Origin of the sequence: Schinkia azotoformans, assembly GCF_035811335.1 — a bacterium.
GTDB classification, from domain to species: Bacteria; Bacillota; Bacilli; order Bacillales; family Bacillaceae_J; genus Schinkia; species Schinkia azotoformans.
In genome coordinates, this window is sequence record NZ_JARSMD010000005.1 from 1 (window position 1) to 115,343 (window position 115,343).

At 36.6% G+C, this 115,343-nt stretch carries 111 protein-coding genes, 2 pseudogenes and 1 other annotated feature (1 of these 114 running past the window's edge); of the genes and pseudogenes, 42 read left to right on the forward strand and 71 right to left on the reverse strand.

The window, feature by feature from the left end; all coding sequences use genetic code 11:
• Together P9E47_RS02235 and P9E47_RS02240 are read right to left on the reverse strand one after the other, a co-directional pair.
• Positions 1-553 (reverse strand): cation diffusion facilitator family transporter (locus tag P9E47_RS02235; RefSeq protein ID WP_326162508.1); only part of this gene is annotated, 553 nt, incomplete at its 3' end.
• Between the two features lie 190 nt (positions 554-743).
• Positions 744-1,487 carry a ZIP family metal transporter gene (locus tag P9E47_RS02240; protein WP_004432136.1) on the reverse strand — a complete coding sequence of 248 codons (744 nt, stop codon included), beginning with the start codon at positions 1,485-1,487 and terminating at the stop codon, positions 744-746.
• A gap of 189 nt (positions 1,488-1,676) precedes the next feature.
• Between P9E47_RS02240 and P9E47_RS02245 the strand changes: the two genes are divergently transcribed.
• Both P9E47_RS02245 and P9E47_RS02250 read left to right on the forward strand, forming a co-directional pair.
• Entirely contained in the window at positions 1,677-1,985 is a 309-nt protein-coding gene (locus P9E47_RS02245; protein ID WP_004432134.1) for an ArsR/SmtB family transcription factor, read from the forward strand.
• Between the two features lie 11 nt (positions 1,986-1,996).
• Positions 1,997-2,950 carry a cation diffusion facilitator family transporter gene (locus P9E47_RS02250; RefSeq protein ID WP_326162509.1) on the forward strand — a complete coding sequence of 318 codons (954 nt, stop codon included), beginning with the start codon at positions 1,997-1,999 and terminating at the stop codon, positions 2,948-2,950.
• Positions 2,951-3,047: 97 nt separating this feature from the next.
• Here the strand turns inward: P9E47_RS02250 and P9E47_RS02255 are convergent, their stop codons facing one another.
• Together P9E47_RS02255 and P9E47_RS02260 are read right to left on the reverse strand one after the other, a co-directional pair.
• Positions 3,048-3,752 carry a pirin family protein gene (locus P9E47_RS02255; protein ID WP_004432130.1) on the reverse strand — a complete coding sequence of 235 codons (705 nt, stop codon included), beginning with the start codon at positions 3,750-3,752 and terminating at the stop codon, positions 3,048-3,050.
• 77 nt (positions 3,753-3,829) lie between these two features.
• A complete protein-coding gene (locus P9E47_RS02260) occupies positions 3,830-4,285 on the reverse strand; it encodes a MarR family winged helix-turn-helix transcriptional regulator (RefSeq protein ID WP_004432127.1) in 456 nt (151 codons plus the stop codon).
• Between the two features lie 185 nt (positions 4,286-4,470).
• On the opposite strand from P9E47_RS02260, the gene P9E47_RS02265 reads away from it, so the two are divergent.
• Positions 4,471-4,698, forward strand: coding sequence for a hypothetical protein (locus tag P9E47_RS02265; RefSeq protein ID WP_004432126.1), 228 nt, complete (start codon positions 4,471-4,473; stop codon positions 4,696-4,698).
• Between the two features lie 131 nt (positions 4,699-4,829).
• Here P9E47_RS02265 and P9E47_RS02270 read toward each other — a convergent pair whose 3' ends face one another.
• The 3 genes from P9E47_RS02270 to P9E47_RS02280 form a co-directional block, all read right to left on the reverse strand.
• Entirely contained in the window at positions 4,830-5,729 is a 900-nt protein-coding gene (locus P9E47_RS02270) for a DUF2935 domain-containing protein (protein ID WP_326162510.1), read from the reverse strand.
• Positions 5,730-5,876: 147 nt separating this feature from the next.
• The gene (locus tag P9E47_RS02275) at positions 5,877-6,878 is read right to left on the reverse strand and encodes a PstS family phosphate ABC transporter substrate-binding protein (protein ID WP_326162511.1); all 1,002 of its coding nucleotides are present in this window, start codon (positions 6,876-6,878) and stop codon (positions 5,877-5,879) included.
• Positions 6,879-7,050: 172 nt separating this feature from the next.
• Positions 7,051-7,758 (reverse strand): response regulator transcription factor, encoded by a 708-nt coding sequence (locus tag P9E47_RS02280; protein WP_326162512.1) that lies wholly within the window; start codon positions 7,756-7,758, stop codon positions 7,051-7,053.
• A gap of 200 nt (positions 7,759-7,958) precedes the next feature.
• Between P9E47_RS02280 and P9E47_RS02285 the strand changes: the two genes are divergently transcribed.
• Both P9E47_RS02285 and P9E47_RS02290 read left to right on the forward strand, forming a co-directional pair.
• Complete coding sequence (locus P9E47_RS02285) at positions 7,959-8,327, forward strand: ArsR/SmtB family transcription factor (protein ID WP_326162514.1); 369 nt, start codon at positions 7,959-7,961, stop codon at positions 8,325-8,327.
• A pseudogene (locus P9E47_RS02290) lies at positions 8,328-10,397 on the forward strand (heavy metal translocating P-type ATPase); the annotation flags it as partial. It abuts the gene before it with no gap.
• A gap of 59 nt (positions 10,398-10,456) precedes the next feature.
• On the opposite strand, the gene P9E47_RS02295 reads toward P9E47_RS02290, so the two are convergent.
• The 5 genes and pseudogenes from P9E47_RS02295 to P9E47_RS02320 form a co-directional block, all read right to left on the reverse strand.
• On the reverse strand, positions 10,457-10,648 hold the full coding sequence (locus P9E47_RS02295; protein WP_004432112.1) for a hypothetical protein: 192 nt from the start codon (positions 10,646-10,648) through the stop codon (positions 10,457-10,459).
• A gap of 120 nt (positions 10,649-10,768) precedes the next feature.
• Complete coding sequence (locus P9E47_RS02300; protein WP_004432109.1) at positions 10,769-11,335, reverse strand: TetR/AcrR family transcriptional regulator; 567 nt, start codon at positions 11,333-11,335, stop codon at positions 10,769-10,771.
• A 66-nt stretch (positions 11,336-11,401) separates the two neighbouring features.
• Positions 11,402-14,478: pseudogene (locus P9E47_RS02310) on the reverse strand (efflux RND transporter permease subunit).
• Entirely contained in the window at positions 14,479-15,714 is a 1,236-nt protein-coding gene (locus tag P9E47_RS02315; protein WP_326162518.1) for an efflux RND transporter periplasmic adaptor subunit, read from the reverse strand.
• Between the two features lie 534 nt (positions 15,715-16,248).
• A complete protein-coding gene (locus P9E47_RS02320) occupies positions 16,249-16,527 on the reverse strand; it encodes a hypothetical protein (RefSeq protein WP_004432100.1) in 279 nt (92 codons plus the stop codon).
• Positions 16,528-16,853: 326 nt separating this feature from the next.
• On the opposite strand from P9E47_RS02320, the gene P9E47_RS02325 reads away from it, so the two are divergent.
• Entirely contained in the window at positions 16,854-17,543 is a 690-nt protein-coding gene (locus P9E47_RS02325; protein WP_004432097.1) for a Crp/Fnr family transcriptional regulator, read from the forward strand.
• Positions 17,544-17,731: 188 nt separating this feature from the next.
• Here P9E47_RS02325 and P9E47_RS02330 read toward each other — a convergent pair whose 3' ends face one another.
• Positions 17,732-18,190, reverse strand: a complete 459-nt coding sequence (locus P9E47_RS02330; protein ID WP_326162519.1) for a PNPOx family protein — start codon at positions 18,188-18,190, stop codon at positions 17,732-17,734.
• A gap of 263 nt (positions 18,191-18,453) precedes the next feature.
• Here P9E47_RS02330 and P9E47_RS02335 point away from each other — a divergent pair, with 263 nt between their 5' ends.
• Both P9E47_RS02335 and P9E47_RS02340 read left to right on the forward strand, forming a co-directional pair.
• Positions 18,454-19,137: a DsbA family protein gene (locus P9E47_RS02335; RefSeq protein WP_326162521.1), complete on the forward strand. Its 684-nt coding sequence runs from the start codon at positions 18,454-18,456 to the stop codon at positions 19,135-19,137.
• A gap of 2 nt (positions 19,138-19,139) precedes the next feature.
• Complete coding sequence (locus P9E47_RS02340) at positions 19,140-19,568, forward strand: disulfide oxidoreductase (RefSeq protein ID WP_326162522.1); 429 nt, start codon at positions 19,140-19,142, stop codon at positions 19,566-19,568.
• A gap of 96 nt (positions 19,569-19,664) precedes the next feature.
• On the opposite strand, the gene ptsP is transcribed toward P9E47_RS02340, so the two are convergent.
• From ptsP to P9E47_RS02380, 8 genes are all read right to left on the reverse strand, one after another.
• Positions 19,665-21,383 carry a phosphoenolpyruvate--protein phosphotransferase gene (ptsP, locus tag P9E47_RS02345; protein WP_326162523.1) on the reverse strand — a complete coding sequence of 573 codons (1,719 nt, stop codon included), beginning with the start codon at positions 21,381-21,383 and terminating at the stop codon, positions 19,665-19,667.
• A gap of 134 nt (positions 21,384-21,517) precedes the next feature.
• On the reverse strand, positions 21,518-22,237 hold the full coding sequence (locus P9E47_RS02350) for a LutC/YkgG family protein (RefSeq protein WP_326162524.1): 720 nt from the start codon (positions 22,235-22,237) through the stop codon (positions 21,518-21,520).
• On the reverse strand, positions 22,237-23,664 hold the full coding sequence (locus P9E47_RS02355) for a LutB/LldF family L-lactate oxidation iron-sulfur protein (protein WP_326162525.1): 1,428 nt from the start codon (positions 23,662-23,664) through the stop codon (positions 22,237-22,239). Before P9E47_RS02355 ends, P9E47_RS02350 begins: the two co-directional genes overlap by 1 nt.
• An 18-nt stretch (positions 23,665-23,682) precedes the next feature.
• Positions 23,683-24,399, reverse strand: a complete 717-nt coding sequence (locus tag P9E47_RS02360) for a (Fe-S)-binding protein (RefSeq protein ID WP_004432055.1) — start codon at positions 24,397-24,399, stop codon at positions 23,683-23,685.
• A 151-nt stretch (positions 24,400-24,550) separates the two neighbouring features.
• Complete coding sequence (locus P9E47_RS02365) at positions 24,551-25,273, reverse strand: FadR/GntR family transcriptional regulator (RefSeq protein ID WP_004432052.1); 723 nt, start codon at positions 25,271-25,273, stop codon at positions 24,551-24,553.
• 119 nt (positions 25,274-25,392) lie between these two features.
• Positions 25,393-26,520, reverse strand: coding sequence for a carboxynorspermidine decarboxylase (gene nspC, locus P9E47_RS02370; RefSeq protein ID WP_326162526.1), 1,128 nt, complete (start codon positions 26,518-26,520; stop codon positions 25,393-25,395).
• Between the two features lies 1 nt (position 26,521).
• Entirely contained in the window at positions 26,522-27,778 is a 1,257-nt protein-coding gene (locus P9E47_RS02375) for a saccharopine dehydrogenase family protein (RefSeq protein WP_004432018.1), read from the reverse strand.
• Between the two features lie 597 nt (positions 27,779-28,375).
• Positions 28,376-28,915, reverse strand: coding sequence for a phosphatidylglycerophosphatase A family protein (locus P9E47_RS02380; protein ID WP_004432016.1), 540 nt, complete (start codon positions 28,913-28,915; stop codon positions 28,376-28,378).
• Positions 28,916-29,157: 242 nt separating this feature from the next.
• On the opposite strand from P9E47_RS02380, the gene P9E47_RS02385 reads away from it, so the two are divergent.
• Positions 29,158-29,670, forward strand: coding sequence for a 2'-5' RNA ligase family protein (locus P9E47_RS02385; RefSeq protein ID WP_004432014.1), 513 nt, complete (start codon positions 29,158-29,160; stop codon positions 29,668-29,670).
• Between the two features lie 200 nt (positions 29,671-29,870).
• Here P9E47_RS02385 and csaA read toward each other — a convergent pair whose 3' ends face one another.
• The 6 genes from csaA to P9E47_RS02415 all read right to left on the reverse strand — a co-directional run bounded on the left by csaA (position 29,871) and on the right by P9E47_RS02415 (position 34,081).
• Positions 29,871-30,203, reverse strand: coding sequence for a chaperone CsaA (gene csaA, locus P9E47_RS02390; RefSeq protein ID WP_004432013.1), 333 nt, complete (start codon positions 30,201-30,203; stop codon positions 29,871-29,873).
• A 360-nt stretch (positions 30,204-30,563) separates the two neighbouring features.
• Positions 30,564-30,785: a hypothetical protein gene (locus tag P9E47_RS02395; protein ID WP_004432011.1), complete on the reverse strand. Its 222-nt coding sequence runs from the start codon at positions 30,783-30,785 to the stop codon at positions 30,564-30,566.
• Positions 30,786-30,821: 36 nt separating this feature from the next.
• Entirely contained in the window at positions 30,822-32,486 is a 1,665-nt protein-coding gene (locus P9E47_RS02400; protein ID WP_326162527.1) for a flagellar assembly protein A, read from the reverse strand.
• A 301-nt stretch (positions 32,487-32,787) separates the two neighbouring features.
• Positions 32,788-33,141 carry a DUF1360 domain-containing protein gene (locus P9E47_RS02405; protein ID WP_004432008.1) on the reverse strand — a complete coding sequence of 118 codons (354 nt, stop codon included), beginning with the start codon at positions 33,139-33,141 and terminating at the stop codon, positions 32,788-32,790.
• A 59-nt stretch (positions 33,142-33,200) separates the two neighbouring features.
• Entirely contained in the window at positions 33,201-33,884 is a 684-nt protein-coding gene (locus tag P9E47_RS02410) for a peptidoglycan recognition protein family protein (protein ID WP_326162528.1), read from the reverse strand.
• Positions 33,884-34,081, reverse strand: coding sequence for a hypothetical protein (locus P9E47_RS02415; protein ID WP_326162529.1), 198 nt, complete (start codon positions 34,079-34,081; stop codon positions 33,884-33,886). Before P9E47_RS02415 ends, P9E47_RS02410 begins: the two co-directional genes overlap by 1 nt.
• Positions 34,082-34,241: 160 nt before the next feature.
• On the opposite strand from P9E47_RS02415, the gene P9E47_RS02420 reads away from it, so the two are divergent.
• A complete protein-coding gene (locus tag P9E47_RS02420; protein ID WP_152551242.1) occupies positions 34,242-34,637 on the forward strand; it encodes a DUF4183 domain-containing protein in 396 nt (131 codons plus the stop codon).
• Positions 34,638-34,709: 72 nt separating this feature from the next.
• On the opposite strand, the gene P9E47_RS02425 is transcribed toward P9E47_RS02420, so the two are convergent.
• Positions 34,710-35,105 carry a DUF4183 domain-containing protein gene (locus P9E47_RS02425; protein ID WP_004431999.1) on the reverse strand — a complete coding sequence of 132 codons (396 nt, stop codon included), beginning with the start codon at positions 35,103-35,105 and terminating at the stop codon, positions 34,710-34,712.
• A 230-nt stretch (positions 35,106-35,335) separates the two neighbouring features.
• On the opposite strand from P9E47_RS02425, the gene P9E47_RS02430 reads away from it, so the two are divergent.
• The 9 genes from P9E47_RS02430 to P9E47_RS02470 all read left to right on the forward strand — a co-directional run bounded on the left by P9E47_RS02430 (position 35,336) and on the right by P9E47_RS02470 (position 45,147).
• Positions 35,336-35,578, forward strand: coding sequence for a hypothetical protein (locus P9E47_RS02430; protein ID WP_326162530.1), 243 nt, complete (start codon positions 35,336-35,338; stop codon positions 35,576-35,578).
• 101 nt (positions 35,579-35,679) lie between these two features.
• Positions 35,680-36,642 carry a CgeB family protein gene (locus P9E47_RS02435; protein ID WP_004431995.1) on the forward strand — a complete coding sequence of 321 codons (963 nt, stop codon included), beginning with the start codon at positions 35,680-35,682 and terminating at the stop codon, positions 36,640-36,642.
• Positions 36,643-36,661: 19 nt separating this feature from the next.
• Entirely contained in the window at positions 36,662-37,639 is a 978-nt protein-coding gene (pseB, locus tag P9E47_RS02440; protein ID WP_004431993.1) for a UDP-N-acetylglucosamine 4,6-dehydratase (inverting), read from the forward strand.
• Between the two features lie 25 nt (positions 37,640-37,664).
• On the forward strand, positions 37,665-38,840 hold the full coding sequence (gene pseC, locus P9E47_RS02445; RefSeq protein ID WP_326162531.1) for a UDP-4-amino-4,6-dideoxy-N-acetyl-beta-L-altrosamine transaminase: 1,176 nt from the start codon (positions 37,665-37,667) through the stop codon (positions 38,838-38,840).
• Between the two features lie 12 nt (positions 38,841-38,852).
• Positions 38,853-39,944 (forward strand): UDP-2,4-diacetamido-2,4,6-trideoxy-beta-L-altropyranose hydrolase, encoded by a 1,092-nt coding sequence (pseG, locus tag P9E47_RS02450; protein ID WP_326162532.1) that lies wholly within the window; start codon positions 38,853-38,855, stop codon positions 39,942-39,944.
• Positions 39,945-39,946: 2 nt separating this feature from the next.
• On the forward strand, positions 39,947-40,471 hold the full coding sequence (pseH, locus tag P9E47_RS02455; protein WP_326162533.1) for a UDP-4-amino-4,6-dideoxy-N-acetyl-beta-L-altrosamine N-acetyltransferase: 525 nt from the start codon (positions 39,947-39,949) through the stop codon (positions 40,469-40,471).
• On the forward strand, positions 40,468-41,523 hold the full coding sequence (gene pseI, locus P9E47_RS02460) for a pseudaminic acid synthase (protein WP_326162535.1): 1,056 nt from the start codon (positions 40,468-40,470) through the stop codon (positions 41,521-41,523). The genes pseH and pseI overlap by 4 nt, the downstream gene beginning before the upstream one ends.
• A 193-nt stretch (positions 41,524-41,716) precedes the next feature.
• Positions 41,717-44,359 (forward strand): aldo/keto reductase, encoded by a 2,643-nt coding sequence (locus tag P9E47_RS02465; protein ID WP_326162536.1) that lies wholly within the window; start codon positions 41,717-41,719, stop codon positions 44,357-44,359.
• Positions 44,360-44,361: 2 nt separating this feature from the next.
• Positions 44,362-45,147: an SDR family oxidoreductase gene (locus P9E47_RS02470; protein WP_326162538.1), complete on the forward strand. Its 786-nt coding sequence runs from the start codon at positions 44,362-44,364 to the stop codon at positions 45,145-45,147.
• An 89-nt stretch (positions 45,148-45,236) separates the two neighbouring features.
• Here the strand turns inward: P9E47_RS02470 and P9E47_RS02475 are convergent, their stop codons facing one another.
• Complete coding sequence (locus P9E47_RS02475) at positions 45,237-46,673, reverse strand: capsular polysaccharide export protein, LipB/KpsS family (RefSeq protein WP_326162540.1); 1,437 nt, start codon at positions 46,671-46,673, stop codon at positions 45,237-45,239.
• Positions 46,670-47,449 carry a glycosyltransferase family 2 protein gene (locus P9E47_RS02480; RefSeq protein ID WP_326162541.1) on the reverse strand — a complete coding sequence of 260 codons (780 nt, stop codon included), beginning with the start codon at positions 47,447-47,449 and terminating at the stop codon, positions 46,670-46,672. Before P9E47_RS02480 ends, P9E47_RS02475 begins: the two co-directional genes overlap by 4 nt.
• Positions 47,450-47,673: 224 nt before the next feature.
• Here P9E47_RS02480 and rfbA point away from each other — a divergent pair, with 224 nt between their 5' ends.
• From rfbA to P9E47_RS02510, 6 genes are all read left to right on the forward strand, one after another.
• Complete coding sequence (gene rfbA / locus P9E47_RS02485; protein ID WP_004431941.1) at positions 47,674-48,549, forward strand: glucose-1-phosphate thymidylyltransferase RfbA; 876 nt, start codon at positions 47,674-47,676, stop codon at positions 48,547-48,549.
• Entirely contained in the window at positions 48,546-49,109 is a 564-nt protein-coding gene (rfbC, locus tag P9E47_RS02490) for a dTDP-4-dehydrorhamnose 3,5-epimerase (RefSeq protein ID WP_035195756.1), read from the forward strand. The genes rfbA and rfbC overlap by 4 nt, the downstream gene beginning before the upstream one ends.
• Positions 49,109-50,077 carry a dTDP-glucose 4,6-dehydratase gene (gene rfbB / locus P9E47_RS02495; protein WP_326162543.1) on the forward strand — a complete coding sequence of 323 codons (969 nt, stop codon included), beginning with the start codon at positions 49,109-49,111 and terminating at the stop codon, positions 50,075-50,077. The genes rfbC and rfbB overlap by 1 nt, the downstream gene beginning before the upstream one ends.
• 40 nt (positions 50,078-50,117) lie before the next feature.
• Entirely contained in the window at positions 50,118-51,002 is an 885-nt protein-coding gene (rfbD, locus tag P9E47_RS02500) for a dTDP-4-dehydrorhamnose reductase (protein ID WP_326162589.1), read from the forward strand.
• A gap of 229 nt (positions 51,003-51,231) precedes the next feature.
• Entirely contained in the window at positions 51,232-51,909 is a 678-nt protein-coding gene (locus P9E47_RS02505; RefSeq protein WP_004431932.1) for a CotY/CotZ family spore coat protein, read from the forward strand.
• 186 nt (positions 51,910-52,095) lie between these two features.
• Positions 52,096-52,617 (forward strand): CotY/CotZ family spore coat protein, encoded by a 522-nt coding sequence (locus P9E47_RS02510; RefSeq protein WP_004431928.1) that lies wholly within the window; start codon positions 52,096-52,098, stop codon positions 52,615-52,617.
• A gap of 171 nt (positions 52,618-52,788) precedes the next feature.
• Here P9E47_RS02510 and P9E47_RS02515 read toward each other — a convergent pair whose 3' ends face one another.
• The 3 genes from P9E47_RS02515 to P9E47_RS02525 all read right to left on the reverse strand — a co-directional run bounded on the left by P9E47_RS02515 (position 52,789) and on the right by P9E47_RS02525 (position 55,847).
• Complete coding sequence (locus P9E47_RS02515) at positions 52,789-53,454, reverse strand: hypothetical protein (protein WP_004431925.1); 666 nt, start codon at positions 53,452-53,454, stop codon at positions 52,789-52,791.
• Positions 53,455-53,548: 94 nt separating this feature from the next.
• Positions 53,549-54,355, reverse strand: a complete 807-nt coding sequence (locus P9E47_RS02520) for a hypothetical protein (protein WP_004431922.1) — start codon at positions 54,353-54,355, stop codon at positions 53,549-53,551.
• 163 nt (positions 54,356-54,518) lie between these two features.
• Positions 54,519-55,847 (reverse strand): CotO family spore coat protein, encoded by a 1,329-nt coding sequence (locus tag P9E47_RS02525; protein ID WP_326162545.1) that lies wholly within the window; start codon positions 55,845-55,847, stop codon positions 54,519-54,521.
• 203 nt (positions 55,848-56,050) lie between these two features.
• On the opposite strand from P9E47_RS02525, the gene P9E47_RS02530 reads away from it, so the two are divergent.
• From P9E47_RS02530 to P9E47_RS02545, 3 genes are all read left to right on the forward strand, one after another.
• Positions 56,051-56,890, forward strand: a complete 840-nt coding sequence (locus P9E47_RS02530; protein WP_004431918.1) for a CotY/CotZ family spore coat protein — start codon at positions 56,051-56,053, stop codon at positions 56,888-56,890.
• A gap of 183 nt (positions 56,891-57,073) precedes the next feature.
• Entirely contained in the window at positions 57,074-57,424 is a 351-nt protein-coding gene (locus P9E47_RS02535) for an S-Ena type endospore appendage (RefSeq protein WP_004431916.1), read from the forward strand.
• A gap of 363 nt (positions 57,425-57,787) precedes the next feature.
• Positions 57,788-58,567: a CotY/CotZ family spore coat protein gene (locus P9E47_RS02545; protein WP_004431914.1), complete on the forward strand. Its 780-nt coding sequence runs from the start codon at positions 57,788-57,790 to the stop codon at positions 58,565-58,567.
• Positions 58,568-58,710: 143 nt separating this feature from the next.
• Here the strand turns inward: P9E47_RS02545 and fabI are convergent, their stop codons facing one another.
• From fabI to mgtE, 3 genes are all read right to left on the reverse strand, one after another.
• On the reverse strand, positions 58,711-59,484 hold the full coding sequence (fabI, locus tag P9E47_RS02550) for an enoyl-ACP reductase FabI (RefSeq protein ID WP_004431912.1): 774 nt from the start codon (positions 59,482-59,484) through the stop codon (positions 58,711-58,713).
• Between the two features lie 101 nt (positions 59,485-59,585).
• Positions 59,586-61,427, reverse strand: coding sequence for a monovalent cation:proton antiporter family protein (locus P9E47_RS02555; protein WP_326162590.1), 1,842 nt, complete (start codon positions 61,425-61,427; stop codon positions 59,586-59,588).
• Positions 61,428-61,445: 18 nt separating this feature from the next.
• Positions 61,446-62,810 (reverse strand): magnesium transporter, encoded by a 1,365-nt coding sequence (mgtE, locus tag P9E47_RS02560; protein ID WP_004431906.1) that lies wholly within the window; start codon positions 62,808-62,810, stop codon positions 61,446-61,448.
• 182 nt (positions 62,811-62,992) lie between these two features.
• On the opposite strand from mgtE, the gene P9E47_RS02565 reads away from it, so the two are divergent.
• Positions 62,993-64,177 carry an FtsW/RodA/SpoVE family cell cycle protein gene (locus tag P9E47_RS02565; protein ID WP_004431903.1) on the forward strand — a complete coding sequence of 395 codons (1,185 nt, stop codon included), beginning with the start codon at positions 62,993-62,995 and terminating at the stop codon, positions 64,175-64,177.
• A 96-nt stretch (positions 64,178-64,273) separates the two neighbouring features.
• The gene (prpE, locus tag P9E47_RS02570; protein WP_004431901.1) at positions 64,274-65,017 is read left to right on the forward strand and encodes a bis(5'-nucleosyl)-tetraphosphatase PrpE; all 744 of its coding nucleotides are present in this window, start codon (positions 64,274-64,276) and stop codon (positions 65,015-65,017) included.
• 20 nt (positions 65,018-65,037) lie between these two features.
• Here the strand turns inward: prpE and P9E47_RS02575 are convergent, their stop codons facing one another.
• The 3 genes from P9E47_RS02575 to P9E47_RS02585 are packed head-to-tail and all read right to left on the reverse strand — an operon-like array spanning position 65,038 to position 67,246.
• Positions 65,038-65,937 carry an RluA family pseudouridine synthase gene (locus tag P9E47_RS02575; RefSeq protein ID WP_326162546.1) on the reverse strand — a complete coding sequence of 300 codons (900 nt, stop codon included), beginning with the start codon at positions 65,935-65,937 and terminating at the stop codon, positions 65,038-65,040.
• A 17-nt stretch (positions 65,938-65,954) separates the two neighbouring features.
• A complete protein-coding gene (locus P9E47_RS02580; protein WP_326162547.1) occupies positions 65,955-66,431 on the reverse strand; it encodes a GNAT family N-acetyltransferase in 477 nt (158 codons plus the stop codon).
• 8 nt (positions 66,432-66,439) lie between these two features.
• Positions 66,440-67,246 (reverse strand): NAD kinase, encoded by an 807-nt coding sequence (locus tag P9E47_RS02585; RefSeq protein WP_004431891.1) that lies wholly within the window; start codon positions 67,244-67,246, stop codon positions 66,440-66,442.
• A gap of 151 nt (positions 67,247-67,397) precedes the next feature.
• On the opposite strand from P9E47_RS02585, the gene P9E47_RS02590 reads away from it, so the two are divergent.
• Entirely contained in the window at positions 67,398-67,988 is a 591-nt protein-coding gene (locus tag P9E47_RS02590) for a CYTH domain-containing protein (protein ID WP_004431889.1), read from the forward strand.
• Between the two features lie 2 nt (positions 67,989-67,990).
• A complete protein-coding gene (locus P9E47_RS02595) occupies positions 67,991-68,641 on the forward strand; it encodes a lytic transglycosylase domain-containing protein (RefSeq protein WP_004431888.1) in 651 nt (216 codons plus the stop codon).
• Between the two features lie 27 nt (positions 68,642-68,668).
• Here the strand turns inward: P9E47_RS02595 and pssA are convergent, their stop codons facing one another.
• The gene (pssA, locus tag P9E47_RS02600; RefSeq protein ID WP_004431886.1) at positions 68,669-69,367 is read right to left on the reverse strand and encodes a CDP-diacylglycerol--serine O-phosphatidyltransferase; all 699 of its coding nucleotides are present in this window, start codon (positions 69,365-69,367) and stop codon (positions 68,669-68,671) included.
• A gap of 196 nt (positions 69,368-69,563) precedes the next feature.
• On the opposite strand from pssA, the gene P9E47_RS02605 reads away from it, so the two are divergent.
• Positions 69,564-70,451 carry a ClpXP adapter SpxH family protein gene (locus tag P9E47_RS02605; protein WP_004431884.1) on the forward strand — a complete coding sequence of 296 codons (888 nt, stop codon included), beginning with the start codon at positions 69,564-69,566 and terminating at the stop codon, positions 70,449-70,451.
• A 524-nt stretch (positions 70,452-70,975) separates the two neighbouring features.
• Here the strand turns inward: P9E47_RS02605 and pepF are convergent.
• The 5 genes from pepF to mecA all read right to left on the reverse strand — a co-directional run bounded on the left by pepF (position 70,976) and on the right by mecA (position 77,996).
• Positions 70,976-72,796, reverse strand: a complete 1,821-nt coding sequence (gene pepF, locus P9E47_RS02610; RefSeq protein ID WP_326162548.1) for an oligoendopeptidase F — start codon at positions 72,794-72,796, stop codon at positions 70,976-70,978.
• Between the two features lie 113 nt (positions 72,797-72,909).
• A complete protein-coding gene (gene hcp, locus P9E47_RS02615) occupies positions 72,910-74,211 on the reverse strand; it encodes a hydroxylamine reductase (RefSeq protein WP_326162592.1) in 1,302 nt (433 codons plus the stop codon).
• Positions 74,212-74,382: 171 nt separating this feature from the next.
• A complete protein-coding gene (locus P9E47_RS02620) occupies positions 74,383-75,576 on the reverse strand; it encodes a competence protein CoiA (RefSeq protein WP_326162550.1) in 1,194 nt (397 codons plus the stop codon).
• A 92-nt stretch (positions 75,577-75,668) separates the two neighbouring features.
• On the reverse strand, positions 75,669-77,183 hold the full coding sequence (cls, locus tag P9E47_RS02625) for a cardiolipin synthase (RefSeq protein ID WP_326162551.1): 1,515 nt from the start codon (positions 77,181-77,183) through the stop codon (positions 75,669-75,671).
• A gap of 120 nt (positions 77,184-77,303) precedes the next feature.
• Positions 77,304-77,996 (reverse strand): adaptor protein MecA, encoded by a 693-nt coding sequence (mecA, locus tag P9E47_RS02630; RefSeq protein WP_004431871.1) that lies wholly within the window; start codon positions 77,994-77,996, stop codon positions 77,304-77,306.
• Between the two features lie 262 nt (positions 77,997-78,258).
• On the opposite strand from mecA, the gene P9E47_RS02635 reads away from it, so the two are divergent.
• Entirely contained in the window at positions 78,259-78,918 is a 660-nt protein-coding gene (locus P9E47_RS02635) for a TerC family protein (RefSeq protein WP_004431869.1), read from the forward strand.
• A gap of 91 nt (positions 78,919-79,009) precedes the next feature.
• Here P9E47_RS02635 and spxA read toward each other — a convergent pair whose 3' ends face one another.
• Entirely contained in the window at positions 79,010-79,405 is a 396-nt protein-coding gene (spxA, locus tag P9E47_RS02640; RefSeq protein WP_004431868.1) for a transcriptional regulator SpxA, read from the reverse strand.
• Between the two features lie 338 nt (positions 79,406-79,743).
• Between spxA and P9E47_RS02645 the strand changes: the two genes are divergently transcribed.
• Positions 79,744-79,935, forward strand: a complete 192-nt coding sequence (locus tag P9E47_RS02645) for a hypothetical protein (protein WP_035195740.1) — start codon at positions 79,744-79,746, stop codon at positions 79,933-79,935.
• A gap of 61 nt (positions 79,936-79,996) precedes the next feature.
• On the opposite strand, the gene P9E47_RS02650 is transcribed toward P9E47_RS02645, so the two are convergent.
• The 6 genes from P9E47_RS02650 to P9E47_RS02675 form a co-directional block, all read right to left on the reverse strand.
• On the reverse strand, positions 79,997-81,277 hold the full coding sequence (locus tag P9E47_RS02650; protein WP_326162552.1) for a putative glycoside hydrolase: 1,281 nt from the start codon (positions 81,275-81,277) through the stop codon (positions 79,997-79,999).
• A 121-nt stretch (positions 81,278-81,398) separates the two neighbouring features.
• Entirely contained in the window at positions 81,399-82,382 is a 984-nt protein-coding gene (locus P9E47_RS02655; RefSeq protein ID WP_326162593.1) for an ABC transporter ATP-binding protein, read from the reverse strand.
• Positions 82,382-83,398: an ABC transporter ATP-binding protein gene (locus P9E47_RS02660; RefSeq protein WP_326162553.1), complete on the reverse strand. Its 1,017-nt coding sequence runs from the start codon at positions 83,396-83,398 to the stop codon at positions 82,382-82,384. Before P9E47_RS02660 ends, P9E47_RS02655 begins: the two co-directional genes overlap by 1 nt.
• Before the next feature lie 11 nt (positions 83,399-83,409).
• Positions 83,410-84,426 carry an oligopeptide ABC transporter permease gene (opp3C, locus tag P9E47_RS02665; protein WP_407697163.1) on the reverse strand — a complete coding sequence of 339 codons (1,017 nt, stop codon included), beginning with the start codon at positions 84,424-84,426 and terminating at the stop codon, positions 83,410-83,412.
• The gene (gene opp3b / locus P9E47_RS02670; RefSeq protein WP_004431848.1) at positions 84,426-85,355 is read right to left on the reverse strand and encodes an oligopeptide ABC transporter permease; all 930 of its coding nucleotides are present in this window, start codon (positions 85,353-85,355) and stop codon (positions 84,426-84,428) included. The genes opp3C and opp3b overlap by 1 nt, the downstream gene beginning before the upstream one ends.
• 24 nt (positions 85,356-85,379) lie before the next feature.
• Positions 85,380-87,008, reverse strand: a complete 1,629-nt coding sequence (locus P9E47_RS02675; RefSeq protein WP_004431845.1) for a peptide ABC transporter substrate-binding protein — start codon at positions 87,006-87,008, stop codon at positions 85,380-85,382.
• A 142-nt stretch (positions 87,009-87,150) separates the two neighbouring features.
• Positions 87,151-87,323 (forward strand) — a binding site (T-box leader).
• Positions 87,324-87,461: 138 nt separating this feature from the next.
• Between P9E47_RS02675 and trpS the strand changes: the two genes are divergently transcribed.
• On the forward strand, positions 87,462-88,454 hold the full coding sequence (trpS, locus tag P9E47_RS02680) for a tryptophan--tRNA ligase (protein WP_004431843.1): 993 nt from the start codon (positions 87,462-87,464) through the stop codon (positions 88,452-88,454).
• Between the two features lie 194 nt (positions 88,455-88,648).
• Here trpS and P9E47_RS02685 read toward each other — a convergent pair whose 3' ends face one another.
• Together P9E47_RS02685 and P9E47_RS02690 are read right to left on the reverse strand one after the other, a co-directional pair.
• Entirely contained in the window at positions 88,649-89,392 is a 744-nt protein-coding gene (locus P9E47_RS02685) for a YjbA family protein (RefSeq protein ID WP_004431841.1), read from the reverse strand.
• An 83-nt stretch (positions 89,393-89,475) separates the two neighbouring features.
• Entirely contained in the window at positions 89,476-89,697 is a 222-nt protein-coding gene (locus P9E47_RS02690; RefSeq protein ID WP_004431838.1) for a hypothetical protein, read from the reverse strand.
• Positions 89,698-89,921: 224 nt separating this feature from the next.
• On the opposite strand from P9E47_RS02690, the gene P9E47_RS02695 reads away from it, so the two are divergent.
• Positions 89,922-90,977 carry an LCP family protein gene (locus tag P9E47_RS02695; RefSeq protein WP_004431831.1) on the forward strand — a complete coding sequence of 352 codons (1,056 nt, stop codon included), beginning with the start codon at positions 89,922-89,924 and terminating at the stop codon, positions 90,975-90,977.
• A gap of 129 nt (positions 90,978-91,106) precedes the next feature.
• Here P9E47_RS02695 and fabF read toward each other — a convergent pair whose 3' ends face one another.
• The 6 genes from fabF to P9E47_RS02725 form a co-directional block, all read right to left on the reverse strand.
• Positions 91,107-92,345: a beta-ketoacyl-ACP synthase II gene (gene fabF, locus P9E47_RS02700; protein ID WP_004431830.1), complete on the reverse strand. Its 1,239-nt coding sequence runs from the start codon at positions 92,343-92,345 to the stop codon at positions 91,107-91,109.
• A 74-nt stretch (positions 92,346-92,419) separates the two neighbouring features.
• Complete coding sequence (locus P9E47_RS02705; RefSeq protein WP_004431828.1) at positions 92,420-93,352, reverse strand: beta-ketoacyl-ACP synthase III; 933 nt, start codon at positions 93,350-93,352, stop codon at positions 92,420-92,422.
• 156 nt (positions 93,353-93,508) lie between these two features.
• The gene (locus tag P9E47_RS02710; protein ID WP_004431826.1) at positions 93,509-93,694 is read right to left on the reverse strand and encodes a ComZ family protein; all 186 of its coding nucleotides are present in this window, start codon (positions 93,692-93,694) and stop codon (positions 93,509-93,511) included.
• A gap of 21 nt (positions 93,695-93,715) precedes the next feature.
• Positions 93,716-94,669 carry a BMP family ABC transporter substrate-binding protein gene (locus P9E47_RS02715; RefSeq protein WP_004431824.1) on the reverse strand — a complete coding sequence of 318 codons (954 nt, stop codon included), beginning with the start codon at positions 94,667-94,669 and terminating at the stop codon, positions 93,716-93,718.
• Between the two features lie 85 nt (positions 94,670-94,754).
• Positions 94,755-95,618: an NAD-dependent epimerase/dehydratase family protein gene (locus P9E47_RS02720; RefSeq protein ID WP_326162555.1), complete on the reverse strand. Its 864-nt coding sequence runs from the start codon at positions 95,616-95,618 to the stop codon at positions 94,755-94,757.
• 93 nt (positions 95,619-95,711) lie between these two features.
• Positions 95,712-96,452, reverse strand: a complete 741-nt coding sequence (locus tag P9E47_RS02725; protein ID WP_004431821.1) for an alpha/beta hydrolase — start codon at positions 96,450-96,452, stop codon at positions 95,712-95,714.
• 144 nt (positions 96,453-96,596) lie between these two features.
• Between P9E47_RS02725 and P9E47_RS02730 the strand changes: the two genes are divergently transcribed.
• A complete protein-coding gene (locus P9E47_RS02730) occupies positions 96,597-96,782 on the forward strand; it encodes a YjzD family protein (protein ID WP_004431817.1) in 186 nt (61 codons plus the stop codon).
• Between the two features lie 39 nt (positions 96,783-96,821).
• Here the strand turns inward: P9E47_RS02730 and clpB are convergent, their stop codons facing one another.
• From clpB to argC, 9 genes are all read right to left on the reverse strand, one after another.
• Positions 96,822-99,431, reverse strand: a complete 2,610-nt coding sequence (gene clpB, locus P9E47_RS02735; RefSeq protein WP_326162556.1) for an ATP-dependent chaperone ClpB — start codon at positions 99,429-99,431, stop codon at positions 96,822-96,824.
• 139 nt (positions 99,432-99,570) lie between these two features.
• On the reverse strand, positions 99,571-99,753 hold the full coding sequence (locus tag P9E47_RS02740) for a YjzC family protein (protein ID WP_004431810.1): 183 nt from the start codon (positions 99,751-99,753) through the stop codon (positions 99,571-99,573).
• 130 nt (positions 99,754-99,883) lie between these two features.
• Complete coding sequence (gene argF / locus P9E47_RS02745; RefSeq protein WP_004431808.1) at positions 99,884-100,840, reverse strand: ornithine carbamoyltransferase; 957 nt, start codon at positions 100,838-100,840, stop codon at positions 99,884-99,886.
• Positions 100,841-103,981: a carbamoyl phosphate synthase large subunit gene (locus P9E47_RS02750; RefSeq protein ID WP_326162558.1), complete on the reverse strand. Its 3,141-nt coding sequence runs from the start codon at positions 103,979-103,981 to the stop codon at positions 100,841-100,843.
• A complete protein-coding gene (locus P9E47_RS02755) occupies positions 103,974-105,059 on the reverse strand; it encodes a carbamoyl phosphate synthase small subunit (protein WP_326162559.1) in 1,086 nt (361 codons plus the stop codon). Before P9E47_RS02755 ends, P9E47_RS02750 begins: the two co-directional genes overlap by 8 nt.
• A 77-nt stretch (positions 105,060-105,136) precedes the next feature.
• On the reverse strand, positions 105,137-106,294 hold the full coding sequence (locus P9E47_RS02760) for an acetylornithine transaminase (RefSeq protein WP_004431801.1): 1,158 nt from the start codon (positions 106,292-106,294) through the stop codon (positions 105,137-105,139).
• A 17-nt stretch (positions 106,295-106,311) separates the two neighbouring features.
• Positions 106,312-107,091 carry an acetylglutamate kinase gene (argB, locus tag P9E47_RS02765; protein ID WP_004431799.1) on the reverse strand — a complete coding sequence of 260 codons (780 nt, stop codon included), beginning with the start codon at positions 107,089-107,091 and terminating at the stop codon, positions 106,312-106,314.
• Between the two features lie 43 nt (positions 107,092-107,134).
• On the reverse strand, positions 107,135-108,385 hold the full coding sequence (gene argJ, locus P9E47_RS02770; protein WP_326162560.1) for a bifunctional ornithine acetyltransferase/N-acetylglutamate synthase: 1,251 nt from the start codon (positions 108,383-108,385) through the stop codon (positions 107,135-107,137).
• 179 nt (positions 108,386-108,564) lie between these two features.
• The gene (gene argC / locus P9E47_RS02775) at positions 108,565-109,602 is read right to left on the reverse strand and encodes an N-acetyl-gamma-glutamyl-phosphate reductase (protein ID WP_004431793.1); all 1,038 of its coding nucleotides are present in this window, start codon (positions 109,600-109,602) and stop codon (positions 108,565-108,567) included.
• A gap of 370 nt (positions 109,603-109,972) precedes the next feature.
• Here argC and P9E47_RS02780 point away from each other — a divergent pair, with 370 nt between their 5' ends.
• Positions 109,973-110,671 carry a Crp/Fnr family transcriptional regulator gene (locus P9E47_RS02780; RefSeq protein ID WP_004431792.1) on the forward strand — a complete coding sequence of 233 codons (699 nt, stop codon included), beginning with the start codon at positions 109,973-109,975 and terminating at the stop codon, positions 110,669-110,671.
• Positions 110,672-110,823: 152 nt separating this feature from the next.
• On the opposite strand, the gene moaA is transcribed toward P9E47_RS02780, so the two are convergent.
• Entirely contained in the window at positions 110,824-111,822 is a 999-nt protein-coding gene (moaA, locus tag P9E47_RS02785; RefSeq protein WP_004431786.1) for a GTP 3',8-cyclase MoaA, read from the reverse strand.
• 232 nt (positions 111,823-112,054) lie between these two features.
• Between moaA and P9E47_RS02790 the strand changes: the two genes are divergently transcribed.
• Positions 112,055-112,768: a Crp/Fnr family transcriptional regulator gene (locus P9E47_RS02790; protein ID WP_004431783.1), complete on the forward strand. Its 714-nt coding sequence runs from the start codon at positions 112,055-112,057 to the stop codon at positions 112,766-112,768.
• A 136-nt stretch (positions 112,769-112,904) separates the two neighbouring features.
• On the opposite strand, the gene P9E47_RS02795 is transcribed toward P9E47_RS02790, so the two are convergent.
• Positions 112,905-114,038: a TIGR04053 family radical SAM/SPASM domain-containing protein gene (locus P9E47_RS02795; protein ID WP_004431780.1), complete on the reverse strand. Its 1,134-nt coding sequence runs from the start codon at positions 114,036-114,038 to the stop codon at positions 112,905-112,907.
• Between the two features lie 208 nt (positions 114,039-114,246).
• On the opposite strand from P9E47_RS02795, the gene P9E47_RS02800 reads away from it, so the two are divergent.
• Both P9E47_RS02800 and P9E47_RS02805 read left to right on the forward strand, forming a co-directional pair.
• Positions 114,247-114,948: a Crp/Fnr family transcriptional regulator gene (locus tag P9E47_RS02800; RefSeq protein WP_326162562.1), complete on the forward strand. Its 702-nt coding sequence runs from the start codon at positions 114,247-114,249 to the stop codon at positions 114,946-114,948.
• 185 nt (positions 114,949-115,133) lie between these two features.
• Positions 115,134-115,343 carry the 5' end (the start) of a hypothetical protein gene (locus tag P9E47_RS02805; protein ID WP_326162563.1) on the forward strand. Its footprint extends 1,041 nt past the window's final position, so only the first 210 of its 1,251 coding nucleotides appear in the window; it begins with the start codon at positions 115,134-115,136; its stop codon lies off the right edge, out of view.

Consider the following 115,343-nt stretch of genomic DNA (forward strand, 5'->3'; position numbering starts at 1 on the left):
AAACAGGGTGATTAATAACACAATAAAAGCCAAATTGTGACCCTGAAATACCAATAAATGCACCAATACTAACAAGAGAGTCAGAAAGATTGTCCTTGGCAGCAGCTTTGATGGATTGACTATTAATTTTTTTAGCTAGGTTTATATTATAATAATAAACCAAGAACATGATGATCGAACAGATTAATGCAACCCACCCGGTAAACATATCCGGAATAGCATTACCTTCATCAGTTAGACTTTTAACACCTTCAATTATTACTTGGATCCCTACCGAAATCATGATAAAAGCCGCAATTAGCGACGCAATTGTTTCAGCACGAAAATGACCATAATGATGATTTTTATCTGGAGGTTTCCTAGCTATTTTTAACCCGACTAAAACTGCTATTGAGGCAACTACATCTGTTGAATTATTTAATCCATCAGCAAGTAATGCTTCTGAATTACCCAAAAACCCAATCAACAATTTAGATACAGATAAAAATATATATGTGATAATACTAAGCCAAGCACCTTTTTCTCCAGCCTTGAGGTTTTCGTAAGACTCCACTAATATGCCCCCATACAAATAAAATAATTTTCCTTATTGAGTATGGCATATCAAAATCGAGTGTGTCTACAGCAACAGTTTTTCCTTATTGCAACAATTCATCTTGGATACCTACAAAAACTGTGCAAGAAATATCTAATACAGTATAGGTGATGATTGGCTTTACCAAAAATAGGAACGCTTAGAATGTTTAAAGTAGCTCTAAGCTCAAAATATATAGTCTTATGAAGATCAGTCCTACACAAACTAAAATAATATATTCTCTAGCTGTTACCGTAGTCTTTGATTTCCAAAGTATTTCATGTACAGTCACATACCCTAATGTCCCGATTGCACTACCCATTAATATTGTATTAAACTGGTGGGATAGATTGGAAATACTTATTCCTCCTAAGATACTTACACCAAGAATCAGTGCTAAAAGAGCTGTAATCAATGAAAAAGATAATGAATTTGAACCAGCAAGTATACTAGATACCATTAATGTTATTCCCTCTGGAATATGATGTAAAAAAAGTGCCCATAAGAGAGGTGATCCTGTAATTGACTGGTCGACTATATTGGTGCCTATAGCAAATCCAGTTGGAACATTATGAATAGCGACAGCAATTATTAAAAATATAATGCCATGAACATAATTTGAAGCTTTCCCGTTATGATTGTTTTTACTATGAAATATGTTCTCGATTGCCATCATTCCAATTATCCCTAAAAATCCACCTATTATCAGTCCTAGCTGATCATATTGCTGTATGCTTTCTGGTATGACTTCAAAAATTAACAAACCGACTAATAATCCACCACAAAAAATATAAAGCCTATGAATTTTTCCAGGTAAGTACTGCTTAAAAAAAGTTGTTGTGATTCCACCAATGTACATTCCTAAAAATGCTAAAAAGGATATAAACAGCGAAATGTATAAATTAAATATCATGAACCCTTGCCCCTTTCGTCATTCTGGCTGTTCATTCATGTATACGTTAATTTTTGAAAAGACATGCATAAGATAGCTTGAATATCCATAAATATAGCCTATTTACAAATTTTGTTATTTGATGTATCTTATATTTAACATATGAATAAATACTCATATGTTTATGTTTGCATAGGAGGATTCTAAATCATGAATAAAGACGAACACCTATTTTTAGATGAAGACCTAATTGAAGTGGTTTCAAGAAATTTTAAAGCCTTGGGGGATCCCACCAGAATTAAACTGTTGTATTTATTATCTCAAGAAGAGTGTTCTGTAGGTCATATTGCTGAAGTACTTAATATGTCTCAATCAGCCATATCCCATCAATTGTCATTTCTAAAAAATCTTAGATTAGTTAAATCACGACGAGACGGAAAATCAATTTATTACACATGTGATGACGAACATGTTATTGAGATATTAAAAATCATGATTAATCATACAACCCATAATTAGGAGGAATAAAAATGAGTCACCATCATCACCACGGACATGAGCACGGTCATGGTCACAGTCATGACCATCATGGACACCACCATCATGGCCCAACTAGGGAAGGAAATAAGAAAGGTTTAGCCATTGCATTAACCATCACTACTGGCATTATGCTTTTAGAGTTTTTCGGTGGGTTAATCACAAACAGTTTAGCCCTGCTCTCGGATTCAGGTCATATGTTAAGCGATGCCAGTTCATTAGCACTTAGCTTAATTGCTATGTGGTTTGCAGCAAGACCAGCATCACCAAATAAGACCTTTGGTTTTTACAGATTCGAAATTTTGGCTGCTCTTTTTAATGGGGTTTCACTCTTTTTAATAGCTGGTTTTATCGTTTATGAGGCTTACGGGCGATTCTTTGACCCACCAACTGTGGCAAGTGGCTCAATGATGCTGATTGCATTAATAGGTCTTTTAGCAAACCTATTAAGTGCTTGGGTATTAATGAGAAAGGGAGACGTGAAAGACAATGTGAATTTACGAAGTGCATATTTACACGTGTTAGGTGATGCATTAGGTTCAGTTGGAGCGATGCTAGCAGGAATAGTAATGTATTTCTTTGGCTGGTATGTAGCAGACCCTATTATTAGTGTTATTGTTGCACTCCTGATACTGAAAAGTGCTTGGGGAATTATCAAGCATACCGTGCATATTCTAATGGAGGGGACTCCTATAACCATTGACCAACAAGAGGTTTATAAGGCATTAGAGGAAATTCCGGGGGTTATTAACATTCACGACCTGCATATATGGACGATTACATCAGGTTTAGACTCTTTAAGCTGTCATATCCTAATTGAAGATAATCAAGATAGTCAGGTTATTCTACAAGAAGCCATCACTAAAATTGAAAACATATTTAAAATTAAACATACAACGATACAGGTTGAAAAATCAGATTTACAACATGCAGAAACAGAGGTATAGTCAATTACAAGCAAAACCAAAGCTCTTATTCGCATCTTGGTTGTGAATAAGAGCTTTATCATTCCAATGCCTATTATTTCTTTCAATTCACATTCATTTATTGATCAGATTTTTTCATTTCTATAATTAAAATATGAGATGTATTTTCCGATTGAATAGTGATATCCTCTTCAACAATTTCCATGCCATCTCTATCGTTTAACTCAATACCATTAATAGTAGATATACCTTCAATTTGTACTAAATATGCCTGTCTTCCTTCTTTCACTGGGAAGCCGATTTCTTTTCCCTGCTCTAATTCTAAAGAATAGATATTAGCATCTTGATGAATTTGAATGGGCGCATCACCGCCTACCCCAGAAACCATGTGCAGCCATTTGTTTTTTCTGTCATCCCAATTGAATCTGTAATCACCATAGTTAGGTGTATAACCATATTGATCAGGTAATATCCAAATTTGTAATAACCTTAATGTATCTACCCCTAAGTTGTGCTCACTGTGGAGCACACCAGTACCTGCACTCATATACTGGACATGACCGCGAGTGATTGTATTTTTATTTCCCATGCTATCACCATGAGTTAATTCCCCATTTACTGCATAGGATATGATCTCCATATCACGATGCGGATGAGTTCCGAAGCCCGTTTGTGGATTGATTAAATCGTCATTAATTACTCGTAAAACACCGAACTGAATATTGTCAGGATTATAGTATTCTGCAAAAGAAAAATGAAACTTACTTCTTAACCATCCAAGATTACTTGAGCCCATTTGATTGCTATCAATTTTTTTTAACATATTATTCTCTCCATTCTATTTTAAAAAAATTAATACAAATTCATATATTATTAATTTCAGATATATTACTAAAAAAATTATAACCCTTGCGCTTGATACCCCAATTTTTTTAACAGTTGGATCAAAACTTCTTTCTCATTAGAATCCAACCCGCTACATATTTCATGAATGGCTGTCCTGTGATTAGGAAAAACTTCATCCATAAATTTAGTTCCTTCTTCAGTTATCGTTGCATATGTGACTCGGCGATCTTTCGGACAAGGTCTTCTAGTTAAGAATTTTTTCTTCTCCAACTTGTCAACCACATAAGTAATACTACTGCTTGCTATAAGAACTTTTTCACCAATTTTTTGTATTGGTTGTTCCCCTTTACTATAAATCAACTCTAAAACGGCGAACTCTGTTGCGTTTAGCCCCATAGACTTGATGTCTTCTTCAACACGTTTATTTATCGATTGCAATGCGCGTGATAACACTATAAATAACTTAAGAGACAAATCCTCTTCTACTAGTTTTTTGTCCGTAGTCCCCATGATTAGTCTTCCCTTCCTTTTATCTCGAATTCGAGATAATTGTATAATATTAAAATTTCTATGTCAACAAAGCTTTAGAGGATTGAAAACATTAGGTATAAAGCTCAATTTCACAAATTAAATAACGAATTTGCTTGACCTTCATAATCATATAAAAATAATCCTTTATAAAGAGGTGTATATACATGGAGAATTTTAAATATTTCGAAGGCCCTAAAAACATTACAACGGGACCACATCCATCATCACCAGGGGCATGTCAAGCGCATTTTAATCACCAAACCTATAGCCATTTTCATAAACAGACACACCAACCTACGTATCCAAATCCTCATTACACTAACGGATATATGTATCCAGAAATTCCAACGGGAAGACCGCCGTTTGGTTATTATCCCTATCAATATTATTAAAATGTATTAACAAACTACAGCAAATACCCTTCCACCTTTTCCTTTAAATTATTTTATAACCGAAGGGTGTCTGATCTCACCTAAAAAACGTCTGTACCTTATTGGCAGACGTTTTTTAGTATTTCTAATAGTTACTGTTCTGCCTGTTTTTTTGCATTTAATCGATTTTCCAACATATGAATCATATATAGGAAATGTTCAGCTTCACGAACCACATGGTCAGCTAATAAAGGGCTTATTACATTTCGGATTTGGCATGATTTGATCAATTCCAACCCTGCCTTCTTAAAGGCAAGTATTTCTTGAGCTGCATTTTCACTATCATTATTTAATTTGCCGATGATCGGATATGTTGGTTGTTTACGATACAACATCGACTCAACATCTCTAGCTTGATTTAATAGTGTTTCGAAATCGTCACCAAATTTACGTGCTGTAATGACCAAATTTCGTTCAGACTGGTCTAACAAAGAGGCAATAAAACGGGAATGTTCCATCATGATTCGTATCCAAAATACGTTTTCAGTTATAATTGCATCTTGGATGGGGTCTAAAATGCCCTTATTGAACTTATTTAAAGTTCGCATAAAATATTCTGCTTCCCTTGCAATGTGATCCACGAGCAAAGGAAAGTTGAAACCGCTAATCTTACAATTAATGATTAGAATCAAAAGATTTCTTTTAAAATTACGAAATCCTTGTACGAGATCTATACTTTCTTCGTTTAACTTTCTAACTAATTCCACATTGTTCGGCGTTTGGTAAGCCTTCTTTTCTTGCTGTTCAAAATAATGATAAAATCTATCGGTTTGTTGAATAAGATGTGTATCCTTTCGATTAAAGCCTTCCCCTAAAAATAGGGAGTGTTCTTTCATAATTCTTAACCAAAACTTGTTTTCTGTTAGAGATCGCTCTACAAATAGTTGCTCTGTAAGTGATTCAGGTTTTGCAGCAAACGATTCTGGAGAAATTAACATCTGATTGAATTGGTCCATATTCACATGACCCGGAAGTTGAGGATGATTCTGCATCGAATTCCTCCTTTGATTTTACTTATTACAAATAATATTTTTAAAAAATGGGATTATGTATTGGACAAGATTTGATATTTTAGGGGGAAAATGAAATTTTAAAAAGCGTTCCTATTTTTTTAGGAACGCTAGCCTCAAAGATTTTTCTTATTTAATTGCATTTAATTGGTCTAGATAACCTTTTAATGTTTCTTCTGTCATTGGTGCAAATCCAGTTTCACCTGCGAATTTACCCGCATTTTCAACTACGAATTTTGCATAGTCTAATACTTGTGGTTTTTCTTTTGCATAATCAACATTTAAATAAGTGAATACCGGACGAGTGAATCCTGCATAATCAAGATCTTCCCCAATTGTCTTGAGACTTGGTGAAACAGGGCCTTTTCCAAAGTCTACGCTAACCGCTTGTAATTTATCAGTATTGTTTGCATAGTAACCATAGCCGAAAAATGCGATCGCATTTTTATCTTTAGATACTAAATCAACTAATGTTGAATATTCTTGTTGGAGATTTACAGTTTTCACCAACGGCTGTTCGTCTAGGATTTTTTCAAAGAAAAATTCGTATGTTCCATGGTTTTCGTTAGGTCCAAAGAACTTTACTTCTTCAGCTGGCCAGTCTGGACGAATATCAGACCATAATACTTTATCATCAGCTTTGATTTTTCCAGAAATAAACATGTTCACAATTTCGTCTTTCGTCATTTCAGTTGCCCATGTATTTTCTTTATTAATAACCATTGTTAAACCATCATAAGCAAGTTTGATTTCTAATACGTTTTCGCCCATTTTCATGCCTTTTTCCGCAAGCTGTGCTACTTCCTCATCTTTAATAGGTCTTGAAGCATCAGAAAAATCAAGTTCACCTGGGATGAATTTTTTGAAGCCTGCGGATGAACCAGCACGACCTACTTGGACACTTACGCTTTCTTGTGCAGTTGTCATATATTCTTCAGCAATACGTGCCATTAATGGATATACAGTTCCAGAACCATCTACGATAACGTCACCTTCTAATTCTGTAGCTTGATCAGCTGGTTGTTCGCCTTCAGTTGGAGTTTCAGTTGATTGTTGCCCCCCACATGCTGCGGTAAAAATGACTAGAGCTAACATTAAAAGCATAAAAAGAAGATTTTTCATTTTTTTCATTTCCCCAAATTCCTCCTGCGTTGTTTGTTATCTTTTACAATTATTAGTCTAATAGTTTTGTATTAAGCGCATATAAACTAATCGTTAATATTTTGTAAATTCGACTTTTTAGACTTATAAATATAAAAAAACCAAGAGGCCCCCACTCTCTCGGTTTTGTTCATTTAAACAATCACTTAGGTTCTTCCAGCTTATATCCTACACCCCGAATTGTTTTAATATATACTGGTTTTTTTGAATTTCTTTCAATCTTTTCTCTAAGATGACTAATATGAACATCTACTATTCTAGTATCATTTGCATACTCGTAATTCCAAACATCATTTAATAATTGGTCCCTAGTTATGACAAGTCCTTTGTGCAGCGATAAATAGACTAGTAGTTCGAATTCTTTCGGGGTAAGGTCAAGTCTCTCTTCACTAATATAAGCTTCAAAGCGTTCAGGAAAAATCTTCAAATCTCCAACTTGTATTTTTTCTTCCTTTGACTGTTTATTTTCGATAGTATCTATCACTGGTTTTCTTCTTAAAATCGCCTTTACTCGGGCAACCACTTCTCTTGGACTAAATGGCTTCGTCATATAATCATCTGCACCAAGTTCAAGGCCTAAAATTTTGTCAAATTCATCACCTTTTGCCGTTAACATTAGGATCGGTATCATGATTTTATCTTCACGCAATTTTTTACATACTTCGATTCCATCGAGTTTGGGCAGCATTAAATCAAGGATCATGATATCCGGATTTTCTTCCATAACCATTTTTATACCTGCCTCACCATCCATGGCAGAGCTTACGTCAAACCCAGATTGTTGCAAATTATATTGTAGTAATGTGATAATTGCTGGTTCATCATCTACAACTAATACCTTTTTGACCATGATATCCTCCAATAAGTATGTTTTAGCTCCTTATATAAAAATCTACCTTTGTATTGTTAATTTAGTTTTTTTAAAATATTAAGTTTTTGTAAATATATTAAAATAGGACCTTGTTATTCAAATTCACATTTGAATATTTCGATGTTTTAGTTTATTGTATATTCAAACGAACACTTGAATAACAAGGAAGTGGAACAGTTATGGGGGCAAAGGATACTTGTGATATTTATTGTTTTGATGAAGAAAAAGTTAATCGAATTCAAAACGATATGCAAAATGAAGATTTATCAAATATTGCTTTAGTTTTTAAAGCACTTGCGGATGAAAATAGGGCAAAGATCACCTATGCCTTATGCCAAGATGAGGAGTTGTGTGTATGTGACATTGCCAATATCATCGGTGCTACTGTTGCAACAACCTCCCATCATTTACGGACCCTTAAAAGCCGCGGGATTGTAAAATTTCGAAAAGAAGGTAAATTAGCTTTCTACTCTCTTGACGATGAACATGTAAAGCAGTTAATTGGAATTGCATTAGCTCATACAAAAGAGGAGAAAGCCCATGTCTGAGCAAGCTGTGCAAAAACATTCGAGGAGAATGTGAAACACCTGGATGGTGTTATCGATGCACAGGTAAACTTCGGCGCCGCAAAGATTACAGTTTATGGGAATACGACGATTGAAGAACTTGAAAAAGCAGGGGCTTTTGAAAACTTAAAATTGCGAGGGGAAAAAGAACAAAGAATCAAACAAGAACCATTTTGGAAACAAAAAGAAAATATAAAAGTGTACATCTCCTCATTATTACTGCTTTTCGCTTGGTTTTTAGGGCATCAATACGGTGAAGATCATATTGCCCCAATGATTGTCTTTGCAGCCTCCATTCTAATTGGTGGGTACACATTATTTAGGAAAGGTCTTAAAAATTTAAGCAAGTTTCAGTTTGATATGAGCACACTTATGACAATTGCTATCATTGGAGCTGCTTTAATTGGTGAATGGAGCGAAGGGGCAACTGTCGTTATACTCTTCGCTATTAGTGAGGCTCTAGAGAGATTTTCTATGGATAAAGCGCGAGAGTCTATTGAGTCATTGATGGACATTGCACCTAAGGAAGCATTAATCCGGCGTGGTACCCTAGAATTTCCAATCAATGTGTATGACATTCAGATTGGCGACACCATGATTGTAAAGCCCGGACAAAAGCTGGCAATGGACGGCATTGTTGTTAAAGGGACTTCAACATTAAATCAAGCCGCGATTACGGGTGAATCTGTTCCTGTAACTAAGACCATTGATGATGAAGTATTTGCTGGTACCTTAAATGAAGAAGGCTTATTAGAGATAAAAGTAACAAAATTGGTGGAAGACACAACATTGTCCAAAATCATTCATTTAGTGGAAGAGGCCCAAGCAGAACGCGCACCATCTCAAGCCTTTATAGATAAATTTGCAAAATATTACACACCGGCGATTGTTGTTTTAGCCTTTTTGATTGCTAGTATTCCACCTTTTTTAGGCGGAGATTGGAGTACTTGGATTTACCAAGGGTTATCTGTACTAGTTGTTAGCTGTCCTTGTGCACTTGTTATTTCAACACCCGTTTCTGTAGTAACGGCCATTGGAAATGCTGCAAGAAATGGAGTTTTAATTAAAGGCGGCATCCATTTAGAAAAAACAGGATCGTTAAAAGTCATTGCTTTTGATAAAACCGGAACTCTTACAAAAGGCATTCCAGTAGTGACAGATATTGTGACTTTTGACGGGAATGAAAATGAAGTATTAGCCATTACAGCAGCGATCGAAAAAGGATCTCAACACCCTCTTGCTTCGGCAATCATGAAAAAGGCCGAAGCCAACGGATTAAATTTCAATGATATAGCTGTTGAAGAATTACAGTCACTTACAGGAAAAGGAATAAAAGCAAGAGTTAAGAACGAAATGTATTATGTCGGAAGCCCAAACTTGTTTAAGGAAATCCTTCCAGATGGCATCGATAATACAATTACAGAAAAAATTTCAACGCTTCAAACACAAGGGAAAACCGTCATGATCATAGGTACAGAAAATAAAATTCTTTGCTTAATTGCCGTAGCAGACCAAATAAGAGAAACATCAAAAGAAGTAATATATAAACTACACCAGCTTGGAATCAAAAAAACAGTTATGCTCACCGGTGATAATAAAAGAACAGCAAATGTGATTGGAAAAGAAGTTGGGGTTTCGGAGATTAAGGCTGATTTACTTCCAGAAGATAAATTAACATTTATCAAAGAACTTCGTGAAAATTACCAAAGTGTTGCGATGGTTGGTGATGGAATTAATGACGCTCCAGCTCTTGCTGCCTCAACAGTAGGGGTTGCAATGGGAGGGGCCGGAACGGATACTGCACTTGAAACCGCAGATATTGCTTTAATGTCTGATGATCTAAGCAAATTGCCATTTACAATGAATTTAAGTCGGAAGGCACTTGGAACGATAAAACAAAACATTGCTTTTTCCTTAGTCGTGAAAGCACTAGCTTTACTTTTAGTCGTACCTGGTTGGCTAACGCTTTGGATCGCCATATTTGCAGATATGGGAGCCACATTGATTGTAACTCTAAATAGTTTAAGATTATTGAAGGTTAAAGACCAATAGTTTTTTAAATTAAAAGAATTGAACTCCGACGCTAACGAGTTCAATCCTTTTAATTTACTTTAAGTTTTAGCTATATAAAAGCCAAGAATAACAAGGGAGACCGAAACGACTACGACATAAATTGATGTTAATCGCATCACATTGGACTTGCTCTTTTTCCCATAGTTTTCGTCATTTTCTTTAGACACGGATATGGTTACCAATGTGCCAATTATTAAAACTACAACGGCTATCGCCAGAAGATAAAACATTAAGTGGAAGATTCTCCTTTCCAAATGAAATCAACGCTACATCTTTAATTCATTTATACCATCCGCTGTATAAAGATGCAAAAAATAAGCATCGCCCTAAAGTGGTGCTTACTAATTTAATCAAGTTAGAAAATGGAAAAGAGTATTAACGTACCGGTCTACAATCTCTCTTTTTGATTGTTCAGGTAATTTATAAAAAGGAACCTTCTCTGGCAAAATGACGTGACTTAACATCATGCCGGCAATAAGTCTTGCACATCGTTCTCCATCAATAGTTGTATTTTTAAGTGAAAAATGAGCCTCTATTGCTTGCTTTAAACTATTCAAAAGAATTTCTGGCATGTTAATGCTTTGATCTAAGTTTTTCATAACACTTTCAGCGATTAAAACCCTTACCACTTGATCATTTCGCGACATTGTCTCTAGACGGTCGAATAATATTTTCCGAAAAAACTCCGCTGTTTCTTCTTCCTTTGCAAATTGCATAATTTTAGAATCAAATTGCCGTGCGATGATCGGTTTGAAAACAGATAAGAACAAATTTTGTTTGGTTGAAAATTTCCGAAACAAAGTCATTTCTGCAACCTCTGCTTCTTTGGCGATTTCTTGTGTAGTTGCCTGAAGATAACCTTTTCTTAAAAACACCCGAAGTGCAGCAGCGATAATTTGGTCTGTTTTATCTCTCATTTCATATCTCCTTGGTACAGTTATTACTAACTATCATTCCCTTAATGTATCAATTAAAACCTACTACTATTCTTCCTGAATCCATTTCTTTATCTTTTTATTATTTTTCTCCATTGAATAATAAAGGATAGGAATTACAAAAAGTGTCAACAATGTCCCGACCGTTAGTCCCCCTAACACAACTGTCGCCATCGGGGCATTTGTTTCCGTTCCTTCTCCTAAACCGAATGCTATCGGGGCCATCCCTAGTATTGCTGTTCCGGTTGTCATAAGGATTGGGGTTAAACGTATTGGCGCAGCCTTCATCACTGTTTGATAGGCATCTAAACCTTGTTCCCGCAACTGCTTCATAAATTCAATCATAACAATTCCATTGCTGACAATAATCCCTGAAAGCATAATAATACCGAGAATGGCGGGCATACTTAAACTTCGATTAAAAACAAGTAAACTTCCTGTAATCCCCAATATAGTGAGTGGAATTGTGAACATAATGATAAAAGGATGCTTCACATTTTCAAATTCAGCCACCATTACCATATAAATAAGCAAGACTGCTAATAGAAGGGCGACCCCTAAATCAGAAAATGACTCTTTCATATCATCCATTTCGCCGCCAAATTCAACTGTATATCCTTTTGGGAGCTTATAATCTTTTAATCTGTCTTGAATCTTTTCACTAACCGTGCCTAAATCTGAATGAAAGATGCCGGCAGTTACATATGACATACGGATTTGGTTTTCACGAAAAATATCCGATGGCATAGTACCTTGACTTACTTCGATAAAATTTTGAAGCGGAATCATTCCATACTTGGTAGGGATCAAGACATTCTTAACATCGCCAATTTGATTTAAAGAACTTCCCTTATAGGATAAGCGAATGTCGATATCATCGGTATCTGTCCGCATGATCCCAATAACCTCCCCTCCATTGCCATACGTAAGGTTTTGCTGACTTGCATTACATCTAGACCATAGCTTTTCAATTTTTCTTTATTAAAATGAAGAATATATTCTGTTTTTCTTCCATTAAAACTATTGTCCGCCTCTCGTATTCCCGGTACTTCTTGAATCATTTGCGTTATATCATGTGATATACGATCTAAAACGTCCAAGTTTTCTCCCTTAACTATAATAAATACCGGGTCAGATGAAAATAAAGATGCCATGATAAATCCTTTTTCTTGAATTTTAATTTGAACACCAGGATATTTAAGTTTATTTCTAAGCGATTCCATCACCGCTGCTGTACTTTCATTTCTTGCTGCTTTATCAACTAACTTTACATGGATAAAGGCTTTATCCGATTGTTCTTGGTTCGGATTATCTTTTGTAAATCCTATACCAATATAGGTAGACTCCTTGCTTTTAATTTCATCTACCTTTTGCAAAATATCCTTCACCATTTTCTCAGTATCTTCTAATCTTTTATTTGGTGCCATATTAACATGTACCGTGAATTCCCCTGAATCCATCTTCGGCATAAACTCTTTCCCAATCATTGGTACGAAGGCAATTCCGGCTACAAGTGAAAGTAAGGCGGTAAAAAGAACTATTTTTCGATATTTCAATACATGTACCAAAAGGTTTTTATACCTGTCTTCGATTCCCTGCCTTAGTCTATCTAAAAACAAAGACCATTTTGATTTTTTCTTGAGCCATGGTATCGACTGCGAAAGTGACAAAAGTAAGGCAGTCAGAGTTGGTGTGACGGTAAACGATACAATTAGGGAAGACAATAAACTATATATAACTGTTAAAGCCAATGGACGAAAAATTTGGCCGGCCATCCCTCCGACAAATAGCATCGGTAAAAATACAATCATTTTTGTCATTGTTGACGCAAAAACAGCAGATGCCACTTCTTTTGTTCCTTCAATAGCGGCCGGGAAGACTGTCTTTTTTTCATCCTTATAGTGACGGTAAATATTTTGGAGAACAACAACCGCATCATCCACGACTAAACCAATGCTTAATGTTAATGCCCCCAGTGTAATTAGGTTAATCGTTAACCCGCTAAAATACATCAACAGAAATGACGCAATAATCGAAATCGGAATTGCTAACGCAATCACCAATGTGGCTGCTAATTCACCTAAGAAAAAATAAATGATAAGCGTTGCTAATCCTGCCCCAATGAATCCTTCTTTTGTTAAGTTTTTCACTGAATGATTAATAAACTGTGAGGAATCATTCGTGACAATTAATTTCCCTTTGCCCAACTCACCCTTAAGTTCATCAACTTTTTTCATGATCTTGGCTGCCATATCAATGGTATTGGCACCGTTTTGTTTATAGACATTAATGGTAACCGCATTACTGTTATTATAATAAGAGATTTTATCAATTTCTGATGTTTTAATCGACACATCGCCTAAGTCCTTTAGACGTAGTGGAATATCCAGCTGATTAGGAATAGGCGTATTTTCAAGTTCATAGATATTCGTTATTTCCGATTTACTTTTGATCGGTATAGATTTGTTTCCTTCATCCATTGCCCCCATTGCAAGCGTGATATTATCCTTCTGTAGAACCTGCTGAATTTGGCCAATGGTAATTCCGAATTGGGTTAACTTGCTTTCATCCAGTGAAATTTGAACCTCGTTTACTTGACCGCCCAAAATTTTAACAGACGCTACCCCTTCCACTTTTTGTAGTTCATCCTTTACCTGTTCTTCGGCAATCGTCGTTAATTCCTTCATCCCCTCTTCACCAACTAAGGCCAGCTCAACAATCGGTGTATCGGATGGATTTACTTTTTCTACAATTGGATCTTCTACTGTAGAAGGGAGATCTGTTTTGATCATTGATAATTTTGAGCGAATTTCATTTTCGGCTGTATTTAAATCCGTACCCCAATCAAATTGGATCATTACGCGGGAAACATTTTGCGAGCTTGTTGAATTTATTGAATCAAGATCCTCTAAATCAGCCATTTCTTCCTCAATAACCTTTGTCACTTGCTCCTCCATTTCTTCCGGAGAGGCCCCTGCATTTATAGTTGTAATAGTCACAACTGGAAGATCAAGATCAGGAAACAAATCTACAGGAATCCTTAATAAAACGAACAATCCCATAAGAACAATCATTAAGACAACCATAAATACTGTCAGTGGACGTTTTAATAGTACCTTAAACATTTAGTTCCCACTCTCTTTCTGGATCGTTTGAACTTTATCTCCATCCCGGACAAATTCAACTCCATCCACGATAATAACCTCTCCTTTTTGCAGTCCACTTACGATCTCAATATTGGTTTCCGTCCGAATCCCTGTGTAAACAACTCTTTTTTCAGCCATATCATTTTCAATCACGTAGACAATATACTCCCCTCTATCATTCAATACGGCATCTGCCGGAACTGTAATAGTCGCTTTTTTGTCAGCTACCGGGACATTAACCTCAGCTGTCATTCCTGGTTTAAGCAGTCCATTTTCATTGTCGATAATAACTTTCACCTTGAATAAATTCGTTTTCAAATCCGCGTGTGGCGGTATTTCAATAATCGTACCGTTAAAATTTTTGTTTAAGGTTGCGTTTTTTACGACTACCTGATCTCCTTGATTCAAATTTAAAAAGTAGGATTCAGGAATATTGATGAGAGCATATACTTGATCAATATTATGAACAAAGGCCAAAGGCATACCTGAACCAACGAATTCTCCTTTCTCAGCCTGGATATCTGCTATAAAGCCGGAGATTGGACTTTTTATGGATAGGTCTTTCACCTTTGATTGTAATGCGGTATAAGCAGCATTAGCCTGCTGATACTGTGCTTCTCCAACTTGAACGGTTTCCTTTGTCGGGCCTGCTTTCATTTGCTCCAATTGGTACTTCAAAGATGCATATTGAGATTTTACAATTTCTAATTCAGTTTCAGCTTGCTCCAGCTGCTGTTTACTAATGGCCCCATTTTCAAATAATACTGCTAACCGATCTGTATTTAAGTTTGCTGCATCATATTTAGCTTTTGCTGCCTGTAGATTTTCTTCCACACTGTTAATTTCCTGTTCACTTACTCCCGCTTTCATTTTTTCTAAATTAGCTTTTGAAACTGCCACTGCAGCTTTTTTATTTAAAATTTCTGATTCAAGGTCTTTATTCTCAATTAAAAATAAAAGATCCCCTTTATGAACTTCTTCTCCATTCTTATCTGGAGCCAATTTAATGTTTCCGGGTATAGACGATGAAATTGTTACTGTTTCTTTACTAACGATCTCCCCAAAGAATCTCTCGGTATTTGATAACGGTTGCTCCTCAACCGTATGTGCGGTTACATATAATTCTGCAAATTCTTGGGTTGCTTCCTCCGCTTGACAACCACTTAAAATACTAATGAATAACAAAGCAAAAACAACTAAAATACGTTTATTCATCAGATTCATCACCAACCTTCTTTTTTGTGCTTGATTTAAATTTAATTCAGTTAGTTAGTACAAACTAACATTAATAGCAAAAAAAAAAAACCTATTTCATAAACTTATACTAATGTTAGTTATCACTAACATTAGTATATAGAAAGAGTGGCAATTTGAAAACACTTTTTACAAAACTTAAGCAAGTAGGTAGATGGTTGCCAAGCTAGTGATTTTCTTTTACGTATTATTACGATAATTCAAAGTAATAATGGAATTCCTTCCGCATTGATAGGCGTAATAAATCCAATATGTTTTCATGTATCAATCAGCCCTTCTAAGGTTACTGGGATACTAGGGCGTGGTTTAGTTTTCGTTTACGGGATTTAAACATATCCTCGGCTTAATTATTCTTGCATCGAAATTGATTGCATTAATTGTAATTACTTCTTTAGAAGATTTCGCTGAAATATAAAAGTATATGTTAAACCATTTGCAAAGTATATATACTATCGCCGTTTCGTCTTGTCCTATCCCTCATACTATATATTAGTTTTAAGGAAAGGGGGGAAGCGTATGTGTAACGACCACGATCATTGTTGTAATAATGAGCATAAGAATTGTCATCCTACTTGCCACAAACACCATCATCGCTGCAAAAGAATGCATCATAAATGCCACCATAATTGCCACGAATGCCATCATCGCTGCAAAAAAAAGCATCATAAATGCCACCATAATTGCCATGAATGCCAACATTGTTGTAAACAGGAACAGGATATGTGCCAGCATAATTGCTGTAAATGCAATCATTGTTGTAGAAACAATTTCCATAGCTGTTGGTAGTTCCTGTCACACCAATAAATACCAACACTTATTTGACAACTTCTATGCAATAAAAATCGTTGTTGTTAATGGCGCTGAAGCTCACTTATTAGTGAGCTTCTTTTTATTTCACTCAAAATCACTGTGGCAACGATGGGATAAGGAATTTTAAAAATTGTTGAGGGGAAAACAGCGCCTGCTTTTTTATTTATTATAATTGTGAAATTAGTGTGAAACTTCCTAGTATACCGTGTTTTATATCACGCTTTTTAATATACTAAAATCATAGGTACATAGTAATCATTGCAAGCAACAATACAGAGAGGGTTGAAAATATGTACAACCAGTTTTTAAAGGGAATCCCTTTTCTTAAAGATTTGCCTGACCACGTAATTGGCGATTTAAGTGCAAAGGTAAAAATAGCTACATATAAAAAAGGTGAATTTATTTATCATGAAACTGATCTAGCCAAAGCTGTATTTTTTGTAAAAAGTGGATTGGTCAAAATTAAAACAATTAACCATGAAGGAAAGGAATTTGTAATCTCTATTAAACGGGCAGGCAATGTTTTTGCAGAGACCTCTCTATTCGTTGACAAGCCCGCAACGTATTCCGGAACTGCAAAAGCCACTGAAAAGACGGAAGTTTTATTCATTCTGTCCTCGGATTTAGAGGAAATTATCTCTATGAATCCTAGTTTAGCTGTTGAAATTATACGTATGATGGGTAAACAATTACGTTTCTCTACTTCTATTTTACGTGATGTTGCTTTACTAGATATCTATAGCAAAACGGTTAAAACGATCGAACGGTTGGCTCATGAATTCGGAACGAAAACGAATGACGAAGTTAAAATTGAAGTTCCCCTAACTATACAAGATTTAGCTAATATTATTGGTTCTACTCGTGAAAGTGTAAGCAGAGTGGTTTCCAAATTAAAAAAGCAGGACCTAGTCACGGTTGATGAAAAGACGATTATCATCAATAACTGGGATGATTTTAGAGAAATGTTTGTAAACTCTTAATATATTCTTAACGTCAGGCTCTTAGGGCCTGCTTTTTTTATTATATATAGGAATATGATAAAGTAAGCATAGTATAATAATGAAGATGGAAACCAATTTACATTTAATGCCATTGTCTGTCTTGATAGTATTGTTGAATTAAATCAAAGGATACAGGCTTTTTGATTTTTTGTGACTCTTGTAATCAATTAAGACGCAACATGATCCTTATTTAAACCATCTAATGCCTCATAAATCTCTGCATCCAGTTTTTCAGCTAATTCTTTTTTGTAAGTCTTTTCATACTCTGGCTCTACTGTAATTTTTCCGCCGTAAAACATAACATCTTCAACAGATTCAACATCTACTGAGAAAGTTTGAATTTTAATCGTTTTGTCAAATGACTCTGTTTGATAGACTTTTCCTTTGATAGCATAGCTGCTTCCTGCTCCGATTACTCCCAAAATGACATTTGGATTTTTTTCAATGTTCTCAATAACAGAGGCTTTAGCCCCTACTGCAAAATGAACTTGTTCACCAGTTGGATTAGCTAGCACCCATGAAATAGAACTTAAATGTGGGGCATCATTTTCCGCATCAACTGTAATTAAAGATACAAGTTTTCCTCCGTTTAACGATTGAATTAATTCCTCAGTTAGTTTTTCCATGTATATCTATCCTTTCTTTGTGCGTTTCTAATTAAAATTTACTTTAAATAAATAATAAATAAACTTTAAGATAATTACAAATATTTTATACTTTTTAATTTATAAACTTTCATTAGTGAAGATGGACCGTTCCCCTATCATTTATCACAAAACTCAACTTCACACTTTCTTCAAAAAAAAAATAACAACGTTATCACTATTGAAAAGAATATTTCTGATATACTATATTAAGACGTTTAAAAAACTATTTGAGAGGTATATAAATGAACAAAACTAAGAACTCACCATTTAAATTGATTGTGATTCTGACACTTGTAATCGTCGCTACAATGGTTGCATTAGTTTTTGCAAATGGTAGTACAAATTCAACTTCCACTACAGAACAAACATTTGATAAGGCCCCATCAATTGAGGGGCAACCTATTTTAGGTGATCCCAATGCTCCTATAACTGTTGTTGAGTTCGGTGATTATATGTGTCCAGCATGCAAAGCTTGGGGACAAGATTATTTTCCTGCATTGATGGATGAATATATTAATACTGGAAAAGTAAAATTTGTCTATGTAAATGTCATGTTTCATGGAGAAGAATCTATACTAGGATCTCTGGCAGCTGAATCTATTTATAAGCAAAATCCTGAAGCATACTGGCAGTTTCATAAAGAATTGTTTAATTCACAACCAACCGATGAGCACGAAGCTAGTTGGATTAATAATGACCTGCTTTTGACTATAGCTAATTCTATTCCAACGATAGATACGGATAAATTACAAAATGATCTTGTCCAACAATCAGCCATGAAAGAAATTGAAATAGACAAAAAATTAGTGGAAGATTACAAAGTTGAGTTTACTCCGAGTATTATGGTTAACGAAACGATGCTTGAAGATCCATTTGATTACGAAAGAATTAAGACCTTGATTGAACAAGAACTTGATGGTAAATAAAGATGAGCAATAAATTACCTATTCACAAAAATCAAATACTTCTTTACACGGCATGGCTCGTTTCGATTGTAGCTACCTTGGGAAGTCTATACTTTAGTGAAATACGTGGTTTTATACCATGTGAACTTTGCTGGTATCAACGGATTTTAATGTATCCTTTAGTGTTAATCTTAGGAATCGGGACATTCCAAAGTGATATTTCAGTGAAGAAATTTGTTCTTCCGATGTCACTATTCGGTGGGGCTATTTCATTCATGCATTACTTGGAACAAAAGGTTCCGGGATTCGCCGGTATTAAACCATGTGTTAAAGGCGTTCCTTGTAGTACAGAATACATTAACTGGCTAGGATTTATTACGATTCCATTCCTCGCTTTAACCGCTTTTACGTTAATATCAATACTTTTGATTTTAATGAAAACAAAAAAATAATATTTTAACAATACGAATAATAGAACGCTCAAGCCTTTAAAAGGATGAGCGTTTTTGCTTATCGTTTTACCTAAAAACCTTTTTAGAATGGAGTCATTATTTTCCACTGGTAGCTTCGTTAACTAATTCCACAACTTCCTTTGCAGTACCCATCTGTACTGCCTTTTCTACTAATTTTCCCATATCTTTTTTAGAAAGACGGAGTATTTGCGAGCGTGCCTTTAGAATTGAAGACGAACTCATCGAGAATTCATCTAGACTAAGTCCAAGTAATAATGGAATTGCTGTTTCATCTCCAGCCATTTCACCACACATTCCAACCCATTTCCCTTCGTGATGAGCTGCATTTATCACCATTTTTACTAATCGCAAAATAGCAGGGGAATATGGTTGATATAAGTAAGAAACCCGTTCGTTCATACGGTCGGCAGCCATTGTATACTGAATTAAATCATTGGATCCAATACTGAAAAAGTCAACTTCTTTCGCGAATTGATCTGCCATTAATGCAGCTGAAGGAATTTCGATCATGATCCCCAGTTCAATATGATCTCTAACCGCAACTCCGTCATCAATCAACTTTTGTTTTTCTTCCTGTAAAATCTTTGTTACTTCGCGGAATTCGTCCAATGTCGCAATCATTGGGAACATGATTTTTAGGTTACCGTAGGTACTGGCTCGAAGTAAGGCCCGCAACTGAGTGCGAAATATGTCTTTCCTTTCAAGACAAAGCCGAATGGCACGAAAACCAAGAAATGGATTCAATTCCATTGGCATTTCTAAGTAGGGCAACTCCTTATCACCACCAATGTCAATTGTTCGGACCACCACTGGTTTCCCATTCATTGCTTCTAAGACAGCTTTATAAGATTCAAATTGTTCTTCTTCAGATGGGAGTTGACTCCTCCCCATGTATAGAAATTCCGTTCTAAATAGACCAATCCCTTCGGCACCATTATTAATTACACTTTCTAAATCGTTTGGTGTTTCAATATTGGAGGTCAATTTGACCTGGTGACCATCAGCTGAAATTGTAGATTCCTGAATAAATTTCGTCAATTCTAATCGTCGATTTTCCAAACGGATTTGTTCATTTTCATAATAGGTAAGCGTTTCTGGTGTAGGATTAATATGGACCTCCCCTTTTATCCCATCAACTATGATTAGGTCCCCATTTTCAATTTCTTCAGTTGCTGTTTTTGTGCCAACTACTGCAGGGATTTCCATGGAACGAGCCATGATTGCGGAGTGGGAGGTTCGTCCCCCCATATTAGTGGTAAAGCCTTTAATGAATGTGTGGTTTAGTTGTGCCGTATCCGAAGGTGTTAAATCCTCTGCGACGATAATCACTTCTTCAGAAACCAAACTAAGGTTAACTGCTTGGGTGCCTAATAAATGTATGAGAACCCGTTTTACCACATCATGAATATCTGCTGCTCGTTCCTTCATATAATCATTATCCATTTGCTTAAACATTGAAATATGCATATCCACCGTTTCCTGCAAGGCCTGCTCTACATTCACTTTTTCAGTTTTAATTTTTTCTTCTATTGGTAATATGAGTTCGGGGTCAGTTAGAATCAGCAAATGCGCTTCAAATATTGCTGCCTTAATCCCATCCTGATCTGTTTTTGATTTTTTATGAATGGCCACGACTTCTTCTTTAGCGATGGACAATGCTGCACGGAAACGTTCAACCTCCATTGCTGTATCTGTTATTGTTTTTTTATCAAATGAAAGGTCTGGTTCAACTAACTTGCAGGCTTTCGCAATTGCTATACCTTGCGAGGCAGCAATCCCCTTTAACACACTCATAATCGTTCTCCCTTATAGGCGCTTTCAAATTACTTCCCTTATTTTTCGAAAAAAATAATTAAATATTCAATGGAGGGCTCAAACAACTAAAAATGACTATCCAGTGGACAGTCATTCTTAAAAAGAAGTATTAATTATAAATCGTTAATTACGATATAAGATGCTTTAAATGGACCGTGAACACCAACAACTAATTTTAGTTCGATATCTGCTGAATTACTAGGACCACTAATAAAATTAACACAAGACGGCACATAACCTGTCTTTTCATATACTTCTCTTATTTTTTGGGCACCTTGTGTCATTCGTGCGACAATTGAACTTTTCGGAATAAGTGCAATATAAGTTGAAGGTAGGAAGCCCACCGTCCGGCCTCTTTCTTTATCACTAAATAATACAACCGTTCCCGATTCAGCAAGAGTAACTTCACTTATTGTAATCCCAACATTGGCATTCTCTGCTACTTTTACATTCTCGTCGCCTTTTGTGTAATCCCATTCATGAACATCGATATTTTGATTCGGCCATTCTTCTTTAATAAGAGGATCGAGTCCCCATTCGGTGAAACGGTCATCCTTCCATTTCACAATAGGGCCGCCACCGTATTCGTTTACGACTTTGGTAAGTACTTTGGATAAATCTTTTATATCCGTTATATATAGACTTGTGTGGATCTTTTTACATTGCTCTTTTAATATATCAAGGAGTTCATCCTGTGTAGCATCATGAAATACTTTATCCTGTGGCCGATATTTCCAAGTTGGGCTTTCAATTTGCGAAGATACCCTAGAACGCCCAAGTTGGCCGGCGATTTTATTTAAAAATTTATCACGATTTTGGATTGTCCCAACCATTACTTTTTCCCTCCTTTTTCACGGTTCTTAAACCAGTCCCTAAATCTTACTTTATTTGGTGCTGGGAACTCACGAATTTCCGTCCATGCCTTTAATGGACCGGCGCCTTTTGAGATTTTATCTCCGACGGTAAAAGGACTCATTGCCGTAGGGGCAACTTTAGAGCCAAGTTTATATAATGTAGGTGACGCAGCACCCAGACCAAATGCTTTCATAGCGAGTTTTTCTGAAATCGGTGCTTTCCCTTCTTTTTCAACGATAATTTCCCGATGCTTGTGGATAAGCTGATGCAACGGAATTTTTACCGGACAAACCTCAGTACAGGCCCCGCAAAGTGTTGATGCATATGGAAGTTCTTTGTATTTATCGTAGCCACCAAGGAGCGGTGATAGCACTGTCCCAACCGGCCCGGAATAAATAGAGCCGTAGGAATGTCCGCCAATATGACGATAAACAGGACAAACATTTGCACAAGCAGCACAACGGATACATTGCAGTACAGACTGGAACTCTCCACCAAGAATGTCGGATCGACCATTATCAATAATCACTAAATGAAATTCTTCCGGGCCGTCTACAGCCCCTTCTTCTCTTGGACCTGTAAGTACTGTGACATAGCTTGGAAGCTTCTGTCCGACCGCACTTCTGGTCAGCATCGAAACTAAGACTTCCATTTCTTCGAAGGTTGGAACAAGCCGCTCCATTCCCATGACCGTAATTTGCGTTTTCGGCAAAGACGTTACTAGATCTGCATTTCCTTCATTCGTTACCAAACAGACGGAGCCTGTTTCAGCTACCGCAAAATTGCAACCCGTAATCCCAATATCAGCCGTTAAATATTCCTGACGCAACATTTCTCGAGCATGCCATGCCAATTCTTCATGGTTGGCCGACTTTGTATAGCCGAGCTTTTTTGTAAAAACATCACGAACCTGTTCTTTATTTTTATGAAGGGCAGGGGCAACAAAGTGGGAAGGTGGATCGTGATCGTCTACCTGCAAAATGTATTCCCCAAGATCAGTCTCAATGACCTGACATCCCTCAGTCTCCAAAGACTGATTTAAACTAATTTCTTCGGTTACCATTGATTTCGATTTTACAATTTTCTTAGCGTTTTTCTTCTTAACCACTTCTTGGATATATTCAGTAGCCTCTTCCTTTGTTTGTGCAAAAAAGACATGACCACCCCGTTTTGCAACATTTTCACTTAATTGCTCCAAGTAATAATCTAAATATTGGAGCACATGCTGTCTGATTTCTTCGCCATGGTTGCGCCATTCTTCCCAATTTCCAAGTTCTTGGACAGCCAGCTGTCTTCTTGCTTCAATGCTGTCCTGGGCACTTGCTACAGCCCCCCGCATAAAATCATTATGAATTCCTTTATCAACCCGTTCATTAAACGGTTGATTCCCTATTTCAATCGGCATCGTTACTCCTCCTTTTCGTTAACGGCTGTTTAAAATTTCTGCAATATGCATAACCTTAATTGGTTTTCCTTTTCGCTCAATCCGTCCACCGATATTCATTAGGCAGCCTGCATCGGCACCAATCAAATATTCAGCACCCGTTTCCTCTACATGTTGTACTTTTTCATCAACCATCTGCTCTGATATTTGTGCCATTTTAACGGAGAAAGTACCACCAAAACCACAGCATTTTTCTTTACCTGGCAGTTCGGTAAACTTTAGGCCCTTGACATTTTTTAATAAAATCATTGGAGGTTCTTTAACCCCTAATAGACGTGTCATATGACAAGATGTGTGATATGTAGCCGTTCCTTCAAATCGTGCCCCTACATCCTCCACTTTTAACACTTCGACGATAAATTGGGTTAGCTCATATGTTTTATCTGCCAGTTGTTTCGCCTTTGGTTCCCAGACGGGATCCCCAGCAAATATATGAGGGTATTCCTTGAACATATACGCACAAGAACCTGAAGGGGACACCACATACTCAGCATCCTTAAATGTTTCAATCATCAGCTTCATCGCTTCTTTTGATTCTTTAACATATCCGCTATTATAGGATGGCTGCCCACAGCAAACCTGTGATTCTGGAAAGTCGATCTCACAGCCAAGCCTTTCTAGCAATTCAACGGTTGCTTTTCCTACATTGCTTTGAAACATATCGACTAAACATGTAGCGAACAATGATACCTTCATTTTTTCCAACTCCCTACTTCTCTTCTTATAGGATAATCAGGTCATCTGATGACTTAATTATAAAAAATCTTATTGCTAAAATTATGATACAACAAATGTTTAGACTTTTTAAGATGTTTCCGAAAAAAACTGATCGCGATTGGGAAAATCGTTAAAGAAGATTTTCATTATGATTAAAATATTGCTTTAACATATCCTCCACATTTTCAAGGTGTCGAAGCATCGTCTGTCTAGCTTCTTCCTCTTTTTCCTCCTTAATTGCTTTAAAAATATCCATATGCTCTTTGTAAAGACGGTCAAGATTACTATAGTTTGAGAAAATCCATACTTTGCGAATTTCCTTCATACTTTCACCCATGAGTCCTGAAACTTGATTCATCAATTGGATTAATAAAGGATTATTTGATGCCTCTGTTACTGCTAAATGAAACTGTAAATCAGCCGTTTCGCCAAGCTCCTTATTCGCATTTTTCATGTTGTTTAGCGCAGCTTCCATTGAGTCGAGCTGTTCAGTTGTTCTTTTTTTAGCAGCAGCCGCCGCGGAACCAACTTCAATAATTTTTCTGACTTCCAGCAAATTGAAAATATCCTGTTTATTCATGAGAATGGCCATCGATAATGGAAAGGTAATATTGTTAGTATCAAATTGTTTTACATAGGTGCCCTCTCCTTGTTTCATTTCAACAAGTCCCATTGCCCTTAAAGAGGTTAAGGCTTCGCGTATAGCAGACCGGCCTACCTGGAAGTTTTCAGCCAACTGCTGAACAGATTCAAGTTTGTCCCCCGGTTTTAATTTACCGGAGCGGATCATTTCATGAATAGCTTCGGCGACTTCCTCATAAATTTTCTTTGGTTTAATTTTTTTGTAATTCAAGTTTTGATTCACCCCCCTAGAAAGTTTATCGTTATTATTATTTTTATCATACTGGTTATGAGTATACTTGTCATCAAAAAAAGCCATCAAACTGGCGATATCCAGATGATGGCTTTTTATTATGCTAATCGCATTTTAAAATCTTGATAGTTAAATTGATGTACAACTCGGCAGTCTCCGTTTTTATCTTGAACGGCAATGGTTGGTAATGGCATTCCGTTAAATGTTGTGTTTTTAACCATTGTATAAATTGCCATGTCGCCAAAAACAAGGCGCTCTCCACCTTCTAATGGCTGATCGAAGGAATAGTCTCCAATGGTATCACCTGAAAGACATGTTTGTCCACCAAGGCGATAGGTGTATGGCTTTTCACCTGGTTCACCTGAGCCAATCAACGGCGGGCGATACGGCATTTCCAATACATCAGGCATATGACAAGATGCTGATGTATCTAAAATTGCAATATCCATACCATTTTTCAAAGTATCTAGAACGGTAGTGATTAAGAATCCGGCATTTAATGCTACGGCTTCACCTGGCTCAAGGTAAACGTGCAAGCCGTATTTATCCTGCATTCGCTTAATACACTCTTCTAATAATAGAATATCATAGTCTTCTCTTGTAATGTGGTGTCCACCACCAAAGTTAATCCATTCCATCTTCGAAAGATATGGTCCAAACTTTTCTTCCACAGCATCAAGCGTTTTAGCAAGATCATCGGAATTTTGCTGGCATAGTGTATGGAAATGCAGACCTGATATACCTTCCAATTGATCTGGACGGAAATGCTCGATCGTTACACCAAAGCGTGAACCCACTGCACATGGGTTATAAATATCATGCCCCACCTGAGTAGAGCATTCTGGGTTGATGCGAAGACCGATTTTTTTTCCAGCCTTCAAAACTTTATCGCGAAACTTTTCAACCTGTGAAAAGGAATTGAAAATAATATGATCGCAATAAGAGATAATTTCATCAATTTCATCTTCACGGTAGGCTGGGGCAAAGACATGATTTTCTTTCCCCATTTCTTCATACCCAAGCTTAGCCTCATATAGGCCGCTTGCTGCTGTACCGCTTAAATATCTTCCAATTAGTGGATACATCGTATACATTGAAAATGCCTTTTGTGCCAAAATAATCTTAGCCCCTGTACGCTCCATGACCCCGTTCAAGATTTTAAGATTCTTTTCGAGCAAGTTCTCATCTACTACATAGCATGGTGTCGGTAATTCTTCAAAACGCATCTTATCCTACTAACTCCACTTCTTTAGATTTCTTAGAATCCCCTGATTCTTCTGGAAGTGCATCCACAAGAACTGGGTTAAAGTCTTCCTTCCAAGGGAGTCCCCAAACATTTAATGCTTCCATGAATGGATCTGGGTCAAATTCTTCAATATTGTATACGCCTGGCTTATTCCACTTACCAGTCAAAATCATCATGGCACCAATCATCGCAGGAACACCAGTAGTATAAGAAATAGCCTGTGAACCTACCTCTTTGTAGCATTCTTGATGATCACAAACATTATATACGTAATAAGTTTTATCTACTCCATCTTTTTTACCTTTAAAGATACAGCCAATATTTGTTTTTCCAACTGTTCTTGGACCAAGTGAAGCTGGGTCAGGTAATACTGCTTTCAAGAACTGAAGCGGAATAATTTGCTTTCCTTCATATTCAATCGGCTCAATGGAAGTCATGCCTACATTTTCAAGACATTTTAGATGTGTTAAATAGCTTTGGCCAAATGTCATGAAGAAACGGATTCGCTTGAGTCCAGGCATGTTTTGTGCAAGTGATTCAAGCTCTTCGTGATATAACAAATACATATCTTTTTCGCCAACTTCATCGAAGTTGTATACGCGCTTGATTTCCATTGGTTTTGTTTCAATCCATTCGCCGTTTTCCCAGTATCTTCCGTTCGCAGAAACTTCACGGATGTTGATTTCAGGGTTGAAATTTGTAGCAAATGGATAGCCATGATCACCGCCGTTGCAGTCTAGGATATCAATGTATTCAATTTCATCAAAATAATGCTTAAGAGCATAAGCGGAAAATACACCTGTTACACCTGGGTCGAAGCCGCTGCCTAATAGTGCAGTAATACCAGCTTTTTCAAAACGCTCGCGGTATTCCCATTGCCACTTATATTCAAACTTCGCAGTATCTTCTGGCTCATAGTTTGCAGTATCCATATAGTGTGTTTTTGTGGCAAGACAAGCATCCATAATAGTTAAATCTTGATATGGCAATGCTAAATTCATAACGATATCTGGTTTTACTTCATTAATTAATGCGATTAGCTCATCAACATTATTTGCATCAACTTGGGCAGTTGTAATTTTTGTTTTTCCACCATCTAATTTCGCTTTTAATTCATCACATTTAGATTTAGTACGGCTCGCGATACAAATTTCTTCAAATACCTCGCTGTTTTGAACACATTTGTGAATTGATACAGCAGCAACTCCGCCACAACCAATAATAAGTGCTTTTCCCATTTTTCCGCTCTCCCTTATAATAGATTTTTATTTTCAACAACTAAAAAATACCAAACAAAAAAAGCAAGTGTATAACCGCATTTTTCGCGCGCACACTTGCTTTTGATATCATCATAAATATGAAGATTAGCTTAAACTTAAAACAAAAAAGCACAACAGTTTAAGCCAGCCATAAAATTCTAGCAATCTTATGGAAAAGCTCTTCAATATTCAAAATATATCATTTAGGCTCAGAGTCTATATAGCAAATAATCGCCTTTACCACTCTTATTGACCGTTTCACAAGTTGTGTGCACTATGCACTGGTTGTAAAGTAACCAACTTATAAAATTTGAGCTTTTAACTCAATCAATAAGGTAACCTAAGTTACCAATCGGCATTTGACCCGGCTGTCCGTATGGCCTTAACTTTTCTTTAAAAAAGTGGTCAAAATTATCTGCTTGGAAAGACTCATAATTTTGAATATCCGCTTTCCATTACTAATAACTCCATTATAGTATCAACAATCAAAAAAAATATCAATAAAAAAATCAAAAAAAATAATTAAAATTCTTGGAAACTTGTCGAAAAAACACAAAATCTCCAAAAAGGTTATATTTACAGGTCTATATCAACAAAAGCCATTTCCTCTTCGACTTCTTCGATATCCCTCATTTGATGGGCAATTCTTGATGCTGCACATGCGCATATGCTGGCCACTAGATCATCTAGGAATGTGTGGACGCCTCCTCCACCTTTTGTGTCCAACTTTTTGATAATACCTATCTTATTTTTATCTAAATAGCCATACGTCGTAACAGCGATACTTCCATATGTGAGTACTGCTCCTAAACCTATGGTTTCGTCAATTCCGAATAGACCTTCATCGCTCTCTACAATCGATTGCAAGGGTTCGGATAACTGCCCTCTCTCAGCAAGACGGTCCAATTCAATACCAACAAGAATCGCATGTTGAATTTCACGCTTTCTTAAAACCCGCTCAACTGAAAAAACACAATCCTCTAGCGTTAAACCACCGTTAAATGGCCTTTGCATTTCATATACTATTTCTGCAATATCTAAAACGGTCACACCACGTTCTTCGAGTAGATTTTTTGTCGCTTCTTGCACATCTCGGCTATGTACCCTTTTTGTCATTGTTACTTTATCCCCTCTCCGATTTTTAAATACATTATAACATGTCTTTTTTTGTACTATAGGAATGTTTATAATATTATTGATTATAGTATAAGAAAAAGGGCCTTTAGGTCATACCTTTGGGTACATCGTAATTTGCCATTATGGGCAAATCACGTGTTTTTCTTATCGTTTGTGTTAAATTTCTTGAACTTTTGTTATAATATTACAGTATAAAATTTTGTTTTAGGAGGAACTACCTTATGAAATATGGTATTGTTATTTTCCCATCCAAAAAGCTTCAAGACTATGCAAATTCTTTTCGAAAACGGTACGATCCTCACATCTCTTTCATTCCTCCCCATGTAACTCTTGTGAATCCATTTGATTCGACGGAAGAAGAAATAAAGAGAATCATCCAAAATCTTAATAATATTGCTTTAAATTCATCACCTTTCACCCTTGAGGTCTACAAAGCCAAAACCTTTCATCCGGTAGCCAACAAAATTTTCCTAGCTATTAAAAAGGATGAAGAGTTATTAAACCTTCACGGTAAACTTAATGCTCATGTATTTTCCAATAAAGAAAAAACAGAAAGCTTCGTTCCCCACATCACAATTGGACAAAAACTTTCAAACCCTGAACATTCTGATATAGTGGGACAGCTTACAATGATGGACGTTGCCCATTCCGAGGTCGTGGACCGTTTCCATTTGTTGTATCAATTAAATAACGACCAATGGACAACGTATGAGACATTCCATCTTGGAAAGTGACCACTAGACTGTCTTTTTTGCAAGTAAAAAATATAAGTTATGCGCATATTTGTCTAGTTCCAGCGCCCAGCGACTAGTAAACTTCGCCCACCTCCCTACGATAAGTCACCATCGACTCACTACGTTCGTCGTGGTTCTTTTATCTCAGTCGATGTGCTCCAGTTTATACGTCGCTAAACGGGCCGCTTATGCTTTTCTTATTAGCCGATTTTAGTACCATTTGGGGTCTCTACATCCGGTTTCAGAAGAATAACATCCCCTTTTTCCGGTATGCCGCCAAGCACTAACACTTCAGAACTAAAGCTGGCAATCCGTCTTGGTGGAAAGTTAACAACGCCCACTACTTGACGACCTACCAAGGTTTCAGGTTCGTATCGTTTCGTAATTTGCGCACTTGTTTGTTTAATTCCAATTTCTTCGCCAAAATCGATTTCCATTTTGATTGCAGGAATCTTGGCCTCCGGGAAGGGCTCCGCTTTTAATACTGTACCAATTCGTAAATCCAACTTCAAAAAATCATCAAACGTTGCCATCTTTTTTACCTCTTTCACTTTTTGAATATAATTGTACCGCAACATAAAATCAAATGCACCTTATGTATTTGTGCCCAGATTTTTTAAGCCCACAGGATGTGGGTCACAAAGACGTTGCCACAGGAAGTGGCGTTCTTAGTCTTTGATCTTAACTCGAAAAACTACCTTTGAAAATCACAAGGCTCGCCGGAGGCTTAACTTTATTCAGTAGGGATTTAACCTATATTAAATTGAATACAGGATTAAATTCCTTCCACCAATTATGGAAATAGGGGACTCATACTGAATAAAGTTAAATGCAAAAAAATCCCCCGCCAAATATAGAGTAAGCAAGGGATTTTTCATATTAATAACTCTTTTTTAGACTGTTTCATTAAAGTGCTTTCCTTTTCCTGTAATCTCGGATTTTTTTCTAGCCTTGGCCTCTTCGTATTTATCCTCATAATCTGTTTTTCCTTTAAGTTTGGCCCGCATTGTAACTTTTTCCACAGGTTTTACTACAAATGGTGGTCCATCCTTTCGAATAATCCGATTTGTGTATTGTGTAGATTGCTCATTGTTTATTGGTAATATATAGCCCACAACCGCCACCTCCTGAAGATTTCTTTTAAAAATAGACTATCGAATCGAAATGCTTCCTTGTTCATCAATTCTGGCTACAATGTTTGTCATATCCTTTGTAAACTTATATACTCTTTTTCCGATCTGGATGGTTGTTTCAGAGAACACATTTTTTATCGTAATAATTTGGTCATGAGGAACACAGATTAATGTCGGAGTGCCACCTTTGCTGCCTGCTTCCTCAAGCCTTGCACCGAGTCCCGCAAAAAGTCTGCCCCCACGAACAAAACCCTTCACTTCGATCAAACCCTTGGCAAAGATTGTACAATTATAACAACCCTGTTTATTAATAAATACATCACCAGAGGAATAAATAGTACTGTTTATCGCTGATGGCATTTGAACAAATACACCGATTTCAGTTTCGAAATTCGATGGTTCTAGAAGTTGATTCATAGTTTCAACTTGTTGTTCAAACTCACCTGATATTTCAATTCTTTCACTATTTCCAACTAGGATTTCACTTGCTATTACATTACTATAATGTGTGATTGATTGCCCCGCTTTTATTTTTGCCTCACTAGTCGTACCCCTAATTTCAACTGATCCATTAGCGACCACTTCCATATGATTTTCTACATTACCACTTATGACAATATCTCCGTTGAATCTAAGATTACCAGATTCAAGACCAACATCCCCCCGATGTTCAAGCTTAGGGAGGACAGTTATAATGGCAGTGTTTCCTCGCTTTTGCACAGATGGTCTCCCCATTGAAGTAGCCAAAATTTGATGATCGCTGATCTTTACTCCCCTTCCCGCTTTCACAACTAGCGGTTGTACCGGCTTCGGCACTATTACTTCACCTGTAACGCCCTTTCCTGCTAAACCCTCGATTGGATCATGAATAATCGCAATGGTTGTACTAGCCTCAATTGATGGAATATCCAGCCCTTCCCGGAAGTCAATCGAGCCGTCCTTTCGTTCTTTAAAGCTTTTACCTTCCTTGACATCAACCAGATACTCTAACCAGCCATTCTTTCCTTCAACAGGGCTTTCCCCTTTAGCGATAATAAATTCACCATTGGTCTCTGCTTTGCAGGCTGCATCAATTTGTTCTTCCTGAATTCCCGTCGTAATTCCAAGGCTCATTAACCTTTTATGAATTTCTTCAGCTGTTAAAGTTAAATTCGGAATTACAGTTTTTATTGCTTCTAGTTTTATCTCACGTGCTGGCTTTTGATCCCGCAGCTTATAAAAAGTTTTTGTACCTGGTTCAACTTTTAAAGTAGCCGTTAACCTATCCTTAGTCATTTCAATCTTCCATTTTGTCTCGATTTCCTCGTTCTTAAAATTAACTTTTACTTGATCACTCTCTGAAATCGTACACTTGTCTTTCATTAGCTCATTATTTTTATATAACAGAATCGTAGGCGGGACATGGACCATTAATTTTTCCTTCTCACCGGTAGAATCAATGCAATGGATAACTCCGGATTCAACCCACACTTTTCCTTTTTGAAGTGGCAGACCCTTTGGCTTAGGCGCAGCTTTTCTTTCTATTCGAACTTCCGCTTCCTTTGATCCTATTTTTAAAAACCCTTTTCTTCCTTCATTTAAGACTTCAATGTTTACTTCTTCTTTTGTAAGGCCTAAATAGGCTAATCCATTGGCAATTGCTTCCTCAACTGTTTTCCCTGTAAAAACATTAAGTGTACTCACCACGATCACCTCCCTGTTAAATATAAAACTCAGAATCTTCTTATTAATATTATAACATTAAAAAGGACCCTTTTTCGGAGTCCTTTCATAAACTAGGCATTATTTCTTTTCTTTCTCGAACCACAGCCGCAACCGCCCGTCTTTCTTTGTGATGTTGACTTATTTCTTGTAGTAGCCGTTGATCTAGATGTTGATCTTTTTGTAGTATTAGAGGTATAATTTTTCTTCATTATAATATAACCTCCTTGTTTAAGAGTTGGTAATATTATAAATTATTCAGCGAAATGGTGGTTTGTCACGGCTAGTTTATAATTTTCAAAAGAATCGCTTCTAAAAATGAGGCACAGCTTGCGATTGAGAGAATTAGTATTATAGGAGAAAAGTAATCAGGTACAGTTAAATAGCCAGTATACATTATTGCTGCACACCATACACCAGTACACCAATAACAGCTTAACAGTTCCCCCATAAACCTCCTCATACCAGTTCCTTTAATCTCAATATAGGTTTCAATTGTTCCGTCCTCTAATGTCTCCTCATACTCATGAATAAACGGTTTTCTTAAAAATTGAGTGATCTTATCAAATACAAATAATCGTGTTAAACGAAAAGTCGCGAAGCATAACAAAATAAACTCTAAAATACTATCGATCATAGCAAGCTCCTTAGGCAAATTTCTTAATATGATATTCATCTGCCTGTTGGAAAGTGCTTTTACGATTTAGCTTTATCATAGATTCTTTTTAAAACAAGGGCCTCTGCCCAAAGCGGCAACCCTTTATTAATATTGTCTTTCCAATCCTCAGCTGAGATAAGGCCTTCCTCATAAAGCCAATCGATGGCTATCCTTTTCCATTGGTCAGCATTATCATAGGAATTCGGGTTAAGCTCCATTATCTTCCGATTTTTGACTTCATTTAAAAACCAGTCCCTAGTGATACCGGTTCCCGGACATGTTTTGGCGGAATGTTCACGATGAAAAACAATATCATTTGTCGACAAATTAAATTTCGATAGTAAAACTCTGACTGCTGCGATAATCGCATCTAACTGCTTCCCTTCAAGTGTTTCTTCACCTTGATCAAAATTTCCAATCATTTCGAACATAATTCCGCCACGATTATACCCAGTAATTCCAGCCGGATCCTTCTCCAAAGATCGTCCGTCCCATAAAAGCCCATCTGGTGCTACAGTAAAATGCTGACCAATGTCCTGCCATCCCCTTGTTTCTGTATGGTACCTCCACATACTAGCGATTGTAGATTCACCTTTGTAATCTGATTTCCTCGGTTCCCATGTATGATGAATTTGGATATGGTTGATTTTCCGCTTTAAATCCAAGGTATGAATAAAGGATTGAAATTGAGTAATCATGTAAGGCTTAAAATTTCTTGCCATTATTTTTGACCTCCCTCCTCCCGCTGAATAAGGTTAAATAAACGTTGGTATACCGCTGCTTGAGCCCATAATGGCAACGGATCTTCAATTTTTTTCTTCCAAGCCTCATCTGATAATAACCCTTCCTCAAATAACCAATCGACCGCTTGCTTTTTCCATTCTACTGTACCACTTGGATAACCCATTTTTTCAGCCATTTTATCGCCTCTTTTCTAATTTGCTTAAAGTCCCTTTCATAGTATAGATATATGATTTAGAGTAAAAAGTGATATTTTACTTTATGTATTCGTAATAAAGTCGGAAATGTAGCGAATCATTTTTTTCCACATATATTAATCAAAAAGGAAAGTTGTAAATATGAGGAGCAATGATTATTCTAAACATTCATTTTGTACCAATAAGTGTTCATGCTGCCGATGTCACGGACAAATTTGTCCTCCTATTTGGTTGATCGATTTTCTTGAGGAAATTCAAAAAAGTAAAAATTCCCCCTTAAAAGTGGAAACCTTTCAATACTATACAATTTCTGATGGAGAAAAAAAGGTTTATACAGATGACGATGAACTTCTATATTACGGAAAAGTAGGCATTAAAGATCCTAATGACATTTCTTTTACGAATTTGTTTATTAATGGTATACTGCAACCACCTGCCATTTTTTCCTTTCAAAAAGGAATACTTACTTTAAATTCCATTGATCCGCCGCTAGAAGGTACACCCATTATTGTGCAATTTATAAAAATCGTTAATTAAAAATAAGTACGTAAAAAAGCCAATTTTTCATCCGGTTCGGATGAAAAATTGACTTTTTCCCTTCTAAAATTTCTAAGTTGTAATTGTTGTGGTTGAAGATGATTGTGGATCATAATTTACTACCTCTAACACAATCGGTGTTTGTGCCTCAATCGGATCTGAGCCTGCTGGTACAGTAATCTCAAGTTGCCCTGTGCCAGCTCCCCCGGCTGTATATGCAAGTGTGTCACTCATCTGTAGTACTCCATTGATCTCCACTTTGAAATAACTATTATCTGCTGCAAGAGCAGGTAATGTAGTGACAGCTGCTCCTGTATCATCTTCAAAACTACCAACCGCTATTGTTAATGTGCTCCCCGCTGCTATTTGTGCAGTTGTTTCGTAAAAAAACTTTGAAACAGTTGGTCTGGCAGTGGTAGTTGTTGTGGTTGCAGCAGAAGCAAAAAGCTTTACAATTCTAAGAGCCATGTTCTCACCTCTTTTTATGAATTTAATACAGTATATGCTTACTTAATTTCAAGTAATAGTTATAGAGCCTTAATATTATAAAATGATACAGTTATCACTATTGTTTTTTTGAAAGTCCTAGGTTACTTTTAACAATTTTTCAATTAATACAATAAATGTTATCAATTAACCTATACAGATCATGCTTCCTTTTAATAAGATGTAACATCATTATTGAAAGGAGACTTGCTATGGGCAAAAAAAAGAAACATTGCCATGATTCAATTTGTCAATATCTATCTCACTATATGTCTAGTGAAGTGACATTGACTCTTGAATCTGGTCAGATTGTATCTGGAGAATTGGTTAAAATTAAAGAAAATGGATTAATAGTATTACAAGAAACAAATATCATTAGCCCATTTATCGAAGATTTAACAACAATTGTTAGATGTAGAGATGTTGTTATTGCTACTATACAAACTGCACCCTAATACAAGCGGAAGGTGGAACTTTTTTGTTTTTTTCACCTTCCATCAGCGACCCTTCATGAACCAGAACTAAAACTATTTCTATTGAATAGGATGTTTGTAACATGAAATTTTTATTGATTTCTTCAGGTTATTTAGGAATATATCCGTATTTAGAACAATCCATTTCTGATGCACTTTTAGCCCATAATGTTTCTATAAAAATGATAACTCCAAATTATAATCTAGATACCCTCGAACAAATCGAAAGCTTTCAACCAGACTTTGTACTTGCTTTTGCAGGCTACAATCTTCAACAGAAGTTACTTCAATTTTTAAAACAAAAAAAATTTACTTTAGGCATTTGGTTTACAGAGGATCCTTTTTATATTGATGAGTCCATTCGTTTAGCAGAAGAGTTTCAATATATTTTTACTATTGACTTAGGAGCTTACGAATACTATAGAAAAAAATACAACTCGAAGAAAATACTTCACCTTCCATTAGGGACCGACCAGTCCATATATCATCCCACTACATCACAAAAGGATTATCTTTTCGATTTATGTCTAATTGGTTATCCATATCCTGAAAGAATTCAACTTGCCAATTACATTTTAGAGCAAACACCATATAAGTTTGTTCTTGGTGGGCCCTTATGGCGAAGGTTTATTAATAGTCAAAATCATCAGAGATTATTTGTAATTAATAAATGGATTGAGCCTAAGAAGGTTAACCAACTATACTGTTCATCAAAAATCATTTTAAATTCCCATAGGTCTCCTTATTTTTACAAAAATAAAAATACCCTTGGTATAGAAAGTAAAAGCATCAACGTTCGCACTTTTGATGTTGCTGCAAGCGGTGGATTTCAACTACTTTCAGCAAAACCAGATACAGTATTACACTTTGATTTGGGAAAAGAAATCATTTGTTATTCAACAGATGAAGAATGCCTAAAACTCATTCAACAATTTTTAAATAATGATCAAGAAAGGACTAACATTAGTAAAAAAGCAATGGAAAAAGCCCTGAATTGTCATACCTTTTTTCATAGAGTCGAAAACATTATAAATTCATTAAGTTAAAAGAAAGGAAGTGGAAATATTGCCTTATTTTAATGGTAAAACCATTCTCGTCACTGGCGGTACTGGCTCATTTGGAAAAAAATTTGTTCGCAAGATTTTAGAAACCGAGATTAAAAAGGTCATTGTCTTTAGCCGCGATGAATTAAAACAATTTGAAATGTCGCAGGAGTTTACCGATAAAAGAATCCGTTTTTTTATTGGAGATGTTCGTGACAAAGATCGATTATTACGTGCATTTGAAGGTGTTGATATTGTTGTACATGCGGCAGCATTAAAACAAGTTGGAGTTTGTGAGTATAATCCAATTGAAGCCATCAAAACGAATGTATTGGGTGCTCAAAATATTATTGAAGCAGCGATTGAACGTGAAGTAGAAAAAGTTATCGCATTAAGTACCGATAAAGCTGCATACCCAGTGAATCTATATGGAGCAACAAAATTAGTTTCAGATAAATTATTTGTTTCGGCAAATGCATACAGCGGAATGAAGAAAACAAGGTTTGCTGTGGTACGGTACGGAAATGTGATGGGCAGCCGTGGTAGTGTTGTACCATTTTTCAATAAAGTGAAAGAAACCGGAAAAATTCCGATTACTGATGAAAAAATGACCCGCTTCTGGATTACCCTAAATCAGGGTGTACAGTTTGTTATGGATAATCTAGTAAGAATGAAGGGCGGGGAAATATTTATACCGAAGATTCCAAGTATAAAAGTAATTGATTTAGCCACGGCCATTGCCCCCGATTGTAAAATAGAGATTGTCGGTATTCGTCCTGGAGAAAAATTGCATGAAACGATGATTACTGAAGATGATGCCCGTCATTCATTAGATTGTGGAGGCTATTATATCATTCTGCCAGAAATTAAGTGGTGGAATTCAATAGATGGAAACGAAGGGACTAAATTACCTAATGGTTTTAGCTATGTAAGTAATACTAATAGTCAGTGGCTCACTGTTGATGAGATACGGCTCTTAATAAAAGAAAATAATCTTTAAATAAATTAGGGAAAGGAGGCATATAGTGAATCAAGAACCAATTAGGGATTCATTTCTTTCTTATGGCAAACAATGGATTGACGAGGAGGACATTAAAGCTGTTACCGCCGTTTTAGAAGGTGACTATCTTACAACAGGTCCCTATATTTCAAATTTTGAAGAAGCTATTGCCCATTATGTCGGCACAAAATATGCGGTTAGTTTTGCCAATGGTACGGCTGCCCTGCATGCAGCCTGTTTTGCAGCCGGAATTTCCGAAGGAGATGAAGTCATTACCAGCCCACTGACTTTTGCAGCGAGTGCAAACTGCGTTCTGTATCAAGGAGGCACTCCTATATTTGCCGATGTTGATGAAAAGACCTACAATATTGCCCCGGAAGAAATCGAAAAAAAGATTACAACTAAAACAAAGGCCATTATTCCCGTCCATTTCACAGGTCAGCCCGCAGATCTAGATGAAATCACAGCCATTGCCAAAAAACATAATCTAATAGTAATTGAAGATGCAGCGCATGCACTTGGTGCTTCCTATCAAGGAAAGAGGATTGGCTCTATTAGCGACATGACCATGTTCAGCTTTCACCCAGTCAAACATATTACAACTGGTGAAGGTGGAATGATAACCACTAGCAATAAAGATTACTACGAGAAGCTTCTTCAATTCCGTTCTCACGGAATTACACGAGATCCTAGTAAATTAACAGAAAATCATGGTCCATGGTATTATGAAATGCAGTTTCTAGGGCTTAATTATCGTCTGACTGATATTCAAGCAGCCCTTGGACTTAGTCAATTTAAAAAAATTAACAGATTTTTAAATCTCAGAAAAAAATATAGCTCCATGTATGACGAAGCATTTAAAGACATCTCTTCCATAACCGCCCCTTATCAAGACAAGAATGGCTGCTCTAGTTGGCATTTGTATGTAATTCGTCTTGACCTGGAAACATTGTCTAAGACAAGAAATGAGATTTTCAATGCATTTCATCAAGAAAATATTGGGGTTAATGTGCACTATATTCCTGTACACTTATTTCCTTATTACCAAAAACTTGGTTATAAGCGAGGAATTTGTCCAAAAGCTGAAAAACTGTATCAAGAGATCATTACTCTCCCTCTCTTCCCTGCAATGACTGAAAAAGACGTCGAGGATGTTATTAACGCCACAAAAAAAATTATCAATCTTAGTAAAAAAACATAAGGAAGATTTCTTATGAATATATTTATTCGTGTTGACGCCTCGAACGAAATAGGATCAGGACATTTGATGAGATGCCTAACTCTTGCAAAAAAGCTGCGCTTACAGGGTGCCAATGTCACCTTTATTTGCAGGGAACATATTGGGCATCTATGCAATTTAATCGATGAAAAGAAGTTCACTGTATTAAAACTTCCTACCCCCAACAAGGATTGGGAACTACCTCTTTTGACCCCGCACTCAAACTGGCTGGGTGTTCCATGGTTTATTGATGCTGAGGAGACAAGATCTTTACTGCATGGTCACTTTGTTGATTTACTAATTATCGATCATTATGCGATTAACGATAAATGGGAACGTACACTAAAAGGTATGGTTAAAAACATCATGGTTATCGACGATCTGGCCGATCGGAAGCATCAGTGTGATCTGTTACTGGATCCTACAGTACTTAATGACTCAAATAGATACCAAGCTCTCGTTCCACCACATTGCAAATTATTCCTTGGGCCCAGCTATGTATTATTGAGGCAGGAATTTTACGAAGAAAAATATCAGATGAAGTTGCGAACAGGTTTAGTTAAAAGGATATTGATTTTTTTTGGAGGATTTGACCATACGAATGAAACAGAAAAAGCACTTTCTTCATTCTTAGAATTGGCACGGAATGATATCGAGGCAGACGTGGTTGTTGGACAACAAAATATTCATAAACACAAGTTAAAAGAAATCTGTGAACAATATTCTAATCTGCATTTTCATTGCCAAGTCAATAACATGGCAACGCTAATGCGGCATGCAGATCTTTCCATTGGTGCTGGAGGAACCACCACGTGGGAGCGGTGTTATCTTGGTCTGCCAACTATAGTTTGGAGTATTGCAGAAAATCAAAAGTTTATTTGTGAGTTACTCGGGAAAATGAAGGTCATAAAATATTTAGGAGAGATTCATACAGTGAGTCAGGCATCATTAACAAAACCACTGAAGAAATTTATTGAAAACGAACAAGAACGAATTGAGATGTCACAACTCTCCACAGCATTAATGAAAGATAATTTTGTGAATCTACAGACAATGATTGAGGATATCATGAAACTGGGTGGTTAAACATGGGTTATGATTTACGAGCACCGTCAGAAAAAGACAGGAACTTGCTTCATAACTGGAGAAATGCTGAGTTTATTAGAATCAATATGTTTGATGATCAACCAATTACTTTTGAAGCTCATTGCAATTGGTTTGAAACAATACTTAAAGAACAATTGGCTTATTATCGCATCGTTCAATATCAAAGCAAGCCCTTGGGGCTCGTTTCTTTTAAAAAGGATCCACAACAAAAAAACATTTTATTCTGGGGATTTTATATTGGTGAAACACAAGCACCCAAAGGAGCAGGAACATGGATGGGAAGGCTCGCTTTAGATTATGCATTCCAAATTCTAGAGGCAGAAAAAATCATTGGCGAGGTTCTTTCTTTTAATAAAAAGAGTATGAAGTTTCACGAAAAACTAGGCTTTAAACAGAATCATCAGTATCGAAATACTTTATTTCGAGAAGGGCATCCAATTCCAATCGTAAGATATGAATTAGATAAAGAAGATTGGCTGTATCATAGAAAGGACGGATTAAATTGAAGGAAATTAATCTTGGTGGAAGAATGATTGGACCCAACCACCCCCCTTTTATTATTGCGGAAATGTCAGGCAATCATAATCAGTCCTTAGAGCGGGCATTACAAATTGCTGAAGTAGCAGCAATGACGGGTGTTCATGCTTTAAAAATACAAACCTTTACTGCAGATTCTATGACAATCAATCTAGATACCCCAGATTTCCAAATTAATGACGAGAAAAGTTTATGGAATGGAAATAATTTATATGCACTATACCAACAAGCCCATACTCCGTGGGAGTGGCATAAACCAATATTTGACAGAGCGTTAAAACTTGGGATGATCCCATTTAGTACACCATTTGATGAAACCGCTGTTGATTTTTTAGAAGATTTAAACGTACCAGCTTATAAAATTGCCTCTTTTGAAAACAATGATATTCCTCTAATTAAAAAAGTAGCTTCAACAGGGAAACCGATGATCATTTCAACGGGGATGGCCACCATTTCGGAAATTGAAGAAACAATTCAAACTGCCAGAGATAATGGATGTAAAGATATTATTCTCTTGAAGTGTACGAGTACTTACCCTGCCTCTCCCGAAAACACCAATATTTTAACGATTCCTAACATGAGAGAATTATTTCAATGTCAAGTTGGCTTGTCCGACCATACAATGGGGATTGGAGTTTCCGTCGGCAGTGTTGCATTAGGTGCAACTTTAATTGAAAAACATTTTACAATTTCTCGTGCTGATAAAGGGATTGATTCTGCTTTTTCAATGGAGCCAAATGAAATGCAGTCTCTAGTTATTGAAACCGAACGGGTATGGAAAGCACTCGGGGAAGTAAACTACGGCCCCACGAATGAAGAAAAAAATTCACTTAAATTTCGAAGATCTATTTATATTGTTAAGGACATGAAAGCTGGGGATATTTTAACTAAAGATAATGTAAGAGTAATCAGACCAGGTTTCGGTTTAGCACCAAAATATTACGATAAATTATTAGGGAAAAAAATTGGAAAAGACATCAAAGCTGGAACACCTGCGGATTGGTCATTATTTTCCGATTAAAATAACATAACCACTCTTGGGTGGTTATGTTTATTTCTACCTGCAACATCATGAATGTGACATGAGTAAATAAAGTAAAGAAGTTATATATTTGTAATTATTTACATAACAATATGAGTAAGCACCAGCAATGATAAAGTTACAAGTCTAATTAATGAAATAGACTCTTTTGCAATTCATAGGAGGTATTAATGTGGTCTATAATATCATTGAAGTTGCGAACACACACGGTGGAAGTATTGACTATATTCATTCATTATTAGATGAATATTCCCAATATAAAGATGGTTTTGGGATTAAATTCCAACCGTTTAGATATGATGAAATTGCAACAAAAGATTATGAGTGGTATGACGTTTATAAGTCAATCTTTATTAAAGAAGAAGACTGGAATGGAATTATTGACATTGCAATTCAAACGAAGGAAATTTGGTTAGATATTTTTGATGAATACGGTGTTAAGATACTAAATAATAATATCTCAAAGATCTCCGGTATAAAATTACAAGCCTCGGTTTTGTTTAACTATTCCGTATTGAACGCATTATCCCAAACAAGTCTAAACGATAAAAAAGTTATCATAAATGTAGCTGCTTATGATATTAAACAGATCAAAGAAAGAGTAATGGAAATCGAGAAATTGATGAACCCGAGAGAAATTCTTATAGAAATTGGATTTCAAAGTTATCCAACTGAACTTGGCGATAGTGGATTATCGAAAATTACCAAAATTAAAGCTAACTTTAACAACCGTATCGTTTTCGCAGATCATGTTGATGGACAGAGTGAGGAATCCGTCATTTTACCAGTTATCGCTAGTCTAATCGGTGCTGATGTTGTTGAGAAACATGTCATGCACAGTAGCTTAGAAACAAAATATGATATGTTTTCTAGTATCACTGTAGATCGATACAATAGATATATTACACTTCAAAAGATGTATTTGGAATTGTTAAAGATGCCTTTTATTACAAATAAAGAAAAAGAATATCTTAGAAAAACGATACAAATACCTATTTTAAAAGAAGATGTAAAAAAGGGGAAATTAGTAGCAAAAAGTTTATTGTCTTATAAACGTTGTGGTAAGAGTGGGTTAAATACTAAAGAACTAGAAAATGTTATCCAAAATTATAATGTATTAGCTACAGATAAGGTAAGTGGTGACGCACTAAAACTTGAAGATTTTAAAAAGGCAAATATAGCAACAATTGTTGCTTGTAGATTAAAATCAACTAGACTTCGTAGAAAAGCATTATTACCAATTGGAGATTATGCTTCAATAGAACTTTGTTTAAAAAATGTATTGAAATTCGAAAATGTCAACCATACGATACTAGCAACCTCAACTGAGGTGGAGGATAACGAACTAGAAAATTATATTTACAGGAACGATGTGATTTTTCATAGAGGGGACCCAGACGATGTTATTGATCGGTATTTAGGCATTGCTAGAAAACTTAAAATAGATATAATAATCCGTGTTACTGGTGATTGTCCATACGTATCTAATGATATTTTACAGTATTTACTTCAATCACACTTCGAAAAAGGAGCCGATTATACAACAGGAAAAGATGCAGCTGTTGGCACAAACATTGAAATAATAAATGTAGAAGCTTTAGAAAAAGTAAAGAAATATTTCCCAAAGGCGCAGTATTCTGAATATATGACATGGTATTTCCAAAATAATCCTGAACATTTCGAACTTAATATTGTCAATTTACCGGAAAAATGGTGCAGAAATTATAGACTTACTTTAGATTATGAAGAGGACTTAATTCTATTTAACGAGATTGAAAAATATTTTAAAGAACAAAATATTGAATATTCAATCGATCATCTATTCCGATATTTAGATAAAAATCCCCAAATAGCAAAAATCAACAGCCATTTAACTCTTAAATTCCAATCAGATAAAGAATTAATAAAAACATTAAATGAACGAACAAGAATTTCCAATATGGAACTTGGACTTGGCACAGTTCAATTTGGAATGGACTATGGTATTACAAATCAAAGTGGGAAAACAAACTTTTCTGAAGTCAAAAGGATTTTGAATTTTGCAAAACAGAAAGATATAAAATTATTAGATACCGCAGCCGCCTATGGCGATAGCGAAAAAAAATTAGGCGATGTTATCGGTAGTGATAATCATTTTAAAATTGTCACTAAAATAACGAATATCTTTAATCAAAGGAATATCGAACAACATATAGTGAACCAAGTTAATCAATCCTTACACAATTTACAAAGGGATCATCTCGAAGTACTAATGATACATCATGCAGAAGATTTATTAAATGTAGATGGACCAATCTGCTACGAAGTATTAAAAGATTTGAAAATGAAAAATGTCATAAGTAAAATCGGCTGTTCAATATATGAGCCAAACGATATTGAAAAGTTACTTTCAAAATATCAACTTGATGTAATTCAAGTGCCAATTAATATTTTTGATCAACGATTAATATCTGGAAATTACCTAAAACTTTTAAAAGAACAAAAAATTGAAATTCATGCGCGATCATTATTTTTGCAAGGGTTAATTTTAATGGAGCCTAAAAATATTCCCTCAAGCTTAAAGAATATCATTCCTTATGTAAACAATTTAAGACTTGAAGCAGAGAAACATCAGCTTACCCCCCTACAATTAGCTTTGCAATTTGTTAAATCCATTAATGAAATTGATTATGGGATAGTAGGTGTAAACAATTTACAACAATTAATTGAAATTGAACAATCATTCAAACATACCACTAATAGTGATGTAGATTATCGAAGATTTGCCATAAATGATGTGAGGCTAATTGACCCGAGAAAATGGAACGGGGTGTGATGATGAGAAATTTATTTAGTCTTGAAAATAAAACGATTTTAATCACTGGCGGTTCCGGCCATCTTGGCTCTGCGATGTCAGAAGGGTTAGCCAAGCATGGTGCTACTGTTATTATAGCTAGCAAAAGTAAAGAAAAAAATTGTGCTTTTGCTGCCCAGCTAACAGAAAAATATCAAACAACATGCTTTGGTGAATATATAGATATCTCTAATCTTGAGTCGGTGAATACATGTATTTCATCTACAATAAAAGCGTTCGGAAAAATTGACGTTCTAGTTAATAATGGGTACTATGGCTCAAGCGGAAAAATAGAAGAAATGAGTGAGGAGATTTGGAAAAAGGGGATTGATGGTTCCATAAATACTGTTTTTAATTGTGTCCATGCCATTCTTCCCCATATGATGAAACAACAAAGCGGGAACATCATTAATATTGCATCAATGTACGGTACTGTATCTCCAGACCCATCTATTTACGGTGATTCGGGATTTAATAACCCTGCCAATTATGGCGCTGGAAAAGCAGCTGTCATCCAATTCACAAAATACCTTGCATGTCATTATGGCAATAAGGGTATTCGAGCAAATACAATATCTCCTGGTCCGTTTCCAAGCAAAACGGTACAAAAAAATGATGAATTTATTATGAATCTCTCAAAAAAAATTCCACTAGGTAGAATCGGAAGCCCCAGCGATTTAGAAGGTCCGATTGTATTCCTCGCTTCTGATGCATCCTCGTATATGACCGGACAAAATATTGTAGTCGATGGGGGATGGACTGCGTGGTAAAAAAGATTGGGATATGTCCCAAGTGAATAGTTTGCACTTGGGACGTGAATAAAGTTGCGTCGGAGCTTTTATTCTTTAAGGTCACTAAGCTATTTTTCTGGTGTGTTAGCTACGCTACTATCTTCATTTTGGCAGCATTCAAAAAGTAACTTTTGTCCAGAATTTCCATCTAAATAAAGGGTACCCAAAAACCGATCTCTAGTCATTTCAAAATCTTGCTTTTGCTCAGGAACCGTATAATACTTATCAATGATCGCGTATAATTGATTTGGATCAATCTGAATATGCTTTCCAAATTGATCATAATACTCATATGTTCGATTACTAAATATAAAGTTAAAAATAAATACTGGTTTTTTTAGTAAAATGCTTTCTAAAATTGCAGTTGATAATGTGCCAATTACTCCATCAACTTGATCAATTAGTTCGTACAAATTACCTCCACGTATAGTCCAAACTTTAATTGATTCATATTTTTTTTCAAGATCGAAATAAAGTTGACACTTTTGTTTTCCAATTTCCCATGGATGGGGCTTTATAATCAGTTGATAACGAGAATCCTTTATTAGATTTTCTATAAGTTTAGTAAATCGTTCGGGATCCATATTGGGCCCGGTAATAACTAATAAAGTAATTTTATTCGTGTCAAGTTTGAATTTATCGAACAACGAGTGATTCTTTTCGGTGGTTCTAGTAAAAATTTGATCATATTTAGGATGACCGATTTCACTAATCCTGTCTGGTGTCAGCCCCCTTTTTAAATACCAATTTTTTTCATACTCACCGTAAACCGCAACTTTCTTTGTAAATACTGGTAAAAAGGCTTCTTCCCCCATTAAAATGCCGTGCTGAAGGCAAATACTTTTAATTCCATACCTTCTACCAACAATCGCAAGGGTACGACTTACAATGTCTTCTGTCGTCCCCACTATAATGACGGATATTTTATGGGCTTGAAAGAGATTATGTCCAGCATTGATTGTTCTCACAATCAATGGGATGCGATTCAAAAAAGTTTCCTGAAAGAACTCATTACTAAAGGCCGGATGATTATCTAATTTTCTAAATATGCTTTTTGCAATTTTTATTAATCGATTAGAAATGTCTTCTGTATTCTCTTCGTATTTTTTCATCGTTTCATTTGGAATTCCATTTACTTTTTCAGCATTGGAACGAGAGAGAATGATTGTTTTTTCTGGGTCAAACAATGTTCGATAACATGTTGCAGGAATTCGTGTATAATCAGAATTGATCAATAGTTTCCCATTTTTTAATTTGGTGGTTAATGTCAAATTGCCTTTATTAAGCCACTTATCAAAATATGGCTGAATCATTTCATACTTCATTTCAGGGTATTTATCTGATAAAGGAAATGTGTCTTCTTCCATTTTTGTTTGTAAAGATTGATCTATATGTTGATAAAAGTTCGTCATAAGGCAAAGTGGTATATCTTTGAATGTAAGGTTCTTAAACGTTTCAAGGAACTCACGATAAATGGACCAATAATTTTTTAGATAAATATTCATTTCCTCTCCAACCTTTTCATTGCTCTCAGAGAGTCTCTAAGTTCCTTACACATTCTTTGTGACGGCAGTTTTTTGGCAAATTCATTAGGCTGTGCATTTTGAATTTGAGCGTGGATGGATTTTGGGGTAATGGTGTTAAAATCTAGTATTTCATTAATGGGATAAAATGGCCAAAAATGATTAATCTTCCAGAAAAATCTTGCGTCACCGATTTTGTAGAATTGAGGATTTTCATCCCAAATGGAATTAAAAGTTTTTTGAATCACCGGTAATATTGTTTTTCGATGCATAATCGAACAATGATCAATTACACATGGAGCCAACCATTGAATAGCTTTTGCAGGTCTAACGATAGAATTTGTAATTTCTCCCTTCTCATTTATATAATCTGTTTGAGATGCTGAATAGACGACCTGGACATTTGGATTGTTATCCAAGTAATTTACCATTTTCTCTATCTTTTCCTTATGGAAAACATTATCATCTGTAGCATAGGCAATATATTCTCCCTCTATTTTTTCTAGCGCTTCGTTAATCAATACTGCATATCTAGTTTTCGCCACTCTTTCATCTATTGTTTGAGTCTCGCTTTTAAAAAATGTAACTCTATGATCATTCAAAAATGGTTTAATATTATTCAGTGTTTCTTCATTAGAATTATCGTCCATAATAAATAATTCAAGATCCTCATACGTTTGGTCTAATATTGATTTAATTGACTCCCCAACGTATTCATGTTTATTATAACTGGTTAAAATAATCGATACCTTTGGCATTACTCCACCCTTCCCTTTATAAATACAACACTCCCCATTTTTCATTATCCTTATAACTTATGAAATTTGTTGTTTAATGGTACATTCCTATTGCCTAATAATATAAGATTAATAATCTTCTAGTTAAAGGCCTTTTTTAATTAAAGTTGTGCCGGGTGGTACGAATAGGACATACAATACCAGAGGTGTCATATAATATTGTATGTAAAATAAGGAGGCCGGAAATGAAAGGAATTATTTTAGCGGGTGGCAGTGGAACAAGATTACATCCTTTAACCTGTTCCATATCTAAACATTTGCTGCCTGTTTATGATAAACCTATGATTTATTACCCACTCTCAACACTCATGCTTGCCGGAATTAAGGAAATCCTAATTATATCTACCCCCCAGGATACCTCCCGTTATAAGGACCTACTTGGCAATGGTTCAGATTTAGGCATTTCTATAAGCTATGAAATACAGCCAGCCCCAAAAGGGATTGCTCAAGCTTTCATTATTGGGGAGCAATTCATAGGTAATGATAATGTAGCGTTAATCTTAGGCGACAATATTTTTTATGGATATGAATTTCAAAATTTGTTAAACGAAGCTGTAAACCAGAAAAAAGGTGCAACAGTATTTGGATATTTTGTTAATGACCCAAAACGGTTTGGCATTATTGATTTTTTAAAAGATGGAACTGTAACATCTATTGAAGAAAAACCTGAGCATCCTAAATCCAATTATGCCATAACAGGTCTTTATTTTTATGACAACCGAGTCATTGATATCGCCAAAAGTATCAATCCTTCTGCAAGGGGTGAGCTTGAAATAACAGATGTTAATAAAGCTTATTTAGAACGGGGTGAACTGTCGGTAAAATTATTAAGCAACAGTAATGCTTGGATTGATACTGGAACACACCAATCACTATTTAAGGCTTCACAATTTATAAAAGTGATAGAAGAAACCCAGAATATTAAGATTGCTTGTATTGAAGAAATAGCCTTTCAAAAAGGGTATATCACAAGAGAAAAATTATATAATTTATCAATATCTTTTATGAAAAGTGATTACGGAAAATACCTAATGGATTCGGCAAGGAGAAGTGATCAATGAATAAAATAGAAACAAAGTTTCAGGAAGTCTTCATCCTAGAGCCAAAAGTATATATTGATCATCGGGGTAAATTTATGGAAAGCTACAATAAAAACTCCCTTGAACAATTGGGAATCCAAGTTGATTTTGTCCAAGATAACCAGTCTGTATCAAACCCAGCTGGAGTTTTACGTGGACTTCATTACCAGCTAAACCCCAAGGCACAGACAAAGCTTGTCCGTGTTTCTTCAGGCATAATCTTTGATGTAATCGTAGATATCCGCACTAATTCTCCAACTTTTGGACAATGGCTTGGCGTAATTTTAAGCGAATATAATAATAGACAAATTTTTGTTCCAAAGGGCTTTGCACATGGTTTTTGTACACTTGCTCCCAATACAACAGTGTGTTATAAAGTCGACCAGTATTATCATCCCGTATATGATCGTGGAATTTTATGGGATGATCCTGATATTGGTATTGATTGGCCGATCACAACACCTATTTTATCTGATAAAGATAGCAAACATCCATTATTAAAATACGCAGATTTAAATTTTTCTATAAAGGAGCCGGATTAATGAGATTACTAGTTACAGGAGGAGCCGGTTTTATAGGAAGCAACTTTATTCATTACTTTTTGAAAAAACATCCTAATTCTTATATTGTGAATTTTGATAAATTAACATATGCTGGTAATTTAGATAATCTAGCAAATCTTCAATATTCAAAATATTATACCTTTGTTAGAGGAGATATTACCAACAAAGAATTAGTAAATTATATCGTTATGACACAAAAAATTGACACTATCGTAAACTTTGCAGCTGAATCTCATGTTGATAGGAGTATTACAAACTCTGAAGAGTTTGTTAAAACTAATATTATCGGAACACAAATTCTTTTAGATATAGCAAAATATTACAGTTTGCGCTTCATTCAAATTTCAACAGATGAAGTTTATGGATCTCTTGGAGAAAACGGTTATTTTACAGAAGACACTCCTTTATCTCCGAACAGTCCCTATTCAGCTAGTAAAGCAAGTGCTGATTTATTGGTAAGATCTTATCACAAAACGTATGGATTAAATGTGAATATCACTAGATGTTCAAATAATTATGGTCCCTTTCAATTCCCCGAAAAACTTATCCCACTCATGATAATAAATACGATTCAAGGAAAAAAATTACCTATTTATGGAAACGGAAAAAATATACGCGATTGGCTGCATGTCGAAGACCATTGTTCCGCTATTGATTTAGTAATTCATAAAGGAATAGCAGGTGAAATATATAATATAGGTGGACACAATGAACAGACAAATATAGAAATTGTTGAAACCATCGTTAACATTCTAGGTGGATCCCACAGCTTGATAACCTATGTCCCAGATCGGTTAGGTCATGATTATCGCTATGCGATTGACTCTAGTAAAATACAAAATGAGTTAGGTTGGAATCCAGTCTTTTCCATCAAAGAAGGCCTAGAAGAAACCATTCTCTGGTACAAAAAAAATCAAGGATGGTGGGAAAAATTAATTACCGGTTAATTATTATATTCAAATAACACTTTCGAGGTGAGTAGATATTATTAAAGTTTTAGTTACAGGAGCTAAAGGGCAGCTTGGTACAGACCTTGTTTTACTGTTAGAATCACTAGGTTACAAAACCTTTGGATTAGGTAAGTCTGAATTAGATATAACAAATGAACTTGAAGTAAAACGTAAAATCACCGATATTAACCCGGATATTGTCATTCATTGTGCTGCTTATACCAATGTCGATAAAGCTGAGGCGGATCGAGATAGTGCTTTTCTAATTAATGGGATTGGAACACGTAATGTTGTTCTGGCATCTGAATCTATTCATTCTAAACTCATCTATATAAGTACCGACTATGTCTTCGATGGTTCATCTTCTACACCTTATCATGAATTTTCTCCAGTATCCCCTCTTAATGTCTATGGACAATCTAAATTAGCTGGTGAAAGCTATGTTCGCGATTTCCATTCAAAATTCTTTATTGTCCGTACTTCTTGGGTTTTTGGGGCGGAGGGAGATAATTTCGTAAAAAAAATGCTAAAACTGTACCATACAACAGAACAACTAACAGTCATTAATGACCAGGTTGGGTGTCCCACTTATACCGTTGACCTGGCAATGAGTATTGTTGAGCTCATGATTTCTGATAAATACGGAATATACCATATATCGAATACAGGTAGTTGTTCCTGGTTTGAATTTGCAAAGGAAATTTTTCGACAATCCAACATTCAAGCTAATTTAAAGCCTTGTACAACAGAGGAACTCTCCCGACCAGCAAAACGACCAAGGTATTCCGTAATGGACCATGTGGGGCTGAGGATAAATAGTTTTAGTATTCTCCCGCATTGGCAAGATGCTTTAAATCGTTTCCTTATACAAATTGGCAGGAAACAATCCCCAGATTTCTCCAATAACACAAACGAAGGATAGTTGTGAATTTATCCAACTATCCTTTATTTACTTCATATTAATATGCACACCCTTATTATATGAATAGGCATCTTACACAGACACCCCACATTTTTTGAGATATTAATCATTTTAGTGAAAAACCACATTTAAATAATCAGGTAGACAACTCCCCATACAGCCTTTCCAATCCTACATACCATATTAAGAGACAAAAAATCGTCTATTCTATAAAAGGAGGAATTTATAAATGGGTTCAAAGAAATATAAACACCGTAAAAAATTTGAAGAAAATTGGATGGAAGAATTGAGCCATGACCACCATCATCACTATCATATGGATGAAAACAGACATCATTGCCACCAGCATCATTTGGATGAGAACAAAAATCATTGCCACGATGAACATGATAAAGACGGTAAAGACGATAAAAATTGTATCTGTAACATTGTTAGAAGAATCCTCAAGGCCCAAGAAGAGGTTGACGAGTGCCAATGTGAGGTAAGCTGTGAGAGGTCCATAAGACAGATGCTCGCACCAAATGATTGTCCACCTGCCAACACAGTTCCTTTTACTTTAACCTGTGGGTGCGACCTGTTCTTTGGAAAAACAGTGATTTACGACAAGCATGGTCTCTTCTGCTTAATTTCAAGTCCATTTTTCAAGGTTAAAAAGGTCGACCATAATTGTTGTGCAGTATTGGAATTATTGTGGCCTACCTGCAATGGAGAGCCTCATAATGGCCCGCTAAAATGCCCGGATCATAACTCCTTCCTATGCTGTAACTTTAGTGGATTTATTGGAACAGGAGCATGCATTACAGTCGATCTTTCATGCTTTTGCGGCATCTCCTGCCTTAAGCCTCATATGGTAGATGAGGCAACAGCAAACCAAATTCACCAAATTATAAAGTGTCATAAGAACTAAAAAATTTTTCTGAAAAAGGTGAGCGTGTAACACTCACCTTTTTTCTTATGTTTACAAAAGGTTAGGGAATTATCTAATTTTTATTCCCATAAAAATAGACGATTGCCCACACATTACATCCACCCATACATATTCTGTAGAGACGATAGTCATTAAATATATAATTATAAAAGGAGAGATAGAGGTATGAGTTGTGGAAAAGGGAATCATCATCATGGGACCACAAGTAATTGTGTATGTGATGTTATAAGAGCCATCGCTGAAGCTCAAAATGAAGTAGTTGAAAATGTTTGTGATGTTAGTTGTGAAAGATCAATTGAAAGCTTACTTGATCCGGCAGCAGCCAATGATTTAAATACAGTACCATTCATTCTTTATGGCGAAGACTTAAATCCTTTCAAGGCATTTGGTATCGACTTCCAACGTAACAAAAACAATATGAATGCACCTAAGTTTGAATGCATTGAAAGCTTTGTCTTCCGCGTAAAAACTGTTGATGAAGATTGCTGTGCAGTAATCGAGCTATTAGCCTTCGGTGCTGACGGCAACCAAGGTGGAGGTGGCAATAAAAATAAGGATGGAGACACTCCTTGCGACCAAATCGACGGACAAAAGCTTGAAGATCTAGTAGCAACAGGAATTTGTATCACAGTTGATTTAAGCTGCTTCTGTGCTATCACTTGCTTACCTGCCGTTTCATTAATGTAATAAGAAAAGCGGAAGCGACCGTTTAGCGAAGTTTACGAGTCCGCTGGGAGCTGAAGCTAGACAATCAGAAAGACACGACTTTCCGCCTAAAAGGATGGAGGTCGATGTCTTTTTTTGTTTTTAGCTGTAAAAAGGGAGACTACTGAATTGAGTAGTCTCCTTTTCCTTTTATTAAGGAATATGGATCGTTTTAACATGCCGTAAGTTTACAAATGATGGAATTTGCCTGGCAGTAATCAATTTTACGATACTATTTTCGATCGTTTGTAATTGTCCAATTTTACTATGGTCATGGCCAAGGTCAAAAATGACCATTTGATTCATGAACCTTTTCAATTGTTCCTCAAAAGTCCTTGCAAGTGGTATGTTGAAAGGATTAACCGACAAATTTTCCTTTGAAAGGGCATACGGTGGCTGCTGATCTTTATATGGTATTAACCACTTCAAATGCTGTAGTGATATATATACAGTCCTATAAACCGGTGAGTAAAATACTACATAATTATTCATTACACTCACAACATATCCATGTATTGTATGATTATTTGCGATTGTAATCTCCGAAAACAATCCCCTGGCATTATTTAATATTTTTCTAAATGATATTGTTTCATTTGAATCATCATCCCATTTTCCTTCAAATGGACTAATGTCAGATGAGTCATCATCTTTTTTATTTACTTTATGGATATGAATAATTGGAATATACAAAAAATCCTTTCCATTATACAAAACTAATATATCAGTTCCGAATGCAATCAATATTCCTTTATGAAGAATATTTCCGGATACTTCAACATAAATTTGTTCATTTATGAAGTCTTTCAATAATTCCAAACTCCACCCACCCTCTCCTAATTTTCATGGATATTAAATAAGTGCACTGACTTTTCCTCATCAATGCACTCATTTTGGTTGTTTGATTGATTGCCTAATTCTTTCTTTTTCTATCCTGTTGCTTCTTTTTAGCTGACACAATTGAATGATTGTTATTTTGATTACTGTTATCGTTACTGTTTTCTTGATTCATTTTTTCCCGAATACTCTTCACATGGTTTCTATTTACCCGTAATACTTGATCTTGGAATACTAAAGTGATTAGATTATCCTTCACATCAACTAAAATTCCTTCCACACCTTCAGGTCCGCGATTGATCATTATATAGCTATATTTTAAATACTTAAATAGTCGGTTCAAGCTATTAACGTCAATGAAGCTCACTACTTGATTCTCTTTCATTTTGCCGTTATCTTTTTCTTTATTTTCCTTATTCACTCTATCATTTTCGCTTTCCTTTTCCTTGTCATCTTCTTTTGCTTTTATGCTGAAACTTTTTACGTGGTCAAGGTTAAAATAAGATACTCCTTCTTTTTCAACATAAAGGGCTAAATAATCTCCATTTACCCCTAATAATCTCCCTTTTCTAGATTCAGGACCACGATTAATTTTGACCTCTTCACCGATTAGATTACTTAGTATGTCTTCAAATTTACTTTCATTTGTATCATGAGGAGTTAATTCATTAGCGATTTGAATATTTGCCTTATCGTCGGCAACAACATTTTTTATATGATTTGATCTCTGGTAAATATATCCATCCTTCTCATTATAAAGTACAATATGATCTGAATTAACTGCTAATAACAATCCATGCCATGCTTCAGGCCCGCTTTTATATGCTCTAACTCCCTTACCAACCATTGTTGTTAAAAAAGAATTACTCATTTTATCTTCCATTTTGCGTGAATCCTCCTTATGTCATTTGTACTAAAGGTACAATTGTACTTATATATATGTGTCCCGGGTATAATTGGCATGTTGCAAAAACCTATTTTTTATAAATTTAGTAGTACAAAAAAAGAAGACTACATTGATGTAGCCTGCTTGAACTATCAGTCAATTAGAAGCTTTTTCGGTTGATACCTAGGATATCTTCAATTTTCAAATCAACCCGAAATGGTTTTTTTCTTTGGACAATTTGGACAACTCCATTTGTATATCCAGCAATAATCCCTTGAAATGTTGACTCTTTAGTTCTAATTTCACATTTAACTTTTGGGACGGCAATTGGTAGTTTAACTAAATAATCAACCTTCTCTTCCACTGACATTTCTTTAAATGTTTTTTTACGAGGCTTTTTCACTTCTGGTTCTTGTTGTACCGGTGCTTCTTCCTGTTGGTTTTGAGGTACCTGTTGAACATCCTCCCCGACATTTTGTTCTTTTGGAGTGCGATTTTTAATATCATTTATTGTTATCGGTGATGGTAATGGATTCTTCTTCGGTGCAGCAACTGCTTTTCGTCCTTTTTCAATACTTGATCTGATTCCAAATGTCGTGATCATCCGTCTTTTCTCTTTGGCAGCTTCAATTTTCTCCGCAAATTCTTTATCTTCAACTTCTAGGATTTCTCCGCTAAAAACATTTTCCTCTGGTACTGATGCCACAGCCGATACCTCTGGAACTTCGATGACTTCTTGAACTTCAAGTACTGCCGGTTTTGGCTGCTCAACAACTTGATTCTTCAACTGTTGAATGTGGACAGGTTTTCCCTCGACTATACCCTCTAAACCCGGAAGTTTTCCTTTTATCAGTTCTTGAAGCAAATCTTTTTTTGATTCATCCTTTTTAGAATCGGTCTTACTTATCACCGGCTCTTTCTTAGTTTCAATAATGTTTTTAACCGGTTCTTGTTTAGTTTCGGCTATGCTTTGGACTGGCTCCTGTTTTAGTTCAGACATGCTTTTGATCGATTTCCGTTTTATTTTAGCTATGTTTTTGATCAATTTCTGTTTCGGTTCTACATTATTGGTGATCGATTCACTTTCAGGATGAAATTTATTTACCTCTACTTCCTGTTTCGCGGTTGTAACTTGATTTTTGGGCTCTAATTTCTCTTCAATTATTTCTTCAATAGGTTCCGTCTCTACTTTTAAGTGAGTTTCGATTGGTTGTTTATTTTCTTCTGTTCGACTTTTTCTTGGTGCTGTTTTTTCCTCGATTGGATTTTTTTTTAAAGGTGTAGCGGTGATATCCTCAGCAATTGCATCAACTGGCACTTGTTTTTCCACGGCTTTATCTTGTACAAGCGACAATTGGTCTGTTTCATATATAGGTGTTGAAGTTCTCCTAACATAGGTTTGCTGCATTTTCGGTTTTGTCGGTGGATAAACTGGTTGGCTAATGTATAGAAGAGGATTATTAATAGTATCAACAATTTTTCTTTCCATCTCGATCCCCCCTCTTTCTTTAATCTCGTACCTATCTTATGCTTCTAAAATTAGTAATGTGCCCACTTTTTTAAAAAATAACTATGTTTCCAATAGGTTAAAAACCAATTTTATTACGTATGTCATAAATAGAGGTTGTTTACCTATACAGATTTCTATATAAACCATAGACTACTAAATAAAACTATAAGGGAGTTGAATTAATGAGCTGTAGTCATGGTGAACAATGTATTTGCGATTTAGTAAAGCGAATTGCTCAAGCTCAGGACAAAACTATACTTGAACAGCAAATTCGAGATTCCGAAAATCCATTTCAAACAAAATTGATTTGTCCTACTCGAGTGAATACAATCCCTTTCATGCTAGTATGTAAAGGAACTTGTGATTTCTTTATTGGTAAAGGCGTGTTTAAAGACCCTAAAAGCTTGTTTTTTGAATGCTTCAAGACCCCGTTTTTTCGAGTTAATAAATTTACCGATCATCATGGGTGCTGTGTACACTTGGAATTATTACAAGGACTAACAAAGGATTGTACTCTTCCGCATTCTTCAAGAGATGATGATATCACAGACTTTCTATGTAATCGTAAAATTAGTGAATTTATTAGGACAGGAATATGTATAACTGTGGATTTAAGTTGTTTTTGCGGAATAGAATGTCTTCCACCTGTTCTTGCAGAAAGTAAACTTCCTATTCCTGTTTCTCCTTGTGAAAAGAAAGAGAATAAATGCGAGGATCGTGAAAAAATCTTCACAGAAGAACTTTGTGGTAACTTTAGGGCAGGAACGGTAACAGTCTGGCAAGCTGCTAGTCCTAACGATATTCTTGAAGGAACTTTCCATATTTTTAATGACAATACTAGTCAAGCAGATGTTACAGCAACGATAACGGCTAATAATAATGTAAATTTCCCTCCTGTTCCTCCTGGCTTTACGGTAACAAGAGAAGCTATTGAACCTGTATCCTTTACAATCACCGCACCTCCTAATACAAGCGGAAGATACTGCATTACATTAGTAAGAAGTATTTCCATTAGATCCTAATTTGCACAAAATGCACCTAACATCGGAATTAGCCTACTAATCACCCGAACTGTGGGTGATTTTTTTATTTTTTTTTAAAAAATACTTTCAATTCCGCATTTACAATATACAACCCTTCTCCAACTTGCATTTAATGTAAGTGTAGCATTACTACAAAATCAAAACTTTAAGGAGGAATACATCATGTCTTGTGGTGGAAAACAAAACGGCGGTACTCATTTACCCGCTAACCAATTTTGCTGTCCGCAGCACCAAATTTTTGTAGAGGATTTTTGCGGTTCTTTGGTTGGTTCTATTCCAGTAACAACTCCTATTTGGACTGCCCCTACAGTAAATGACTATTTTCAAGGGACTTTCACTGTCACTAACAATTCAGATGCAGCTTTAGCAATTGGTGCAAATGGCACAGCAACTACCACAGTACCCCCTAGATCTACAGTTTCAATATCTGTAAATCAACCAACATCTTTTAATGTTATATTAGGCCCTAACCAGCAAGCTGATTACTGTATAAGATTGTACAAACGCGTTTAACGTATCTTATTCGTTCCCAGTCAGGGTATGGACTTGACTGGGATATTTCTAGCATAGGTTGAAAAAAATGTCCATTGGCTGGCGGGCAGTGGTCGTTTGCACACAAAACACTGATGGTTTTTACCATAATTATGCACCTTATCGCAATTCGGAAACTTGTCTGTTTGAAATAATGTGGAAGTCCCTGTTTTCATAAATTTATTAAAAATACTTAAGCAAACTTGATTTCAGATTACATATAGGCATAGGCCAACAACAACTGAATTTTGTCTTCTCTTAATATAAATAGGTTGTTTACCTATACAGCTTTCTATAATCAACCATAGACTACTATATAAATAACTAAAAAAGGGGGTTGAATGAATGGGCTGTAGTCATAGTAAACAATGCATTTGTAATTTAGTAAGGCAAATTGAAGAAGCGCAATTTGAAAAAACATCTCATCATGATAATTGTGATGAAAAACCCACTAATAATTTAAACACAATCCCTTTCATGCTAATTTCTAATGGAACATGTGATTTTTTTATAGGAAAGGGCATTTTCAGCCACAACGAGGGTAAGTTTTTAGAGTCCTTTAAAACTCCATTTTTTCGTGTTGATAAATTTATTGATGATCAGGATTGCTGTGTACAACTCGAATTATTACAAGCGCAAACAGAGGAAGGGACTACCTCCCCAGCTATAAAAGATGATGATATTTGCAGTTTTCTTTCTTCTCATTCCATCGGTAAATTTATTAGAACGGGAATATGTATTACTGTTGATTTAAGTTGTTATTGTGGAATCGAATGTCTTACCCCTGTATTTGCAAAATACGAAAACCCCGTTCCAAGTCGTTCGTGTAAAGAAACCATTAAGGAAGAACTTTGTGGACTTTTTGGAACCGGGAATGTCACCGTATGGAAAGCTGCACTACCTGGTGCTTATCTCGAAGCAACTTTTGAAATATTTAATGATGGCAGCAGTTTAGGAAACGTTGATGCGGTTATTAAAGCCCAACAGGATGTAATATTCCCTACTCTTTCTCCAGATACTACTGTATCAAGAGAAGCGATTATGCCTTCATCATTTACCATTTTAGCCCCGCCTGGCACAAGCGGGAGGTACTGTATTACACTTTTAAGATGTGTCCCATTTTAGGAGAAAAACTAATAGAAAAGAATAAATCACCCTTCCTCAGGTGATTTATTCTTTTCCCTACTAAATGAATCTTTTTAAAAAAAGTGCCTTACATCATCCGTCAACCGAACAATATAAAGCACATTCCTCGTGTTTATATAAATTTAATAACCAATAATATGGTAGCCTGAATCACAATGAATATTTTCACCAGTTATACCTCTTGAAAGGTCACTGAATAAAAATAAGGCTGTATCTCCGACTTCTTCTTGAGTTGTTGTACGACGTAATGGAGATTTTTCTTCAATTTGATTTAAAATAAGATTAAAGTCACTTACGCCTTTGGCTGAAAGAGTTCGGATTGGACCAGCAGAAATGGAATTAACTCTGATTCCATACTTACCTAAGTCACTCGCTAAATATTTCACACTTGCATCTAATGAAGCCTTGGCAACACCCATCACATTGTAATTGGTCATTACTCTTTCTCCACCTAAGTATGTTAAGGTTACGATACTGCCGCCCTCTGTCATTAAATCCTTCGCTGCCTTGGCAACGGCTGTTAATGAATAAGAGCTAATATTATGTGCTAAGAGGAAGCCGTCACGAGTAGTATTCATATAGTCCCCTTTTAGCTCTTCTGTTTTAGCGAATGCTATGCAATGCGCCAGACCATGAATCGTCCCTACTTGTTCCTTTATTTCGGTAAAAGCTGCTTCAATATTTTCATCACTTGTAACATCACATGGCAATACGATTGAATCTTGGCGTTCCAAAGTTTCAGCTAATTCACGTACACTTTTTTCTAAGCGTTCTCCTGCATAAGTAAAAACTAATCTTGCTCCCGCATTATGTAAAGCTTGGGCAATTCCCCAGGCAATACTTCTTTTATTTGCCACACCCATCACTACATACGTACGACCTTGTAAAGAAATCATATAAAATTCCTCCTTAATTATAGTACCAAGTTTACCATTTGGAAATCATCTCATATTTAATTCGACTTTTAAAAGAAAATTCCTTTAAGCCTTTGATTTCATCATTTACCATACTCCAATAGCATTCTTAAATCATCTACGTACTCCTTAGATCCAGTTACAATTAAGCGATCATAAAGCATTAATTGAGTATCCCCATGTGGTACAATCGAATCCGATCCTCTAAAAACCCGAACAATAATAACATCCCCAGTAAATGGAAAGTTCCGTAACAATACTCCCTCATACCTTGAATTATTCATGTCAATTTCAAATAGGGCGCTTTCTTCTTTCGTCAAGATATTCAAAATACTTGGTGTTTCAATAAATGCCTTTAACAGTGTTTTCGTTGAGAAGAAAACGGAGAAAACATCGATATCGTGATTTCGTAATTCTTTTTCGATAATTGGGGACTCAGCTCTGGCAATAACTCGCTCTATTCCATAATGCTCCTTAGCATAGATGGCAATATCTGAATTTATGTTTTCATCCCCCGTGAACAGGACTAGGATATCAGCATTAAATACTTCCTGCTTTTCCAAAGCTTCAATCGAATAGTTTTCAACCTCGACAATGTGGAAAACTGGGTTGGACACATGACCATTGATTTTTTCCTGTTTCACATGAAAAATATACGGCTCATAATAGTCAGAATCCAATTCCCTGCTTATCGGCAATGTCATTTGATTTGCCCCAATAAAAACAACTTTGAATTTTTGGACGGCAGTATGATGTTTCGGGAATAGCTTTCTAAAAAGAATCGGTGAAATAATGCATGAAATTACTGCTACAAGAATAAGGGCTCCCGATTCCTGCGCTGTGAGCACTTCTATCCTTTCGCCGATTTTAGCGGCTGCAATGACAAGTGACAGTGTTGATGTCAATAAAAATGCTGATGAAAAAATAGTCTTCCAGTCAAACCATTTGCTGAGCAACAGGGCCGGTACAATCTTTGAAATGAACAAACCAATTAATAAAAGCGGAATTAATAATAACGTCTTCGGGTCACTAAATAATGCCCAAATATCTAATTCCACCCCAATCATGACAAAAAAGATAGGGATTAGAAATCCGTAACCAAAGGAATCCAATTTATGGACCATTTCCGGATTTGGCGATAATAGAGATACCAACACCCCTGCAAGAAACGCTCCCAAAATATTTTCCGCCCCAATTGATTCCGAAACGGCCACTAATAAAATAATTAATGTAAAGACAGCTCTCGTATCAATTTGAATCGTTCCCTTAGTCATAGTTTCAAGGTAAGACTGATTACGGAAGTACTTCCCGAGAAAATAAAGAAGGACACCTGCTCCAAACAAGATAAGTAAGAGCCACGTATTCCCTTGCCCATCACTATACACAGACACAAATACAGCCAATAAGACCATCGTTACTAGGTCAGAAATAACCGCAACCAAAAGAATGGTTTGACCAATATTTGTTTTCATAATTTGGGCTTCCTTTAAGGTCGGGACTACTACCCCGAGTGAAATTGTTGAAATGATTAACGTCATTAAAAAGGCATTATCGATAAAGCCGGCCCAAACAAAAAGAAGGGCTAAAGCGTATGACAAAATAAAAATACCGATAAAATAGACAGTAGCAACTACAAACGAATTTGGCGTATTTTTCTCTTTCTTTTTCCCACCGACAAACGCCGAAAAATCAATTTCCACACCACTCAGAAACATTAAGAAAATAAATCCTAATAATGAAAGTGTTTCAAGCCACATATCTGGATGGACGAGCTGGAGTCCACTTTCCCCAATAATAAGTCCAACAATAATTTCAGCTACAACAACAGGAATAATGTTTAATTTAAATCGGTGCAGCAAAATCGGCGTTAGAAAGGCCGCCAGTAAAACAATAACTAAAGATGACACTGATGCGTGTGCTTCGATAAAGCTCCACCTCCCTAATTAGACTAAATAGTTCATTAGTAGTGTGGCTAATCCAAAATAGATCAAGACACTTATAATGTCATTTAATGTCGTGATAAAAGGGCCAGAAGCCACCGCTGGATCAATTTTCAACTTGTGCATTAATAGTGGGATAAGCGCACCAGACATGGTAGAAATAGTAAGCGTTGTAAAAATGGCAACCCCTACTAGCATACCTAACACAATGTTATGTTTCCATAAATCTACAACAATCATAACCAATATTCCACAAACGAAGCCAATAATTAAACCTGTGCCAATTTCCTTACGGAGCATTTGCATTTTACTTTTCCGATCACCATCGCCAATCGCTATCCCTCGGACAGCCACTGCAAGTGCTTGTGTTCCTGTGTTTCCAGCCATACCAGCGATAAGTGGAATGAATACGGCAAGAATAGATACTTGACTTAAGATTTCTTCAAATCGTCCAATTAAACTTGCTGTAAACATCCCAAGGAATAAAAGAATAATGAGCCATGGCAGACGTTTTCTTGCTGCTGAAAAGGCAGAATGATCCTGGCTTTCAAAATTGGGGACCCCAGCCAATTTTGAATAGTCCTCCGATGCTTCCTCTTCCATAACATCAAGTATATCGTCAACTGTAATAATCCCAAGTAAATGTCTTTGAAAATCAAGAACCGGAACGGCTAAAAAGTCGTAATCCTTCATCATTCGCGCAACATGTTCTTGATCTTCACTTACTGAAACGGAAACAACCCGATCATTCATAACCTCCGAAATGAGTTTATCATCATCAGCAATAATTAAATCACGCAGAGAAATAACGCCTACGAGCCTTTCCTCGTCATCGACTACATATATGTAATAAATCGTCTCCGCATCAGGTGCTTCTGACTTCAAGATTTTCATTGCATTTTTAATAGTATGATTTGCTAAAATTGCCACAAACTCAGTTGTCATGATACTACCGGCGGTTTTTTCTTCATAATGAAGCAAATCTTTAATTTCTTGAGCTGCTTCATCATCCATAATGGTAAGGTAGCTGACAACCTGGTCTTTTTCCAACTCATTTAAAACGTCTACGGCATCATCCGCATACATTTGGGCGAGCATATCTGCAACATAGGCCGGTTCCATTTCCTCAAGGGTGCTTTCCTGGTCTTCGCTATCAAGATTATGGAATAACTCAGCCATTTCTGATGGTGACAAATAAGAAGAAATTTGTTGCCTAACATCTTGTTCCTGACTAACGTAGAATCTTGCTTGGTCATATGGGTGAACCTCAAGAAACTCTTCCCTAAATGCATCAATATCATTTCTTTGAATAGCATCAATAAGTATGGTTTTAAACTCATCATCGAGCTTCTTATTATAGTCTGGCATTAATCTCCCTCCTTTAATTTTAGATTGGATAAAAGTACCTTATAAGCCTCATTAATCGTAAAATGAGGTCTTTTATTTGTCAAACTGTTTCTAGTCCTTTTCATTCACCCAAAATTTCGTTACTATATTATAATGGGTGTTGTATTAAAGAATCAAAAGCAGTTTAGAAAGGAATATACGAAATGGAAATAGAAAAGGACAAAACTCCTTATCAGAAAATAGATGTAGCCCTTGTATTCATTGTTATATTATTAGGTGCTGTAAGCGTAATTGCAATTTATAGCATTCAACCATCACTTCCGGCCAAACTTCAAAATTATAATTTTGTTGGAAAACAGGTTGTGTGGTATTTAATTGGTTTTGTAGCAATTGGTGTCACAATGATTATTGATTTTGATCGCTTTAAAAACTTTTCTTGGTATTTATATGGGTTTGGTCTTATTCTCTTGCTCGGACTTAAAATATTAGGGCCATCCAAAATTGCACCTGACATTAATGGAGCTGTCAGCTGGTATGTTTTACCTGTCATTGGTAACTTTCAACCTGCTGAATTAATGAAAATCTTCTTAATCATATTACTTAGTCAAATTATTGCAAATCATAATGAACTTTATCCAGATAATCGTACATTAAGGGAAGATTTTATATTATTAGGGAAGCTGGTTGGTACAACTGCTCCTCCTTTATTACTGATTTTGAAACAACCTGATTTAGGAACTGCAATAGTAGTTGCTTCCATTCTTGGCTCGTTGCTCCTAGTTTCTGGTATACGATGGCGTATTTTATTTTCGTTAGCGGCTTCGGTTATCTCTGGGATTGGACTTTTAGTGTTTATTTACTTTAAGAACCCAGAGTTTATTACAACATATGTACTCAAAGCACACCAAATGAATCGCTTTTACGGATGGCTCGCGCCACATGAATTCTCAAGTAACTATGGATTTCAGCTAATTAAAGCTATGCTTGCCATTGGCTCCGGTCAATTACAAGGAAAAGGAATATTGAATGGGCAGGTTTATTTTCCGGAAGCCCATACCGATTTCATCTTTGCCGTTATTGGCGAACAATTTGGATTTATTGGAGCAAGTATCGTGATTTCATTGTTCTTCTTATTAGTATACAGAATGATCCATGCTGCACTGGAAAGTCATGATCCATATGGAAGTTATTTATGTACAGGTGTAATAGGTATGATTACCTTTCAAGTATTCCAAAATATAGGTATGACCATTCAATTAATGCCAATCACAGGTATTACGTTGCCGTTTATAAGTTATGGCGGCAGTTCGTTATTAACTAGTATGATCGCTGTAGGAGTCGTTTTGAATGTAAGGTCAAGGACACGAAAGTATATGTTTGGGAATTAAGAAAATAACGTCATAAGCCAAATATTGCGACTGAACTAGGATAAGACTAGATATTGATCGTAATATTTGGCTTTTTGAATCATGGGGTGATTTTTTATGTATGACATCATTGGTGATATTCACGGCTGCTATGATGAATTTATTACATTAACTAAAAAGCTCGGATATGACTGGAATCAAAAAGGGTATCCAATACATCCAGATGGAAGGATCCTCGTCTTTGTAGGTGACCTAACAGATCGGGGGCCAGAATCAATTAAGGTTATGGAAATTGTATATAAGCTTGTAATTGAAGAAAAAGTTGCCCATTACACCCCAGGCAACCACTGTGATAAACTGTACCGCTATTTCTTAGGACGAAAAGTACAAATCAAACATGGCTTGGAGACAACAGTGGCAGAATATGATGCACTCTCATCAAAAGACAAAGCTAAGGTACAGTCTCATTTTATGAAGCTTTTTGAACGAGCTCCATTATATCTTCAGCTTGATAAAGGAAAATTAGTGGTTGCCCATGCGGGAATTCGTCATGACTATATTGGAAAGACAAGCAATAAAGTAAAAACCTTTGTTTTATACGGAGATATCACAGGGGAAACAAATCCTGACGGAACACCAGTTAGGAGGGATTGGGCTAAGCAATATTCCGGAGACGCTTGGGTTATTTACGGTCATACGCCTGTTGAAAAGCCGCGGAAAATTAATAAGACGTGGAATATTGATACCGGCTGTGTATTTGGTGGGATGTTAACTGCACTCAGATATCCGGAGATGGAGCCTGTCTCGGTACCTTCCTCGATGCCGAAAGTATCGGAGAAGTTTAGGGCATTTGATGAATAATATTATAGATTGTGGTGGGGTCATTTCACCCCACTCACAAGATTCCCCATATCAGCCGGCAATGGAACGGAAAACGCAAGCTCCCGTTCCAATAAGGGATGATAAAACCTTACACTCTTACTATGCAGGGCTTGTCTTGAGATGAAATCGCGCTGCCCGCCATATAGATCATCACCTAATAACGGATGACCAATGTAAGACATATGAACACGAATTTGGTGGGTGCGGCCAGTTTCCAATTTTAACGAAACTAACGTCCGATCCGAAAACCTTTTTTTAACTTCATAATGTGTCACAGCCTGTTGTCCATCATTCCTAACTTCACGTTCAATAATGCTTTCCGCTTTACGGCCAATCGGAGCCTGAATAATGCCAACATCGTCCAGAACAATTCCATGAACAATAGCCTCATACTCCCGCTTTATACTTTTCTTTTTTTGCTCTAAAGCAAATAATGAATGGACAAAGCTATTTTTGGCAACAATCATTAGGCCTGAAGTATCACGGTCCAAACGGTTAACAATATGGATCGTCGATGACAATCCAATTTGGTTATAGTAATAGATGAGAGCATTGGCTAAAGTTCCACTTTGATGTTCTCGAGACGGAATTGATGCCATAAACGGTGGTTTATTAATGACAAGGATATGCTCATCCTCGTACACGATATGTAATGGGATGTTCTCTCCAATAATTCCATCGCTTCGAATTTCCGGTGGAAACATTACCTCCAAACAATCGCCAGTCCGAACGACTTCCCTTACGGTGACATGGCTGCCGTTTAACAAGATATCGCCACCGTAAAATTTTATATCAACTAATGCTCTTTTAGAGATTCCTTTTTCCTTTAGCAAAAACTCACGAATGAGCATTCCTTCAAATTTCTCATCAATTTTCCATTGAATTTTATGGTTATTCATAAGCATAAAACCACTAATTACAAACTGCAGAAATAAAATCTTGTTTCAGGGCTTTCAATAAAACCATGTTTTTGATAAAAATGAGCGGCTGGAAATGTGCGTTCCGTTAATAGCACAATCGAGGAAAAACCTTTTGATACCAAGGCCGATTTTGCATCTTCCATCAACTTGGAACCTATTCCTTCTCCTTGATAGGACTCGTCCATACACATTTCATATAAATAGTAAATATCACCGCTCCACCACTTTTTCCTTGTCCCGATAACAAAACCCACAATAACGGGTTTCCCACTTTGATTATACGAATCCGAGTCTGAATCCGAATCCACTTCCATCACAAAGCCTTCAAAGCCCGGCGTATTCACTACATCTTCGAAGTATTCCGTTGCAAGCTGCCCAGTCCAACGGTCATTCCACGGTTCCCGATTAAAAACTTCAATAAACAATGTTGTACATGCGGAAATATCCTCTTTCACAAACGGCCTTGTTCTCATTTCAACAATCATCCCCTATTGTCGTTCCCAACAAATGAATCACGTACTCTGTTCCAGAACGGAAAAGGGCGGTAACGTGCAAATCTTACTTTTTCATCGGAAACCCGGCATTGAATGGATTTTACATCCTTATGTAAAATCGTCTTATGGTCGACAGTTACTAATAAATCTACTGCCTCCTTTGGTCTTAACAAGAGCGTATGGTGACCTGGCAGAATAAGCGGCGACCCAATTGTCCGGAAGACTCGATTATTGATGGATGCCATTTCAGCAACTTGAATGGCTTCTATCGAAGGGTGGATGATTGCACCGCCTAACGATTTGTTATAAGCCGTACTTCCTGACGGTGTGGAAATACATAGACCGTCTCCACGAAACGTTTCAAATTTCTGCCCCTTAATTTCAACGTCGATCACAAGCGATCCTTCTGTTGCTTTGATCGTTGTTTCATTTAATGATAAATACATTGATTCCTTCCCGCCATCAATATGACGGACAATCGTTTCTAAAATCGGGTATTCAACTACTGAAAATGGTGTTCTGGCCAACTCAATCACAAGCTTTTCAACTTCCGAAGGAACCCAATCCGCATAAAATCCTAGATGTCCCGTATGCACACCAACAAAGGCAGTCTCACTTAATCTATGTTGATATTGATGAAATGCATGTAGTAGGGTTCCATCCCCACCAATAGAAATTACAATATCAGGCTCTGCCTCATCGAACACAAGGTCAAAGTCTAATAAATAGTTTTTCATTTTCATTCTTAAAGCGTTTGAGGTTTGATCCCCTCTTGAGGTTATTGCAAATTTCATACAACCGACATCCAATCTTTTATGATAATTAAGGTAATTTTGGTAATAGTTTATCACATAACCCCCACCATTTTAATTCAATTGATTTTAAAACCATTATACCGCATAATATGAATTGTATGTCTACAACCTACTATTTAGGAGTTTTTTTATGGTACAAGAAATAGAAATAGAATTTAAAAATCTACTTACAAAAAACGAATTTGAGCTATTAATGAAAGAATTCAATGTAACGCCAAAAGATTTTATAAGTCAAGAAAATTATTATTTTGACACTGTAAATTTTTCGTTGAGAGACAAGCACTCCGCTCTTAGAATACGAAAAAAACAGGACAAGTATATTCTTACATTAAAACAGCCCCATGAACAAGGCTTACTCGAAACCCATCAAGAATTAACAGAAGCACAGGCTTTTAGCCTGCTAAACAGTGAAGTGACAAAGATGGTTGATGGTACTGTAAAAGAGGCGATTGCAACCTTGGGAATTACCCCTGATGAACTTTATTACTTGGGGGCCTTAAAAACTGACAGAATTGAAATTATTGACAATGATAATATTCTTGTTCTTGATCATAGCTTTTATTTAGAACACGAAGATTATGAGCTAGAATATGAAGTTAAAGACCCAGTCACAGGAAAAGAAAAATTCCTCAAAATCTTGAAGCAAAATAATATCCCATTGAGAACAACTAAAAATAAAATACAACGTTTTTTTGAATTAAAAGGAAAAAAGGAAGACTAGATATGAAAATAGATGTTAATCATTTAAAAACATTAATGGAGATTCAGGCATTAAGAAGTTTTAATCAAAGTGCTTCTATTACAGAAGAAGGCAATGATCCTTTTTCAGATCTTCTTCAATTAGAGATTTCTAAATTGCAAGAACATCCGGCTTCCCTAATCGTTTCAGAAGATAAAGACCATCCAACCAATTTGGCATTAAAAGAGCTTCAAGCGCTGCAGCCGAATTTTAAAATACAAAATTATTCATTTCCAGCTGTAAAAGAGACAAATGTCCAATCCAATTATGAGGAAATAATCAAAAAGGCTGCTGCAAAATATGGAGTTGATGCCAATCTGATTCACTCTGTTATTAAACATGAGTCAAATTTCAACCCATTAGCTAAAAGCAAAGCGGGTGCTGCGGGCTTAATGCAGCTTATGCCGGCCACAGCAAAATGGCTTGGTGTAGTAAATGTGTATGATCCAAAAGAAAACATTGAAGCCGGGACAAAATACCTAAAAAAAATGTTGGATAAGTACGATGGTGATTTAAAGCTTGCACTGGCTGCCTATAATGCCGGCCCAGGAAATGTTGATAAATACAATGGTATCCCGCCTTTTAAAGAAACTCAAGCTTACGTAAAAAAGGTTACGAATTCCTATTTTTCATAAAAAAAAGCGGCCCGCTGGCCGCTTTTTTTAATCGATATCTTCTCTTCTATGCTTTCCTTTAATAAAACGATACGCCAAATAGGCTATATAAAGCGGAGCGGCAAAATAAATAAGATAAGGAAATTTCTCATACGTTTTCGTATAAATTACATATAATAGACAACCGATAAAAATCGTAACAATCGTACCATACTTTGGTAACGGAACCTCCTTCAAGCTTGGAATTCTAATTCTACTAACCATTAAAAAACATAAAGCCGTAAATACGACGGACGTAATAATATTGGGGATTCTATCTCCAAACAAAGTTAATAATGCCAGAATTCCCCCCGCTGCAGTAATTGGTACCCCAATGAAATAATGTAGAGACGATTTACTAGAGCCTATATTAAATCTTGCTAACCGATAAGCTCCAAATAACGGGAATAATCCGGTTACAATTAAACCCAAGTGCCCAAAGTGGTAAAAATATGTATAGTAAACTAAAAAAGATGGGGCCACACCAAATGTTACGATATCCGCTAAGGAATCCAGCTCTTTCCCTAATGCGCTATCCGCTTTTAGCATTCTTGCCAATCGCCCATCCATACTATCAAGCATCATCCCAATTAATATTAATATTGCTGCATTTTTAAATTCCCCTTTGGCGGCAAAACCGATTGACAGAAAACCACAATACAGGTTGCCCAATGTAAACATATTGGGGATGCTTTTCGTTAATCGCATAATCAACTCTCACACTCCGAAATAATAGTTTCAATTACCATAATATAGTCCAAGTCATATTATAACATTTAACTTCAAAAACAATCTTGTCTAAAACCCTAAACAATGGAAAAATCTTCAGAAGCACAATATTTGCCCGAACCTACTTGCATTGCTAAAATATAAGTATCATTTCCTGAACAGAAAGGAGATATTCATGCTTAACAGTTCGGGTACCAGCAAAAATGAATCTACAAACAGCAGCTGGAAAAACTTCTATATCAAACCTATCGAAATTTATGTGTTTATTGACCCTCTATGTCCCGAATGTTGGGCATTAGAACCTGTTCTAAAAAAATTACTAATAGAATTTGGCGATAAAATAAGTATTAGGCACGTATTAACAGGACGTTTAACGTCTTTAAATATTTCAAAAAAAGCCCCATCTGAAATCGCAAAGCTTTGGGAACGGACAGCAACGAGGTCAGGCATGTCCTGTGATGGAGATGTATGGTTTGAAGATCCTATTTCGAAACCATCGACAGCTTCAGTGGCAGTGAAGGCTGCCGAACTTCAAGGAAAAAAAGCTGGTCTCAGGTTTTTACGAAAGCTGCAGGAAGTACTCTTTCTTGAAAAACAAAATATTACAAAGAAGGAGATCCTGATTAGTATTGCACGGGATGCCGGTCTTGATGTAGAGGAATTTAAGAAGGACTTAATTTCTGAAGCCGCCTGTAAAGCCTTTCAATGCGATTTAAAAATTACAAGGGAGATGGATGTTGACGAGAGCCCTACCTTTGTTTTCTTCAATAATGAAAATATTGAAGAGGAAGGGATTAAGCTTTCCGGAGCTTATCCTTACGAAATATATGTTCAGGTGTTGGAGGAAATTTTACAAAGAAAGCTAATGTCGCGAACTCTGCCTCCTCTTCAGGATTTTTTGGCCTATTTTAAGTTTGTTGCAACAAAAGAAATTGCTGTTGTCTATAATTTATCCTGTCAGGAAGTTGAAAAAGAGATGAAAAAGTTGCTTTTAAAACAAGCGGTTGAGCGGGTTCCTGTAAAATACGGAACATTTTGGAGATATTTAAAAAGTAATGATTGAGACCATTCAGACATGATGGCTCTCAATCATTTTTTTGAATAAAGGGAAATAAAAAGAAGGCTAGGAGGGATGCCTAACCTTCTTTTTATGTCTCATTCGACAGGGGGGTGGGAGAAAGTTTCACGGTCAAACAAAGGGGTTATGTTTGTTTGTGATTAACTTTACAAACTTATATTAACAATTTTCGACCTAATGCACAATAACTTTGTTACGTATTTCACAAAACTGTCACTTTCTAAAAAGAATAAATTTATTACAGTACGACATAGGATAATAATGGAGGAGGTTTTGTACAATGAATAAATTTCTGTTTATCCTTGCGTTCATTTTTGTTTTTGTTTCCTTTTGCATTTACTTATTGGGACTAATGAGGATCATACCGTTCTTCTTTTCTGTCATCCCGATGTTTCTTTCAATTTTATTTACCGTTCATTGTTGGAATAACCGCAACCGCTTTAGAGGGGGTAACCGGCGAAAATCACTAAAAGGATAAGGGACTGTAGCAGCCCCTTTTTGATAATGAATTAACTATTTAATAACTGTTCCATTTCAGTCAGTTTTTCCTCAAACACCTTAAGTGCCTGTTCAATTGGCTCACTTGAAGTCATATCTACCCCAGCACGTTTTAATACCTCAATTGGATAATCTGAGCTTCCCGCTTTTAAAAACTCATCGATATAGCGTTTTACTGCCGGCTCACCCTCCTCTAGTATTTGCTTGGATAAGGCCGCCGCTGCACTAAAGCCAGTTGCATATTGGTAAACATAATAATTGTAATAAAAATGCGGAATTCTTGCCCATTCCAGACTAATTTCCTCATCAACTACAATATCATTACCGAAGTATTTCTTATTTAGATCAAAATACAAGGATGAAAATAAATCTGCTGTCAATGCTTCGCCCTCACGTGCCTTTTCATGAATAAGATGTTCAAATTCAGCAAACATCGTTTGACGGAAGACCGTCCCACGGAAGCCTTCTAAATAATGATTTAAAATATAGAGCTTCTTCTGCTTATCGTCTTCATTTTTCAGCATAAAATCATTAAGCAATGATTCGTTGCATGTAGAAGCGACTTCTGCTACAAAGATTGAATAGTTTGCATACGGATACGGCTGAGACTTTCTTGTATAATAGCTGTGAACAGAATGTCCTAATTCATGTGCCAACGTAAAGACATTATTGACATTATCCTGCCAGTTTAACAGGATATACGGATTTGTTCCATATGTTCCTGAGGAATAAGCTCCACTTCTCTTCCCTTGGTTTTCATGAATATCAATCCAGCGGTTATCGAAAGCTTCTTGTAAAATACCTTGATATTCTTCTCCCATTGGCGCAAGACCTTTTAATACAATATCTTTTGCTTCATTGTATGGAATTTCCATTTTTACATCTTTTACAAGTGGTGTATATAGATCATACATATGAAGTTCATCAACACCAAGGACTTTTTTCCTTAAAGCTACGTAGCGGTGTAATAACGGTAAATGTTCGTGAATCGTATTCACTAATGTATCATAGACGCTTTCCGGTATATTATTGCTGTCCAAAGCAGCCTGGCGGGCCGTTCCGTAATGACGAACCCGAGCATAAAAGCTATCTTTTTTTATATTACCGCTTAGTGTACTTGCAAATGTATTTTTGAATTTACCGTATGTATTATAAACGGCTTTAAAGGCATCCTCTCTTACGCGTCTGTCACTGCTTTCCAAAAAGCGGACATATCGTCCATGGGTTACTTCAACTTCGTGCCCATCTTCATCCTTAATTGTTGGGAATTTAATATCCGCATTATTTAGCATTCCAAATGTTGTGCTAGCATTTCCTAAAGCATCTGAAGCCTCAGCAAGAATTGCTTCTTCACTTGCTGAAAGGATATGGGGACGGCTGCGATTCAGTTCATCTAAAATATGCTTATACAGCTTTAAATCATTATTCTCGTTAATAAAGGACTGGATTTTGGCCTCATCCAAAGATAGAATTTCTGGATCGATATAGGAGAAAGCGCTGCCTGCCTGTGTAAATAAATTCTCAGCACGGTCGTTTAAACCTTGATAAAACGTATTTGTTGTATCCTGGTCATAGCGCATATGGGCATACGTATACAACTTTCCTAACCTTTTGGAGATCTCATATTGTGTATCTAATGCTTTATATAAAGTTTCAGCTGATTCTCCAAGTTTACCTCGATATTCTTCAATTGACGGAATTAATTCTTTGATTGCTTTAAACTCTTTTTCCCAATCATCATCTGACGGAAAAATCTCTTCTAACCGCCATGTATCTTCGACCGCTAATTCACTACGCTTTGGCAAGGATTTAGGCTTCGCTTGTTCAGTCATGATAATACCTCCATATGAAAATTTTTCCCATATAAATAGTATATCATTCGAGGTGAAAAATAAAACTTTTGATGAATGTAAAAAAAGCACCTAAGGTGCTTTTTCTAAATAAATTAATTTGCAGCGGATAATGCCAACATCGCTTCCATATCCTCTTTTGCATCTCCGATTAGTTTTAATCCAAACGTATTTACTAATACATCGAGTACACCTTCATTGATGAAGGCTGGAGCTTTCGGTCCAATGCGAATATCCTTGATTCCAAGGCTAAATAACCCCAGTAAAATCGCAACCGCTTTCTGTTCAAACCAAGATAACACAATACTTACAGGCAATTCATTAACTTCACAGTCGAAAGCATCAGCTAAGGCAAGAGCTATTTTTACTGTGGAACCGGAGTTATTGCACTGTCCCAAATCTATATAACGTGGGATTTTCGTTCCTGGGACATAGCCGTAATCAACATCATTGAAACGGAACTTCCCACATGATGTTGTTAGAATAACGGTTTCTTTTGGCAGTGACGTAGCAAGTTCACGATAATATTCTCCGCCTTTTCCCGGTGCATCACAGCCTGCGATAACGAAGAAACGCTTGATCTTACCATCTTTTACAGCTTGGATCACTTCGGGTGCTAATCCGATAACAGTTTCATGGTGAAAACCTGTTAATAAAGTTTCCTTAGAATCAATATGGGCTGCGGGTAATTCCAGAGCTTTTTCAATTAATGGACTGAAATCATCATTTGTGATTTTAGCAACATTTTCCAAGCCAGTAACCTCATAAGACCACATACGGTCAGCATAAGTTCCTTTAATTGGCATAACACAGTTCGTTGTAGCAAGGATCGCGCCTGGAAATTCTTCGAATAAACGGCGTTGATCATACCAAGCCTTCCCGACATTTCCTTTTAAATGGCTGAATTTCTTAAGTTCTGGATAACCGTGTGCCGGCAACATTTCGGAGTGTGTATAAACATTGATGCCTTTGCCTTCAGTTTGTATTAATAGTTCTTTCAATGCAAAAAGATTATGTCCAGTTACAACGATGGATTTCCCTTCAATTTTGTTCTGAGAAACACGTACAGGCTCCGGAATACCTAGTCGATTAACATGAGCGTTGTCAAGTAAATCCATTACTTTTACCGCAGCCTGGCCCACCTGCATCGCCATGTTGATATGCTCTTGAACATTAAAGTTTGAGTTTGTTAAAGTCATATATAATGCTTCATGGGTAGTTCGATCAACAAACTCATCTATGTAATCTAGTTGTCTTGCATGGGTGCGATAAGCTGCAATTCCCTTCAATCCAAAAATCATGATATCTTGCAAGCTTGCAATTGTTTCATCCTTTCCACATACTCCAACCACTTTACAGCCGCCTGGTGCAACTTGCATACATTGGTGACAATACATCATTACACACTCCCTTTTATATTCCCATATTTACAACATCAGTGTGATGAAAATCACAGTGACAAACATCACACCGTTATCATATATGAACTTATTCATTAGGGAGTGTGATGCAAGTCACAGTTAAACCAACGTTCGAAAATTGGACACATTTTCTATACTTTACATAATTTAAATATTACTCTTTTTATATAGTTTCATAAGGACCATTTTATCAAGTCTACATGCCTCCTCTACATTTTTAGGAACAGTCAATTCAGCTATTTTTCGAAAACTGGATCGTTCCCTAAAATCTCTTTCAATAACACCGAGTTTCTCCAATTGTTGTAAGTAATCCATAATGGCAAAGGAATAATGGCTATCATTTAAGAAAGGAAGCTGCCTTAATGCAAAAAAGCCCTGTTGGACCTTAGCTTTAAAGCTTTGAAATATTTCTTGAAAAGACAGGCCCGCACCAACCTTAAGGGGTATGATAAATTTAAGTAAAATCCAACCTTGCCAAATGATGGGCTCCGTTCTAATCCAAATCATTGATTCTACTGGAATTCCTGCTTCGCTAGGAACCAAACTAAGTGGAAGTCCATTTCCATAAAATATTCTTTTAAAGGAATCATCAGCAAATAAATAGGAGTTTGTTCGCCATCGTCTTTTCATTGAAAGCCAGATAGGGTCACTTGGAATTTTATACACCCTTCCCGTATTTATTATTTTAGAAAAACAAATTCGGGTGGGTAAGAAAAAGTCAACGGAAGCCAAAAAGTTTATTGGAGAAAACGGGGTCAGCGATGATACAATAGAAAATTGCCTAGTTGCGGGACAATAATAGATAAGTGTGAGCGTTTTGCTGTGTGATGAGTTTGTCATAAGCAGGTCAAATGCAGTGAGTTTTAGAATGTTTTCGGAGCTTCTTTTTAAGCGGTTTCCACCTAAAATCCAAATTGGGGTAATATTTTCACGAAGATAGGCTTTTGTTCGTTTAAGTAATACAGTGCTTTCAATAGTGGAACATTGAAATTCGAGCGCATAGTGTTGGTCTTTCCACGTCACAAATAAATCTGACCTCTGTTTTATTTTGGGTAGGTATTTTTCCATCTCAACATTGATCCCTTGGTTTCTTAACCAATCAAAAAGCTGAATTTTTCCCTTTAAGTGGTATTCAGATTCATTTTCAAGCTGTGTTTCACAATTCTTTTTTGATATATGGGCAAAATGCCATATTCGCTTATTTCCTGTTTTCAATTGGACTTTTTCTTTACAGGCGGGACAAAGTATTCGTTCGTTTTCGGTAATGTTAAGCAGCTCTTGTTTTTCCCATTTTTCAACTAAGGAAATTGTTCGGCCAGCTTCCGTTATCGCTAATAACAAAAAAACCACTCCTTTCTGTCATCTTATTTCGACAAAAGAAGTAGTTTTCCTGCAATATTTTTATGTTTTTTTGCTATCTATACATCTTGAAATCATAGTAAAGGTGAAAACAAGCGGGCGGTGGATTCATGGAGGCGTTGTAATTTTGGGCGTTCCTTATATTTTGCTAATAATACTTCGTTTGAATTTTCGATATCATTGAGAAAATCATTAACAAGCGCCTCAGCACTTTTTGTCCTATATAAAAAGGCATTTACTTCAAAATTTAAATGGAAGCTTCTCATATCCATATTGGATGTGCCAATAGAGGCAAGCTCTTGGTCAACGATGATAATTTTGCTATGTAAAAATCCGTTGCTATATTCATATACTTTAATTCCCGCTTCCAATAACTCTGTGTAGTAGGATCTAGACGCATAAAAAACAAGACGTTTATCCGGCTTGCTTGGGAGAATGACCTTAACATCAATTCCTGATAAGGCAGCCACTCTTAACGCAGACAATATATCATCATCGGGAATAAAATACGGGGACTCGATCCAGATCGATTTTTTTGCTGACGTAATCATTGCAAAGAAAACATTTTTTATTACATTCCAATCATTATCAGGTCCACCAGCTAATAAATGGACACCCCCAAATTCTTCATCTTCCACTAAATTCGGAGAGAGATAGATAGGAGTTAACAGTGTCACACCGGTTGTATAATACCAGTCCTGCAGAAAAATAAGCTGCAAACTTCTCACCGCTTCACCCCGCACATAAAGATGGGTATCGCGCCAAAAGCCGAAATATTCATTTTTACCTAAATACTCATCGCCAATATTTAATCCGCCAACAAAACCAATGTTCCCATCCACAACACAAATCTTTCGATGATTACGGAAGTTAATTTGATTGTTCAGGCTAGGCAATCTAACCGGTGAAAATGGCTCTATTTCCACTCCTGAGTTTCTAAGTTCATTAATATAGTTTTTTGATAACTTCCATGAACCAACGGCATCATATAAAAAGCGAACTGCAACCCCTGATTTTGCTTTTTCAATTAAAATATCTTTAATTTCATTTCCGAGTTCATCATCGCGAACAATATAAAATTCTAAATGAATGTGGTGGTTTGCACTTCTCATTGCTTCAAGAATGGCTTTAAACGTATCATTTCCATTAGTTAAAACCTTTGTCTCAGTATAAAAAGAAATCGGGCTTTTCCCTAAACGATGGGCCAGCCGGAACAACTTTTGTTGGTGTTCCCCCATCTTATTAAGCTCTTCCTCATTGATTTGCCGGTTTCCTTCGATTTTGGAGAAAGCTTGCTCATCCAACCATGCCTTTTTCTCATACCTTTTTCTTTCTCGGCGATAATTGCGGCCAAACAACAAATAAAAAATGAAGCCAAAGATCGGAAAGACCGCAAGTACTACCGCCCACGCAATCGTAGCACGAGGATTACGATTCTCCAAAAAAATGAAAAATCCAATAAACAATGCTGAAATTGAAATCAAAATACTAAAGCTTCCGAGCAACCATCCTTCCCAATAATTATGGGTAAGCACTAAAGCAATTGTTAGTCCAATGATAAAGATTGCAATTTGCAGCCTTTTCTTCATAATGCTACTCCTTTAAACATTGATGATATTCTATAAATTATAGCGAAGATTTGAAAGCTTTCCCACTAATTATTGTTTTCTAGGAATAAAAAAAGGTTTCACAAAAAGTGAAACCGATGATTATTTTAGAAGTGGGAAATGTTGTTTGATTTGCTGCAATGCATTGCTTTCCATAACTTCTTTCCCATATTCTTGAATGCGATGTATCGATAACCGGGATTCAAAGCCAAATTCAAGGATTTGGCATAATATATCATCTTCATTTTCTTCTTCCAACATTTCTTCATCAAACCCAATATATAAATAGTATTTACTATCAAAATGATACAAGCTGCTTATAAGACCCTCTGAGTCTATACTATGGCTTAATCTAATGAGATCTTCAAAATCATGGAATCCAATGAGAAAACGTACTGTTTCATCTTCATGATATTCATCATCATACGGGAAACCTTGGTACTCTCCATCTTCTTGATTAGATTGTTCAAAGAAAGACTCAATATTATCCTCAATCGTTAAATCAATATGTTTTTCATTACCTATCGGCAACTCAAGCTTTTGTCCATCCTTCGAAACCTGCGCTTTTGTGACTACGATTTCTAAGCCTTTTTCAAGTGCTTGAACTTGAATCCACAAAGGTCCTTCTATTGTAAATTCTTCACTATTGTTTACTTCATCCATCATTTCCCAAAACAATTCTTCACTTCGCTCACGGTTATACCATATTTCATCACGATCAAAGCCTCGATCTTCAATATCACGATACGTAACATAAAACTTAACCGTATTCTCATTAATTCTTTCGATTTCCATTCATCTCTCTCCCTTCTCGTCTAATTTTATTTTCTGAAGGGACTACCTAACCCCCGAGCTAATGCTCTAAAAAATGATAGTTATAGAAACAAGATGCCCAATTTAAGATGGAAGTAACCTTGTACTTCTATTTTATGATAAAAAGAATCATAAGGGAAATAAAAAATGCCAAAATAGTAAAAACAGGCTTTAAACCATTCTTGACTGTTATGAAATAATGTCTTATAGTGAATTTTGTGACAAAGGACAAGGGGGCATTTTTTTGGATCTCGAACTTTTAAGTCAAATACTTATTATTATTGGCATTGACATCGTCCTTGGCGGAGATAACGCCATTGTTATCGCACTTGCCTGCCGCAACCTGCCAGTGGATAAGCGAAACAAAGCGATCTTACTTGGAACTGGACTAGCAATCATTGTTAGGATCGCGCTTACAATTATAGCCGTTTATCTATTAATGATTCCTTTTTTACAGCTAGTTGGCGGTCTGTTCCTCATCTATATAGCTTACAATTTACTGACTGAAGACGGCGACGATGTTAATAAAATAAGAGGTGGTACTACTCTTTTTCAAGCTGTACGAACAATTGTTGTTGCTGACCTTGTGATGGGCTTTGATAATGTTTTGGCTGTTGCTGGTGCTGCCGGCGGAAAAATCATCTTAGTTGTCGCTGGTTTATTGATCTCTATACCCATCATCGTCTGGGGTAGTAAGATTATCTTAAAATTTATGGAGCGTTTTCCAATTATCATTTACATAGGTGCTGGAATTCTTGCCTTAACTGCCGGAAAAATGATAACACATGAAGAAAGAATTCAACCTTTTTTAGAAACGTATAGTTTCTCTTACTATATTATACCATTAATTACAATTGTATTTGTCCTTCTTGCAGGATTAATAAAAAAAACTTCTACAAAATAATCGTAGAAGTTTTTTCTTTTTGGTTAGACTATAAATGATTGTCCAGCTCCCAGCGACTCGTAAACTTCGCTTAATGGTCGCTTCCGCTTTTCTAGTTTACTAAGCGCTGGGCCTCAAGTAATTGAAATGTACGAACTCTTCTTGGCAGGAAACGGCGAATTTCATCTTCGTTATACCCAACCTGAAGGCGTTTTTCGTCAATAATAATTGGACGTCTTAATAGTCCCGGGTTTTCACTAATAAGCTTAAATAGATCTTGTAATGGCATTGTTTCTAAATCAACATCAAGTTCTTGGAAAATCTTTGATCTAGTTGAGATTATTTCATCCGTTCCATTCTCAGTCATTCTCAAAATCTGCTTTGCTTCCTCAATTGTTAATGGCTCAGTAAAGATATTTCTTTCTTTATATGGTATCTCATGTTCTTCCAGCCACGCCTTCGCTTTACGGCATGATGTGCAACTTGGCGATGTAAATAATGTTACCATTCATGTCACTCCATTCAGATTTTAAAATTTTTATATAAACACTGACTATTACTTTAAAATTATTTTAAATTAAGTATAGAACCATTATACAATAAATCTTATAAGAAATATATAGTTTTAAAGAAGAAATTGTTCAAAATTTGTAGACAATTTATATACGTTTTATACTTGAAATAGTTTCGTAAAATGGAAAAAAATTTTTTTCCACTTCTTTTTTTCCCGTTTTCTATATTTTTAAAACATAAAAAGCAAAACTATTTATTACAATTTCGCTAATTCCCTTTTCTTTTATGTAAAGATTTTATAAAATAATAAATAAGGACAGAAAATTGGGGGTAATGTTGGTGGTAGTTGGATACATTATTGATTTTGTCATTGTGGCAGGTTTAATCGTGGGAATTACTGCTTTAAATGGTCACATATCACATTTTATTGGATATCGCTTTTTTGGTGGAAGCAGAAAAGATTTGCATTCAGACCAAACACATAAAACACAAGCAGGCTGGAAGCTTGTTGGCGGCAAACGATAATTAGAAAAGCGGAAGCGCAGGACAATGGTAAAAGAAGAAGGTGGACTTCCCGCCTTCTTCTTTATTTGTTTAATGGAGTATAATCTACACCAGTTGTATACGTATTGGCAGCATCCCATAATAAGAATTCAGAAATTCCATTCTCATTTAAGGCTTTAATTTGCGCTTCAACCTCGGCTTTACCATAATTCAAATAATTTCCCCTGCCAAGGTAAGAAGCGGTGAAATCCTGAATCCACGGACGTGAAACTGGACGATTTTCTAATTTCATTAACTTAGCATTCTCAACCTTTGTATATTCCGTCACTAATCGATAGGGTTCGAGATCCGGCTTAGAAATTCCAAAATAAGAAGTCCAGTGGCTAGGATAAATCATCGATGATATTACATCTACATGCTCAGATATTTTTGTGAAATTTTGTCCGATTCCCGGTGCCTCCGGTAAGGTTGCTGTATATCCAAAGATATCTACAGAAACATCTACATCATATGGCTTTAACTGTTCCTTTGCGTAAGCTACAAAATCAGTAACGGCTTGCACCCGTTTTTGAATATTATCCAATTCTATATCTTTATATTGCCCCATACTATAGGTCAATGTTTGATCCCGCTTTTCAAATCCTTCCGGAAAACGAACGTAATCAAATTGAACCTCTTTAAATCCAAGTTTGGCTGCATCGATTGCTATTTGAACATTATGATCCCATACTTCCTTCAAAAAAGGATTAACAAAAGACTCATTTCGACCATTTTTCCAAACTGCTCCATTTTCTGTAAATGATAGATCCGGCCTTTGCTTAGCCCAAACTGTATCTTTAAACACTACAATCCTTGCAATTGGATATACTTGTTTTTTTTCAAAAAGCTCGAGCATTTCACGCGGATTTTTTATATATGGTTTCCCAATTGATGCTAACGGTGAATCCGACTGCGGCATGTAAGTAAGATTTCCCCAATCATCTTTAATATCTATAACAACGGCATTCAAGTCAGTCGTATCCATTAAATTCATTATTCCAGCAAAATTTTTACCTGAAGAATATAGATTTGTCGAAACGCCTGAATGATAATCAAGATAATTTTTGTAACCGCCTGCTGTATGGGCTGTCATATAGACACCTCTTACTGCATCAGGGTATGGAAAGGATAACCCAGAATCATATTTAAATCGAGGCAAAGCTCTTGGCAATTCCACTTTCTTAACAGAACTAAGTTTTTTGGAGTGGAAATTGGCTACCAAATGGTCTCCTTCAGCTAAAGCACTAGTAGAAAATACCCCCGTGAAAAGCATCAAAAAAAATAAAAAATACGCAAATTTCATTTCTCCTACTCGTTTTCCCATTGTTATGCTCCATTCTCTTTATTCTCTCTTTATTATAGGGGAGTTTTTGACACGATTCATTATTATTTGACATATTTCTATTTTTTCACATACCAGCTTGTTTACGATTAGTAAAGTATATTCAAAACTTGTTTAGATCATGCAAGTGACAAGCAGCCCAATGTTTATCTTTTACTTCAAACCATTTTGGTTCATGTGTGATACAAACATCCATAGCATGCGGGCAACGGGTATGGAAACGACACCCTGTTGGTGGATTAATAGGGCTGGGTAAATCCCCCTGCAGAACAATCCGTTGCCGCGAACGCTCTACTATAGGGTCCGGGATAGGAATGGCTGATAAAAGTGCCTGCGTATAAGGATGCAATGGGTCATCATATAATTCGTCACTTTCAGCTAACTCTATGAGACTCCCTAAGTACATAACACCAATACGGTCACTTATAAATTTCACCATCGATAAATCATGAGCAATAAATAAGTATGTTAAATGCCGCTCCTCTTGAAGGTTTTGCATTAAATTAACAACCTGCGCTTGAATGGAAACATCTAAGGCCGAAATAGGCTCATCTGCAATAATAAATTCAGGTTCTACAGCCAATGCCCGAGCAATTCCAATGCGCTGACGCTGACCGCCCGAAAATTCATGTGGATAGCGATTGGCATGCTCACGATTTAAACCGACTGTTTCTAACAATTCATAAACCTTATCCTTTCGTTCCTTGGGATCATTTGCCAATCTATGAATATCAATGCCCTCTGCAATAATGTCCATCACAGTCATTCTTGGATTTAATGATGCATATGGATCTTGGAAAATCATTTGCATTTTTCGATTTAGTTTTTTTAGATCTTCTTTTGTTTGTTTTCTGTGGACATTGATTCCCTCAAAAAGAACTTCTCCGGCGGTAGCTTCATAAAGTCGAATAATCGTACGCCCTGTTGTTGATTTACCGCAGCCAGACTCACCGACTAAGCCTAACGTCTCTCCTTTATAGATATCAAAAGTCAGATTATCAACTGCATGCAATACTTGATGTTTTCCAACTTTAAAATATTTTTTTAAATTTTTCACTTCTACAAGTTTTTCATTTTTATTGGTCATCATTTTGAACCTCCTGCGGCTTCCCGTGGCGGTTCTATTTTTGGAGCCCTTTCATCTTGAAGCCAACATGCTGCATACTGGGTGCAAGAGGATTTTTTATAATCCGGCATATAGCTTACACATACCTCCATTACATAGGGGCAACGGGGAGCGAATGAACAACCAAGCGGGGGTGAAACTAAATCTGGAGGTGTACCAGCAATGGCTACTAATTCTCCTTTTTTTGTATGCAACTTTGGCATAGAAGCAAGTAGTCCCCATGTATAGGGATGCTTTGGTTGATAAAAAATTTCATCAACCGTACCGGTTTCAATGATGTTTCCCGCATACATAACGGCTACACGCTGAGCAATGTTTGCCACTACACCGAGATCATGTGTAATGATGATAATAGCCGTATCCATTTGCTTCTGCAAATCTTTCATTAAATCTAGAATTTGGGCTTGAATCGTAACATCTAGTGCGGTTGTTGGCTCATCTGCAATCAATACTTTGGGATTACAAGCAAGGGCTACAGCAATCACAACTCGCTGTCTCATCCCGCCTGAAAATTGATGGGGGTACTGGTTTACCCGAATCTCTGGATTTGGAATACCGACAAGCTTTAATAACTCTAATGCACGCTGTTTTGCTTCTATTTTTCCGAGTCGTTGATGCTTAACGAGCCCTTCAACAATTTGTTTTCCGACCGTCATTGTTGGATTTAACGATGTCATCGGATCTTGGAAAATCATCGAAATTTCCGAACCACGGATCGTCTGCATCTCTTTTTCTCTTAATTTGACAAGGTCCTTACCCTCAAACAAGACTTCGCCTTTTACAATACGCCCCGGCGGGTCAGGAATGAGCCGCATGATACTTTTTGATGTAACAGATTTCCCTGATCCAGATTCCCCAACAATTGCGAGTGTTTCTCCTTTTCTTAAATGAAAATCTACACCACGAACAGCCTTTAGCTCTCCAGCATAGGTATCAAAGGAGATATGCAAATCTTTTACCTCTAAAATAAAATCCATTCCTGCCCCTCCTATCTCCGCATTCTAGGGTCAAGTGCATCACGAAGACCGTCGCCCAACAAGTTAAAACTTATCATAATTAAACTAATCACAACTGACGAAATCGACATCATATGCGGATAAATTCGCATTGTTTTAAAGCCATCATTTACAAGCGTTCCTAATGATGCAATCGGGGGACGCAGCCCAAGACCGATAAAACTTAAAAAGGCTTCCGTAAAGATAGCGGTAGGAACTGTGAACATAGTCGTAATAATAATGGCGCCTAATGTATTCGGAATTAAGTGCTTCCAAATCAGTCGATTATCACTTGCACCTAAGGTTTTCGATGCCAATACAAATTCCTGTCCTTTTAATTTCAGTATTTGCCCCCTTACAATCCTTGCCATTCCAACCCAACCGGTTATAATCATCGCTAAAGTAATCGTTAATATCCCTGGATTAAGGACAAGAATTAATAAAATAACTACAATCAAATGGGGGATCCCAACAAGTATTTCAATAATACGCTGCATGATATTATCAATGCGACCTCCATAAAAAGCGGAAATACCGCCGTATGCAACACCGACAATAAAGTCGATGGCCGCTGCCAAAAAAGCAATATAGAGTGAAATTCGAGTACCCTGCCATATTCTCGTCCATAAGTCACGACCTAAGTGATCTGTACCAAACCAATGATAGTCTTTTATGCCTTTTTTCTCGTATTGGTCTATTCCACGAATATCATATCCACTGAATCCTATGAAGGGAACTTTCTCTATAACCGGGATTTTGGGAGGCAAGTTGGCCCGTGACAAATCTTGTTCATCGTACGAAAAAGGACTTAAAAATGGACCAACGATCGCTAATAAGATGATCGAGCAAATGATAATTAACCCGGCAAAAGCGCCTTTGTTTATTCGCAATCTGATCCATGCATCCTGCCAAAACGTGAGACTTTCCCGTATAATCGTTTCTTTATAGCTTGATTCAATTTTCGCTGGTTGGAACATTTCCTTATGTATGATGTAATTATCCTCCCTCATTACTCCCGATTACCTCCAGCTATGCGAATTCTTGGGTCGATAAGACAATACAGCACATCAACAATAAAGACAATCCCTATAAACAATGCGGCGTAAAATAATGTTGTCCCCATAATGACTGGATAATCATTGGTCATAATCGATAGTACAAATTGTTCTCCAAGACCTGGCACACCGAAAATTTTTTCGATCACTAAAGACCCTGTCATAATATTCACTGCAAGTGGTCCTAAGATTGTTATAACTGGTATTAATGCGTTTCGAATTGTATGTTTTAAGACAATCACGACTTGACTCATACCCTTTGCTTTAGCGGTAATAATATAATCTTGTCCGAGAACTTCAAGCATCTCCGTTCTCATAAACCGAGCCACTTGGGCGATAACAAAGACAGAAAGCGAAATGGTAGGGAGAATTGTATATTCATAACTTTCCCAAAATGCTGCAGGGAGCAACTTCCACCTAACACTTACCCAATACTGCAACAAACCAGCAAAAACAAAGGATGGTATTGATAACCCGATAACGGCAATGACCATCGCACCATAATCGATCATCGTGTTATGGCGAAGGGCGGAAAGAATTCCTAAAACTAATCCTATCAAAGTCCCGAATAGTAAAGCCTGACTGCCCAAAAAGGCGGAGACGGGAATTCGTTCTCCAATAATTTTCGCTACTGGTCGCCCGTCAAATTGAAAAGAGACACCGAGGTCCCCTTGAAATAAATTCTTTATATAAATGACATACTGAACAACGACAGGCTTGTCTAACCCATAACGTTGATTCATTAATTCTATTTGAGTTTCTGTCAGCTTTTCGTCATTGAATGGTGTACCCGGCAATGTTTGCATAAGAAAAAAGGTTAGGGTTGCGATAATTAAAAAAGTAATAAGCATATAAAAAAATCGGCCAAGTAAATAACGTACCACTTTAACACCCCCACGCCGCATGTTCTAAAAATCTTTGTTTTCTATATACGCCCATTTAAAGCTATAGTCCGGGCCAAATGGATGGACAATTAAATCTTTAACATAGTGTTTTTGCAACACTGCTCGCCCACGTTGGTATAATGGCGCTATCACAGCATCTTCTTTGAGAAGAATAACTTCAGCATCTTGAAGGCTTTCAAAGCGTGCATTTAAATCATCAAGATTATTCACAGCCTCCCGGATTATGTTGTCATAGACCGGACTCGCGTAATTCGTTTTATTATTACCGCCATTTGTGACCCATAGATCCATAAATGTTAGTGGATCTTGATAGTCGGGTCCCCATCCCCAAAACTGAATATCATAATCTATCGCATCATCAAGGGCTAAGCGTTGTTTGAATGGTTGCACATTAATGTTAATTGTTAGACCAGGCAGTGTTGTTTCTAATTGATTTTTAATATACTCTGCGATCATTTTCATTTCATCACGGTCATTTATTAATAAATCCCATGTCACGGTAGGGGACCCGGCCTCCTGCCAATAATGCTGTGCCTCCTCTACATTATAGGAAACGATATTGCCATATTTTTTTCGGAAATCCTCGCCTGTTGTCGGATTTTTTACAAATCCTGAAGGGAAGAAATAATCGGCAGGCAAGGAACCGTTATTTAATAAATTGGTAACAAAAGCTTCTTTATTGATTGCTCTTTGAATCGCTTTTCGCTGTTTGATCGGAATACGGTCTACATTGAACTTTAAGTACCACATTGTTGGTTCACTATAAGTTAAGAAATCTGGATGGTCTTTATAGAGTTCCACTAATTCCGCACTTAAGCCAGCACGATCAGCCTGACCTGTTTCAAATAAATTTGTTTCCGCTGAAGAATCTTTAATAACTCGATAATTTATTTGGTCTAATTTAACTATGTCTCTATCCCAATACTCTGGATTTTTCTTAAAAGTCCATCCACTTGTACTCCAATTGGACATTAAAAAGGGGCCGTTATAAAGCATTTTATCTGCATAAAGGGCATAATCTGATCCTTTTTCTTTTACATACTCTTGTTTTTGCGGAAAAAATGTTGGAAAGGATGTTAAGCTAATGAAGTATGGTACAGGAATTTCAAGTGTCACTTCTAATGTCTTATTATCAAGGGCCTTCACACCTAATTCCTCAATCCTTCCAAATAGAGGATCACCCTTAGACATAATCGCCTCTGCATTTTTTATTGGTTTCATTAAATAGGCATAAGGAGAAAGGGTCTCGGGTGTTAACGCCTTTTTCCAAGCATAGATAAAGTCATGGGCCGTTACCTTAGAGCCATCACTCCAATTTGCATCCTCATTTAGGATAAACGTAAGTACGTGACCCTGTTTACTTTTTATAACTTCTTTTGCAACTCCTGGGACCGGTGTATTATCTGGACCTAAGCGAAATAATCCTTCAAAGACTTGATTCATTGCTGAAAACGATGCACTATCATCTGCCTGTGTAGTATCCATCGTTGGCAATTCCGCAGCCTCTAAAAGATTAAGAATCTGGCCTGTACTTGATGTTCTTGTTCTTTCGTTGCCCTTAAATCCACAGGCAGAAAACATTATAGAAAATATAAGTGATAAAATAAGCAATAAGAACCACTTACCTTTCATAATAACCTCCAATATGAACCTTTCCTTTTATTTGTAGCCTTTCCTTTAAATTTCAATTTCATTCTATTACTCTGTAAATAATAGCTTGATTTTTATGGATGGGTTTACTATAATAAAATTCAAATTTCAAAAATTAATATTGGTAATTGCAATGAGAAAGAAAAGTACATATTTGGCAGCTTACAGAGAGCTTGTGGTTGGTGGAAACAAGCAGTGAAAAAATATGGAATGGGCTTTTGAGCACATCCGGCAGCGTATTGAAGTGATTCTTACATAGAATAACAAGGGTGGCACCACGGTCCATTCGTCCCTTACCATAGCGGGACGAATGGACCTTTTTGTACTATCAGAATTTTTATCCTTTCTCCGACTTCCGCCATTATGGGCGGCAAGTCGTGTCTTTCTAATTTGGATTCATACTAAAATGATTGAAAATTCAAGGAGGAATAAAAAATGTCAATTATTTTTTCCGGCATTCAGCCTAGCGGTACAATCACATTAGGAAACTATCTTGGAGCATTGAAGCATTTCGTTGATTTACAGGAGAACAATCAATGTTATTTCTGTATTGTTGACGAACATGCAATAACCGTCCCTCAAGATCCAAAACAGCTTCAACAAAATATCCGCAGCCTCGCTGCACTATACATAGCTGTTGGTATCGATCCTCTAAAATCAACATTATTTATTCAGTCAGAAGTTCCAGCCCATGCACAGCTAGGCTGGGTTATGCAATGTATAAGCTATATCGGGGAACTGGAAAGAATGACCCAATTTAAGGATAAATCAGCAGGAAAGGATGCCGTTTCTGCAGGATTATTAACCTATCCACCATTAATGGTAGCGGACATTCTATTATACAAAACCGATATCGTACCAGTAGGGGAAGATCAAAAGCAGCACCTTGAATTAACACGTGATTTAGCTGAAAGGTTTAATAAGAAATACAATGAAATCTTTACAATACCTGAGGTAAGTATCCCAAAGGTAGGATCAAGAATCATGTCGCTACAGGATCCTACGAAAAAGATGAGTAAATCAGATCCAAATACCAAAGCCTTTATCTCTATGCTTGATGACGAAAAGCAAATTGAAAAGAAAATTAAAAGTGCCGTAACGGACTCTGAAGGCATTATTAAGTTTGATAAAGATAACAAAGCCGGCGTATCCAACCTATTAACGATTTATTCAATCTGCTCCAATCAGTCTATTGAAAATCTAGAGAAGCAATATGAAGGTAAAGGCTACGGAGAATTTAAAGCGGACGTTGCTGGGACAGTTATTAATACAATAAAACCAATTCAAGAGAGATATTATAGTCTGCTTGAATCAGAAAAGCTTGATGAATATTTAGACCTTGGGGCTGAAAAAGCTAACGCTGTAGCAGCAAAAATGATGAAAAAGGTAGAAAAAGCTATTGGTTTAGGCAGAAAAACAAGAAAATAAGAAAAGCGGAAGCGCCCGTTCAGCGCACGACAAAACTGGAGCACATCGACTGAGATAAAGGATATCCGGCGGCGAACGAAGGGATTCACCTTGTTGACTTATCGTAGGGAGGTGGGCGAAGTTTACTAGTCGCTGGGCGCTGAAGCTAGACATGGAAAAGCAAAAAGGGCTAAGACAACCCCATCGTCCTAGCCCTAATTTACTTTTGTACCTTTTTCTAATTCCCAAAGCTTTTCGAAAAAAGGTTGTCCTTTCACAAGCCGTTCACAAAGATGCTCATGTCTTAATGTCCAGCCATCCTTCGCTTCCTCATATAATTTGTTCCAAACATCGTCGAAATTTTGTTTTTGAATTTCTTGGTATTTGGTAGGATTCCATTCTGTATACCAATATCTAATTTCGGCTGGGTTCCCTGTTGAATGCAGCTGATCCAGTGCCATAAACAATAACTGTTTTAACTGTCTTTCCTTTCTTGTAAGCCCTTTCATCAATTTAGGGGAAGGTGACAGGATATGATATTCCTTCTTTGTCCTATCTTCAAAATTATAAATTGTAGGCTCAAGGCTCTCAACCATATCGTACACTAACTGCTCTTGTCTCGGAATAAGTCTGCTCTTTTTAATTGGTATATGGTAGCCCAAAGTATCGACCGCCAAAATTCCCACTCCATCTGTTACGATAAAACAATAGTCTAGCTGAATCCGTTCATGATTTTTGCGAACAAAGCTTTTTTGATACACATCCTCTAAAAGCTGCTGAGGCAGATCTGATAAATCATTTTCAATATAATGGAATAATACTGTTTCTACCTTTATCAGCGGTGTTTGGTCTAAAAGTTCAACGGTATCCTCTTTTCTCCATTCATGAAAATGACAAACATTATAACCATTCTCTTCTCCTTCAAACCAATTCACCCAAACATCGTGCAGATACAACATGTTTTACCCCTCACTTCACATCACATTGTTAAAAAACAGTATTGTCAGTTGAGAAGCAATTTATTCCAGTCAAAACAATTAATTCATTTTTTTCTATTTTTCTCATTTAAAGGTATATAAATACTGATTGTGATGAGCATAATGCCAATCATCAGGAGATAACACTCCATTCTTGTACTAATATATAATAGGTATTCGAGAAAGGACAATCCCATCGCCATGACATTCAGATAAGCAATAACAGTTACCCCACCTACAACTGCAAGTCCAAATCCTAATAAAAAAAGAAAAAGCCTAAATATCATAACTTATCCAATCCCCAATAAAATAGTAGTATCATTACCCCTTCCACCCTTCTTGCTTGTCCTTTTTACCATTTTTATGTAACACTAATAAAAATATGTAGGAGAAAATAAACATATTTTATGTTAATATTGTAAATAGGTGTCGAATCTAGTAATCTATAAGTCTGAGAGTATTTTTAAAAACATTCATTATTGTGTATATTTAAGGAGAGGTGAACATCGGGATGTCCTCGCGCATTGAGCGTAGAAAAAACATAGATCAACAAATACGAACGTCAAAAAGAAGAAGAAAAAAAAGTCCGTTTAAAATCGGTCTTATTCTATTAACATTTTTTATAGCTATGATTGGTTACGGAGTTTTCCAATATTATACAGCCTATATTTCCGCCTCCAATGATAATGATTTGCCAAGCACAAGTAAAAAGAATAATGAAGATGAATCTACCTTTAAAGGAGTAAAAGATTTAGAAAAAATAAATGTACTACTCCTTGGTGTAGACTCCCTGTCTTCAGAAGGACGGACTGATACAATCATGATAGCACAGTATGACCCAGAAACAGGTTCTGCTAAACTTGCATCAGTCATGAGAGATACTTATGTTTCAATCCCAGGATATAAAGATAATAAAATAAACCAAGCCTACGCCTATGGTGGGGCCGAATTAGTACGCAAAACTTTAAAAGAAAACTTTGATATAGATGTCCAATATTATGCTATCGTAAATTTTGATGGTTTTTCCAATGTTGTCGATGTATTATCACCAAATGGTGTAGATATTGACGTTGAAAAGAGAATGAAATACACAGATCGTGCAGGTGGTCTATATATTAACTTCCAACCTGGTTTACAAAAGCTTAACGGGAAGGAATTATTGGAGTATGCCCGCTTCCGTCATGATGCTGAAAGTGACTTCGGAAGGGTTCGTAGACAGCAGCAGGTTATTTCGGCTGTGAAAGATGAATTGATTAGCATTAACGGATTAACCAAATTACCTAAAATGATGGGAACCATTATCCCTTACATTGATACAAATATCGGTTCTAAAAAGATTCTAGCGTTAGGAACAAACTTTTTAATGAATCCAAAAGAGATCGAAACGATTCGTATACCTGTTGACGGCTCATTTGAAAACAAGAGCTATTCCCATGCAGGCTCAGTTTTAGCTATTGACCGCAAAGAAAACAAACAAGCTTTAAAGGACTTTTTCTCTTCTACACAACCACAGGTTGTTTCAGACGATGAAGTCAGCATGAGTGAAATTGCAGCAGATGTGCATTAAATAGAAAAGCGCAAGCGCCTTGCTCATCGCCTAGCAAACTGGAGGAGTCCTGAAGTTTGATAGGCGCTGGAGCTAGACAATGATATACCTTCTTTACATTTTAAAAGCCACCCATTCGGGTGGCTTTTATTATTCGTATTTTTTGAAGACTAATGAAACGTTATGTCCGCCAAATCCTAGTGAGCTACTTAATACAGCGTTTACTGTCTGTTTTCTAGCCTGATTTGGAACATAGTCTAGGTCACATTCAGGATCTGGAGTTTCAAGATTCATGGTCGGAGGAATGATTCCATCGGTAATTGCTTTTACTGAAAAGATAGCTTCAACAGCACCAGCAGCTCCTAATAAGTGACCTGTCACCGACTTAGTTGAGCTTACTGCTAATTTATAAGCATGTTCACCGAATACCTCTTTAATTGCCATTGTTTCATATTTATCATTATAGTCAGTACTTGTACCATGGGCATTAATATAATTAATATCTTCCGGCTGCAAACCTGCATCCTGTAATGCCTGTTTCATCGCTCTTGCTCCGCCTTCACCACCTGGTGCCGGTGCAGTAATGTGGTAGGCATCACCAGTTGCTCCGTACCCAACAAGTTCAGCGTAAATCTTTGCGCCGCGGGCTAATGCTGTTTCTAATGATTCAAGAACGACTATGCCTGCTCCTTCTCCCATAACAAATCCATCACGATTTAAATCAAATGGACGACTTGCCGTTTTAGGGTCCGGATTTGTAGATAAAGCTTTTGCCATACAGAAACCAGCAAATGACATATTCGTAATTGGGGCTTCCGTTCCACCTGTGATCATAACGTCGGCATCCCCACGCTGTATGACCTTAAATGCATCACCGATTGAATTAGCACCAGAAGCACATGCAGTTGTTGTACATGCATTAATACCCTTTGCACCTAAGGCAATGGATACTTGCCCTGCAGCCATATCTGCAATCATCATTGGTACATAAAAAGGACTTACACGGCGGTACCCTTTTTCCAAGAAGTTTTTATGTTGTTCTTCATGGGTTTCCATTCCACCAATACCAGAGCCAATCCAAACCCCAACTCTTTCAGCATTCTCATCGGTAATTTCTAAATTAGCATCTTTAACAGCCATAAAAGCCGCTGCAAGTGCATATTGAGTGAAACGGTCCATTCTTCTTGCTTCTTTTTTATCCATAAAATCTTCAGGATTGAAGTTTTTCAGTTCAGCTGCTACTTTAGCAGGGAATAATTCTTTATCCACCCGTGTAACTTCATTGACGCCTGAGACTCCGTTGATTACATTGTTCCAAGTCGTATCTACATCAAGACCACATGGTGTAACCGCACCGAGTCCTGTTATTACAACTCGTCTTTTTTCCATAAACGCATGACACCTTTCATATTGAAATGTACAATTTATTATAATTCTATCATTGCTTACGAATTCCTGCTAAATTATTTGCCCCATCTCAAAGCAATAGCTCCCCAAGTTAAACCGCCGCCAAAACCGACCATAACAATGATATCATCATCTTTTATTTTTCCATTTTCAATTTCCTCAACTAATGCAATCGGAATAGAGGATGATGATGTATTGCCATATTTGTCTACTGTTTTTGACATTTTTTCTTCTGGTAGCTCTAGCCTTTGTCTAGATGCTTCCATAATTCGAATATTAGCTTGGTGTGGAACTAAAAAATCAACATCTTCCTTCGTTAAACCAGCTTTTTCGATTACATTGACAGCTGATTCACCCATTTGACGGACTGCAAATTTAAAGACTTCACGGCCATTCATAATAATGTACTCATCCTGATAAAGATGCTTTGCCCCAACGCCATCTGCACCTAACTCAAATGAAAGAATTCCTCTTCCTTCTGATACCGGCGCTATAACAGCCGCAGCAGCTCCATCACCGAACAATACTGCTGTATTGCGGTCAGTCCAATCGGTAATTTTTGAAAGCTTTTCAACACCAATTACAAGCACATTTTTGTATGTTCCTGTTTGAATAAATTGCTGAGCTGTTACCATCGCATACATGAAGCCAGCACATGCAGCTCCAATATCCATTGCTGCCGCTTTTTTCGCACCTAGCTTTTCTTGAACTAAGCATGAAACGGATGGGAAAGGAGAGTCAGGTGTAACGGTAGCCGTAATGATTAAATCGATATCCTCTGCCGTAATTCCAGCATTCGCGATTGCTTTTTCAGCAGCAAAAAAAGCCATATGTGAAGTATTGATTGTATCGTCAGCAATCCTTCTTTCTTTAATTCCTGTTCTTGTTTGAATCCACTCATCTGAAGTATCCATAATCTTCTCTAAGTCTGCATTTGTAACAATTTTCTCAGGAAGATAACGTCCAATACCAATTATACCAGCATTCATTAACAAAACCCCTTTGCATTCTCAAAATTTATGATCATGGTATATGATCAAATATTATGACTTGGTACTAATTTTATAACACTTACTAGTTCTTGTCTATAAAAAGAAATGTACAAAAGAGGTCGACTGTTAGGTCCACCCCTTCAAACAAACTTTTTACTCGGCTTTAGCTTCCGATGCTCCAAGCTCATACGCATCGTTCATGACCTTTAATAGGACATCGAGCATTGGCTGCATCATATCCATATTTACTTCCATCCCTTTTTCCTTAAGCATCATTTGTGCCTCAGGTAAATACTTCATCGCAATTTGCATAAATTTAAAATTTTTTTCTTGATCCATCATCTTTACCCCTTCATCTCATTATTTTCTACCGGGAAACTCCCCAGTTAATTTGTATAATTCAACAGCTTTATTAACTTCAACCTTCAGTTCATCAGGAACTTCCGGGCTAAAGTCTCCTAAAGAAATAACATCATCTCCAAAATCAAAGGTTTTAATTCCATGCTGAAACTTGCCGGCAATATATTGAGTGGCAATCAGTTTGTAAAGCCCTTCGACATGTTGAACCGTACTAGTTAGAACCGTTGATTCACCTAGATCTAATTGATCAGAGACATAACCAATTGCATAATGCCCGTCCTCTTTTACAGCTTCAATTACCGGAAGATTAAAGGAATCACCGGCAGGATAAAACACATCAACACCTGTCTTTTCCATTTCACTGTAGGCTTTTAAAGCTTTTTCCTTATTGCTCCAGCTCTTCGTATAATGAACATCAACAACCACATTCGGGTCTTGATATTCAGCTCCCTTAACAAACCCCTCAACCTCTGGCTGCCAATTAAAAGCTGAAATGACACCAATATGTTTTGTTTTACTCATTTCTGCTGCAACCATTCCACCAAAAAATCCCATTGCATGAGATTCAAATTTAATACTCGTCACATTTTCAGCTGTAAAGTTTCCGTTAAAATATACAAAATCCATATCAGGATAGTCGTTATGTAATTCTTCGAAAAAAGGACCATACTCACCCCCATGTCCGAATACAAGGTTAACGCCTTCCTCTTCAAATTCATCCAACGCTTCCTTTACTTCCATTCTCGTTTTCATACTTTCTTTATAATAAACATCAGCCTTTAATGCAGATTGTATCAATAATAGGCCTTTATACCCTTTATTCCCCCATATTGGTTCATTGATTGTATCCGGTAAAAGTAATCCTATCTTTGTTGTTGAAAGATTGGTAGCTGGTTGTCCACAAGCAGTGACTAATAGTATAAATGTTGCCAAAATTAAAAGAAGCTTTTTCAAAACAAGCCCCTCCCTATTATATCCATTTCATCTATGTATCCAACATTTCTATTTTACCCAACAGATACAAAGATGTAAAAGGATTTTAAATTAATCCTAATCCTTTTAGTTTTTGTAGATACTTATAATGCTCCTTTTGTCGTCTGATTCCTTCTTCTAGAGTTGTTTGTAAATGCCTATGATAGACTTCCTGATCCTTCACATTCTTTACCTCAAGTTCACTTGACTCCTGTTTCGGATTTGAAGTTCCTTTAATAAGATTTACCCCTTCTTGCCACTGATTTTTTCTATTGCTGTTAATTTTTATTATTTTATTGACATCTAAATCTGCTGGTAATTCTAATAAAATTTCTACTAAGTCTTCAACAAAAATAGCATCCTCTCTAATTGGATCGATCGAAGGTGAATCCTTTCCCATAATTAATTGTTGAAACGTCATCGAATCAGGCTGCCACGGACCATAGACTGTAGGAAGCTGCACAATATGAAAAAAAAAGTTTTTGTTCAGTTTACTGTAATTTTCAATTTCATATTCTTCTTCCATTTTCATTTGACCTATTGGGTTACGTTGATTTAAGCTTTCGTAGGATGAAAGATAAACAAATTTACACATAATTTCATTGCAATAGTCCATTACCTTCGTAAGAATATCTTTCATTTTTGTCATTTTTTTATTTATATTGTTTTTATTAATATCTGAGTCATGTAAGCAATAATATAGGACATCACAACTCTCGGCCACTTCTTTTAAAATAAGATTTTCAACTGGATTATTAATATATATTAAATTACTATTCCTAGCAATTTCCAACAGCTTTTGCTCTTTAAGTTGGTCATGTTTTTCAGAAAAATGATCAATCCCAATAACTTCAAACTCTTCCTCCAAAAGACGTTTAGAAAGGGAAAAGCCGATAAATCCTAGTGAACCAATTACCATCGCTTTCTTCATGAAAAGCCCTCCAAGTCTATTTTACTTAATAACTATGCCGGACTGCTAATTTTAGAATAAAAAAAGAAAAGGACAGAACTTTGTCCGCCCTTCTCATAAAACCTGCTCATATCTTTTTAGGTAAGAAATAATGTTTGAAGTAATATGAAATCTTTTTTCAAATAAATGTATCGAAAGTTCTATTGGTGCTCCTTCTTGCTCACGGATTTTCTCAAAACTTCGGCTATGATCAGAAAATGAATATAGGACCCGATTTGTAGAGTGCCAAATTTTCACCGGAGTTTTAGATGTAAAATTACAAAGATCAAAATTGTTGATTATTTCTGATTCAACATATTTTTCTTCAATCTTATAAGAAAAGGCTAATTCTTTCAGTAATCTTTTATAAAATAATTTATTATTTTTTTCGGTATTTATAAAAGCTTTAAGATCTAGGCAAGGACTTAACATTGAGACAGATCGAAGTGATGGTTCCATTTCATTCATTAGTCTTAATGCAGTCAGAGCACCCATGCCCTCAGCGATTACGTGAATTTTGTCATTTAGAATTTCTCTACGGATTACTAAATGATAAAGCTGTTTTAACAGATGAACTGACTTTGGACTCCCCCAATGTCTGCCAAATAAATTAGAATAAAAAATCGTGTAACCTTTTTCCCTTAAATTTTCAAGCATTTGAAATCGTTCTGGATTTTGAATCCACAAGCTTGTCGTTTTGTCCACATAATGATTCTGATCACCGATAATTAAGATAGCAAAGCCATTGGGGCGTTCAGGAAGGTGAATTACGTTCCATTGATCATTAATTTTAAAAAAATGTTGATCGAGATTCATTGTTTTCCCCGCCTCTTTACTCTTGTACATACACTTCTAATGTATGACATAATTTAAAAAAAGCAAAGGTTATTTACCTATATTTTTAACTTAATATATGGTAAAATTAATTTCAAACGTGCTTAAAATCGAGGTGAATAAGTAATGCGTATATTTTGGACTGTATTCTGGACATTTTTATTAAGCCAAATGCTTGTATATGTAGTAAGCAGTATGACGGGTGGTACATATAATTTCATGCAAGGTGTTTTCCTTTGCGCAGTATTTTCAATTATCGTTATTTTCCTTGGTGAAGCAGGCGTACCAAACGAACCACAAGAACATCACTAAAAGGAAGAGGCTGAATCACGGATTCAGCCTCTTTTTATTCTATTCGGTGACCTTTATCTTTAAGTCGCCGTTTTCAACATCAATGACAACATTGGAACCGTCTATTATATTACCTGCAATAATTTCCCTAGCTACTTTTGTTTCAATAAAACGTTGAATAAAACGTTTCAATGGTCGTGCGCCGTATACTGGGTCAAAGCCTTCATTAGCAATAAACAATTTAGTTTCCTCCGTTAGCGACAATTTAATTTGACGATCCTGAAGGCGTGCTTGTAATTCATTAACAAGTTTACCGACAATACCAGAGATTTCTTTTACAGTTAAAGGCTTAAACAAAATCGTATCATCTACCCGGTTTAAGAATTCAGGACGGAAATGGTGGCGCAGTTGAGCCAATACTTTTTCACGAACTGGCTCCTGAATTTGTCCACTATCGGTTAATCCTTCTAGTAAATGGGCAGATCCAATATTCGATGTCATGATAATGACTGTATTTTTAAAATCAACTACACGACCTTTTGAATCCGTAATCCTACCGTCATCAAGCATTTGCAGAAGGATATTGAATACTTCTGGATGGGCTTTTTCAATTTCATCTAATAAAATAACGGAATACGGTTTTCTTCTAACGGCTTCTGTTAATTGTCCCCCTTCTTCGTAGCCAACATATCCTGGAGGGGCCCCAATCAATCTTGATACAGCGTGCTTTTCCATATATTCGGACATATCGATCCGAATCATATGCTCTTCACTATCAAACAAGCTTTCTGCCAGTGCTTTGGCTAGCTCCGTTTTACCAACCCCTGTCGGTCCTAGAAAAATGAAAGAACCGATTGGACGGTTAGGGTCTTTCACACCTGCACGAGCCCTAATGACAGCATCCGCAACAAGCTGTACAGCCTCATCCTGGCCGATAACCCGTTCATGGAGTATTTGATCCAAACGAAGAAGTTTTTCACGCTCTCCTTCCACCAGTCTCGATACTGGAATCCCTGTCCAACGGCCGACAATCTCTGCGACTTCCTCTTCTGTTACTTCTTCCCGAAGAAGTCGGCCTTCTTTTTCTGACATCATTAATTGTTGTTCTTTTTCTTTTAATTGCTTTTCAAGTGCAGGGATTTTTCCATGTCTTAGCTCTGCCGCTTTATTTAAATCATACTTTGCTTCCGCATCTTCAAGTGAACGTCTTAATGCTTCGAGCTGTTCCCTTAACTGTTGAATCATTTGTAGCTCTTTTTTCTCTTCATCCCATTTCGCTTTCATCACATGGGCAGTTTCTTTGAAATTTGCTAATTCTTTTCTTAAAGCCTCTAACCGCTCTTGGCTTGCTTGATCCTTTTCTTTACTTAGGGCGGCTTCCTCGATTTCCAACTGCATGATCTTACGTGTCACTTCATCTAATTCAGAAGGCATCGAATCAATTTCTGTTCGAATCGTTGCACATGCTTCATCAATCAGATCAATAGCTTTATCAGGCAAAAATCGTTCCGTAATATAACGGTCTGACAGCACAGCTGCTGTTACAAGGGCACGGTCATGGATGTTAACCCCATGGTGAATTTCAAATCTTTCTTTTAATCCTCGTAAGATTGAAATCGTATCTTCAACTGTTGGTTCTTCTACAAGCACCTGTTGAAATCTTCTTTCAAGCGCGGGATCCTTTTCAATATATTTTCGATGTTCATCCAATGTCGTGGCACCAATACAGTGCAGTTCCCCACGAGCAAGCATTGGCTTTAACATATTGCCGGCATCCATCGCACCTTCTGATTTACCAGCTCCTACAATTGTATGAAGCTCATCGATAAATAATAAAATTCTGCCATTGCTCTTTTTAACCTCATTTAAGACTGCCTTTAATCGTTCTTCAAATTCACCACGATATTTGGCGCCAGCTACAAGGGAGCTCATATCTAATGAAAAAATCGTTTTATCCTTTAATCCTTCGGGTACGTCTTTGCGAACGATCCTTTGCGCAAGGCCTTCAACTATTGCTGTTTTACCTACCCCCGGCTCCCCAATTAGGACTGGGTTATTTTTTGTCTTCCTTGATAAAATCCGAATAACCCGTCTTATTTCAGCATCACGGCCAATGACTGGGTCGATTTTTCCCTTTTTAACATCTTCAACTAAGTCACGTCCATATTTTTTAAGAACATCGTAAGTGACTTCCGGAGTCGGACTTGTTACCCGTTGATTTCCTCGTACCTCCGTAAGCACCTTTAATAAGGAAGCACGATCAAAGCCGATTTGTTGAAAGATTTTTGCTATTTCTGTCGTTTGTTTTTCGTCAGTCATAGCCAATATTAAATGTTCAACAGAAATATACTCATCTTTCAAGCGGCTCGCTTCATCTTCAGCACGGACTAATAATGACTGCAATCTTTGTGTAATATAAACAGCACCTGATTCAACTCCTGAACCAGATACCTTTGGCAGCTTATTTAAAGCTTCCTCGACTAATTTTTGGACGGTTCCCGGGTTAATATTTAATTTTTGTAAAATGCTAGTAGTGATCCCATCCTCTTGGGTAAGGAGTGAAGAAAATACATGTTCAACGTCTACTTGCTGGTGTCCTTTTCTCACAGCCAACGACTGGGAGTTGACTAAGGCTTCTTGTGTTTTCTCAGTCATTTTATTCATATCCATATTAATCCCTCTCACCTTTCGAATAATTTGACCAACTTTGACCTATTTATATTATAGGGCATTTTCAGTGAAAAATTCAACTAAATAAGCGATTTAACAAAAAAAATCCGCCCTATGAACTTCAGGCGGATAGTGTTTCTTATTTAAACTTACTCTTATACGTCCAGACACGGTTATGGTTTGAATTCTCTGGGAAACGCTCCCCGACTTCAAGCCTTATTGATTGCGGTTTTTGGACCATTGATCCAGTTTCACCGATTTCAACATAAATTCCATTATTCGGTGCTTTCTGACCGGCGCGAAATTGACGTGGTTGCCCCATTATAAAAACCTCCTTGAATTTAAGGTTCACTACTATTATGTCCGGTTTCTTTAAACTCATTAATGGATAAAGGTGGAGAAAATACAAAAAGGACTTCTCAACTAATTGAGAAAGCCCTTCGTATAAAACATTATTTATTAAGCAACCCTAAAATTAACGCTTTTTGTACATGAAGTCGGTTGCCGGCCTCTTGAACTACAACAGAATGTGGGCCATCAATAATATCAGCTGTTACTTCTTCACCGCGATGTGCAGGTAAACAATGCATAAAGGAATAATCATCCTTAGCATATTGCATTAATTTAGCATTCACTTGGTATGGTTGTAAAGTCTGTATTCTTTCAGCAGCCTCGTCTTCAAAGCCCATACTTGTCCAAACATCAGTATAGATGAAATCAGCGCCTTTAACAGCTTCAATTGGATCATTGACTACTTCGATCGTTGCACCCGTTTCCTCAGCAAACTTTTTGGCAATCTCAACAACTTCAGCTTTTGGTTGATAGGCATCAGGACAAGCGACGATGCAATCCACGCCAACTTTAGCGGAGCCTATCATTAACGAGTGTGCTACATTATTGCCATCGCCAACATATACAAGCTTTTGCCCTTTTAAGCTTCCTTTAATTTCATAAATTGTCATTAAGTCTGCTAAGGCCTGACATGGATGATAATCATCTGTTAGGGCATTAATAACAGGGATCGTTGCATGTTTTGCTAATTCAACAACACGTTCATGCTCAAAAGTACGAATCATAATAATATCGATGTACTCAGACAGAACTTGTGCCGTATCGGAAATAGGCTCTCCTCTTCCCAACTGTGTATCTTTACTGCTTAAGAAGATGGAATGGCCGCCTAATTGAGTCATTCCTGCTTCGAAGGAAACACGAGTACGGGTTGATGATTTTTCAAAAATCATTCCCATCGTTTTTCCTTTTAATACGTCTAAGTGTTGACCTGCTTTGTGCAGCTTTTTTAACTCAATGGCTGTTTTAATTATATCTACGATTTCGTCTTGGGTTAAATCAATTAATGTTAACAAATCATCTACGTGCAATTTCGGTGCTGCAATCATTGTTGTGCTCATTTAAACCACTTCCTTCTCAATATTTTTTTTCGTTAGCCAATCTTGAATCGAATTAACACTAAAGCTACTTTCTCTAATACCTAGTAAAAATCCTTCTACTGTTTCCCATTCTGTAAAAACATGGAGACGATATTTTAACGCTAGTTGACGTTTTTCAATTTCTTGTTCCGTTTTCTTTTTAGATAAACTAATTAATGCTAATGCTTTGGGATTTTGCACCCATTTTTCATAATCTTTATTTTTTGCAACTGTTAAGCCTGCTTTATTAATTAAGCTGCTAATAGCTTCGATAAAATCGTTGTCTAAGTCACTGTCATCAATGAAGATTTCATTTTTATTGTGCGCTTTTTGTTCATTCCAGTGGAATACTTTATAAAATGCCTCTTGCTTTGTTTCGGCAATCGCAATCCCTTCGCCGGTTGATTTCATTTCCGGGCCTAATACCGGATCTAAGCCGGCAAGCTTGATCGTTGAGAATACAGGATACTTAATCGTGATATAAGGACGATCAGGTAAAAGACCTTTTTGGTCTGTAATATCAGTTAAATATTTCCCAAGCAATAATTTTGTCGCAATTTGTATTGCAGGTACGCCTGTTACCTTACTTAAGATTGGCACCGTTCTACTTGCACGCGGATTTACCTCTAACACATAAACCTTTGCCTCAGAAAGGACAAATTGAATATTCATGATGCCTTTAAAATTCAGTTCCTTCGCAATTCGCTTTGAATACTCAGCCATTAGCCCTTTTTCATGATCCGAAATTGATATGGAAGGTAAAATCGCTGTACTATCTCCTGAATGGACGCCAGCCTTTTCGACATGCTCAATGATGGTAGGTATTAAAATTTCTTCTCCGTCCGTTAGGACATCCACTTCGGCTTCTTTGCCAGCAACATAAGCATCTAAAAGAATTGGGAATACTTGTTCAGTTTGACCTGTTATTAATTGATCTAATTCCTGTTCATTCTTAAGAATAATCATCCCTTTACCGCCAATTACATAGGATGGTCTTAAAAGGATCGGGAATCCAATCAACGCAGCCTTTTCTTTTAAATCATCTATATTTTCGGCAATTTCACCTGGTATATGTGGAACATCCACTTTACGTAAAAGCTGATAAAAACGATCACGATCTTCCAGTTGATCAATTATATCTTCACTCGTTCCAAGAAGGTTTACACCGGCTTGTTCCAACTGAGAAACTAGATTAATGGCGGTCTGTCCGCCAAATTGAACGATTACATCGTTAGTGCCTTCCACTTCAAGCACATTTAGGACATCCTCCAGTGTTAATGGTTCAAAATATAAGCGGTCTGCCATTTCATAGTCTGTGCTGACAGTTTCTGGATTATTATTAATCATAATTGTTTCATAGCCTTCTTCTTGGAGGGCTAAAACACCGTGAACAGAACTGTAATCAAATTCTATGCCTTGACCAATACGAATTGGTCCGGAGCCGATAATACATACTTTTTTCTTGTCGCTTTGTTCAACCTCGCACTCACCGAAATAGCTTGAATAATAGTATGGCGTGTTAGCTTCAAATTCAGCCGCACATGTATCTACCATTTTATAAGCTGCAAAAATGTTAAAACCTTTTCTTAAATCACGAATGTCTGCTTCAGAAACATTCCAAGCTGTTGCCAAATACGAATCTGAGAATCCATATTTTTTTACTTTTTTCATAAACTCTTCTGTTACTTTATCAACTGTATAAGAATCAATTTCCTGCTCCATTTGAATTAAACGCTTAAATGCGCTTAAGAAAAATGAATTAATTTTTGTTTCTTGTTCAATACTTTTTATATCTATGCCTCTTCTAATTAACTCTAAAATAGCGAAGAAGCGGCGATCATCTGCGTTTTTAACAATCGACATAAGCACTTCTTCGTTTAGCTTTTCGATCGATGCATGCTTTAAACCAACAGTGCCTAATTCTAATGAACGGACCCCTTTTTGTAACGCACTTTCTAAATTCCGATCAATTGCCATTACTTCTCCGGTTGCCTTCATTTGCGTCCCCAACACCCGATTTGCAGCTGGGAATTTGTCAAACGGCCAGCAAGGAAATTTAATGACAACATAGTCTAAGGCTGGTTCGAAGCTGGCATAGGTATGTCCTGTAACAGGGTTTAATAACTCATCTAATGTGTAACCGAGGCTTAATTTCGCAGCGATACGGGCAATTGGATATCCGGTTGCTTTGGAAGCAAGCGCTGAAGAACGGCTTACACGAGGATTTACTTCAATTAAGTAATAATCTTTACTTACCGGGTCTAATGCGAATTGAATATTGCATCCGCCGATTATCCCTAATGCACGAATGATTTTAACAGATGCTGCACGCAGCATTTGAAACTCAACATCTGTTAATGTCTGTGATGGAGCAACAACAATTGAATCACCTGTATGGATTCCAACTGGGTCGATATTTTCCATATTACAAATCGTGATACATGTATCACTTGAATCGCGCATAACCTCATATTCTATTTCCTTAAAGCCGGCAATGCTTTTTTCAATTAAACATTGTGTAATTGGACTGGCATCAAGGCCGCTTCTAACAAGATCGATGAAAGCGTCATGATCATTGGCAATCCCGCCTCCAAAGCCTCCCAATGTATAAGCTGGCCTTACGATAATTGGAAAACCAACCTTTTCAGCAAAATGAAGGGCTGATTCAATATCTTCGACGATTTCACTTTCAGGAACAGGTTCATTAAGTTCGTGCATAAGCTCACGGAAGGCCTCACGGTCCTCCCCTTTTTTAATGGACTCAATCGGAGTTCCTAATAGTTTTACACCGTATTTTTCTAATACACCTTTTTCATGAAGAGAAAAAGCTAGGTTTAAGCCTGTTTGACCACCGAGTGTCGCTAATATGCCATCCGGTTTTTCTTTAACAACTATTTTCTCAATGCTCTCCACTGTAAGAGGTTCGAAATAAACAGCATCGGCGTTTGCTTCATCTGTCATGATGGTTGCAGGATTGTTATTCACGAGAATCACTCGGCAACCTTCCTCTTTTAAAGCTAAACACGCCTGTGTACCTGCATAGTCAAACTCTGCTGCCTGCCCGATTACAATGGGACCTGATCCGATTACTAGTACTGTCTGGATGTCATTTGATTTAGGCATAAACTTTTTCTCTCCTTACACTATTCATCAAGCTAACAAAATCTGTAAATAACCAAGAACTGTCGCTCGGTCCCGGATGTGCCTCTGGATGGAATTGAACTGAGATAATTGGCAGACTCTCATGAGTCATCCCTTCCACTGACTTATCATTTACATTTAAATATGTTGCTGAAAAACCGGTTCCTGTTAAACTGCTGTCATCAACAATAAATGTGTGATTTTGTGATGTCATAAACACTTTTTTCTTTACTAAATCTATAACAGGCTGATTCGCTCCACGATGACCAAACTTCAATTTTTTGGTATTAGCCCCAAATGCAAGGCCAAGTAATTGGTGTCCTAAGCAAATGGCTAATATTGGATATTTTAAAGCTAACTTTTTAATAACAGGTAAATAGAATGTCAGTTGCATTGGATCTCCAGGTCCATTTGACAACATGATTCCATCCGGTTTTAAGGATTTAATTGTTTCATATGAAGTATTGTATGGAACAACAGTTACTTTACAACCAACATGGCTAAGAGAAGTAACAATTGATTTTTTATAACCGAAATCGATCAATACAACATGATATAAGCCAGTGCCATACGTTTCAATTTTTGTCGTTGAAACTCCATTAGTTAACATTTTCTCTTCAATTGGAGTATAGTGATCAAGAGTTGCCTGCTCTGGGTCCACGACCATCTGCCCACCCATTACACCTGTTGTACGAATCCTTTTTACAACAGCTCTTGTATCAACATTTGCTAACAGAGGGATATTCCACTTTTGTAAATACGCACTAAACGTACTAACTGCCTCATAATGATGACTTTCTAAACTACATTCACTGACAATAACCCCAGAAACGTGTGGAATCACGCTTTCAAAGTCAATTTCATTTATCCCATAATTTCCGATTAACGGATAAGTAAATACAACGATTTGTCCTTTAAAGGAAGGATCTGTTAAGACCTCTTGATAACCAGTCATTCCAGTGAAAAATACTACCTCACCTTCAAGCGGTTCAGCTGGTATTTGACCAACCCAGTTCCCTTCGAATTGATCCCCTTTTTCCAAAACTAGATAACCTTTCAAACTTCCGCACCCCCCATGGCGTATATTTATTACATACAAGGTATTTTTATTCATTATTAGCGAAAAAATATGCAGCCTTAGATTGGAAGGCTACTATATTTTGTAAGTGTATTCTTTAGTATTTGAACAGCCTCGTCTATTTCTTCATAAGAGACAGTTAATGGTGGTAATAATCTGATAACCTTTGGACCTGCAACTAATACAAGTAAACCTTGCTTATGAATTTCTGCTATAATCGGTCCCACTTCTTGATCACATTGTATACCAAGCAATAAGCCTTTCCCTTTAACATCCTTCACAAACGGAATGTCAGCTAATTGCTCTTTTAACTGTTTTTTTAAATATTCACCTTTTTCGCTTACTGATTGCAAAAATGCCGGTTGAAAGATTTCATCTAATGTAGCCTTGGCTGCAGCCATTGCAAGTGGGGTTCCACCAAATGTAGAGCCATGTGTTCCTGGGCTAAATGTATCCTTCAAATGTGCCTTTCCGATCATTGCACCTACTGGGAATCCACTTCCAAGACCTTTTGCAGTTGTAATGATATCCGGTGAAAGACCAGCATGTTGATAAGCAAATGCCTTTCCTGTTCTGCCAATCCCTGTTTGCACCTCATCTATAATAAATAGAGCACCAAACTTTTGACATAGCTCCTCACACTTTTTCAAAAATGCTTCATTAGCAGCATTTACTCCGCCCTCGCCTTGAATGACTTCAAGCATGATTGCCGCCACATCTTCACCCATTTCAGCTTCAATTGCTTTTTCATCATTGTACGGTAAATAAACAAATTCCTCTAACAGCGTGCCAAATCCTGAATGGATTTTTTCTTGTCCTGTCGCACACATCGTCGCAAATGTTCTGCCATGAAAAGATTGTACAAAAGTAATAATTTTATTTCTTCTTGTATGCTTTCTAGCCATTTTGATTGCTGCTTCATTTGCCTCAGCACCACTATTACAGAAGAATACATAGTCACCGCATGAATTTTCTGTGAGTAGAGCTGCTACTTTTTCCTGATGGCTTGCTTGAAACAGATTGGATACATGCCAAACTTTATTTAACTGCTCCTCTATAGCTTTTTGCACTTTAGGCGGTCTATGTCCTAAATTACATACTGCAATTCCAGTAACGAAGTCTAAGTATTCTTTTCCGTTGCTATCTTTAACTTTAGTACCCTGACCTTCTACTATTTCAATTTCCCAACGACCGTAGTTTGGAAATAATGCTCCCATTTTTTTCACCTACTATTTTAGAATGTTGGAACATTTTCTTTTACAATTTTTGTCCCAATAATTTGTCCGTCATTAACAATTTTGGTATCTTTTCCATTTACAATGATTACTTCCTGCAGGTCCCCAGTCAAGGAATCAATCGCCGCTTTAACTTTCGGGATCATACCTCCGTAAATGGTTCCATCTTCTATTAACAATTCAATTTCTTTAGGAGTTATTTGCTCAATGATTTGACCTTCTTTAAGGATACCTGGAACATCCGTTACAAATAGAAGCTGTTCCGCTCCAATTGCCTTTGCTACAGCACCAGCTGCAGTATCTGCATTAATATTATATCTTTGGTCCTCATCATCAACACCAATCGGTGCAATTACTGGAACAAATCCAATTGCCATTAACTCTAAAACAAAATCTCCATTAACTTTTTCTATTTCACCTACATAGCCAAGCTGTTCGAAATTGATTGGTTTTGCTTTCAAAAGCTGACCGTCCACACCAGCTAAACCTATCGTTTTGACTCCAGTTTTTTGAAGCTTTCCAACGATCGTTGTGTTTACCTTTCCTGCTAATACCATTTCAACAACTTCCATAACCTCTGCCGTTGTTTTTCTTAATCCATCAACGAATACGGATTCTATATTTAAGGAGTTCAGGATCTGACCAATCGCAGGTCCTCCTCCATGCACTATGATCGGCTTTTTTCCCAACTTTACTAAATCTGCAATACTTTCAAAAAAGTCATTGCTCAACTGTTCGAGTGTACTTCCCCCACATTTTATTAAAACAATATCGTTCAAGATTTGTTCTTCCTTCCCCGATTTAATCCACGCCTAATTTCAGCTACGAGCGATAGCTTCCATTAATACGTACATAATCATATGATAAATCACAACCCCATGCTTTGCCTTCTCCTTCTCCAATATGAAGATTTACTTTGATCACTACCTCTTTACCTTTTAAATAAAGAGTCGCATCTTCTTCAGAAAAAGGAATGGGTTGACCTGCTTTTAACATCTGGATGTCCCCAATAAAGACATCTACTAATGAAGGATTGACCTCAACACCGGTATACCCAACAGCACAAATAATTCGGCCCCAGTTAGCATCCGCTCCAAATACGGCTGTTTTTACCAGTGAAGATCCTACTACACTTTTTGCAATTTTCCCTGCATCTTCATCGGTAAGAGCACCTTCAACCTGAACCTCAACTAGTTTTGTAGCTCCTTCTCCATCTCTCGCAATTTCTTTTGCTAAATCTTCACAGGCCATTTGTAATGCTTGATAAAATACTTCCCAGTCAGGATGATCGGTTGTTAATGATTCATTTTCCGCCATTCCATTTGCCATTACTAGAACCATATCATTTGTTGATGTATCACCATCAACCGTAATACGGTTAAATGTTTTATTCGTAATATCACTTAAGGCATATTGAAGGTCTTTAGATTCAATATTAGCATCAGTTGTCACAAAGCCTAGCATTGTCGCCATATTAGGATGAATCATCCCTGATCCTTTAGCGGCCCCGGCAATCGTTACTGTTTTTCCATTAACCACGATTTCATAGCAAGTTGTCTTCGCTACAAGGTCCGTTGTTAAAATTGCCTTGCTGAAAAGATCGCCACCTTCTATAGAAGGAACCGGACTCAATTGTCCAATCCCCGCCGAAATCTTATCCATCGGCATTAATTCACCGATCACTCCAGTTGAAGCGACAGCAATATAATGTTCTTTTAATGAGAACTTTTCAGATACTTCTTTCCTTATTCTTATAGCATCTTTTTCACCTTGTTCTCCTGTACATGCATTGGCATTACCACTATTACAGATAACTGCTTGAAGTTTTCCTTCCTTAGCAATACTATCTTTTGTAATTTTCAAGGGTGCTGCTTGAAATGCATTTAGCGTATAAACTGCCGCACAGCTTGCTGGAACTTCACTTAAAATGATAGCTAGGTCTAATTTATCTTTTTTACGAAGATTGGCATAGATCCCCGTTGCACTATAACCTTTTGGACTTGTGACAGATCCATTTTCAACCTTCTTAAATCTTTTGCTCACATTGCTTCGCCCCTCTAAAATCACTGTCATTCTCTCCTTAAGATGCTCTCTTTAATTGTCCAGCTCCAGCGCCCAGCGACTAGTGGACTTCACCCACCTCCCTACGATAAGTCAACAACAAAGGAATCTCTTCGTTCGTCGCCGGATATCCTTTATCTCAGTCGATGTGCTCCAGTCCTTACGTCGCTAGACGGGCGCTTCCGCTTTTCTCATGGATAAACAGGAACAAAATTTAGCCCTGTCTTTTCATCTAATCCCATCATAATATTTAAGTTTTGGATTGCCTGTCCTGCTGCCCCTTTAACTAGATTATCTATTACTGAGACAATCATGATTCGACCTGTTCTTTCATCATAAGCTAAACCGATATCACAATAATTTGAACCATAAACCTCTTTTGTTGAAGGGAAAACGCCTTTCGGACGAACTCTGACAAACGGTTTATTTTCATAAGCTTCATTATAAAGTTCATGAAGCTGGTCAATTGTCATCTTATTTTTTGCTTTCACATATATCGTAGACATTATGCCCCTGGTCATTGGCACAAGATGTGTACTAAAGGTGATCGGCCCGATGTTTCCATTCCATCCCTTTAATGTCTGTTCAATTTCCGGTATATGTTGATGTTGATTTACTTTATATATTTTAAAATTGTCATTCATTTCCGTATAATGACTAATCGCAGATAAGGAACGTCCTGCGCCGGAAACAGCCGATTTGGCATCAACTATAATAGAATCTTCTACTATAAGTTCCTTTTGAACTAATGGCGCTAACCCTAGTTCAACGGATGTTGGATAACAGCCAGGATTTGCGATTAAGGTCGCTTTTTTGATCTCCGCTTTATTCCATTCAGGTAAACCATAAACGGCGGCATCAATTGTTTCCTTTGGAGCAGCGCACTTTTTATACCAAAACTCATAATCTTCTAACTTTTTAATCCGCAAGTCTCCGGACAGGTCAATGACTTTTAACCCTTGCGCTACTAACTCTGGTGATAGTTTGCTAGAAATCCCCGACGGTGTTGCCAAAAAGACAAGATCAACGTTTTTAGCCATCTCCTCCGGATTAATTTCTTCTAATTTATTATAGATAATTTCCTGTAAATGTGGATAACTCTCAGTATAAGGTGTACCTTGCTGTGAAGAGGAGTGCAAAGATACAATTTCAACCTCAGGATGATGGTTTAATAACCGAATTAATTCCGCTCCGCCATATCCAGTTGCTCCTACGATTGCTATTCTCATCATTTGTCCTCCTATCTAATCAAATACGCCTTGGCGTATTTGTGCCCAGCGGATATTTTCGAGCTGGCTTGCTCGAAAAACTACCTTTAAAAATCTGAGGCATCCGCCGGAGGCTTAAACTTTATTCAGTATGGAACTGAATAAAGTTTTATTCTTTGAAATTAGTATTTATTATATAATTGCATAAAAATAAAATCAAATGTATTTTTATAAATTTGACGAAATTTTTTAACAAGTAATTATGAATTAAGTGTGAACAATAGTACATACTGTGAAAAGTGTCACAACAATACAGTAAAATGATAACTATAATCAGATTCATAGACACTAGCTCTGTTCTGCTTGTTTAAATAAGAAGGAGGTCAAACATATGCTTTCTGAATTTTTAAGGGGAATCATTTTCTTCAAAGATTTACCTGATCATTTGCTAGATGCCCTTGCTGCTAAGGTGAAAACAGCTTCCTATAAAAAAGGGGATTATATATTTCATGAGTCGGATGAAGCTAAAGCTATTTATTTTATGAAAAGCGGAATCGTTAAAATCAAAAAGATCAACCCTCAGGGGAAAGAATTAATCGTCTGTATAAAACGATCCGGGGATATTTTTGCTGAAGCTTCCTTATTTTGTGAACCGGGGACAAATTATCCTGGGACAGCCCAGACCATATCTGATGCTGAAGTCTTGTTTTTACTAACATCTGATTTAGAGGATGTGATCGCCATCAATCCTGATCTTTCAGTTGAAATGATTCGGTTTATGGGCGGTCAACTTCGATCCTTTACTTCCATATTAAGAGACATCGCTTTATTGGATGTATACGGGAAAACAGTAAAAACAATCGAAAGATTGGCACGTGATTTCGGAAGTAAAACAAATAGTGGAGTTAAAATTGAACTTCCATTATCAATTCAGGAATTGGCCAACATCATTGGATCAACCCGTGAAAGTGTGAGCCGTGTTCTTTCTAAATTAAAAGATCAAGATTTAGTTACGATCACTGAGAAGAATATTGTTATTAACAATTGGTGCGACTTCTGTCAGATGTTTATAGAGACAGCAGATTATTAGAAAAGCGGAAGCGCTGGAGCTAGACAGTAAGAGGTGGATATGCACTCCACCTCTTTATTTATTTGTCCCCCCAAAAAAAATAGAGCACAAAAAGTACTCTAAAAAAAGGGGGTTAGATATAGAAACTTAACATTTATTGCTAACACACATATTTACCCACCAATGGCGGACATCACGCGTGTTGTCGGATTACCAAAATCAAAATTCTCATCACCCATTTGGTGACGTTCAGGTTTGATAAACATTGCTTTTTTGAAAGCATGTATTAATTGCTGCTCATTATCAATGAACTGTCTTAACGAAACTTCATCCTGCCAGAAAAGACAAGGCTTTAAATGTCCATCAGCAGTTAATCTTAAACGATTACAGTTGTCACAGAAATTACATGAAATCGGATGAATCAATCCAAAAGTGCCTTTCGCATTTTCAAATGCATATTGGTCTGCGGGGCCGCTATTTTTATGTGTTGTTACCGGATTATATTGTCCGATGCGTTCCGCTATTTCTTTGACAATCTCCAATGACTGATACTGATTACTCCAAACATTATTCGTTTGTCCAATTGGCATATATTCAATAAAGCGAATATTGATTGGTTCACGAATAGTCCATAATAAGAAATCTTCTATTTCATCAACATTGAAGTCTTTCATTAAGACGGCATTTATTTTAATTGGATTAAAACCTAATTCAACCGATGTTTGAATTCCCTCTAGTACATCGTTTAAATGTCCATCTCTTGTAATATAGGAAAATTTTTTCTCATCAAGGGAATCCAAGCTTATATTTACACGGTCAAGACCTGCTTCTTTTAATTCTTTCCCATATTTTTTAAGAAAAACTCCGTTAGTTGTTAGGGCTATATCTTCAATAGTAGGTATGGATTTAATTTGGCTAATTAATTCAGGCAAATTCTTTCGTAAAAGTGGTTCTCCACCGGTGATTCTTATTTTCTTAATTCCGAGCTTTGCACCGACATTTACGATTTGAACAATTTCTTCATCAGTTAATAATTTAGGAAAATCCATACATTGGTGTTGACCCTCAGGCACACAATAATGGCATCTTAAATTACAACGATCTGTTACTGAAATTCTTAAATAATCATGATTGCGTCCAAAACGATCCACTAAATTAAGACGGCCATTCATATATTCACTCTCCCAACTGATTATTATTGTATCTTTATTGTGGAATAAATAAATGTGAATTCTATCACATTAATAAAGAGTTTCATAAATTGTTCACACATTCTAAGCTAATTGTTCAAGTATCATTAATATAGTAATTACAGTATTAAACTGTTGACTTAAATGCGTTTTTCCTTTTAACTTATATATAGCGGAAGATTTTTGGCGAATTTCGTCGAAAGGTGGTTTTAAAATGCCTGAACTACAACAACCAAATAAAAAGATTTTCATGCCAGAATCCATTCAAGAACTGTTAAATTCTTTAGACCATACAATGAAAATGCAAAAAGGTACCTTTTTATTTCAGGAAGGAATGCCAGCAACAGAATTATATATAATCCGTTCTGGAAGAGTGCAAATTAGTAAGATTTCCCAAGATGGCAAAGAGTTAACATTACGAATTTGCACAGTAGGAGATATTGTTGGAGAGTTGACCCTATTTACAAATGAAGCAAAATACCTTCTCAATGCAAAAGTATTAGAGAGCGGTGAGGTTGCTGTCTTGAAAAAAGAATATCTGGAGCAGCAATTGATCGAAAACGGTTCTCTTGCCTACGAATTTATGAAATGGATGAGCGACCATTTTAGAAGGACACAGACTAAATTCCGGGATCTCGTTCTTCATGGAAAAAAAGGCGCCCTTTATTCTACTTTAATCCGTATGACAAACAGCTACGGTGTAAAACGTGAAGATGGAAGTATTCTAATTAATATCCCATTAACGAATCAGGATTTAGCCAATTTCTGTGGCACTTCAAGAGAAAGTATTAATCGAATGCTAAGTGATCTCCGCAAGGATGAAATCATATCCGTGAATAAAGGGAAAATCACCATTCATGATCTAGAGTTTTTAAAAACGGAAATTAATTGTGAAAACTGTCCACCAGAATTATGCAATATTGATTAATCGGTATTGTCTAATTCTTATACTATGATAGTAATGCATTGACAAGAAAATAAAAGTGAAGAATATCACTTTAAAAAAATTATTTATAAAAAAGAAAGCCAACTTTTTCTAAAAGCTAGCTTTCTTTTTTTTTGTTTTATTTTGACAAACTTTCTTTACCTTCTTTATTCCGTAATGCTTTTGGAATATAAACGCAGAATGGTTCACTCTCTAAATAATCTCCAGTCATTGCATATGCTCTAGATCTTGAACCACCACAAACAAAGCGGAATTCACAAACACCACATTTTCCTTTATATAGATCAGGGTTGCGTAATGATTTGAAAATTGGTGATTCACGATAAATTTCAGCTAATGGTGTTTCACGTACATTTCCGGCTTTTACAGGTAAAAGTCCACTCGGGTATACGTCCCCAACGTGAGAGATAAATACAAAACCATTTCCATCATTAACGCCTTTAGGCGCTCTTCCTAAACCGTCAATGGTACCAGTTGCACCCTTCATTAGAGCATCTTCATAGTTGATGTCTTCGTGATTTGCAACATGTTCTCTCATTTTATTTTGAATAACAACCCTACGGTAATGCTGTGCGGCCGTTGTTTTAATATCGAATTTAACACGTTTACTTAAATTATAAAGCCATGTAAATACTTGTTCATGCTGAACCGGTGAGATCATATCTGATTCTTGGCCTCTTCCTGTTGGAACAAGGAAAAAGACGCTCCAAAGAACACAATCTAAATCTTCCACCAATTTTGCCATATCATCTAGTACATCGATATTGTATCTTGAGATAACTGTATTGATTTGAATTGGAATTTCAAGCTCATGTAAATACTTGATTGCCTTCATCGTTAAATCAAATGAGCCGCTAACTCCACGGAAATGATCATGAATTTCAGCAGTTGGTCCATCAATACTGAATGCCCATCTTGCAAGTCCAACTTCCTTTGCTTTCTCAATAGCCTCTTTCGTTACGTTCGGCGTTGCACTTGGTGTCATTGATACACGGACACCCTTCTTGATAGCATAATCAGCAATGTCATAAACATCCTCACGCATCAATGGGTCCCCACCCGTAAATACTAGCATAGGATTGTCCATTTCATAAATTTGATCTATTAAATTCTTTCCTTCCTCAAAAGAAAGCTCACGAGGGTCCCGTTTGTATTGCGCTTCCGCACGGCAGTGCAGACACTTAAGCTGGCAAGCTCTTGTTAACTCCCATATAACAATAAATGGATCTTTATCATAATCACGATTAAACACGTGAACCACACTCCTTATACTATAAAGACTCTTTCATTATTTTACAGGTAAAACTTTTCAGGTTATGTGATGTTTATCACACTGATATGAGATTTAACAATACAGTAACAAATATCTACAAATTATCTACCTTTAATATGTTTTTAATTATCCAGAAGTTTGTTAGAATTGTTATATAGGAAGCCATAAAAAAAAGAGGTGAACGAAAATGTTACCCCAAACATCCATAAAACAACTACTACATAATGTTCCAATATTTCGTGAATTAACGGGTGAAGAGCTGCAGCAGATCATTGATATTTCGCAAACACGTCTATATGAACCAAAAATCCACGTGTTTATGCAGGGGGATACGCAAGACCGGGTCTTTTTTATCCATCAAGGAAAAGTCAAAATTTATAAAACTGATTTCAACGGACGTGAACAAATTGTGTCCATTTTAAAGGAAGGAGATATGTTTCCCCATGTCGGCTTTTTTCGAAAAGGTGAATTTCCGGCTCATGCAGAGGTTATTGAACCAACTACCCTAATCATCATCCCTATTTCCAACTTTGAAGAAATCCTGATTAAATATCCTGAAGTAAGTATTAAGGTATTTAGAGTGCTCGGGGAAAAAATTATTGATTTGCAAAACCGTCTTGAGGAACAAATTTTATCAAATACGTATGAGCAAATTCTAAAGTTATTACTGCGCTTGTCAAAATCGCATGGACAAAAACTGGAGGATGGAAAATCTAAATTTTTAATCACTACCCACTTTACAAATCGCGAATTGGCAAACATGATCGGAAGCTCCCGCGAAACCGTAAGCCGTACTTTAAACCAGCTTAAGAAAAAACATCTTATTGACTCTACCGAAGAAGGTTATTATATCGTTGAAACAGATAAACTCGAAAACGAATTATTTTAACCAATAAATGAATACAGTTTTGTAAATAATAAGGGTTGTCTCAAAGGAATCTTCACTTTTGAGGCGGCTCTTTTTTTATGTGAAGTTTTGTTTTATAGATTGTGATTTAAATCACTTAAAACAGTATTGAAAATGGTTATCATAGAGATATGGCACAAAACATTAATTGTTCGGGGGTTAATCACATGAACATGATGCCAGGTCTGTCAAAGACTGAAACAAATATTAAGTTACCTTTTTCTTTTATTATTTATAGTTTACTGGCCTTTTCCGCCTCGCAAATTATATTAATTTTCAGCGGCGATTTTCTAACAAATGGGGCCTTTCGAATCCCACCTTTATGGATGGTTGCCCATTTATTAGTATTAGGTTGGGCACTGATGGTCGCCATGGGG

Excerpts from the sequence above, each read along its gene's own strand:
- P9E47_RS02240 (WP_004432136.1), bottom strand. The coding sequence starts at position 1,487 with ATGATATTTAATTTATACATTTCGCTGTTTATATCCTTTTTAGCATTT.
- P9E47_RS02245 (WP_004432134.1), top strand. The coding sequence starts at position 1,677 with ATGAATAAAGACGAACACCTATTTTTAGATGAAGACCTAATTGAAGTG.
- P9E47_RS02250 (WP_326162509.1), top strand. The coding sequence starts at position 1,997 with ATGAGTCACCATCATCACCACGGACATGAGCACGGTCATGGTCACAGT.
- P9E47_RS02255 (WP_004432130.1), bottom strand. The coding sequence starts at position 3,752 with ATGTTAAAAAAAATTGATAGCAATCAAATGGGCTCAAGTAATCTTGGA.
- P9E47_RS02260 (WP_004432127.1), bottom strand. The coding sequence starts at position 4,285 with ATGGGGACTACGGACAAAAAACTAGTAGAAGAGGATTTGTCTCTTAAG.
- P9E47_RS02265 (WP_004432126.1), top strand. The coding sequence starts at position 4,471 with ATGGAGAATTTTAAATATTTCGAAGGCCCTAAAAACATTACAACGGGA.
- P9E47_RS02270 (WP_326162510.1), bottom strand. The coding sequence starts at position 5,729 with ATGCAGAATCATCCTCAACTTCCGGGTCATGTGAATATGGACCAATTC.
- P9E47_RS02275 (WP_326162511.1), bottom strand. The coding sequence starts at position 6,878 with ATGAAAAAAATGAAAAATCTTCTTTTTATGCTTTTAATGTTAGCTCTA.
- P9E47_RS02280 (WP_326162512.1), bottom strand. The coding sequence starts at position 7,758 with ATGGTCAAAAAGGTATTAGTTGTAGATGATGAACCAGCAATTATCACA.
- P9E47_RS02285 (WP_326162514.1), top strand. The coding sequence starts at position 7,959 with ATGGGGGCAAAGGATACTTGTGATATTTATTGTTTTGATGAAGAAAAA.
- P9E47_RS02295 (WP_004432112.1), bottom strand. The coding sequence starts at position 10,648 with ATGTTTTATCTTCTGGCGATAGCCGTTGTAGTTTTAATAATTGGCACA.
- P9E47_RS02300 (WP_004432109.1), bottom strand. The coding sequence starts at position 11,335 with ATGAGAGATAAAACAGACCAAATTATCGCTGCTGCACTTCGGGTGTTT.
- P9E47_RS02315 (WP_326162518.1), bottom strand. The coding sequence starts at position 15,714 with ATGAATAAACGTATTTTAGTTGTTTTTGCTTTGTTATTCATTAGTATT.
- P9E47_RS02320 (WP_004432100.1), bottom strand. The coding sequence starts at position 16,527 with ATGGAAATTGTTTCTACAACAATGATTGCATTTACAGCAATTATGCTG.
- P9E47_RS02325 (WP_004432097.1), top strand. The coding sequence starts at position 16,854 with ATGTACAACCAGTTTTTAAAGGGAATCCCTTTTCTTAAAGATTTGCCT.
- P9E47_RS02330 (WP_326162519.1), bottom strand. The coding sequence starts at position 18,190 with ATGGAAAAACTAACTGAGGAATTAATTCAATCGTTAAACGGAGGAAAA.
- P9E47_RS02335 (WP_326162521.1), top strand. The coding sequence starts at position 18,454 with ATGAACAAAACTAAGAACTCACCATTTAAATTGATTGTGATTCTGACA.
- P9E47_RS02340 (WP_326162522.1), top strand. The coding sequence starts at position 19,140 with ATGAGCAATAAATTACCTATTCACAAAAATCAAATACTTCTTTACACG.
- ptsP (WP_326162523.1), bottom strand. The coding sequence starts at position 21,383 with ATGAGTGTGTTAAAGGGGATTGCTGCCTCGCAAGGTATAGCAATTGCG.
- P9E47_RS02350 (WP_326162524.1), bottom strand. The coding sequence starts at position 22,237 with ATGGTTGGGACAATCCAAAATCGTGATAAATTTTTAAATAAAATCGCC.
- P9E47_RS02355 (WP_326162525.1), bottom strand. The coding sequence starts at position 23,664 with ATGCCGATTGAAATAGGGAATCAACCGTTTAATGAACGGGTTGATAAA.
- P9E47_RS02360 (WP_004432055.1), bottom strand. The coding sequence starts at position 24,399 with ATGAAGGTATCATTGTTCGCTACATGTTTAGTCGATATGTTTCAAAGC.
- nspC (WP_326162526.1), bottom strand. The coding sequence starts at position 26,520 with ATGCGTTTTGAAGAATTACCGACACCATGCTATGTAGTAGATGAGAAC.
- P9E47_RS02375 (WP_004432018.1), bottom strand. The coding sequence starts at position 27,778 with ATGGGAAAAGCACTTATTATTGGTTGTGGCGGAGTTGCTGCTGTATCA.
- P9E47_RS02380 (WP_004432016.1), bottom strand. The coding sequence starts at position 28,915 with ATGACAAAAAGGGTACATAGCCGAGATGTGCAAGAAGCGACAAAAAAT.
- P9E47_RS02385 (WP_004432014.1), top strand. The coding sequence starts at position 29,158 with ATGAAATATGGTATTGTTATTTTCCCATCCAAAAAGCTTCAAGACTAT.
- csaA (WP_004432013.1), bottom strand. The coding sequence starts at position 30,203 with ATGGCAACGTTTGATGATTTTTTGAAGTTGGATTTACGAATTGGTACA.
- P9E47_RS02405 (WP_004432008.1), bottom strand. The coding sequence starts at position 33,141 with ATGATCGATAGTATTTTAGAGTTTATTTTGTTATGCTTCGCGACTTTT.
- P9E47_RS02410 (WP_326162528.1), bottom strand. The coding sequence starts at position 33,884 with ATGGCAAGAAATTTTAAGCCTTACATGATTACTCAATTTCAATCCTTT.
- P9E47_RS02415 (WP_326162529.1), bottom strand. The coding sequence starts at position 34,081 with ATGGCTGAAAAAATGGGTTATCCAAGTGGTACAGTAGAATGGAAAAAG.
- P9E47_RS02420 (WP_152551242.1), top strand. The coding sequence starts at position 34,242 with ATGAGGAGCAATGATTATTCTAAACATTCATTTTGTACCAATAAGTGT.
- P9E47_RS02425 (WP_004431999.1), bottom strand. The coding sequence starts at position 35,105 with ATGGCTCTTAGAATTGTAAAGCTTTTTGCTTCTGCTGCAACCACAACA.
- P9E47_RS02430 (WP_326162530.1), top strand. The coding sequence starts at position 35,336 with ATGGGCAAAAAAAAGAAACATTGCCATGATTCAATTTGTCAATATCTA.
- P9E47_RS02435 (WP_004431995.1), top strand. The coding sequence starts at position 35,680 with ATGAAATTTTTATTGATTTCTTCAGGTTATTTAGGAATATATCCGTAT.
- pseG (WP_326162532.1), top strand. The coding sequence starts at position 38,853 with ATGAATATATTTATTCGTGTTGACGCCTCGAACGAAATAGGATCAGGA.
- pseH (WP_326162533.1), top strand. The coding sequence starts at position 39,947 with ATGGGTTATGATTTACGAGCACCGTCAGAAAAAGACAGGAACTTGCTT.
- P9E47_RS02470 (WP_326162538.1), top strand. The coding sequence starts at position 44,362 with ATGAGAAATTTATTTAGTCTTGAAAATAAAACGATTTTAATCACTGGC.
- P9E47_RS02475 (WP_326162540.1), bottom strand. The coding sequence starts at position 46,673 with ATGAATATTTATCTAAAAAATTATTGGTCCATTTATCGTGAGTTCCTT.
- P9E47_RS02480 (WP_326162541.1), bottom strand. The coding sequence starts at position 47,449 with ATGCCAAAGGTATCGATTATTTTAACCAGTTATAATAAACATGAATAC.
- rfbA (WP_004431941.1), top strand. The coding sequence starts at position 47,674 with ATGAAAGGAATTATTTTAGCGGGTGGCAGTGGAACAAGATTACATCCT.
- rfbC (WP_035195756.1), top strand. The coding sequence starts at position 48,546 with ATGAATAAAATAGAAACAAAGTTTCAGGAAGTCTTCATCCTAGAGCCA.
- rfbB (WP_326162543.1), top strand. The coding sequence starts at position 49,109 with ATGAGATTACTAGTTACAGGAGGAGCCGGTTTTATAGGAAGCAACTTT.
- P9E47_RS02505 (WP_004431932.1), top strand. The coding sequence starts at position 51,232 with ATGGGTTCAAAGAAATATAAACACCGTAAAAAATTTGAAGAAAATTGG.
- P9E47_RS02510 (WP_004431928.1), top strand. The coding sequence starts at position 52,096 with ATGAGTTGTGGAAAAGGGAATCATCATCATGGGACCACAAGTAATTGT.
- P9E47_RS02520 (WP_004431922.1), bottom strand. The coding sequence starts at position 54,355 with ATGGAAGATAAAATGAGTAATTCTTTTTTAACAACAATGGTTGGTAAG.
- P9E47_RS02525 (WP_326162545.1), bottom strand. The coding sequence starts at position 55,847 with ATGGAAAGAAAAATTGTTGATACTATTAATAATCCTCTTCTATACATT.
- P9E47_RS02530 (WP_004431918.1), top strand. The coding sequence starts at position 56,051 with ATGAGCTGTAGTCATGGTGAACAATGTATTTGCGATTTAGTAAAGCGA.
- P9E47_RS02535 (WP_004431916.1), top strand. The coding sequence starts at position 57,074 with ATGTCTTGTGGTGGAAAACAAAACGGCGGTACTCATTTACCCGCTAAC.
- P9E47_RS02545 (WP_004431914.1), top strand. The coding sequence starts at position 57,788 with ATGGGCTGTAGTCATAGTAAACAATGCATTTGTAATTTAGTAAGGCAA.
- fabI (WP_004431912.1), bottom strand. The coding sequence starts at position 59,484 with ATGATTTCTTTACAAGGTCGTACGTATGTAGTGATGGGTGTGGCAAAT.
- mgtE (WP_004431906.1), bottom strand. The coding sequence starts at position 62,810 with ATGCCAGACTATAATAAGAAGCTCGATGATGAGTTTAAAACCATACTT.
- P9E47_RS02565 (WP_004431903.1), top strand. The coding sequence starts at position 62,993 with ATGGAAATAGAAAAGGACAAAACTCCTTATCAGAAAATAGATGTAGCC.
- prpE (WP_004431901.1), top strand. The coding sequence starts at position 64,274 with ATGTATGACATCATTGGTGATATTCACGGCTGCTATGATGAATTTATT.
- P9E47_RS02575 (WP_326162546.1), bottom strand. The coding sequence starts at position 65,937 with ATGAATAACCATAAAATTCAATGGAAAATTGATGAGAAATTTGAAGGA.
- P9E47_RS02580 (WP_326162547.1), bottom strand. The coding sequence starts at position 66,431 with ATGAGAACAAGGCCGTTTGTGAAAGAGGATATTTCCGCATGTACAACA.
- P9E47_RS02585 (WP_004431891.1), bottom strand. The coding sequence starts at position 67,246 with ATGAAATTTGCAATAACCTCAAGAGGGGATCAAACCTCAAACGCTTTA.
- P9E47_RS02590 (WP_004431889.1), top strand. The coding sequence starts at position 67,398 with ATGGTACAAGAAATAGAAATAGAATTTAAAAATCTACTTACAAAAAAC.
- P9E47_RS02595 (WP_004431888.1), top strand. The coding sequence starts at position 67,991 with ATGAAAATAGATGTTAATCATTTAAAAACATTAATGGAGATTCAGGCA.
- pssA (WP_004431886.1), bottom strand. The coding sequence starts at position 69,367 with ATGCGATTAACGAAAAGCATCCCCAATATGTTTACATTGGGCAACCTG.
- P9E47_RS02605 (WP_004431884.1), top strand. The coding sequence starts at position 69,564 with ATGCTTAACAGTTCGGGTACCAGCAAAAATGAATCTACAAACAGCAGC.
- pepF (WP_326162548.1), bottom strand. The coding sequence starts at position 72,796 with ATGACTGAACAAGCGAAGCCTAAATCCTTGCCAAAGCGTAGTGAATTA.
- hcp (WP_326162592.1), bottom strand. The coding sequence starts at position 74,211 with ATGTATTGTCACCAATGTATGCAAGTTGCACCAGGCGGCTGTAAAGTG.
- cls (WP_326162551.1), bottom strand. The coding sequence starts at position 77,183 with ATGAAGAAAAGGCTGCAAATTGCAATCTTTATCATTGGACTAACAATT.
- mecA (WP_004431871.1), bottom strand. The coding sequence starts at position 77,996 with ATGGAAATCGAAAGAATTAATGAGAATACGGTTAAGTTTTATGTTACG.
- spxA (WP_004431868.1), bottom strand. The coding sequence starts at position 79,405 with ATGGTAACATTATTTACATCGCCAAGTTGCACATCATGCCGTAAAGCG.
- P9E47_RS02645 (WP_035195740.1), top strand. The coding sequence starts at position 79,744 with ATGTTGGTGGTAGTTGGATACATTATTGATTTTGTCATTGTGGCAGGT.
- P9E47_RS02650 (WP_326162552.1), bottom strand. The coding sequence starts at position 81,277 with ATGGGAAAACGAGTAGGAGAAATGAAATTTGCGTATTTTTTATTTTTT.
- P9E47_RS02655 (WP_326162593.1), bottom strand. The coding sequence starts at position 82,382 with ATGACCAATAAAAATGAAAAACTTGTAGAAGTGAAAAATTTAAAAAAA.
- P9E47_RS02660 (WP_326162553.1), bottom strand. The coding sequence starts at position 83,398 with ATGGATTTTATTTTAGAGGTAAAAGATTTGCATATCTCCTTTGATACC.
- opp3C (WP_407697163.1), bottom strand. The coding sequence starts at position 84,426 with ATGAGGGAGGATAATTACATCATACATAAGGAAATGTTCCAACCAGCG.
- P9E47_RS02675 (WP_004431845.1), bottom strand. The coding sequence starts at position 87,008 with ATGAAAGGTAAGTGGTTCTTATTGCTTATTTTATCACTTATATTTTCT.
- trpS (WP_004431843.1), top strand. The coding sequence starts at position 87,462 with ATGTCAATTATTTTTTCCGGCATTCAGCCTAGCGGTACAATCACATTA.
- P9E47_RS02685 (WP_004431841.1), bottom strand. The coding sequence starts at position 89,392 with ATGTTGTATCTGCACGATGTTTGGGTGAATTGGTTTGAAGGAGAAGAG.
- P9E47_RS02690 (WP_004431838.1), bottom strand. The coding sequence starts at position 89,697 with ATGATATTTAGGCTTTTTCTTTTTTTATTAGGATTTGGACTTGCAGTT.
- P9E47_RS02695 (WP_004431831.1), top strand. The coding sequence starts at position 89,922 with ATGTCCTCGCGCATTGAGCGTAGAAAAAACATAGATCAACAAATACGA.
- fabF (WP_004431830.1), bottom strand. The coding sequence starts at position 92,345 with ATGGAAAAAAGACGAGTTGTAATAACAGGACTCGGTGCGGTTACACCA.
- P9E47_RS02705 (WP_004431828.1), bottom strand. The coding sequence starts at position 93,352 with ATGAATGCTGGTATAATTGGTATTGGACGTTATCTTCCTGAGAAAATT.
- P9E47_RS02710 (WP_004431826.1), bottom strand. The coding sequence starts at position 93,694 with ATGGATCAAGAAAAAAATTTTAAATTTATGCAAATTGCGATGAAGTAT.
- P9E47_RS02720 (WP_326162555.1), bottom strand. The coding sequence starts at position 95,618 with ATGAAGAAAGCGATGGTAATTGGTTCACTAGGATTTATCGGCTTTTCC.
- P9E47_RS02725 (WP_004431821.1), bottom strand. The coding sequence starts at position 96,452 with ATGAATCTCGATCAACATTTTTTTAAAATTAATGATCAATGGAACGTA.
- P9E47_RS02730 (WP_004431817.1), top strand. The coding sequence starts at position 96,597 with ATGCGTATATTTTGGACTGTATTCTGGACATTTTTATTAAGCCAAATG.
- clpB (WP_326162556.1), bottom strand. The coding sequence starts at position 99,431 with ATGGATATGAATAAAATGACTGAGAAAACACAAGAAGCCTTAGTCAAC.
- P9E47_RS02740 (WP_004431810.1), bottom strand. The coding sequence starts at position 99,753 with ATGGGGCAACCACGTCAATTTCGCGCCGGTCAGAAAGCACCGAATAAT.
- argF (WP_004431808.1), bottom strand. The coding sequence starts at position 100,840 with ATGAGCACAACAATGATTGCAGCACCGAAATTGCACGTAGATGATTTG.
- P9E47_RS02750 (WP_326162558.1), bottom strand. The coding sequence starts at position 103,981 with ATGCCTAAATCAAATGACATCCAGACAGTACTAGTAATCGGATCAGGT.
- P9E47_RS02760 (WP_004431801.1), bottom strand. The coding sequence starts at position 106,294 with ATGGGAGCATTATTTCCAAACTACGGTCGTTGGGAAATTGAAATAGTA.
- argJ (WP_326162560.1), bottom strand. The coding sequence starts at position 108,385 with ATGACAGTGATTTTAGAGGGGCGAAGCAATGTGAGCAAAAGATTTAAG.
- argC (WP_004431793.1), bottom strand. The coding sequence starts at position 109,602 with ATGAGAATAGCAATCGTAGGAGCAACTGGATATGGCGGAGCGGAATTA.
- P9E47_RS02780 (WP_004431792.1), top strand. The coding sequence starts at position 109,973 with ATGCTTTCTGAATTTTTAAGGGGAATCATTTTCTTCAAAGATTTACCT.
- moaA (WP_004431786.1), bottom strand. The coding sequence starts at position 111,822 with ATGAATGGCCGTCTTAATTTAGTGGATCGTTTTGGACGCAATCATGAT.
- P9E47_RS02790 (WP_004431783.1), top strand. The coding sequence starts at position 112,055 with ATGCCTGAACTACAACAACCAAATAAAAAGATTTTCATGCCAGAATCC.
- P9E47_RS02800 (WP_326162562.1), top strand. The coding sequence starts at position 114,247 with ATGTTACCCCAAACATCCATAAAACAACTACTACATAATGTTCCAATA.